The 113,503-nt window shown below is 50.7% G+C and carries 124 protein-coding genes and 3 tRNA genes (1 of these 127 cut by a window edge); 56 read left to right on the top strand and 71 right to left on the bottom strand.

From position 1 onward, the window contains the following. The 3 genes from ABI361_05680 to ABI361_05670 form a co-directional block, all read left to right on the top strand. A protein-coding gene (locus ABI361_05680) for a hypothetical protein (protein ID MEO9320144.1) crosses the window boundary here: on the top strand, window positions 1–1,097 show its 3' portion. It extends 163 nt beyond the left edge of the window; 1,097 of the gene's 1,260 nt are visible here — the last part of the coding sequence; the start codon falls outside the window, past its left edge; its stop codon occupies window positions 1,095–1,097. Window positions 1,098–1,635: 538 nt separating this feature from the next. Then, window positions 1,636–2,697, top strand: a complete 1,062-nt coding sequence (locus ABI361_05675; GenBank protein MEO9320143.1) for a HoxN/HupN/NixA family nickel/cobalt transporter — start codon at window positions 1,636–1,638, stop codon at window positions 2,695–2,697. A gap of 442 nt (window positions 2,698–3,139) precedes the next feature. Beyond that, on the top strand, window positions 3,140–3,433 hold the full coding sequence (locus tag ABI361_05670) for a hypothetical protein (GenBank protein MEO9320142.1): 294 nt from the start codon (window positions 3,140–3,142) through the stop codon (window positions 3,431–3,433). A gap of 160 nt (window positions 3,434–3,593) precedes the next feature. Here ABI361_05670 and ABI361_05665 read toward each other — a convergent pair whose 3' ends face one another. After that, entirely contained in the window at window positions 3,594–4,484 is an 891-nt protein-coding gene (locus tag ABI361_05665; GenBank protein ID MEO9320141.1) for a serine protein kinase RIO, read from the bottom strand. Between the two features lie 109 nt (window positions 4,485–4,593). On the opposite strand from ABI361_05665, the gene ABI361_05660 reads away from it, so the two are divergent. From ABI361_05660 to thsA, 3 genes are all read left to right on the top strand, one after another. Continuing rightward, window positions 4,594–4,767, top strand: coding sequence for a hypothetical protein (locus ABI361_05660; protein MEO9320140.1), 174 nt, complete (start codon window positions 4,594–4,596; stop codon window positions 4,765–4,767). A gap of 274 nt (window positions 4,768–5,041) precedes the next feature. Next, window positions 5,042–5,539 (top strand): Lrp/AsnC family transcriptional regulator, encoded by a 498-nt coding sequence (locus tag ABI361_05655; GenBank protein MEO9320139.1) that lies wholly within the window; start codon window positions 5,042–5,044, stop codon window positions 5,537–5,539. A 749-nt stretch (window positions 5,540–6,288) separates the two neighbouring features. Beyond that, the gene (thsA, locus tag ABI361_05650) at window positions 6,289–7,932 is read left to right on the top strand and encodes a thermosome subunit alpha (GenBank protein MEO9320138.1); all 1,644 of its coding nucleotides are present in this window, start codon (window positions 6,289–6,291) and stop codon (window positions 7,930–7,932) included. Between the two features lie 218 nt (window positions 7,933–8,150). Here the strand turns inward: thsA and ABI361_05645 are convergent, their stop codons facing one another. Continuing rightward, window positions 8,151–8,354, bottom strand: a complete 204-nt coding sequence (locus tag ABI361_05645) for a hypothetical protein (GenBank protein ID MEO9320137.1) — start codon at window positions 8,352–8,354, stop codon at window positions 8,151–8,153. Between the two features lie 289 nt (window positions 8,355–8,643). Between ABI361_05645 and ABI361_05640 the strand changes: the two genes are divergently transcribed. Then, window positions 8,644–8,853 (top strand): hypothetical protein, encoded by a 210-nt coding sequence (locus ABI361_05640; GenBank protein MEO9320136.1) that lies wholly within the window; start codon window positions 8,644–8,646, stop codon window positions 8,851–8,853. Window positions 8,854–9,276: 423 nt separating this feature from the next. Here ABI361_05640 and ABI361_05635 read toward each other — a convergent pair whose 3' ends face one another. The 8 genes from ABI361_05635 to ABI361_05600 all read right to left on the bottom strand — a co-directional run bounded on the left by ABI361_05635 (window position 9,277) and on the right by ABI361_05600 (window position 15,166). Next, the gene (locus ABI361_05635) at window positions 9,277–9,549 is read right to left on the bottom strand and encodes a hypothetical protein (GenBank protein MEO9320135.1); all 273 of its coding nucleotides are present in this window, start codon (window positions 9,547–9,549) and stop codon (window positions 9,277–9,279) included. Window positions 9,550–9,603: 54 nt separating this feature from the next. Beyond that, window positions 9,604–10,536 carry a class I SAM-dependent methyltransferase gene (locus ABI361_05630; protein MEO9320134.1) on the bottom strand — a complete coding sequence of 311 codons (933 nt, stop codon included), beginning with the start codon at window positions 10,534–10,536 and terminating at the stop codon, window positions 9,604–9,606. Between the two features lie 145 nt (window positions 10,537–10,681). Continuing rightward, window positions 10,682–10,825, bottom strand: a complete 144-nt coding sequence (locus ABI361_05625; GenBank protein MEO9320133.1) for a hypothetical protein — start codon at window positions 10,823–10,825, stop codon at window positions 10,682–10,684. A 174-nt stretch (window positions 10,826–10,999) separates the two neighbouring features. Further along, window positions 11,000–11,521 (bottom strand): hypothetical protein, encoded by a 522-nt coding sequence (locus ABI361_05620; protein ID MEO9320132.1) that lies wholly within the window; start codon window positions 11,519–11,521, stop codon window positions 11,000–11,002. A 196-nt stretch (window positions 11,522–11,717) separates the two neighbouring features. Further along, entirely contained in the window at window positions 11,718–12,179 is a 462-nt protein-coding gene (locus ABI361_05615) for a universal stress protein (protein ID MEO9320131.1), read from the bottom strand. 59 nt (window positions 12,180–12,238) lie between these two features. Continuing rightward, on the bottom strand, window positions 12,239–13,816 hold the full coding sequence (locus ABI361_05610; GenBank protein ID MEO9320130.1) for a sodium:solute symporter family protein: 1,578 nt from the start codon (window positions 13,814–13,816) through the stop codon (window positions 12,239–12,241). Between the two features lie 301 nt (window positions 13,817–14,117). Then, window positions 14,118–14,633: a tetratricopeptide repeat protein gene (locus ABI361_05605; GenBank protein MEO9320129.1), complete on the bottom strand. Its 516-nt coding sequence runs from the start codon at window positions 14,631–14,633 to the stop codon at window positions 14,118–14,120. Window positions 14,634–14,911: 278 nt separating this feature from the next. After that, complete coding sequence (locus tag ABI361_05600) at window positions 14,912–15,166, bottom strand: hypothetical protein (protein ID MEO9320128.1); 255 nt, start codon at window positions 15,164–15,166, stop codon at window positions 14,912–14,914. A 283-nt stretch (window positions 15,167–15,449) separates the two neighbouring features. Here ABI361_05600 and ABI361_05595 point away from each other — a divergent pair, with 283 nt between their 5' ends. The 3 genes from ABI361_05595 (at window position 15,450) to ABI361_05585 (ending at window position 17,840) form a co-directional block, all read left to right on the top strand. After that, window positions 15,450–16,202 carry a ParB/RepB/Spo0J family partition protein gene (locus ABI361_05595; GenBank protein ID MEO9320127.1) on the top strand — a complete coding sequence of 251 codons (753 nt, stop codon included), beginning with the start codon at window positions 15,450–15,452 and terminating at the stop codon, window positions 16,200–16,202. A gap of 90 nt (window positions 16,203–16,292) precedes the next feature. After that, on the top strand, window positions 16,293–17,432 hold the full coding sequence (locus ABI361_05590) for an agmatinase family protein (GenBank protein MEO9320126.1): 1,140 nt from the start codon (window positions 16,293–16,295) through the stop codon (window positions 17,430–17,432). Window positions 17,433–17,441: 9 nt separating this feature from the next. Beyond that, window positions 17,442–17,840 carry an urease subunit gamma gene (locus ABI361_05585; GenBank protein ID MEO9320125.1) on the top strand — a complete coding sequence of 133 codons (399 nt, stop codon included), beginning with the start codon at window positions 17,442–17,444 and terminating at the stop codon, window positions 17,838–17,840. 7 nt (window positions 17,841–17,847) lie between these two features. Here the strand turns inward: ABI361_05585 and ABI361_05580 are convergent, their stop codons facing one another. Then, on the bottom strand, window positions 17,848–19,578 hold the full coding sequence (locus ABI361_05580; GenBank protein MEO9320124.1) for a TCP-1/cpn60 chaperonin family protein: 1,731 nt from the start codon (window positions 19,576–19,578) through the stop codon (window positions 17,848–17,850). A gap of 306 nt (window positions 19,579–19,884) precedes the next feature. Between ABI361_05580 and ABI361_05575 the strand changes: the two genes are divergently transcribed. Together ABI361_05575 and ABI361_05570 are read left to right on the top strand one after the other, a co-directional pair. After that, window positions 19,885–20,139: a hypothetical protein gene (locus ABI361_05575; GenBank protein ID MEO9320123.1), complete on the top strand. Its 255-nt coding sequence runs from the start codon at window positions 19,885–19,887 to the stop codon at window positions 20,137–20,139. Window positions 20,140–20,173: 34 nt separating this feature from the next. Further along, window positions 20,174–20,581 (top strand): hypothetical protein, encoded by a 408-nt coding sequence (locus tag ABI361_05570; GenBank protein ID MEO9320122.1) that lies wholly within the window; start codon window positions 20,174–20,176, stop codon window positions 20,579–20,581. A 33-nt stretch (window positions 20,582–20,614) separates the two neighbouring features. Here the strand turns inward: ABI361_05570 and ABI361_05565 are convergent, their stop codons facing one another. The 4 genes from ABI361_05565 to ABI361_05550 are packed head-to-tail and all read right to left on the bottom strand — an operon-like array spanning window position 20,615 to window position 23,573. Next, on the bottom strand, window positions 20,615–21,541 hold the full coding sequence (locus ABI361_05565) for an urease accessory protein UreD (GenBank protein ID MEO9320121.1): 927 nt from the start codon (window positions 21,539–21,541) through the stop codon (window positions 20,615–20,617). Between the two features lie 11 nt (window positions 21,542–21,552). Continuing rightward, on the bottom strand, window positions 21,553–22,296 hold the full coding sequence (gene ureG, locus ABI361_05560; GenBank protein MEO9320120.1) for an urease accessory protein UreG: 744 nt from the start codon (window positions 22,294–22,296) through the stop codon (window positions 21,553–21,555). A 25-nt stretch (window positions 22,297–22,321) separates the two neighbouring features. Then, a complete protein-coding gene (locus tag ABI361_05555) occupies window positions 22,322–23,053 on the bottom strand; it encodes an urease accessory UreF family protein (GenBank protein MEO9320119.1) in 732 nt (243 codons plus the stop codon). After that, the gene (locus ABI361_05550; protein ID MEO9320118.1) at window positions 23,031–23,573 is read right to left on the bottom strand and encodes a hypothetical protein; all 543 of its coding nucleotides are present in this window, start codon (window positions 23,571–23,573) and stop codon (window positions 23,031–23,033) included. The genes ABI361_05555 and ABI361_05550 overlap by 23 nt, the downstream gene beginning before the upstream one ends. Before the next feature lie 102 nt (window positions 23,574–23,675). Here ABI361_05550 and ABI361_05545 point away from each other — a divergent pair, with 102 nt between their 5' ends. From ABI361_05545 to ABI361_05525, 5 genes are all read left to right on the top strand, one after another. Then, window positions 23,676–23,978, top strand: a complete 303-nt coding sequence (locus ABI361_05545; GenBank protein MEO9320117.1) for an urease subunit gamma — start codon at window positions 23,676–23,678, stop codon at window positions 23,976–23,978. 49 nt (window positions 23,979–24,027) lie between these two features. Further along, window positions 24,028–24,390: an urease subunit beta gene (locus ABI361_05540; GenBank protein MEO9320116.1), complete on the top strand. Its 363-nt coding sequence runs from the start codon at window positions 24,028–24,030 to the stop codon at window positions 24,388–24,390. Then, a complete protein-coding gene (gene ureC / locus ABI361_05535; GenBank protein ID MEO9320115.1) occupies window positions 24,383–26,107 on the top strand; it encodes an urease subunit alpha in 1,725 nt (574 codons plus the stop codon). Before ABI361_05540 ends, ureC begins: the two co-directional genes overlap by 8 nt. A 76-nt stretch (window positions 26,108–26,183) precedes the next feature. Next, the gene (locus ABI361_05530; protein MEO9320114.1) at window positions 26,184–26,672 is read left to right on the top strand and encodes a nickel-responsive transcriptional regulator NikR; all 489 of its coding nucleotides are present in this window, start codon (window positions 26,184–26,186) and stop codon (window positions 26,670–26,672) included. Between the two features lie 217 nt (window positions 26,673–26,889). Next, a complete protein-coding gene (locus ABI361_05525; protein ID MEO9320113.1) occupies window positions 26,890–27,951 on the top strand; it encodes a HoxN/HupN/NixA family nickel/cobalt transporter in 1,062 nt (353 codons plus the stop codon). 60 nt (window positions 27,952–28,011) lie between these two features. Here ABI361_05525 and ABI361_05520 read toward each other — a convergent pair. From ABI361_05520 to bluB, 3 genes are all read right to left on the bottom strand, one after another. Next, window positions 28,012–28,086 (bottom strand) — tRNA-Arg (locus ABI361_05520). Between the two features lie 46 nt (window positions 28,087–28,132). Continuing rightward, window positions 28,133–30,529: a hypothetical protein gene (locus ABI361_05515; protein ID MEO9320112.1), complete on the bottom strand. Its 2,397-nt coding sequence runs from the start codon at window positions 30,527–30,529 to the stop codon at window positions 28,133–28,135. A 49-nt stretch (window positions 30,530–30,578) separates the two neighbouring features. After that, entirely contained in the window at window positions 30,579–31,370 is a 792-nt protein-coding gene (gene bluB / locus ABI361_05510) for a 5,6-dimethylbenzimidazole synthase (GenBank protein ID MEO9320111.1), read from the bottom strand. Window positions 31,371–31,488: 118 nt separating this feature from the next. On the opposite strand from bluB, the gene ABI361_05505 reads away from it, so the two are divergent. After that, a tRNA-Val gene (locus tag ABI361_05505) sits at window positions 31,489–31,563 on the top strand. 151 nt (window positions 31,564–31,714) lie between these two features. On the opposite strand, the gene ABI361_05500 is transcribed toward ABI361_05505, so the two are convergent. After that, window positions 31,715–32,023: a hypothetical protein gene (locus ABI361_05500; GenBank protein ID MEO9320110.1), complete on the bottom strand. Its 309-nt coding sequence runs from the start codon at window positions 32,021–32,023 to the stop codon at window positions 31,715–31,717. Between the two features lie 1,154 nt (window positions 32,024–33,177). On the opposite strand from ABI361_05500, the gene ABI361_05495 reads away from it, so the two are divergent. Beyond that, entirely contained in the window at window positions 33,178–33,882 is a 705-nt protein-coding gene (locus ABI361_05495; protein ID MEO9320109.1) for an alpha/beta hydrolase, read from the top strand. A gap of 734 nt (window positions 33,883–34,616) precedes the next feature. Continuing rightward, the gene (locus ABI361_05490; protein ID MEO9320108.1) at window positions 34,617–34,856 is read left to right on the top strand and encodes an Lrp/AsnC ligand binding domain-containing protein; all 240 of its coding nucleotides are present in this window, start codon (window positions 34,617–34,619) and stop codon (window positions 34,854–34,856) included. A gap of 45 nt (window positions 34,857–34,901) precedes the next feature. Here ABI361_05490 and ABI361_05485 read toward each other — a convergent pair whose 3' ends face one another. Further along, the gene (locus ABI361_05485) at window positions 34,902–36,581 is read right to left on the bottom strand and encodes a thiamine pyrophosphate-binding protein (protein MEO9320107.1); all 1,680 of its coding nucleotides are present in this window, start codon (window positions 36,579–36,581) and stop codon (window positions 34,902–34,904) included. Window positions 36,582–36,789: 208 nt separating this feature from the next. Between ABI361_05485 and ABI361_05480 the strand changes: the two genes are divergently transcribed. From ABI361_05480 to ABI361_05460, 5 genes are read left to right on the top strand one after another with little or no spacing between them, the layout of a single operon-like run. Beyond that, window positions 36,790–37,188 carry a P-II family nitrogen regulator gene (locus tag ABI361_05480; GenBank protein ID MEO9320106.1) on the top strand — a complete coding sequence of 133 codons (399 nt, stop codon included), beginning with the start codon at window positions 36,790–36,792 and terminating at the stop codon, window positions 37,186–37,188. A 7-nt stretch (window positions 37,189–37,195) separates the two neighbouring features. Further along, window positions 37,196–39,664 carry an ATP-binding protein gene (locus tag ABI361_05475; GenBank protein MEO9320105.1) on the top strand — a complete coding sequence of 823 codons (2,469 nt, stop codon included), beginning with the start codon at window positions 37,196–37,198 and terminating at the stop codon, window positions 39,662–39,664. Next, window positions 39,645–40,025 carry a response regulator gene (locus ABI361_05470; protein MEO9320104.1) on the top strand — a complete coding sequence of 127 codons (381 nt, stop codon included), beginning with the start codon at window positions 39,645–39,647 and terminating at the stop codon, window positions 40,023–40,025. Before ABI361_05475 ends, ABI361_05470 begins: the two co-directional genes overlap by 20 nt. Before the next feature lie 25 nt (window positions 40,026–40,050). After that, entirely contained in the window at window positions 40,051–40,791 is a 741-nt protein-coding gene (locus tag ABI361_05465) for an adenylate/guanylate cyclase domain-containing protein (GenBank protein MEO9320103.1), read from the top strand. A gap of 42 nt (window positions 40,792–40,833) precedes the next feature. Continuing rightward, entirely contained in the window at window positions 40,834–41,499 is a 666-nt protein-coding gene (locus tag ABI361_05460; protein MEO9320102.1) for an NADPH-dependent F420 reductase, read from the top strand. 29 nt (window positions 41,500–41,528) lie between these two features. Here ABI361_05460 and ABI361_05455 read toward each other — a convergent pair whose 3' ends face one another. Next, window positions 41,529–41,780: a hypothetical protein gene (locus tag ABI361_05455; GenBank protein ID MEO9320101.1), complete on the bottom strand. Its 252-nt coding sequence runs from the start codon at window positions 41,778–41,780 to the stop codon at window positions 41,529–41,531. A 229-nt stretch (window positions 41,781–42,009) separates the two neighbouring features. Here ABI361_05455 and ABI361_05450 point away from each other — a divergent pair, with 229 nt between their 5' ends. The 5 genes from ABI361_05450 (at window position 42,010) to ABI361_05430 (ending at window position 45,578) form a co-directional block, all read left to right on the top strand. After that, a complete protein-coding gene (locus ABI361_05450) occupies window positions 42,010–42,168 on the top strand; it encodes a hypothetical protein (GenBank protein MEO9320100.1) in 159 nt (52 codons plus the stop codon). A 115-nt stretch (window positions 42,169–42,283) separates the two neighbouring features. Next, window positions 42,284–42,961, top strand: coding sequence for a dTMP kinase (gene tmk, locus ABI361_05445; GenBank protein MEO9320099.1), 678 nt, complete (start codon window positions 42,284–42,286; stop codon window positions 42,959–42,961). A gap of 78 nt (window positions 42,962–43,039) precedes the next feature. Continuing rightward, window positions 43,040–43,927, top strand: coding sequence for a hypothetical protein (locus ABI361_05440; GenBank protein ID MEO9320098.1), 888 nt, complete (start codon window positions 43,040–43,042; stop codon window positions 43,925–43,927). A 171-nt stretch (window positions 43,928–44,098) separates the two neighbouring features. Continuing rightward, window positions 44,099–45,061, top strand: coding sequence for a UbiA family prenyltransferase (locus ABI361_05435; protein ID MEO9320097.1), 963 nt, complete (start codon window positions 44,099–44,101; stop codon window positions 45,059–45,061). 121 nt (window positions 45,062–45,182) lie between these two features. After that, window positions 45,183–45,578, top strand: a complete 396-nt coding sequence (locus tag ABI361_05430; GenBank protein ID MEO9320096.1) for a hypothetical protein — start codon at window positions 45,183–45,185, stop codon at window positions 45,576–45,578. Between the two features lie 54 nt (window positions 45,579–45,632). On the opposite strand, the gene ABI361_05425 is transcribed toward ABI361_05430, so the two are convergent. From ABI361_05425 to ABI361_05400, 6 genes are all read right to left on the bottom strand, one after another. Further along, window positions 45,633–47,381, bottom strand: a complete 1,749-nt coding sequence (locus tag ABI361_05425; protein ID MEO9320095.1) for a hypothetical protein — start codon at window positions 47,379–47,381, stop codon at window positions 45,633–45,635. Continuing rightward, the gene (locus tag ABI361_05420) at window positions 47,378–47,833 is read right to left on the bottom strand and encodes a hypothetical protein (GenBank protein MEO9320094.1); all 456 of its coding nucleotides are present in this window, start codon (window positions 47,831–47,833) and stop codon (window positions 47,378–47,380) included. Before ABI361_05420 ends, ABI361_05425 begins: the two co-directional genes overlap by 4 nt. A gap of 224 nt (window positions 47,834–48,057) precedes the next feature. Further along, window positions 48,058–48,804, bottom strand: coding sequence for a hypothetical protein (locus tag ABI361_05415; protein MEO9320093.1), 747 nt, complete (start codon window positions 48,802–48,804; stop codon window positions 48,058–48,060). A gap of 23 nt (window positions 48,805–48,827) precedes the next feature. After that, window positions 48,828–49,667, bottom strand: coding sequence for a helix-turn-helix domain-containing protein (locus ABI361_05410; GenBank protein ID MEO9320092.1), 840 nt, complete (start codon window positions 49,665–49,667; stop codon window positions 48,828–48,830). Between the two features lie 306 nt (window positions 49,668–49,973). Further along, complete coding sequence (locus ABI361_05405) at window positions 49,974–51,701, bottom strand: vWA domain-containing protein (GenBank protein MEO9320091.1); 1,728 nt, start codon at window positions 51,699–51,701, stop codon at window positions 49,974–49,976. A gap of 7 nt (window positions 51,702–51,708) precedes the next feature. Beyond that, a complete protein-coding gene (locus tag ABI361_05400) occupies window positions 51,709–52,809 on the bottom strand; it encodes an AAA family ATPase (GenBank protein MEO9320090.1) in 1,101 nt (366 codons plus the stop codon). Between the two features lie 105 nt (window positions 52,810–52,914). Between ABI361_05400 and ABI361_05395 the strand changes: the two genes are divergently transcribed. Further along, entirely contained in the window at window positions 52,915–53,694 is a 780-nt protein-coding gene (locus tag ABI361_05395) for a hypothetical protein (GenBank protein MEO9320089.1), read from the top strand. A gap of 492 nt (window positions 53,695–54,186) precedes the next feature. Here ABI361_05395 and ABI361_05390 read toward each other — a convergent pair whose 3' ends face one another. Beyond that, entirely contained in the window at window positions 54,187–54,831 is a 645-nt protein-coding gene (locus ABI361_05390; protein ID MEO9320088.1) for a hypothetical protein, read from the bottom strand. Continuing rightward, window positions 54,831–55,349, bottom strand: a complete 519-nt coding sequence (locus ABI361_05385) for a hypothetical protein (GenBank protein MEO9320087.1) — start codon at window positions 55,347–55,349, stop codon at window positions 54,831–54,833. The genes ABI361_05390 and ABI361_05385 overlap by 1 nt, the downstream gene beginning before the upstream one ends. Window positions 55,350–55,481: 132 nt before the next feature. Here ABI361_05385 and ABI361_05380 point away from each other — a divergent pair, with 132 nt between their 5' ends. The 4 genes from ABI361_05380 to ABI361_05365 all read left to right on the top strand — a co-directional run bounded on the left by ABI361_05380 (window position 55,482) and on the right by ABI361_05365 (window position 59,860). Next, window positions 55,482–56,039 carry a hypothetical protein gene (locus tag ABI361_05380; protein MEO9320086.1) on the top strand — a complete coding sequence of 186 codons (558 nt, stop codon included), beginning with the start codon at window positions 55,482–55,484 and terminating at the stop codon, window positions 56,037–56,039. Window positions 56,040–56,077: 38 nt separating this feature from the next. Then, complete coding sequence (locus ABI361_05375) at window positions 56,078–57,760, top strand: type II/IV secretion system ATPase subunit (protein ID MEO9320085.1); 1,683 nt, start codon at window positions 56,078–56,080, stop codon at window positions 57,758–57,760. Window position 57,761: 1 nt separating this feature from the next. After that, window positions 57,762–59,369 (top strand): type II secretion system F family protein, encoded by a 1,608-nt coding sequence (locus ABI361_05370; GenBank protein ID MEO9320084.1) that lies wholly within the window; start codon window positions 57,762–57,764, stop codon window positions 59,367–59,369. 119 nt (window positions 59,370–59,488) lie between these two features. After that, on the top strand, window positions 59,489–59,860 hold the full coding sequence (locus tag ABI361_05365) for a hypothetical protein (GenBank protein MEO9320083.1): 372 nt from the start codon (window positions 59,489–59,491) through the stop codon (window positions 59,858–59,860). Window positions 59,861–59,943: 83 nt separating this feature from the next. On the opposite strand, the gene ABI361_05360 is transcribed toward ABI361_05365, so the two are convergent. Together ABI361_05360 and ABI361_05355 are read right to left on the bottom strand one after the other, a co-directional pair. Further along, window positions 59,944–60,354, bottom strand: coding sequence for a hypothetical protein (locus ABI361_05360; GenBank protein ID MEO9320082.1), 411 nt, complete (start codon window positions 60,352–60,354; stop codon window positions 59,944–59,946). Between the two features lie 96 nt (window positions 60,355–60,450). Next, the gene (locus ABI361_05355; protein MEO9320081.1) at window positions 60,451–61,188 is read right to left on the bottom strand and encodes an asparagine synthase-related protein; all 738 of its coding nucleotides are present in this window, start codon (window positions 61,186–61,188) and stop codon (window positions 60,451–60,453) included. A 128-nt stretch (window positions 61,189–61,316) separates the two neighbouring features. Here ABI361_05355 and ABI361_05350 point away from each other — a divergent pair, with 128 nt between their 5' ends. Both ABI361_05350 and ABI361_05345 read left to right on the top strand, forming a co-directional pair. Next, window positions 61,317–62,141 (top strand): 6-carboxytetrahydropterin synthase, encoded by an 825-nt coding sequence (locus ABI361_05350; GenBank protein MEO9320080.1) that lies wholly within the window; start codon window positions 61,317–61,319, stop codon window positions 62,139–62,141. Window positions 62,142–62,144: 3 nt separating this feature from the next. Continuing rightward, window positions 62,145–62,870 (top strand): 7-cyano-7-deazaguanine synthase, encoded by a 726-nt coding sequence (locus ABI361_05345; protein MEO9320079.1) that lies wholly within the window; start codon window positions 62,145–62,147, stop codon window positions 62,868–62,870. Here ABI361_05345 and ABI361_05340 read toward each other — a convergent pair. After that, entirely contained in the window at window positions 62,812–63,918 is a 1,107-nt protein-coding gene (locus ABI361_05340; GenBank protein MEO9320078.1) for a Clp1/GlmU family protein, read from the bottom strand. The genes ABI361_05345 and ABI361_05340 overlap by 59 nt on opposite strands. Further along, on the bottom strand, window positions 63,915–64,376 hold the full coding sequence (locus ABI361_05335; protein ID MEO9320077.1) for a hypothetical protein: 462 nt from the start codon (window positions 64,374–64,376) through the stop codon (window positions 63,915–63,917). Before ABI361_05335 ends, ABI361_05340 begins: the two co-directional genes overlap by 4 nt. 307 nt (window positions 64,377–64,683) lie before the next feature. On the opposite strand from ABI361_05335, the gene ABI361_05330 reads away from it, so the two are divergent. Together ABI361_05330 and egtD are read left to right on the top strand one after the other, a co-directional pair. Next, a complete protein-coding gene (locus ABI361_05330) occupies window positions 64,684–65,055 on the top strand; it encodes a hypothetical protein (GenBank protein ID MEO9320076.1) in 372 nt (123 codons plus the stop codon). A 178-nt stretch (window positions 65,056–65,233) separates the two neighbouring features. Beyond that, window positions 65,234–66,250 (top strand): L-histidine N(alpha)-methyltransferase, encoded by a 1,017-nt coding sequence (gene egtD / locus ABI361_05325; GenBank protein ID MEO9320075.1) that lies wholly within the window; start codon window positions 65,234–65,236, stop codon window positions 66,248–66,250. On the opposite strand, the gene egtB is transcribed toward egtD, so the two are convergent. The 4 genes from egtB to ABI361_05305 form a co-directional block, all read right to left on the bottom strand. Next, on the bottom strand, window positions 66,251–67,603 hold the full coding sequence (egtB, locus tag ABI361_05320) for an ergothioneine biosynthesis protein EgtB (GenBank protein MEO9320074.1): 1,353 nt from the start codon (window positions 67,601–67,603) through the stop codon (window positions 66,251–66,253). Window positions 67,604–67,656: 53 nt separating this feature from the next. Continuing rightward, window positions 67,657–68,190 carry a nitroreductase family protein gene (locus ABI361_05315; GenBank protein MEO9320073.1) on the bottom strand — a complete coding sequence of 178 codons (534 nt, stop codon included), beginning with the start codon at window positions 68,188–68,190 and terminating at the stop codon, window positions 67,657–67,659. A gap of 106 nt (window positions 68,191–68,296) precedes the next feature. Then, window positions 68,297–69,145, bottom strand: a complete 849-nt coding sequence (locus ABI361_05310; protein ID MEO9320072.1) for an SDR family oxidoreductase — start codon at window positions 69,143–69,145, stop codon at window positions 68,297–68,299. Between the two features lie 6 nt (window positions 69,146–69,151). Further along, a complete protein-coding gene (locus ABI361_05305; GenBank protein ID MEO9320071.1) occupies window positions 69,152–69,715 on the bottom strand; it encodes a phosphoribosyltransferase family protein in 564 nt (187 codons plus the stop codon). A 506-nt stretch (window positions 69,716–70,221) separates the two neighbouring features. Between ABI361_05305 and ABI361_05300 the strand changes: the two genes are divergently transcribed. From ABI361_05300 to ABI361_05280, 5 genes are all read left to right on the top strand, one after another. Continuing rightward, on the top strand, window positions 70,222–70,506 hold the full coding sequence (locus ABI361_05300; protein MEO9320070.1) for a hypothetical protein: 285 nt from the start codon (window positions 70,222–70,224) through the stop codon (window positions 70,504–70,506). Window positions 70,507–70,608: 102 nt separating this feature from the next. Next, complete coding sequence (locus ABI361_05295; protein MEO9320069.1) at window positions 70,609–70,746, top strand: hypothetical protein; 138 nt, start codon at window positions 70,609–70,611, stop codon at window positions 70,744–70,746. 113 nt (window positions 70,747–70,859) lie between these two features. Next, on the top strand, window positions 70,860–71,768 hold the full coding sequence (gene tfb / locus ABI361_05290) for a transcription initiation factor IIB (protein MEO9320068.1): 909 nt from the start codon (window positions 70,860–70,862) through the stop codon (window positions 71,766–71,768). A 63-nt stretch (window positions 71,769–71,831) separates the two neighbouring features. Next, complete coding sequence (locus ABI361_05285; GenBank protein ID MEO9320067.1) at window positions 71,832–72,764, top strand: hydroxyacid dehydrogenase; 933 nt, start codon at window positions 71,832–71,834, stop codon at window positions 72,762–72,764. 54 nt (window positions 72,765–72,818) lie between these two features. Continuing rightward, entirely contained in the window at window positions 72,819–73,277 is a 459-nt protein-coding gene (locus ABI361_05280; GenBank protein ID MEO9320066.1) for a 50S ribosomal protein L15e, read from the top strand. Between the two features lie 2 nt (window positions 73,278–73,279). Here ABI361_05280 and ABI361_05275 read toward each other — a convergent pair whose 3' ends face one another. From ABI361_05275 to lysM, 3 genes are all read right to left on the bottom strand, one after another. Continuing rightward, window positions 73,280–73,678 carry a DUF6659 family protein gene (locus ABI361_05275; protein ID MEO9320065.1) on the bottom strand — a complete coding sequence of 133 codons (399 nt, stop codon included), beginning with the start codon at window positions 73,676–73,678 and terminating at the stop codon, window positions 73,280–73,282. Window positions 73,679–73,746: 68 nt separating this feature from the next. Beyond that, window positions 73,747–74,364, bottom strand: a complete 618-nt coding sequence (locus ABI361_05270) for a hypothetical protein (GenBank protein MEO9320064.1) — start codon at window positions 74,362–74,364, stop codon at window positions 73,747–73,749. A gap of 100 nt (window positions 74,365–74,464) precedes the next feature. Beyond that, window positions 74,465–74,911, bottom strand: a complete 447-nt coding sequence (gene lysM / locus ABI361_05265; protein MEO9320063.1) for an HTH-type transcriptional regulator LysM — start codon at window positions 74,909–74,911, stop codon at window positions 74,465–74,467. Between the two features lie 283 nt (window positions 74,912–75,194). Between lysM and ABI361_05260 the strand changes: the two genes are divergently transcribed. Beyond that, window positions 75,195–75,410 carry a hypothetical protein gene (locus tag ABI361_05260; protein MEO9320062.1) on the top strand — a complete coding sequence of 72 codons (216 nt, stop codon included), beginning with the start codon at window positions 75,195–75,197 and terminating at the stop codon, window positions 75,408–75,410. Between the two features lie 20 nt (window positions 75,411–75,430). Here the strand turns inward: ABI361_05260 and ABI361_05255 are convergent, their stop codons facing one another. The 10 genes from ABI361_05255 to ABI361_05210 all read right to left on the bottom strand — a co-directional run bounded on the left by ABI361_05255 (window position 75,431) and on the right by ABI361_05210 (window position 86,325). Next, window positions 75,431–75,835: a hypothetical protein gene (locus ABI361_05255; protein ID MEO9320061.1), complete on the bottom strand. Its 405-nt coding sequence runs from the start codon at window positions 75,833–75,835 to the stop codon at window positions 75,431–75,433. A gap of 735 nt (window positions 75,836–76,570) precedes the next feature. Beyond that, a complete protein-coding gene (locus ABI361_05250; GenBank protein ID MEO9320060.1) occupies window positions 76,571–77,845 on the bottom strand; it encodes a PQQ-dependent sugar dehydrogenase in 1,275 nt (424 codons plus the stop codon). 488 nt (window positions 77,846–78,333) lie between these two features. After that, window positions 78,334–78,540 (bottom strand): hypothetical protein, encoded by a 207-nt coding sequence (locus tag ABI361_05245; GenBank protein MEO9320059.1) that lies wholly within the window; start codon window positions 78,538–78,540, stop codon window positions 78,334–78,336. Window positions 78,541–78,609: 69 nt separating this feature from the next. Then, a complete protein-coding gene (locus tag ABI361_05240; GenBank protein ID MEO9320058.1) occupies window positions 78,610–79,971 on the bottom strand; it encodes a fibronectin type III domain-containing protein in 1,362 nt (453 codons plus the stop codon). A gap of 900 nt (window positions 79,972–80,871) precedes the next feature. Continuing rightward, on the bottom strand, window positions 80,872–82,077 hold the full coding sequence (locus tag ABI361_05235; GenBank protein ID MEO9320057.1) for an acetylornithine/succinylornithine family transaminase: 1,206 nt from the start codon (window positions 82,075–82,077) through the stop codon (window positions 80,872–80,874). After that, entirely contained in the window at window positions 82,074–82,877 is an 804-nt protein-coding gene (locus ABI361_05230) for a [LysW]-aminoadipate/[LysW]-glutamate kinase (protein MEO9320056.1), read from the bottom strand. Before ABI361_05230 ends, ABI361_05235 begins: the two co-directional genes overlap by 4 nt. Continuing rightward, window positions 82,874–83,929: an N-acetyl-gamma-glutamyl-phosphate reductase gene (gene argC / locus ABI361_05225; GenBank protein MEO9320055.1), complete on the bottom strand. Its 1,056-nt coding sequence runs from the start codon at window positions 83,927–83,929 to the stop codon at window positions 82,874–82,876. The genes ABI361_05230 and argC overlap by 4 nt, the downstream gene beginning before the upstream one ends. Window positions 83,930–84,051: 122 nt before the next feature. Then, entirely contained in the window at window positions 84,052–84,912 is an 861-nt protein-coding gene (gene lysX / locus ABI361_05220) for a lysine biosynthesis protein LysX (protein ID MEO9320054.1), read from the bottom strand. Beyond that, window positions 84,912–85,091: an alpha-aminoadipate/glutamate carrier protein LysW gene (locus tag ABI361_05215; protein ID MEO9320053.1), complete on the bottom strand. Its 180-nt coding sequence runs from the start codon at window positions 85,089–85,091 to the stop codon at window positions 84,912–84,914. Before ABI361_05215 ends, lysX begins: the two co-directional genes overlap by 1 nt. A gap of 4 nt (window positions 85,092–85,095) precedes the next feature. After that, window positions 85,096–86,325, bottom strand: coding sequence for an argininosuccinate synthase (locus ABI361_05210; protein MEO9320052.1), 1,230 nt, complete (start codon window positions 86,323–86,325; stop codon window positions 85,096–85,098). Between the two features lie 76 nt (window positions 86,326–86,401). Between ABI361_05210 and ABI361_05205 the strand changes: the two genes are divergently transcribed. Both ABI361_05205 and ABI361_05200 read left to right on the top strand, forming a co-directional pair. Further along, window positions 86,402–87,094 (top strand): ACT domain-containing protein, encoded by a 693-nt coding sequence (locus tag ABI361_05205; protein ID MEO9320051.1) that lies wholly within the window; start codon window positions 86,402–86,404, stop codon window positions 87,092–87,094. A gap of 50 nt (window positions 87,095–87,144) precedes the next feature. Then, complete coding sequence (locus tag ABI361_05200) at window positions 87,145–88,050, top strand: B12-binding domain-containing protein (GenBank protein MEO9320050.1); 906 nt, start codon at window positions 87,145–87,147, stop codon at window positions 88,048–88,050. Between the two features lie 7 nt (window positions 88,051–88,057). On the opposite strand, the gene ABI361_05195 is transcribed toward ABI361_05200, so the two are convergent. Further along, the gene (locus tag ABI361_05195) at window positions 88,058–88,525 is read right to left on the bottom strand and encodes a hypothetical protein (protein MEO9320049.1); all 468 of its coding nucleotides are present in this window, start codon (window positions 88,523–88,525) and stop codon (window positions 88,058–88,060) included. A gap of 263 nt (window positions 88,526–88,788) precedes the next feature. Between ABI361_05195 and ABI361_05190 the strand changes: the two genes are divergently transcribed. Beyond that, window positions 88,789–89,499, top strand: a complete 711-nt coding sequence (locus ABI361_05190; protein ID MEO9320048.1) for an adenylate/guanylate cyclase domain-containing protein — start codon at window positions 88,789–88,791, stop codon at window positions 89,497–89,499. Window positions 89,500–89,811: 312 nt separating this feature from the next. Here the strand turns inward: ABI361_05190 and ABI361_05185 are convergent, their stop codons facing one another. After that, window positions 89,812–90,069: a winged helix-turn-helix domain-containing protein gene (locus ABI361_05185; GenBank protein MEO9320047.1), complete on the bottom strand. Its 258-nt coding sequence runs from the start codon at window positions 90,067–90,069 to the stop codon at window positions 89,812–89,814. Between the two features lie 180 nt (window positions 90,070–90,249). On the opposite strand from ABI361_05185, the gene ABI361_05180 reads away from it, so the two are divergent. After that, a complete protein-coding gene (locus ABI361_05180) occupies window positions 90,250–90,495 on the top strand; it encodes a hypothetical protein (GenBank protein MEO9320046.1) in 246 nt (81 codons plus the stop codon). Window positions 90,496–90,548: 53 nt separating this feature from the next. Here ABI361_05180 and ABI361_05175 read toward each other — a convergent pair whose 3' ends face one another. Next, window positions 90,549–90,857: a hypothetical protein gene (locus ABI361_05175; protein MEO9320045.1), complete on the bottom strand. Its 309-nt coding sequence runs from the start codon at window positions 90,855–90,857 to the stop codon at window positions 90,549–90,551. A gap of 498 nt (window positions 90,858–91,355) precedes the next feature. Continuing rightward, window positions 91,356–91,820 (bottom strand): PKD domain-containing protein, encoded by a 465-nt coding sequence (locus ABI361_05170; GenBank protein MEO9320044.1) that lies wholly within the window; start codon window positions 91,818–91,820, stop codon window positions 91,356–91,358. A gap of 135 nt (window positions 91,821–91,955) precedes the next feature. On the opposite strand from ABI361_05170, the gene ABI361_05165 reads away from it, so the two are divergent. Then, the gene (locus ABI361_05165; protein ID MEO9320043.1) at window positions 91,956–93,686 is read left to right on the top strand and encodes a hypothetical protein; all 1,731 of its coding nucleotides are present in this window, start codon (window positions 91,956–91,958) and stop codon (window positions 93,684–93,686) included. Between the two features lie 487 nt (window positions 93,687–94,173). Next, window positions 94,174–95,151, top strand: a complete 978-nt coding sequence (locus ABI361_05160) for an FxLYD domain-containing protein (protein ID MEO9320042.1) — start codon at window positions 94,174–94,176, stop codon at window positions 95,149–95,151. A 394-nt stretch (window positions 95,152–95,545) separates the two neighbouring features. On the opposite strand, the gene ABI361_05155 is transcribed toward ABI361_05160, so the two are convergent. Beyond that, window positions 95,546–95,929, bottom strand: coding sequence for a response regulator (locus tag ABI361_05155; protein ID MEO9320041.1), 384 nt, complete (start codon window positions 95,927–95,929; stop codon window positions 95,546–95,548). 315 nt (window positions 95,930–96,244) lie between these two features. After that, window positions 96,245–96,318 (bottom strand) — tRNA-Thr (locus ABI361_05150). An 83-nt stretch (window positions 96,319–96,401) separates the two neighbouring features. On the opposite strand from ABI361_05150, the gene ABI361_05145 reads away from it, so the two are divergent. Continuing rightward, window positions 96,402–97,718 (top strand): phosphomannomutase, encoded by a 1,317-nt coding sequence (locus ABI361_05145; protein MEO9320040.1) that lies wholly within the window; start codon window positions 96,402–96,404, stop codon window positions 97,716–97,718. Continuing rightward, window positions 97,702–98,658 (top strand): thiamine-phosphate kinase, encoded by a 957-nt coding sequence (gene thiL, locus ABI361_05140; protein MEO9320039.1) that lies wholly within the window; start codon window positions 97,702–97,704, stop codon window positions 98,656–98,658. The genes ABI361_05145 and thiL overlap by 17 nt, the downstream gene beginning before the upstream one ends. On the opposite strand, the gene ABI361_05135 is transcribed toward thiL, so the two are convergent. The 8 genes from ABI361_05135 to ABI361_05100 all read right to left on the bottom strand — a co-directional run bounded on the left by ABI361_05135 (window position 98,655) and on the right by ABI361_05100 (window position 105,583). Beyond that, complete coding sequence (locus tag ABI361_05135) at window positions 98,655–99,434, bottom strand: ABC transporter permease (GenBank protein MEO9320038.1); 780 nt, start codon at window positions 99,432–99,434, stop codon at window positions 98,655–98,657. The genes thiL and ABI361_05135 overlap by 4 nt on opposite strands. Further along, a complete protein-coding gene (locus ABI361_05130) occupies window positions 99,418–100,371 on the bottom strand; it encodes an ATP-binding cassette domain-containing protein (protein MEO9320037.1) in 954 nt (317 codons plus the stop codon). The genes ABI361_05135 and ABI361_05130 overlap by 17 nt, the downstream gene beginning before the upstream one ends. A 100-nt stretch (window positions 100,372–100,471) precedes the next feature. Further along, window positions 100,472–100,609 (bottom strand): DUF5679 domain-containing protein, encoded by a 138-nt coding sequence (locus ABI361_05125; protein MEO9320036.1) that lies wholly within the window; start codon window positions 100,607–100,609, stop codon window positions 100,472–100,474. A gap of 90 nt (window positions 100,610–100,699) precedes the next feature. Beyond that, the gene (locus ABI361_05120; GenBank protein ID MEO9320035.1) at window positions 100,700–101,125 is read right to left on the bottom strand and encodes an RNA-binding domain-containing protein; all 426 of its coding nucleotides are present in this window, start codon (window positions 101,123–101,125) and stop codon (window positions 100,700–100,702) included. Beyond that, the gene (locus tag ABI361_05115) at window positions 101,122–101,700 is read right to left on the bottom strand and encodes an AAA family ATPase (protein ID MEO9320034.1); all 579 of its coding nucleotides are present in this window, start codon (window positions 101,698–101,700) and stop codon (window positions 101,122–101,124) included. The genes ABI361_05120 and ABI361_05115 overlap by 4 nt, the downstream gene beginning before the upstream one ends. Before the next feature lie 43 nt (window positions 101,701–101,743). Continuing rightward, window positions 101,744–102,565, bottom strand: a complete 822-nt coding sequence (locus ABI361_05110) for a rhodanese-like domain-containing protein (protein MEO9320033.1) — start codon at window positions 102,563–102,565, stop codon at window positions 101,744–101,746. Window positions 102,566–102,603: 38 nt separating this feature from the next. Beyond that, entirely contained in the window at window positions 102,604–104,469 is a 1,866-nt protein-coding gene (locus ABI361_05105) for a nitrite/sulfite reductase (GenBank protein ID MEO9320032.1), read from the bottom strand. Between the two features lie 97 nt (window positions 104,470–104,566). Beyond that, window positions 104,567–105,583, bottom strand: coding sequence for a YegS/Rv2252/BmrU family lipid kinase (locus ABI361_05100; protein ID MEO9320031.1), 1,017 nt, complete (start codon window positions 105,581–105,583; stop codon window positions 104,567–104,569). Window positions 105,584–105,732: 149 nt separating this feature from the next. Between ABI361_05100 and ABI361_05095 the strand changes: the two genes are divergently transcribed. Continuing rightward, window positions 105,733–106,476, top strand: a complete 744-nt coding sequence (locus tag ABI361_05095) for a 50S ribosomal protein L2 (GenBank protein MEO9320030.1) — start codon at window positions 105,733–105,735, stop codon at window positions 106,474–106,476. Window positions 106,477–106,480: 4 nt separating this feature from the next. On the opposite strand, the gene ABI361_05090 is transcribed toward ABI361_05095, so the two are convergent. From ABI361_05090 to ABI361_05065, 6 genes are read right to left on the bottom strand one after another with little or no spacing between them, the layout of a single operon-like run. Beyond that, window positions 106,481–107,167, bottom strand: a complete 687-nt coding sequence (locus ABI361_05090) for a DNA-3-methyladenine glycosylase (protein MEO9320029.1) — start codon at window positions 107,165–107,167, stop codon at window positions 106,481–106,483. Beyond that, window positions 107,160–107,906 carry a PAC2 family protein gene (locus tag ABI361_05085; GenBank protein MEO9320028.1) on the bottom strand — a complete coding sequence of 249 codons (747 nt, stop codon included), beginning with the start codon at window positions 107,904–107,906 and terminating at the stop codon, window positions 107,160–107,162. The genes ABI361_05090 and ABI361_05085 overlap by 8 nt, the downstream gene beginning before the upstream one ends. A 32-nt stretch (window positions 107,907–107,938) precedes the next feature. Further along, window positions 107,939–108,799: a serine/threonine protein kinase gene (locus tag ABI361_05080; GenBank protein ID MEO9320027.1), complete on the bottom strand. Its 861-nt coding sequence runs from the start codon at window positions 108,797–108,799 to the stop codon at window positions 107,939–107,941. Next, window positions 108,741–110,126, bottom strand: coding sequence for a CCA tRNA nucleotidyltransferase (gene cca, locus ABI361_05075; GenBank protein ID MEO9320026.1), 1,386 nt, complete (start codon window positions 110,124–110,126; stop codon window positions 108,741–108,743). The genes ABI361_05080 and cca overlap by 59 nt, the downstream gene beginning before the upstream one ends. A gap of 8 nt (window positions 110,127–110,134) precedes the next feature. Beyond that, window positions 110,135–110,701, bottom strand: a complete 567-nt coding sequence (gene thpR / locus ABI361_05070; protein MEO9320025.1) for an RNA 2',3'-cyclic phosphodiesterase — start codon at window positions 110,699–110,701, stop codon at window positions 110,135–110,137. A 43-nt stretch (window positions 110,702–110,744) separates the two neighbouring features. Next, window positions 110,745–110,876 (bottom strand): hypothetical protein, encoded by a 132-nt coding sequence (locus ABI361_05065; GenBank protein ID MEO9320024.1) that lies wholly within the window; start codon window positions 110,874–110,876, stop codon window positions 110,745–110,747. Between the two features lie 131 nt (window positions 110,877–111,007). Between ABI361_05065 and ABI361_05060 the strand changes: the two genes are divergently transcribed. Beyond that, window positions 111,008–111,394 carry a hypothetical protein gene (locus ABI361_05060; GenBank protein ID MEO9320023.1) on the top strand — a complete coding sequence of 129 codons (387 nt, stop codon included), beginning with the start codon at window positions 111,008–111,010 and terminating at the stop codon, window positions 111,392–111,394. A 14-nt stretch (window positions 111,395–111,408) separates the two neighbouring features. Here the strand turns inward: ABI361_05060 and speY are convergent, their stop codons facing one another. Then, window positions 111,409–112,599 (bottom strand): deoxyhypusine synthase, encoded by a 1,191-nt coding sequence (gene speY / locus ABI361_05055; GenBank protein MEO9320022.1) that lies wholly within the window; start codon window positions 112,597–112,599, stop codon window positions 111,409–111,411. A 98-nt stretch (window positions 112,600–112,697) separates the two neighbouring features. On the opposite strand from speY, the gene ABI361_05050 reads away from it, so the two are divergent. Continuing rightward, a partial coding sequence (locus tag ABI361_05050) for a hypothetical protein (GenBank protein ID MEO9320021.1) occupies window positions 112,698–113,503 on the top strand: 806 nt, incomplete at its 3' end.

Below are 113,503 nucleotides of genomic sequence, written 5' to 3'. Positions count from 1 at the left end.
CGCCGCAGTTTCAGAAACTCTTTGGATTAAACCAAACAACGCCTCAGGATTCGATAACCACGCCTCAAAGTCAGGATAATGCGTCTGGCACTAACCAAACGATAACCCAGATCGCAGACCAGGTATCCACAGCCAGTGGAGTACAAACAGGTGAGATTAGGCAGACCATATTTCAGCTGGCCAACCAGGTCGCTGCTAATGGCGGAGACCAGGTCCAAGTGGTAAACCAGATTGCAAATCAGGTGGCACTAGACAACCAGGGCGCTGTGTCACAATCAATCGTTCAGCTGGCAAAGCAAACGGCGTTTTCGACCGGTGGAAGCTCGGACCAGGCAATTACGCAGCTTGCCAGTCAATTGGCTAATTCCAATCCGTCAAATTCAACAGATATATCGCAAAAAATAGTCCAGGTCGCGATTCAGTCTGCCTCGGTAAAGCAGAACGTGGATGTCAACCAGCAGATAGATCAGATTTCTCAGCAGGCTGCGGGCAACAATCCTGTTGCGGGAATGCAAGTCAAGCAATTGATCCAGCAGCTGGCGCTCCAGACTGCAAATAACGGGGGTAACATCGAGCAGTTTGTGGGCATGATTTCAAAGATAGTACAGATATCATCACAGAACTGCATCACTGTACTCCAGCAAATGTCTCCGCCAAGTACGCAGACTTCAAGCTCGGCCAACGTCGCCTCTCAGGTCGAACCACAGGTTAACCAAGTTACAAAGCAAATTGCGCAGAGCACCAACGTTAACGAGGTTTTCATAAAGCAGGTCATAATGCAGATCGCAATTCAGGTCGCAAACAACGGCGGAGACGCAAACCAGGCTGTATCGCAGATTGCCAAGCAGGTCGCGACAGAAAATGGGCACGGCAAAGCAAACGGGCATGTCAAGCAGTTTATCTCACAACTAGCCAGGCAAGAATCTGACGGCAATCCCACGCAGGCCAGCCAGACTATTAGCCAGATTGCCAAACAGACAGCCACCGGCAATGGCGACGTGACACAGACAATAACCCAGTATGCACAACAAGATGCCGGACAAAGCGACGTCCCCGTACCTGCACCGCATAACAATGACCACGGAAACGGCAAGTAGTACTGGCATGGGCAAGAGGGGAGTCTTGCCTCTCTCTATTTTTGTGATATCAAGAGGGCCCGGAACATCTGCGACACTTATGTTGCGAATCCGCTTTTGATTGGGAATTCGGATACGGCAGCTGATTTGAACTATTACAAGGATCGGGTCGGATAAATCAAGCTCAGAGTCCTCCGATATTGCATGCATCTTGACCATCAGGATTGTCCTAGGGCAACAATGGTAAGAGGGCCGAATGATCAGAATAAATGAGCCGGAAAAGCGACTGCCTGAGATCCGGTGAGTAGAGAGCCTAAAAGTGAACCTAGTCACAGAGGTAAAGACAATAGAGCAGGCAAAAACCAATTCACAATCTATGTACGCATTTGCACAATCGATCTAACGATTTACGTGCAAAATCAATTTCTTTTTATAGATAGCTCGCATGTCTGAATGGATGTCACTTTTGGTATTACTTGTCTGCAAGTGCGTGATACCGCTGACATGTCAGGCCGATGGCGATATGCATGCCTTGGCCAGTAGTGAGGCAGCGGACTGATTGGCTCGACGCGCAGGCTCTGAAGAAAGGGGCGCTTCATTGCTTGGCTTTACAGCTGGCGAAAAATCCAGAATAATTCTGCTGCTTGTTCCAATTGTTGCAGCAACTGTGCTTGGCTTTGGAGCGTCATACTTGATAGGCAACCTATCATTGCCACTTGCGGGGCTTGGCATAGCCGCCTTTGTTTTTGGACTACGTCACGGATTTGATGCGGACCATATAGCCGCTATCGATAATACGACAAGAAAGTTGATGCAAGAAGGCAAGAGGCCGCTGACAGTGGGAACGTGGTTCTCACTTGGTCACTCGACTATAGTCATCTTGTTGGTTATTGCCTTAATCGCATCGACAAGAGCAATTGCTGGGGAGATCCCAAGCCTACAAAACATTGGTAACACCATAGGAACTGGCATTTCAGGCGGGTTCCTCGCCGCCATCGGCATTATCAATATGGCAATTGCATTAGGGGCATATCGAGCATACAGACAGGTTCATGCAGGCAGCCTTGACGCCGTTTATCTCGAAGAACTGCTGAACAAGCGCGGGATTCTTGTCCGATATTTCGGCCCCTTGTTCAGACTCGTGAGTAAGCCCTGGCAGATCTACCCGGTAGGAATATTGTTCGGCCTTGGATTTGACACTGCAAGCGAAGTCGCACTTATTGCAATTAGTGTAGGAATTGGGGTCTCCTCAACTATCCCCATGTGGATGATCCTTGTTCTTCCATTCATGTTCACTTGCGGAATGGTGCTTGTTGATACTCTAGACTCGGTGACCATGCGACTGGCTTATGGATGGGCGTTTGTTAAGCCCATTCGCAAAGTCTACTACAACCTGACAATTACAGTAATCTCGGTGCTCGTTGCCCTTGTTATAGGCGGCATAGAGCTGTTGCAGGTTCTGTCTGGCCAGCTCGGGCTTGCCGGCGCGTTTTGGACCTGGCTTGGTAATCTCGACTTTGAGACCATAGGCTATGCATTAATTGGAATATTCGTCGTTTCTTGGCTGGTTTCAATTGCAATATACAAACTAAGAAGAATAGAAAATAAGGCCAGCGCCTAACCTGAAGTTTCAGTCGCCGCTATGGTCAAATCTGCGGCTGATGTACATTTACAGAGGCTGATCCATCAGAATTCAAGCCATTGTGGGGCTGGAACCATGATTTTTGGCAAGCTACTAGGCATAAATGCCGACCTTCTCAGGAGCTTCCAGGTAAAATCCACGGTAGCTGCGGGTGTGTGACTTGCTATTTTTGCACTGCAATAGTGCGGTTAAGAAAGTCTCTGCAGCAAATGTCGGAGCAGAAATTCAGCATTGTTCCAGTTGCGCGAGAATATTGTATTCCTTCATTGAACTCTTGGTACTCTTTGTTGCATGATTTGCAGTTTCTGTACATGATTATTGCTCGCCTTAATTTCGCCTTGCCCGCTTAAAGTTGTTTGGCGATGAGGCAGGTCTAGGCATCAATATATAGCGCTTTGACGTACGGAAGTGAGTCCTTACATTGGCAGTCATTCGAGTATACAAAAGGAACGCGACATACGTCGATTTGTCAAACCTTGTCGAAGAGCTTAGTACCGCAGGTCTATCTGATACACTGAAGAAATACTACAACAAGCCGTTTGAGCACGAGGCGAGAAGCATTGTGGCAGGACCCAGTTTTATTCAGTACCTAAACAAACTATTCAAGACGCAGATAGCAGCCGGCGATATCTTGCAGTTTGAAGCCAGTGGCAATGACAAGTACTTTATGTTCTCGATGTCCGGGACATGGGACGAAATTATCAAGCTGCAGTGAACAACTTTCTAACTTGTCTCGTCGCTTCAGCGAGCGACCGTCTGATTCCCACAGGCGTTATTTCTGGGGTTCCAGCGGCTGAACCACTGAATCCAGTACCGTTCGGCTTTGAGATCACGGGGTACTTCGGATCGCATCATTCCGAAGAAGAACAATTGACCTAGTTCTCAAGCTCGGATTGAAAGTGGAGATTGGCGCTGATCGTCGTGCAGTCCCCCTGGTCTGCACCGCAAATTTTCTTCATCGCCGAGTCGACATCCAGAACGCCAATTCCATTCTTCTCAAAGAACCTGTTGACATTGACAATGTCTCGAATAAGTAATTGCTTTGCATTTGGATGCTGAATGTCTACTGCCGAGCCAAAGTCAAACAGCACTATCTTTCCGGCCTTGGTTTTGAAGATGTTGTACTCAGACAGGTCGGCATGTACAAGGCCAGCTTTTTGGTAGAGGAGCTGCATCTGCTCGATAATCTCGTTATAATCGTCTATTGAAACGACCGGCGAGTGCGCGAGGATAACCGCGGCATTGCCTTCACTGTCACCGATGAATTTCATCAGTAGCAAGTTTCTCTTTACGAGCACAGGAGCCGGAACGCTGACCCCGCATCTATATGCAGATTGCAGGTTCTTGAACTCTTTATTTGCCCAGATTGACACCAGGCTTCGAACGTCTGATTTGGTCCTTGAAAATCGTCTGTCTCCCTGGATATACTGCCGGCGTTTCCTGAATTCCGCGCTAACTGTCAGGTAGATTTTTAGCGCAAGCAGAGACCCGTCGGGAGCTTCTGCAAGAAAGACTTGCGATTCTTTGCCTGAGCCAAACTGGCTCCTGACAGATTTTATTCTGCCATTGTTTATCAGCTTGGTAATCGCCATCAGAGTCGGCTTATCAAAAACATTGTTAAAGACTTGATAGTCCTCGGATTTCTTGTCCAGCAGTCTATTTTCTCGCTCAAGCTTTGCAAATTGCCTGTCGGCGTTGACCGCTTCGTTCGCCTCGCCCCGCTGGTCGTCCTCAGTAATTTCATATTCGTCGTCTTGTTCTATCATTGAATTATCTTACTACTATCGCCACGGGCAGACTCTATACACAGAGCCGCCTAATTAAGAAGTTGATAGTGTCCTGAATTGACATCTTTAAGGCAATCGCCACTCCTCAATGCAGTCCACATTCTCAACCCAGTCACTTACCGGGGGAATTATTACTGGACAGCAGAGGCCCAAGAGCGTGATCAAGTTGATAAAGTGGAGGCAGATGATAGAATCCTTAGAGAAGAGAACTTGGAGCATTGCAACTGCGGACATCAAAGAAGACAACACGGCTCAAATCTAGAATGCAAAAAGTGTGGCTGCCTGAAATTCAAAGCCGTCGGGGACACGAGAAAAGACAAGGAGCCAATAAGACAATAGTCTGGGTTGTATTCGACGCACCGGTTTAGTTCCTCTTTCGGTAAGAAAAGTATGAAATGTGCTAGTGTGGAATTACCGCTTGCACATCTGTTGGACCAATACCGCAAGATTCAGTTTAATCACCCAATCGTCAACCCTCGCAAGAACGGATCAGGTCAGTAGCGAATCGCTTTAATCAGCGAACCGGCCAAAGGTAATTGGGCGCAGTTAGGATGGAGATGCAACGGACAAAGAGACTATCGACAGTCGATAAGAAAATGCTAAAGCTCCTGCTTGATCCCTCTGCCCGGCTTTCGTCGCGTGCGCTTGCCGAGAAGCTCGGACTTCCAAGAACCACTATCCAGAGACGGAGGAATTTTCTTGAAAAGCAATACCTCGAATTCTCGTATGCGCTAAAGCTAGATGAGCTGGGATACAGACGCGTGGACCTTCTGATCTACACCGGAGGCGGCCAGACTGTCAAGGTCGCAGAAAAGCTGTTGCTTAGAGAGGAAGTGGTTTACGTTGGAAGAAGCATTGGAGAGCACACGATTGACCTTAGGGCTGAGGTCATTGTCAGAAATAACTCGCAATTGCTCGACCTGCTTGAAGAAATTAAGGCCATGCCAAGCGTCAGGGACGTGGTGTGGAGCGAAATCGTAAAGATAATAGGCAAAAAAAGATCCGTGCCTAGTTCAATTATCGACGCCATGTGAGGAGACGGGAATAATCCGCCGCTATATCGTTATCAGCAAAAAATAAGGGCAGGGGGCCTTGGTGTCCAATAGTTCTAGCCTAGAAACAACCATCCTGGAAGTCTTTCTCGTCTCAGAATACTTCTGCTATCAATTCGACTGTCGTTGCGGCCAGTAGGACAGCGAACACCTTGCGTGAACTCAATAACAGCCTGATTCTCTTATCCAAAATGTGGGACAGGAGCATCTGCAGAGCTGGGTAGCCATGAGAGCTCAGCGAATTTACCACTGATGTGGCTAGCGTCGAAAAATACAGCAACCTTCATCTCCACAACTTCAGGAGAGTTTCCGGGGCATATAATGTCAGCGACAGTCGGGATTACATCAAATCATCTGTTTTGAGCTAGATTGCACGTAAAGAGAGCACAAGTATGAATTTCCCGTAGTTTCATGCCGCAGGGAACGAAAATATACCGACAATTCTCCGGAGCACCTGCCACCTTTGGAGACAGAGCGTTTTAGGAGTTGCCCGAGCAAGCTGCACCCCAGATTCCATCGTCATACTTGATAATCCAACGGCCCAAGCGAGGTTGTTTGAGAGATAGAACTTGCTTGTGCTGCAAGCGCATTGAGACTTAGAGCAAAGAAGAACAAGGCATGACTAGGTCTTTCGGTCCATTCGGAAAGCATTTGTGAGCGTTACGACATGAATATCGCAATTGCAGAGCGCATGATAATTCTATAGCGATTGACTAGATATTTCAGACAACATGTCATCATCATTATCCATAGTGGGAACAACAAGAGATGGAACGCAAATACTTCTCTTGAAGGAAGGGGCTTCCCAAACGAGGGGAAGGGAAGCACTAAACAACAATATTTCAGCGGCCAAAATCGTCGCGTCTATGCTGCGGAGCGTTCTGGGCCCACGAGGGATGGACAAGATGCTTGTTGATTCTACGGGCGGCGTAACTATCACAAATGACGGCGCAACCATCCTGAAGGAGATGGACGTGCAGCATCCGGCAGCAAAAATGATGGTCGAAATCGCAAAGGCCGTGGATAATGAAGCAGGCGACGGAACTACTTCGTCCGTAATAATAGCGGGAGCGCTGCTGGAAAAGGCAGCGGATCTGGTCAAGCAGGGCATTCATCCCACGGTAGTGGTGGATGGATATAGGAAGGCTTTGGCACAGGCTTTGGATATTTTGAATAAAGTAGCAGAAGACGTAAAGCTGGATGGCGACCATTCAATCCTTGAAAACATTGCAAGGACCAGTATGGAATCCAAGATTGTATCAGTAGACAGCGATGTGCTGTCAAAGCTGGCAGTCGGAGCCGTGCTTGCAGTAGCTGAGGCCCCCTCTTCACAGTCGGAGGAAATCACCGATGATAGCAGCTACGCCAAAATCGATCTTGACAATGTAAAGATTCAAAAAAAGTCCGGAGGTTCGATGCGCGATTCGAGATTGGTAAAAGGCATCATTATTGACAAAGAGATTGCCCACCCTGCAATGCCTCGATTTGCCAAAGACGCCAAGATTCTACTCCTAAACACTCCTCTGGAAATAGAAAAGACAGAGTTCGACGCCAAAATCACGATAAGCCAGCCAGGCCAAATGAAGATGTTCATAGACGAGGAAATCAGAATGCTGAAATCGATGGCTGACAAGGTATCCCAAACAAAGGCAAACGTTTTGTTTTGTCAAAAAGGAATAGATGACACAGTTCTAGAGTATCTCGCAAAGGCAGGCATCCTGGCAATAAAAAGGGTAAAGGAATCAGATATGGGAGCCCTGGCAAAAGCGACAGGCGCAAGCGTCGTGTCAAATCCAGAGAATGCGTCATCAAAGGACCTTGGTTCTGCACAGTATGTCGAAGAGCGAAAGGTGGAGAACGACAAATGGGTGTTTGTTGAGAAATGCAAGAACCCAAAGGCCGTGTCGATTTTGATAAGAGGCGGCTCGGAGAAGGTTGTCGACGAGGTCGATCGCTCGATGCATGATGCCCTGATGGTTGTAAAAGACGTCATGCAAAAGCCGGGAATCGTCGCAGGTGGAGGCGCGCCGGAAGCATTCGTATCAAGAAAGCTGAGGGCATGGGCTTCTAGCGTTTCTGGCAGGCAGCACTATGCCATTCTGGCATATGCCGACGCACTGGAATCGATTCCAATTGCACTTGCAGAGAACGCAGGCATGGACATAATTGATAGTATTGCAGGGTTGCACTCAAGACAATCGGAAGAGAACAATCCATGGATAGGGATAGATGTAAGAGGCCTGAAGGTTGCGGATATGCGCAAAAAGAATGTCATTGAGCCATTGTCGGTCAAGGAGCAGATTCTAAAATCAGCTACCGAAACGACTGCAATGCTACTGAGGATCGACGATATACTTTCCGCAACATCGCGATAAGTATGCAGTACGAGGGGTAATCAGCCGTCCCCCTTTTGCGTTTATTTGACACACACCATGGCTGCGATAGCGTCACAACATTGAACGATGATGCCTTCTCACAAGAAAAGTCGGATTTCAGAACTGTAGATTGAAATCTATTTCGGGTTTCTTAGTTGAATTGCCTTGCGGATAACGACTCAGTAGACGACGATAAAGTTTTCCGCACGTTTCCGGAGCTAAGGCCCCTCGTCTACTACCTGCTGGTTCTGTTGGTTCTCTGCTCGCAGTTCAATAATTCTGTCATCAGGCTGGGTCACGCCGCTCTCGACAAGTTCTGCCAGTTCTTTCTTTCCGGATGCAAGTTTTGCGTGAGCTCTATCAATTGCATTGTCTTGTTGTTTACGCGGGAATTCTTGGCCGTCAGTATTTGATTCTGCCACTACAAAACTATGCGCTTGTCATACTTTAACCATCTGGTTAGATGGCACACATTTTGTAAATGAAGACAATTATCGATAGCAAGGCTTGTCATTTTACAGAATTGGCTATTGGCGGGTTAGCCAAGTACGGATTTGGCCTTGGAGGTCAATAAGTGAGATGACGCAATATCAACCGCTGGTCAATGCATTTATCAGCGGAAAAATGAGATGGACATATTCAAAATCTGCTAGCCAGTCTGAATTCCATGCTCATCAAGCCTTTATTGCAGTAACGTGTATAGCTTGTCATATGCCAAAACACCCGATTTCATGTACATGCGGAAACGTTATGGAATGCGTCGAGGAGGATGAGGCGACAAAACCAAAATACAGGAGCGTGTCTGGCAAAATCCGGCTTAGATGTAACGACTGCGGAAAGGACCACGAGGTATTTCTTAGACATAGAATTGCCAAGTTCATTGGAGGCTCACCTTCATTCAAAGAGGTTTCCCCACATTAAGTCATAGAGATCAGTTGGCGAACCCAATCCGGCATACAGATGGCATAGACAAGTCAGGGAAGGATTCCCGCGGAGTAATGAACGCGCGTTAACATCGAGCGTTCTATCCAGGGTTCCGCACCGTTATAGATGCGGGCCCGGGGGATACGTACTGATAAGGGTGGGGGTCAGTGGTCAGGTAACTGGACTATTGGGGCAGGACAACCCTAAACTGCCCCGTCTTTACGCTGTACTAACATCAGCGGGTTTGTTTACCGTGGCACTTTAACTTGTTTGGGCTAACTACTCTTGAAAGTTCACGGCAATTGATGCTTTCTCTGTCATTAGATTGTTTTCTACCTCGCATGTCCATTTTGCGCCTTTGTATTCAGATAGGTTTGGTGAATCCGCCCATGAAGTTCCTTCGCTTCTCTCCTTGGGGATTCATCTTGCACTTGGCCGCACACTAGTTCCTTGACCAATACCAAATACCATACCTTTACTTGTCATTTGAATAAACTTTACACTTAACTTTGAGGTACCGTCTCTGTTCATTTGCAATTCTACTGTATCCCAACGCTTTCCCGAGTACTTGCCAGCAACTGTCCCTTCGTTTGTTTGCTCTGCTTCGATGCCGTCTTGACTCATCTCTAGTATCTTCATTGCAGTAGTGCTCACTATGATTAGCAAGTCAGATTTTGGCTTTGATTTAGCCATATTCGCAATGTGAACTAGATCGGAAATAGATAATCTCTGCGGATTCACGTTTTGTCAAGTTTGCGGCGGATCGTTAGTATCGAAAAATGAGGCGTCCCGAGCAGCTTGATCTCGCCCTTTTCTTAATAGTAGACAGGCACATGCGCTACTATGAAACCCCACAGGAATTGCATTGCCTTTGTGATCAGATTCCTGTACGCTCATCGCAGTTTGTAGGCTGCATCTGCCCCATCTACCGTTCTGATATCTGTAGAATTCACCAGATTCAATCGTAAACGCTTCGACCAAAGTTGCGAGGCTCGCGCTGTCGTAAATTCGTGTCCGCATTGTTGGCATGTAGCTAACTCGCGCTTTAACCACAGCATCTTTCGTACCTTCAGACGGACTTGCCCCTCCAATTGGAACTGTAAGAACTAGTTTTCCACCTGACTTGAGCACTCGGAATATTTCCCGGATGACTTTTGTGTCTCCTTCCTTGTCGGTATTCGAGCACCCATCGTCCATTCCCACGTGCTCAAGCGTGCTGATGCAAAGAACTTGGTCGATACTTGCATCGCGAAAGCCCATCTGACGGGCATCCATCAAGATATCACAAGTTCTTTTCAAATCTATACCAAGTACATGCCATTTTCCATTTGCAAATGACTGCAGTTCCCTGACAAGACCAGAGTTAGCGGCACCGACATCCAAAATTCGGGCACGGCACTTTCTTGAGATGAGCGATCTTGAAACAAACTCATATTCGAGAGACCGTTCAGAGGTAACTCCCGTCATCAGAGGATGAAGGTCGGGTCTGCTCGGCTGAGGAGCAGCTTTCAGTGAGTATACTGGGATATCAATTCCAAATCGCTCGCTTTTGCGGTATGCGACTATGTAGACAGTCTTGTTTGATAGGAGTTCACCTAAGGCTTTAGAAACTTCATTAGCAGGTGTAGATTCTAGTCGTCTCTGAATCTGGTACTGGTCTGCAGGACTTTCTTCGAGCAACTCTACGAGCTGCTTTATGAGAGCATTGCGATGCAAATGTCAGCGTCCGGCTACTCCAGTTAAGGAGAAGTTGATTTAAAAACAGATCGGGCCGATTCACTTCTTAAAGAGTGAGCAGAAGAACAAAGATAAGGGAAAACGAGCTTTACCTTCTTCTGAGGGTCGCTTCCTTCGCCTTCTGCTTTTCCATTCCCAGATTAATCATGGGCTGAAACTTGTTCTTGGCATACCAAGTGCCTGCAGCGCAGGCAGCGATAATTGCACCCATCGCAAGAAGTTCTTCGAGCATATCAACAATATTATTGACCCTGTATGATATAAATCGTTGCATCGAGTTATTAACACAAATTGTGCGTTTTATGATACAACACACTTTTCAGCAAAGTGCTTTTCATTATGTGTTTATTATCGCAATTCGATAGGAACAGCCAATTTCTAAGTCGGCCCTCCGGTTCGAAATGTGCTAAAAGGTTAGGGCTTTTTTGGCGATTCCAAGCCTGTCAAAAATCTCCTTTAGGAAGAGATCGGCAAATTGTTCAAAGCTCGTTACACCGTATTTCATCTTGTACTCATTCTTTCTTTTTTCATATTCACTTACCAGCCAGCGAAAGTCTGCCTCCTTGAGCCTTACTATGTTGTTTTGTGCGATTGCCTTTGACTCAAAAATATTGAGCATGAAAATGCCCGCAAATTTTGTAAAGCTGTTTACTTTGTACCTTCTGTCATAGTCGGACTTAAGGGACTCATAGTTCTCTTCAAGCCATTTCCGTACATCGGACCTAATTGTAAGCGAAGTATATTGTCCAGAAAAATCAGCCTTTATTGGTTGCATTTCAACGGAGTAGTAACCCCGCTTTACTTCGTTCATCATAATTATGAGAGCGCTGGGAAGAAACATGCCGGGGTAAAACCTGTCAGTCTCTTCCTCGAGCCTGGTCAGGATTGCTGGTTTTAGACCTATAGTTGCGTACCCTTGACTCGGCACAAGCAGTTAGAAATAGCGATGATTAATTAGTTTATCATCGCAAATTGGACCGATCTAATGGCGCGTCGGACTAGGGACCTCAAATAAAGTAATTCGAGCAGTGACGCGTTGTAAACCGACTGATAACCGGTAAAAGGAGAGTGTCGGTACTGCATCTATATTGGAGTCATCACTTCGGTTCAGATAGAATTCTCTGTCACCGCACTGCAAGCACTGGGCAATGTGCGTTTGCTATCACATTGTTGGCGACACTGCCCATAAGGAACCTCTGCATTCCGGTAATACCTTTGGTTCCAATCAATATAAGGTCAATGTTGTGATCCCTGGCGTAGTCAATGAGAGTTCCGGCCACTGATGAAGCGACGACTACCTCGGAAGTGACCTTTATCCCAAGATGTTCGGCAGGCGCCTTGACCTCATCCAAGAGTTTCTCTCCCTGCTTCTTTAGCTCTTCCTGGTACACTTCGACCTTGCCACCTCGATAGTATCCGATTAGATCTCCTACTGCACCCATTGAAGCCCTGTCAATCACATGAATCGCATACAGCTCCGCGTTAAGCGATGACGCCAAATCAAAGGCAAGGCCGATTATTCTGTCCTTATATCCTGAATTATCGATAGCAACGAGTATTCGCTTTATCTTTCCTTGATTAGGCATATCCAATTGTTAGTCGGCCTCCACAATTGCGGTAAATCCGGTCGCCAAGGAGCATACCATCATGTTCGCTTGGCTCCGGCTATTTGCCGCACGTCTATCGGGTTGACCCATTGATCCACGTCCGCACCACTGACCACGTCGTCATCATTTGGAATAAGGTAGATCACGTCGTGTCTCGGAGGAGTTTTCTTTTGCGTTGCAAGACTCACTCCGACAAAGACAGCCAGCGAGACAATTGGCGGAATCATTGTGTCGAGGCCGCCGTATGCATAGTATGGACTGTCAGATGGTGCAGTGCTTATCAAGAAGTACAGGATCATTCGAAGAGTTGAACCAACTGCGATAGATGCAACGGCGCCTGATGCAGTGGACTTTTTCCAGAATGTTCCAAGAACTAGCGGTACAAGGCAGCCCGCAAGGACAATATCAAATGCCAAGATTAGATAAATCCCAGGCCTGGGAATCAGGTAACCAAGAGCAAAAGCTGTAAAGAACATTGGTATTACCAAGAGCCTCGTGGCGATCAGTAGTTGGCGATCGCTCAACTTTGGTCTGTGAAGGAAGCGAGTTATGATATTTCGCTGTAGCATGTTTCTTGACAGTACGCTAGCTATCGCTAGTGTGCCCCCGTTAGCAGTTGACATGCCACAGCTAACTGTACTTACCAGCATCAATATTCCAAGGATTGATGGCATATGGTTTATGGCCATTATCGGATAGAGTGTAAATGCATCTTGGATGTTTGGTTCAAGTGTATGTCCAATTATCCCGATCATTGTTGTAGGAATCAATATGAGCAACGTCAAGCCGGCGGCAAAATAGCTGCTTTTCTGCGCAGTTCTGCCACCATCTGCTGCGAAAATCCTTTCCATAAAGTCTAAGGCGACAATGTCTCCAAGTCCAAGCGATATTATAGATGCCCAGTTCACAAGTGCGCCGTTTCCAGCATCGTAGAGGCCAGACAGGTCCATAAAGTTGGCGGGAACATTTGAGACAATAGTTTCAAGCCCTCCTTGTATTGGCGACCACGGGCTTATCAGGAACAAGAAGCCTCCCCAGAATCCAACAACCGCTAGGTAGATGTGGAATATGTCGGTATATGCGCAAGAGAACAGACCGCCGAAATATGTGTAGAGAAGAACGACAGCAGTTGCAATTAGCATGGCAAAGATTAGCGGAATACTCATTACAACCGAAATGATGTAGCCGCTTGCAGCAAGGTTCCCCGCTACAAGAACAATGAAGCTTATCGACATCAGAGTTCCAGCCATAACCTCTGTGAGGTTGCCATACCGGCGGAAATAAAAGTCCGCTAAAGTGATCATGTTCATTCGATTAAATCGTTTGCCAAAGAAGGCTCCGGTAAGCACCAAGCAGATGGCTAGTCCTAATGGGACTACCGCGCCTGCCCAAAACCCACCTGAAAATGTAAGCGAGACGTTGCCAAGAGAGGCGTTACCGTCGACAGCCTCTGAAACTAACATAGTTCCGATGAAGAACAGTGGAAGGCTCTTGCCAGCAACTATGTATCGCTTGCTGCTTTTCTTGACAAATTTGACCGCAAGAACGCCAATGGCCGCGGTAGCGGCCACGAACGCCATGACGGTAATTGGGTAAATAATAGGCACGTCAGCCATGATTATTTTATCTATTTAGTAAGTATTTAAGCGTATCTAACATTACGAGCCACTAAAATTAATTATTAGATTTTGTGGTTCCTTGCCATGTGCATTTTAAATGTGGATTCGTTATTGAAATCCTCGTCACAAGTTATACACTGATACGTCGTTGCCTTGTTGTGCTGCTCCTCTGCGTGAAGTAGAAGCGCCTCACGGTCCTTAAACCGGGACCCGCAAGCACCGCAACCATACATTTTTCCAAACATTCAAGGATTAAAGAAGAGATTATTTATTTAAGATTTTTTTGCTGCAAGCGATGCTAGTGCATCTTTTTCAATTTTGCAAACAGCAACGGATCCATTTTTCGAGCAACATCAAAGCATCGCTGCGCATCGCTGACTTTGTTTAACATTGTAAGTGCCCTTCCCTTGTTGTACCATGCTTTTGCATACTTTCCATTGCACTCGATTGCCTTGTCAAAGGATTCAACCGCTTGAGCAAACTTGCCGGCTTTCAAAAGCGTCAAACCCTTGTTATTCCACGTAATAGCGCTGCTTGAATCGATCTCTGTTGACCTTGCAAACGCGATCAACGCCTCGTCAGTGCGGCCGAGTTTATCGAGCATGAGCGCCTTGTCGCCCCATGCATACGCGTTCTGCGGAAGAATTTCTATGGCCTTGTCAAAAGCCTGGATAGCTTCCTCAGGCCTATTTGAGTTAGCCAGATCCTCGCCATGTTTTACCCACTCGTCAGACGCAGTTTTCCTATCCACCTTCCGAACAACCGGTTCTTTCGACGGCTTGGCGCCTTTGCCGCGGAGCCATCCTAGAACCATGTCTAAATCAAACCTTCCCTGATGGTCGCGCCTTCGCATGTGGGTATGATCAAAAAGAGCTACTCCGCCTTGTGCATCTCGTCTTCTTTCTTGTCGCTCTTTAGACCCACTGTACCCATGAAGAGGAAGAATCCGCTTGCTGCGAGAATGACGGCAAACGTTGCCAAGACTCCCGAAATATCCACACTTCATTATAATATTAAATATATATAAAACTTTTGCCTCCTCTGGGTTAACGAAGGCGGGCTCTTCCGCCAAAAAAGTTCGACTGTCGAACTTTACCGGCAGATTCCGCCAGCCTGTAGGACTTTGAAACAGAGGCTTATGTCTTCCTTTTGAATCTCCGGGACGTCCTTTCCTACCTCGTGCTTCATGTCCTGAATGAACTCATAGATTTCGTCGACGGTGACAGGCGCATCCGCCAACTCTAGCTCTCTGCTAACTGAATTATACATGCTTATGTAGTAGCTGAGAAACGCTGTCTTGACCATTGATTGATTGACCAAATACTCTTCATTCAAGCCAGCCCTCATAATCGATCCTAAGTCTTATGAAAAGATTTAAGGTTTTAGGTTCGAAATGTAAACTACGTAACGGAGAATAAAAAAATCATGCGTAATTTACTTTCTAATTCGCGTAAATTGTGAAATATTTGCCGTTTGACTAATGTGAGTTGCTCTTGAATTTGCTTGCAGGGCAGACGTGAATTAAATTGGTGTATCGGTTCGGCTGTCGAACTAAGAGTATCTGCAATGCCGATTCATTGTTAATTAAAGCATAGATAATTATAAATACGTAGATTACTAATTGGTTGCTATGAAGATAAAGACGATTCCGATCAACCTGATAGACATTGCAAATGAGAATGTTCGTAAGGATCACTCCTTTGGAGAGGACGATAAAGATCACCTAATGAAAGAACATCTCGCAAAATTTGACTTGCTTCAGCCAGTCGTCGTCAGGTTTGACGATGAAAGCAAACGGTATAAGCTGCTCATTGGCAGACGTCGCTACTTTGCTCTCAGCGCGAAGGGCGAGCGCGAGATTCCTGCTGTAATAACAGAGCTCGAAGGAGCCGAAGCAGAGGCTGCGTCGTTATTTGAGAATCTTGTTCGCAAGGACTTGTCGCCGATCGAGAAAGGAAGGATGGTGAAGAGGCTAGTTGATTCCACTGACGGGGGCATAACTAAGGTTGCGCTAAAGTATGGCCTTCCCAAGAGCACCGTTAGCGAATGGCTAAGCATCCTTAATTTGCCCGAAGCGCTTCAAGAAAACATAGAAAAAGGCCAAATCACTGCTTTTGAGGCTATAAAGATAGCCCGCAAACCCAAGTCTGTTCAAGAAAGGCTTGTTTCTGCAGCACGCTCGGGAACTCTTCAAGAAGAAATGTCGAAAGCTGGCGTCAAGCGTGGAGCGCCAAAAGGATTGCTCACAATCAGGTTAGTGTTTGACCCCCGAAACAGAGTTGACAAAGATTTGTGGGATAGGCTGAACGAATATGCAAATGAAAATGGCCTAGAAGTGACGCAGTACGTCAGGACTTTGCTTGCCAAGCAGTTAAAGCGCTGAAAACCTGCTTTTCACGGGCTCGACGTAATTTACTTAGCAATATTTAAAAACGCTTACTAAGTAATTACTAATAGTAGAGCCACTATGGGAATGGAATTTTACGGAGACTCGTACAAAGGCAATGACGAACCAATTTTTGTGGGAATCCCCACCTTTCTGAAATTGCCTTGGGTAAGAAGCAGAGATGAACTAAAGAAGGTAAAGCCAGACATCGCAATTATCGGCGAACCGTTTGACTTTGGGACCACAATCAGGCCAGGCGCCAGATACGGTCCGCGCGCCATTAGAGCCGCATCGACAGTGCCCTCTCCGCCTTACGAACACTTCAACATTGAGACCGGAGTCGATCCCTTTGGAGTCTTCAAAACTGTAGATTATGGCGATGTCGTAGTATCTCCTGGAGACGTTGTAGAATCGCACAGAAGGATGACCGACAAAGTGAAGGAAGTCCTCGACATCGACGGCATCCCTGTTATGCTTGGAGGCGACCACTCGATTACATTTGCAAATGTTCGAGCATTTTCGAAAAAGTACAAAAACATTGGAATGATTCACATTGACACACACGCAGATTGCGCGCCCCAGGGACTCTGCGGCTTCAAGTACGACCACGGCGCGCACATAAGAAGGATCATGGAACTTGGATGCCTGAAGGGCAAGAACTACACACTCATCGGCCCGCGTGGCTATTGGCCCGGTCCGGATTTGTACAAATGGATGGCTGACCAGGACTTTCAATGGTTTACCATGCTAGATGTAGAGGAACTTGGAATTGACAGGATAGCAAAAGAAGCTGCTGACAGGGCAAATGACAATGTCGATGCAGTCTACATCAGCTGGGACATTGACACCTTCGATCCGGCATATGCACCGGGCACTGGCGAGCCGGAGCCAAACGGTCTGACCTCAAGAGAAGGCATGAGGCTTATGAGACTACTCTCAACCTCATTTGATCCTGACAGGTTTGCGTTTGACTTGGTAGAAGTGGCGCCTAATTATGACGTAAGTGATGGAAATTCATACAACGGGGGCATCACTTCTGGTCTTGCAAACAGGCTCATCGTTGAGCTGATGGCAGGACTATCTTTGACCAAGAAGGGCAAGAGTGAAGGCAAGCCTGTGCGTCCAAAGCTTTACCGTGGCCAAGGTCACACATATGACTTTGGCAACGGGCCGAAGGCGAAGGTCCCTAAGAGGGCTCCACTGGAATATGCCAAGAAGTCAAAGTGAGTTCTAGATATGATTCACGTCAGAGCGATCATAAAGGGAGAGCCTGACGTCCCTCCTCTTTTGAGGACAATGAGTTTTGAAAACGGATCTGATGAGGAGATCTTTTTTAGGAGCGCCATCGCGGTTAAGGAAAAACTCGATCGCGGGTTGAAGCTCAATGTCAATGAGTCGATATTGTTGTATTGTTCGTATGCTGTTAATGGACTGCGGGCGAGCATAGCGCCCGCTGAAATTGAAAGACAGGCAAGAGTGATCCTATCTCACGAATCTGTTCTGATAGGTGTTCCAGAGTCACTACAACAGCTGTTGATCGAGGCTGCTGTCGATGGCGAGGCTCCTGTGCGGTTGAAGATAGACTCGCCCATTCGGCTGTCGAACGCATCGTCGGACTTTCAACCCCTGGTTTAATCAACAACTAGTAATAATGGTGGCTTGGCCGCTGCATCTTTCCTAGTCGGTCAAAATAGTCATGTTGATGCGCCTTATCTCCGCCTCCATGAGAGTGTGTAGTCCCATTTGCATGTGTGTGCGTGTTCATTGCAGGCTTCGCCATTAGGACATCATCTACTCGGAGTAACAGGTTTGCGACCTCGGTGGCTGTCTTGAGCACCTGTTCCTTGACAAGAACGGGTTCTACCACTGCAGGATACATTTGTGAGACTTTTCTTCCGAATACGTCTACTCCATATGTTTTGCCCCTACCGGTGTGGCCCCTATTATCGTCGCGATGCTCGTGTCGTAGCGTAGCAAGCGTGTTAATGACGTCCATGCCGGCATTTCTAGCCAGGGTGAGAGGAATTTCCTCAAGCGCGTCTGCGAACATTGAAAGGACGATTTGCTCCCGGGAAGGAATCGAGTTTGCAGTATTCCTGAGCCTTTTCGCAATGGCAGCTTCGGCTGATCCCCCTCCTGAGATGATTGCAGGTTTGGTAAAATAGTCTCTCAGAACAGATATGCCGTCAATTGTTGAGCGCTGGAACTCATCGAGAGTGCGCTTTGAACCCGCTCGCAACAGAATCGTAACAGCCCTTGGGTTCCTGCAGCTTTCGACGAACACCATTCTATCGTCACCTATTACTCGCTCAGAAACCCGTTCAGCAAATCCAAGTTTAATATCGATATCCCCGTGATGATAGTGAGGATGGAAATCGTCGTGGCGCGTGGAGTATCTTTCCGAATGAGTGTGAGCATGTTTGTGCTCGTGACTGTGGTGATCATGGTCATGACCGTCTGAACCATAGTGAACCTCATGCTCATGGTCTAGCCTTGCTGCGATAGATGCCCCCGTCGCCCTGGCAAGCCAGAGAAGATCATTCTCTTTTACCCTTCTAACAGAAATGATTCCCTCTCTGGCAAGTAAGTGCTGCGCAAGTGTGTTTATTCCCTTCCTTGAGAAAACAACATTTGCCCCGGACTCTATGATATGTTTGACTTTGGATCGAATTTCTTCAGTTTCCTCTTTTTTGAAAGACATCATTAGCTTCGGCGAATTGATGTTAATTTGCGATCCAGTCCTTGTAGTTCTGCCTTCAAGATCGTCATCAATGAGCATTATCCTGGCTTTTTCAATGCTCTTTGGCATTGATGAACTGTCTATAGTTTTGTCAACGACCATTCCCTTAATGAGCTGTGTCATCGACATGTCTCCGAGTTTTTGCTCAATCTTGATGTTGTCGACATCAATGCTCTTGCGACTGGAATCAGCAACTGAAAGTGCAGCGTCAACGATCATGTCAGTAACGTTCTTTACCGCAGGCCCCAGCGATTTTGAGTCAAGACTAGTTTGCACCAGGCGGCCCATCGTGTCCTTATCGGGACCGGCATGTTTTTCTGCCAGATTCTCCAGTTCCACAAGAGCCAGCTCTAGGGCACTCTGGTAGCCGTCAATAATCATGGCAGGAGAGATACCTTTGTCGAGCATTTCTTCGGCCTTTTCCAGTAGAGCTCCAATGACCACAACGACAGCTTTTGTGCCGTCGCCAACTTCATTATCAACAGAGTTTGAAGCTTCTATGAGGACTTTTGCCGCAGGATGTTCAACATCAATTTTGCGAAGCAGCGTAGCGCCGTCTTTTGTCACGGTCACCTCGCCCATTATATCGACAAACATTTTTTCAAGTCCGCGCGGGCCTAGGGAGTTCTTCATGAGTTCCGCAATGAGTCGGGCTGCTAGAAGATTGGAGCGTCTAGCGTCTTGACCGCTTGAACGTTTGACGTCTTCTCCAAGTATTCGTTGGATTGCATTCTTTTGAATCAAAACCAATTGTCAACCTCCAGAAGCATCAAACAGGTGAAAGTAGTTCGGCGTGTATTTATGCAAATCCATTTTCTGAGTATTCTACGGATTGTTCTGATACCAGCATTGAATCTCAAGGGTAGATTACACACCTTCTAGCAATTCCAAAAATCATGCTCAAAAAGGTTTATTAACTTACTAACTATATAATTGGTTATGAACCCAGTCAAATCTAACGTGGAGATCGAAAAGGCCTCGCGGAGCGCCATCCAATCCCTTTACGGCTCAGACATCAGAGACTTTAAGATTAGAGTGCTGTTTCCGTTTCCGAGTGAACTGAACCGCGATTCCTGGGACGTCCAGACCACCTTCATGCTAGGAGGTATGCAGTACACAGTGGACCTCATAATACAGGAAAAGGACGGTCTGGTTACAAACGCGCGTCTTATAGACACAATGGCTCCACTCTAGCCATATTTTTGACCTCTACATCTTTTTTTGATGGTTGAGCCGATTGGAGCCTGGAGCGGCGGAAAACCGCAATGATGACATTTTGGATCTTCCATGGATGACTGAAAATGATGCCCTAGACACTCTTACAAAAAATTCATTTCAATTGCGTCAGGATGATCAATCAAGCGGCCAAACTCGAGCTTTAGCGTACTTTCAGATTCAGGTTCTGGACAAGTATCGAAAACACAAATACTGTATCGTGGATGATGCAAACCCATTCTCATGCAGTATTTCATTTTTGGATATTGATGGAGCGCTAGTCGTTTCGTCAGCGTCATTTGTTATTCACCACGGGTACCTTGTCGTCATGCCATTAGAGCAGCTTGCTAGAATCCCGCCTAAGGAGAATCAGCACTGGAACATGTACCGTGTAATGGACGATGCCCGCGAACTAAGGTAACATTGTGAGTGATTGAACTAGCTTGACTCTGGGTCAGGAAAGAAATTGTTTGCGGCATATGCGTGAAACTCTGCTAATGACGCTTTCGATTTGATCAATCGAATTCGAGAGCATCCTAATAACAAGGCCTGAGTTATTGGGTAATGAAGAAATTCCTGAAATAAATGCGCTCTTTGCCGAAGAACCACATTTAGCAATAAATTCACGCTCGGTTTGCAGGAGCTGGAAGAAATCTTCGTCTAACCCAGTGAGAGTTTGGTCGGATGAAGGGCTCACAATGTAGACGGTAGACAGAATGTCCCTTTTTCCAAATAGCTTGTCAAGCTGTGCAGCATGATTGAAACTTTGCCCAGCATTCCGCATGGATCTGAACTTCGAACTATCATGAAACAACAGCTTGCCTGAAGAATGCCGTGCCGTTATCTGTAGCTCAAGCGAATTGAAGTCAAATCTCTCGCCAAAAGCTATCCTGCCAGCAGACATTGTTTCAGAATAGACTAGCACCGAGCCAGTGTCAGCTTGTATAGATGTGGTTTGGTGAAATTTTGAGCCTTTATAGGGAATGTTCGAATGCGGCAGGAATTCAAGGTAAGCGTCTTTATTTATGCGTAGAGAGATTTGTTGGGTGGCATAGCCTCGATCCATTCTATAGATTTTGGTAGACGCTTGAGTCGTTACAGAGGCGTATGAGTGAGGTTCGGACTCTATTGAGATGTTCAGCCGATCACCCTGCAGGATTCCGCCTGCTGAAGACATCATGTAAATGTGTGCAAGAAACGGGTATGAAGGTTCAGGATATAACGCTCTTTGAATAAGCAACGGCGCTTTTGATTCAGCGCATTTAATTGTGGTCTTTGGTCGATTTGAATAAGGCAATTGCGAGCTTGGAGCCAGGCTCAGCTTCAGAAAGCCGGCTTCGGCTGTAAAATCGGTGTCCGATCTGGATGTGTTGTGATTCAAAGCAGGTCTGCCTAGCGAGGTTTTTTTGCATGCATGCCTTGTCTTTGTGACGCTTTTTTAGAGCCAGCAGTATGACTTAAAGCTCCGTCATTACTCTTTTTTGCTGGCGCGTCAAACAGAACATCACGAACGATGTGCCTGACGACTTTCTCTACTCCTGCTCCTGATTTGCAATCAATAAACTCAAACGGTTTCCCATTCCTCACAATCCTAGCGTCACGAATCATTGCCTCGATATCCGCGCCAACGAAAGGTGCAAGGTCCACCTTGTTTACGACGAGAAGGTCGCAACTTTCAATTCCAAGTCCCCTTTTACGCGGATACTTGTCGCCGCCCGCGACGTCTACAATGTAAATAAAATAGTCTGCGAGGGCAGGACTGAATGTAGTCATAGTGTTGTCACCACCGCTCTCAATTAAGATCAAGTCAAGCAAAGGGTCCTTTCGTTCTATTTCATCAATTACGGCCAAGTTTACTGACGGATCCTCGCGAATAGCGGTGTGCGGGCAGCCGCCGGTAGCGATTCCGATTATCAACTCTTCAGGCATGATGTGAGCCTCTGTGGCTAGAATTCGCCTCATTCGCACCGCATCCTCCTTTGACACCACGTCATTTGAAATAATGCAGCAGCGATACCCTTGACTGCTCAAAAGCGGTACAATTACCTCAATAAGCCGAGTTTTTCCGCATCCCACCGGTCCACCTACGCCAACGCGTGGAATACGCGCCTTTGGAGCAACTCCAGCCCTCTTCATTTGGCTTCGCAGACACTTTATTCGATCAAGTAATAAACATTCGTAGTTCGTCGCGTTCGTGCAGCATTTGAGCAATGTCTACAAGCGGGCTTAGCTGCCACAGAATCGATAATGGGTCGGCGTTCTTGCTAAATTTTGGATCTGATGCGCGGATGGCTTCTGAATTAATCAGTTGATGCATTTGCTTCAGGACAGTCTGGGCTTCAATGTGGTCCAAGAGTCCAAGGCGCACAGCTGCGGCGGTAATGGATGTGCAATAGGTATAGAGTACTATGCGCAAGGCGCTTGTCTTTGGGATGTCAAATGCAGTCGCGGCAATCGCCATACAGACTGGATAAGAGCCCTCTGCCTTACCAGTGTCTATCTTTTCATTAAACTGGGATGCAAACTTTATTCTTGAAACCTGCAGGACACTTTTAAGCAGCTGCCTGCCTGAGCGCACCGATGCCAACCGGACTTCTGACACAAGTTTCATTGCGAGGTATGCATGGTCAACTTTGACGGCTAATCGAAGATCACCTTTTCTTGCGGCATCTATTGCGATTGAAAACGCCATGCAGTCGCACGGCACAATTTGAAAGAGGATTTGCTGATGTAAGAACTCACTGACCGCTTTCTTATCCTTAATCCAATTCGCCTTAGCCATGGACTCAAGACCACCAGACATGCCAAACATCCCTGACGGAAAGAACGAATCTGACAACTGCATCATTGCCAGTTCGTGACTGTCAAGGTTAGGTGTGCGAATGGTTGCCACCCCCTAGGTCCTCCGCCGTCAACACAACTCTTGTAATTCGAACCCTTGTTTGTTTTTTAAATGGCGCAAGAACCTTTCTAAATGCGGTCGCGTCAGCCTCATTCATAACTGGAAAGTAGATTGTCCGGTGGCGGATAGCTATTGACCTGTGTCTATTTCCGACGGCATGGCCTACAAGGCCGGAAATCCGTATCAAGGTTTCAGGCATCGACACCGCTCTTTTGAGCATTACTCCCACTACGAGCTCGGGCTTCTGCTCGATCGAAATCAATCGATTGCGGCTTTCTTCTAGCACGTCGCCATTGCGGAGAGGTAGCCTAGACAGAAGATCGATAAGAATCTCAGTGCCTCTTGCTGTCCTTCTTCTGAGCCTGAGTTTTTGCATTTCCTCTCTGGTTAGCCTGAGGGCTTCATGGCGCCTTAGGCGTTTCATTCTTTGAAGTTTCAGCAGTAGCGACCTGTCCTCGAAGATATTGCCGACTATTGCATTTACTACTGCCGGATTCTGCTTGGGAGACATGCGACCTCCAGGCAATTTGGGGTCTGCTCGCAATTTTGGCACGCTAGATTTGCTGTTTGATCAATTATAAATACATGAATTAGTAATTCGAATTGTTATACTATGATGCTCGCTCCCAGAGAAATTGACAAGATGTACATTTTTGTAGCGGCCCAAGTGGCACTCCGGCGAAAAGAGAGAGGACTCAAGCTCAATTACACTGAGGCTGTTGCGCTGATATCGGATCATATCCTGGAAGGCGCTAGGGATGGCAGGTCCGTATCGGAACTCATGAGCTCAGGCAGAGCAGTTCTTTCACGAACCGATGTTCTTCAAGGAGTTCCCGAAATGATAAGGTCAGTGCAGGTAGAGGCAACTTTTGAGGACGGAACAAAGCTCGTAACCGTGCATGACCCGATAGTGTAAAGTTGTGTGAGTAATTGGAACATAGCGAAAAAAGGAAATGGATCGGAGCTTGATTCCAGGCGAATATATTATTTCGGACGAGCCGATAATTGCAAACCCTGGCCGGAAGACTACAAGACTTCAGGTAAGTAATACTGGCGACAGGCCCGTTCAGGTTGGCTCGCACACGCATTTCTTTGAGGTCAACAAGGCTTTGAATTTCCAGCGAGTCAAGGCATATGGCTTCAGGCTCAATATTCCGTCCGGCACTTCAATAAGGTTTGAGCCGGGTGAGACAAAGGAAGTCGAACTGACAGAGTTTTCCGGGAAGAGAAGGGTCTATGGCTTTGGCGGCCTTGTAAACGGGTCCTTGGCCACAAACAAGGCTTCGGCAATATCCCGCGCAAGGAGGAGAGGATACAAAGGTGCTTGAGATCACGCGCAAGCGGTACGTTGACCTTTTCGGGCCGACTGTTGGTGATTGCGTGCGGTTAGCGGACACCGACCTACTAATAGAAATTGAGAAGGATCTGGTTGGTTATGGCGACGAGCTCGTATTTGGCGGCGGAAAAAGCGTAAGGGATGGCATGGGCCAATCAAGTGGCAAGAAATCGAGCCAGGTGTTGGACCTTGTTATTACCAATGCCATTGTAATGGATCCTTTGCTTGGAATAATCAAGGCCGATATCGGCATCAAGAACGGTATCGTTGCCGGCGTGGGTAAGGCTGGAAACCCCGACATCTCTGACAACGTGGACATGATAGTAGGCTCAGGCACTGATGTGATTTCCGGCGAACATACTATCTGCACGCCCGGAGTTATCGATACGCACATTCACTTTATCTCGCCTCAGCAGGTAATCGAGGCGATCTGCGCCGGTACCACTACCATGATTGGCGGAGGTTTTGGTCCCACTGATGGATCAAACGCCACAACGTGCACATCGGGCATCTGGAATATTGCAAGGATGCTCGAATCCGTGGACGCGATGCCAATGAACTTTGGCTTCCTTGGCAAGGGCAATGACTCTCTTGAGGTGTCGCTTGTTGAACAAATAGCAGCAGGCGCGTGTGGTTTGAAGTTGCACGAGGATTGGGGAACTACTCCTGCTACCATTGATGCAGCGCTCAGAGTGGCCGACAAAACTGACACGCAGGTCGCAATTCACAGTGATACGCTCAATGAATGCGGGTTTGTAGACGACACCATAGAAGCGATTGCAGGTAGAACTATTCACACTTATCATACCGAAGGAGCTGGTGGTGGTCATGCACCAGACATAATGAAAATCGCAGGCGAGCAGAACATTCTGCCTTCTTCAACGAACCCTACGAGGCCATTTACTGTCAACACGCTTGATGAGCATCTTGACATGATGATGGTCTGTCACCACCTTAACCCATCAGTGCCTGAGGATGTCGCATTCGCGGAGTCAAGAATTAGAATGGAAACAATAGCCGCAGAAGACGTTCTGCATGACATAGGAGCACTGAGTATGTATTCGTCGGATAGCCAAGCGATGGGCAGGGTCGGCGAGGTAAGCGCCCGGGCATGGCAGACCGCAGACAAAATGAAAAAGTTAACGGGCAGGCTTGACAGGGAGAAGAAGGGAAGAGGTAAGGTTGACAACGACAATCTCAGGGTGAAGCGCTATCTTGCCAAACTGACAATAAACCCCGCCATTACGCATGGTATTTCAGACTACGTCGGTTCCATCCAGCCCGGTAAAATTGCAGACATTGTTGTATGGACACCACAATTTTTTGGACTCAAGCCCAAAATGGTAATTAAGGGAGGAATGATTGCATTTTCGCTAATGGGCGATCCGAATGCGTCCATTCCCACACCGGAGCCGGTGTACTATAGGCCAATGTTTGGCGCCTTTGGAAGGGCTAGTGCCACGACATCAGTGACATTTACTTCCAAGCTTGCCATCAAGAATGGGATTGCGAAAAAGCTTGGTCTGGCCAAGAAGTTGTTGCCTGTCAAAGGATGTCGCAGAATCGGCAAGAAGGACTTGCTGTATAATGACCTGACTCCAGAGATAGAGATTGACCCTGAGACATACGAGGTTAAAGTGGATGGCAAAATCGCAACGGTTGGAGTTGCAGACAGGGTCTCACTATCAAGGTTGTATAATCTGTTCTAAGCGAAGTTCGACAGCCGAAATTCATGGGATCGTAATCAAATGCATGGTTAATGGTTAAAGGTTAAATCCATTTACGTTGCAACCAAGCATAACCGTGGGCAAAAACGGCTCGCATGAGCATAAGAATAGTGGCAAAAGCAGAACGAACGACAGGAAAGGGGTAAGACGAATCAGCATGTCGCTTCCGCCTGCGCTGCTTTTAGAATTTGACAAAAGCATGAGCAGAGCCGGATTTAGCGACAGGTCCAAAGCAATCCAGACCGCACTCCATTCTTTTGTTGACCATTACGAGTGGAGCAATGCTGACGACACTCTAGACGGAGCAGGTGTAATTACACTGCTATATGACAATCACTCGTACAATCAGGACTCTGCGATGGCCGACATTCAACACCTCTTCAGCGAGGTAATCGGTGCCACTACACACCTTCATCTTGACCATGATAATTGCCTTGAGGCAATAATGGTAAGAGGCAGAGTCAAGAGAATAAAGGAGCTGGCAAGGCGGCTGTCTGAGAACAGGGGAATAAAGAGCCTAAAGGTGAATTTTGTCACAAAGGTATAGACAGTGCAACAGGCAAAAAACCAATTCACAAACTACGTATGCATTTGCAGAATCGATCTCGTAGTTTACGTGTAAAATCAATTTCTTTTTATAGATAGATTGCCTGTCTGAATGGTTGTCGTCTTGGGTATTACTTGTCCGCAAATACGTAATACCGCTGACATGTCAGGTCGACGTGAATCTGCACATCTTGACCAGTAGTGAGGCTGTGAACTGATTGGCGCCGCACGCTGGTTCTCGAGAACGGAGAACTTCGCTCGTTGGACTTACAGCTGGCGAAAAATCCAGAATAATTCTGCTCTTCGTTCCAATTGTTGCAGCAACTGTGCTTGGCTTTGCGGCCTCATACTTGATAGGCAACCTTTCATTGCCACTTGCTGGGCTTGGCATAGCCGCCTTTGTTTTTGGACTGCGACACGGAGTTGATGCCGACCATATAGCCGCTATCGATAATACGACAAGAAAATTGATGCAAGAAGGCAAGCGGCCGCTGACAGTGGGAACATGGTTCTCGCTTGGTCATTCGACTATAGTCATCTTGTTGGTTGTTGCCTTGATCGTGTCGACCAGAGCGATCGCTGGAGAGATCCCAAGCCTTCAGAGCATTGGGAGCACCATAGGCACTAGCATTTCGGGTGGGTTCCTCGCCGCCATCGGAATAGTTAATGTGGCGATAGCAGCAGGCGTGTATCGAGTCTACAAGCAGGTACATGCAGGCAACCTTGACGCCGTTCATCTTGAAGAACTACTGAATAAGCGTGGGATTCTTGTCCGATATTTTGGTCCTTTGTTCAAACTCGTGAGGAAGCCGTGGCAGATCTACCCAGTAGGAATACTGTTTGGTCTTGGATTTGACACTGCAAGTGAGGTCGCACTTATTGCGATCAGTGTGGGAATTGGGGTCTCATCAACTATCCCCATGTGGATGATCCTTATTCTTCCATTCATGTTCACTTGTGGGATGGTGCTCGTCGACACTTTAGACTCGGTAACTATGCGACTAGCGTATGGATGGGCATTTGTCAAGCCCATCCGCAAGGTCTACTACAACCTAACAATTACGATAATCTCGGTGCTCGTAGCCCTTGTTATAGGCGGCGTCGAACTGTTGCAGGTTCTATCAGGCCAGTTGAAGCTTGCTGGCACATTTTGGACCTGGCTTGCTAATCTCGACTTTGAGACCCTAGGCTATGCATTAATTGGGATATTTGCTGTTTCTTGGCTGGTCTCAATTGCAATATACAAACTAAGAAGAATAGAAAATACAGCCGGCGCCTAGCCCGAAGAAGACTAAGCCGCCAATGCTGTCAAATCAGCGGCTGAAGTAACGTTATAGAGGCGGGCCCGGGGGGATTCGAACCCCCGACCTAACGCTTAGGAGGCGTTCGCTCTGTCCATGCTGAGCTACGAGCCCGCATTGTACTTCCAAAAAAAATTCTCCACGAGCAATTTGAATCATTCTAAGTTTTTGAAGCCGGATGAAGCACAAAGACCCGCGGCGTCGCGTCCACCTCAAATTCTGCATCACTCCAGTTTTCTGGAAAATAGGGCTTGCCACCATCGTATGAAAGCTCAAAGCCGGCCCGACTGGCAAGCTCTTCCAGTGTTTTTGCCAGCGCGTCATCCGGCTGCATGTCCGTGAGAATCCTCACCGCCCCACCTGGAACGAGTTTTTCCCTTGCGTTTTTCAGTAAGGTTCGAAAAGAATCTCTCTGATTTTCCGAAAAAAGAGGAGCGGCGCTTTTGGGCATAACCATCAAAAAGTTGTCGATTGACTTCTTGTCTATTCCCGGAACGAGTTTTTGAATGTCGCCCCAGTAAGCCGAGGCGTTCTGAGGGTCCATTTCTGAAAAGCGGGATTTTGCCTTAAAGACTTCCCTCTGGTCGCGCCCTATTCCAATAAAGTACTCGAAAAAATGCTCCGAGGCAATAATTTCCAAAAGTTCTCCCCTGCGCAGGCCCAGCTCCACGTTTACCTTGTTGTACAGCTTCCTGGCCGACTCGATGTTCCTGTTTATCTGCGTTGAAGGATTTCCTTCGTGGAAGAAGTTGAAGATGGCCTCCCATCTCTGGCGGAACACAGGAGGAAAGTGGCGCATCTTTATCACCTGCTGGAACACTTCGTTGTTGGCAAAATCCCCAAAGAATGCGTCCGTGCCGGACATTGCGTCGAACTTTGAAAGGTTGAGCTCGTTGTACAGGTTTGTCACCCTGTCCCATGCCCTCACCGGATCCGAGCCCATGTACGTCACTGCCAGGTCTGCCAGCCAGAGGATTTCGGCCATCAGGTTGACTTTGCCCACGTCTGTCCCCCTGGCAGCAAGTTGGGCTATCAGGCTAGCGTATTTTTCCTGTGCAACCTTTTGCTTCAGAAACGGAAAGTCGGTCCTCCAGATCAAGACTTCAACAAGCGTCGTCTCGACCGGCTCGACTACTTCTGGGGGCACCATTTCCGGATTGGTCGCCGAGAATTCCGGGGAAGTACGCGAATTGAAATCCTGAAAGTACCTTGCAAAATCGTCGAGCTTTAGGATAAAATAAGCATCAAGTATCTTTGAGCGTTCAAGTTCGTTCATTGTTCTGGTGACGCTAGGGCCCTTTCTCGCTGCAGGATTTCCGCGCAGAAAAGTAGCCTGCTCGGGGTCGTAGTCGTGCAGCAGGCTGGCCACCAGCATTACCTCAAAATCGCGCGGCTCAAAGGTATAGAGCTGGTAGGACTTGGGAAGCATGTGCAGTGCCATGTACGAAACCTCCAGCGAATGATGGAAGCTGTGGTACTCGCTCGCACCCTCACCGAGCCCCTGCCGGGCATAGGCATTTTTCAGAAATCTCAGCATCATGTTGATTCTCTGTATCCTGTCCGGGCGGATGCCGCCCTTCTCCTGCGCAAGCAGAAGCAGTGCGGACTCTAGCTCGTCGTCTCTGATGTTTGCCAGGTTGTTGTTTGCGTCCGACAGCTTACGCCTTTTGGCTCCGGGAAAATTGCGGATCACCTGTCCGTAAACCAGGCGCAGAGGGAGGCTTTTGTTCAGGTATATGCCAAACGTCGCGGCTTTCCAGGGGTACCTTATCCTCTGCCGCTCCCATTCTGAAACCTCTTCTGACGCTGAAACTATGCTCTTGTTCAGGGTTGCGACCTGGCCGCTGAGCTCGGCTGGGGGAATGTCAGAATGAGAAAAGCGCTCGCGCTCGGTGTTCATTACAAGCCATTGCGGGACTTTGACAACGTACCTTGTGTGCTTGCCTCCTCCATACACTGCGGGAACCTGCTGCCTGACTGTCATCGCAGCAAAACCCCGTCCGCCACTGTAGTTTAGATCGCTGTCCTTCACGACCTGGATCCGTACATCCCTGTCGCCAAACTGAAGGCTCAGCACTAGGTGCCAGTATTTGCCCTTGTCCATCCACGGAGGCACGTGTGTCTCCTTGTCCCAAAAGTCGATTGCCCCCACCGGCACAAAGCCCGGCTCGTACTCCCGCGTGGAAGGATCGTATGACCGGTACTCGTAGTCGCCTATCATGGGGTCAAGCCTGCGTGCGGCAGTCCTTGCCTCGACGATTGTAAGTATTGACCTTGAAAACTCGCGGTAGGCCATGACGCCCCATATGGTTCCAAGCGCACTAAAGAGTGCAAAAATCCCAAAGAGCAGGTTAATGTGGTGGGTCGTCAGGTATTCTGGAATAAGTGGTATTCCAAACCAGCCGGTGGCTAAAAGGCCCGCGAAGGCAAGCGTGATAAAAAGCCACTTGGCAAGCTCGTGGTACTTGAGGTTAAGGTGCAGTACCACTTGGTCTGCAGAGGAAATATGATGCAACAGCCCGAAAATATGAGCCCCGATTTCAGGCCCACCCTTCAACCCTGCAGCCTGCAGCCAATATCTCTGGGTACTAACGTCCAGAAGCGCACTATATATTGTCTTCACGGCCCTGTTTTTCGGAATGTTCCCTGACCTTTTCTACCAAGGAGCATAAATCCCGCCAGTTGTCAGAATCGTGGGAATCCCATTTTTCGTAACACACGACATCTGCAAGCGTCATGCGCGGAAGCCATCCGGCCTTTTCCAGGTCCGGTTTTTCTTCAAACTTGGCCACGTAACCAAGGCAGAGATACGCGATGGGTCTTATGTGCGGAGGCAAGCCAAGGATCTGGCCTATTTCCTCATTGTCTATGATGCTCACCCAGCCGACGCCTATCCCCTCGGCCCTTGCGGAAAGCCACAGGTTTTGTACCGCGCAGCACACGCTATAGACGCCGGTTTCCACTATTGACGTCCTGCCCAGAACAAACGGGCCGAACCTTGTAGGATCATACGTTACGCATACGTTCACATCCGATTCTGTGATGCCTTCAAGTTTTAGCGACTTGTATTTCTCCTGCCGCGGATCGCCGTCGAGTTTCCTTACCGATTTTTCGCGCTCCCGCAAAAAGGACTCCTTCACCCGGGTCCGGGTAGAAATGTCTCGTATCAGGATAAAGTTCCAAGGCTGCGAAAAACCAACGGAAGGCGCATGGTGGGCCGCGTTTAAGATTCTCGCGAGGGCGTCTGCAGGGATTTTGGCACCGGGGATAAAATGCGACCTGACATCGCGCCGGGAATGAATCGCCCTGTAAAGGCCCTGCTTTTCGCAGCCCGTCAGACCGTAATCTGGAGGCGCATCCCCGGCTGCTTGAACATCTGATTGGTTTTCCCGCGCCATTGAATCAACTTCTGACCGGGTCCAATTAGTAGATTTGCTTACAACCGGTGTAGCTCTGGTTCCCATCGATGAATTATATTTGGGTATCCGAGCTCCAATGTTCACGAGCAAGTAGTCAGGGCAGGTGGTCTAGCTCGGTTATGATACCTCGTTGACATCGAGGTGGTCGGGTGTTCGAATCACCCCCTGCCCACTTTTGATACGAGGATATACAGAGACGGGATTTTGTCACCATTCTTTCGCATTTGCTATCGCGGGCACAAAGCCAACCAATGAAGGATCGGTTGTAATATCGCGTCAGAGGAAATAGAAAGTCCGTTAGAGTCGCTGGCCTTTCATAACTTTCACAGTCCGGCGAGAAATCCTTGGACTCCAGACACAATTTGCTCATGATCGTGCTCTTTGGCAACCTGTACTGCAAGGATGCCTTTGATTCCATAGTCGGCAAGAAAAAAGAAAAACAAATCCGCATTGCCAAAGTGCAGTGTGAAATATCTTGCAGGACCGAAAAAATCAGAATTGCCAATCATAATGCCTGCAATCAGGCTGGTCTGGAAAAACATCTTTTCCAAACGCTCGTTGTCTGGAATTGGAACACCCGGCTTTGTGTCCATTGCAACCAGTTTGTTGTCAACGATAATGCCGGCGCCCAATACACTGTCCGATAGATTGCAAATTGCCTTGCAAATTTCAAAAGTGTTCATATAATCATCCTGATGATTTTCGTATCCTTTTGCTCATAGCCGTGCCGCAAAAACTGCAGTTTAGAGTGTGGATAAAGTCATCAGAAACGTTCTGTGTTCCGCCGCACTTGGGACAATGCAAGGTCTTGGCCATAGGTGCTTACGACGATTCCGCACCCCGGGCTAATTAAATTTGGTGCGTCAAGGATGGCGTATTACCTCAATCTTCGGCGAACAATTGAATGATCCTAATTTCTTTTTGACGTGTTGACTTGTTTTTATAGCCGTGAAAGGATTGAACAATCATACTCGCTCCCAATATTGGTCACAATGGATAATGGCCGGCATGATCGGAATCTTCATTGGATTCTCTCCATATTAGGATCCTTGACCTTATTGCATGTCTATTGAGAGACTTGGCAGCCATAAATACTGCAATTGCCAAATAATTATCAGACTCCAGTGCTGCCACTGGGAGTCACGCACCTACCGTGTGGATGGGTAACGGCCTAGTGGCTGGGTAACCTGCCATTCAGATCTTCGGTTCTGTCACAAGGCCAAGTGCCCACCTTACCTTGCTTGTTGCCTGAACTGATGAACAAATATCGGCAACAGTGGGGGTTCGGGATGAGGACAGGTTCGGGACAATGTGAGTAAAACCGCATAATCTCATTGCAATGCAGTGCATTCCGAGCCGTTAACTACCTATTCGATTTCAGATAACCAGTGGCAAAGCAGATACCGGCTAAATCCAGAGCAAGCAGGCTATGGTATCTTCTTCCCATATTTCTTCAAATCATTGGCGGAGTCATCGCATTTATTGTTTTGAGGAATCGTGACTCAAAAAAATCGAGATATTGCCTGCTTGTTGGAACTGCTTTGACTGCAGTGACAATCGGAATATTCGGTTCCCTGTACACTAGCTTCCAATCTGATCTCGCGGTTGCACAGCATCGTATTTCCGAAGGAAGTCACGTGCTAAACACTGCTTACGGTCCAATGCAGTATGCAGACGTGGGTCACTGATATCCCGTATTGTTTGTACATGGGCCGGGTCATGATCATGCATTGATACTGTCACAAGTACTGCTTGATCAAAACAATGTCCGAATAATTGCCCCTCTATGTTTGGATTCCTCGGTATACCAGTGCCGCCAAGCGCAGGCAATGCTAGCCTGGCTTCAGAAGCTGATGCCTATTCTTCTTTACTTGACAGATTAAACGTTACATCAAAAGTGGCGGTTATAGGCTATTCTGTAGGGGGTCCATCTTCTATTGAATTTGCATTGAGACACGCAGATCGAACGTCCTCGCTCATACTCGTTTCTGCGATAGTACATCACATTCAACCCCCATCAGCTATGGATATCAATAATCAACTTCATGATGCGATGCTCAAGTCTGATTTTCTCATGTGGCTGACAACGAAATATCTGCAGCCGACCTTCGTAACATTTTTTGCAGTGACACCGGAGCTGAAGGCAGGGCTTTCTCCACAGGACAACGCCTGGGTGTCAAACGTTGTGATTCCTTCCCTGCTTCCAATCAGCGAGCGTGAACCGGGCATATCGCACCACACAACCGATTTTGCCCGAATCAATTATCCTCTAGAGCAAATCCGCGTGCCAACTCTAATAATAGATGCCAAAGATGACCTTGGCCCCCCTGCAAATGCAATGTTTTCCACCTCCCCATCGCACTCGGCTTACGCCGCTGAAAAGACTCCAAATGCTGTCCATATAGAATACGCTACGGGCGGACATTTGCTTTTTGGGCATGAGCGAGAAGCAAAAGCGGCTATAATGAAATTCATTGGTCAATATCAATGACGGGGCGGACTGCAATGCTAGATACGCCGGCCTAGCTTCAGGCCTTGGCGCCTGCGATAACATGGGTGACAAATTGCCTTCTCTTTATTCACCGCGTGGTGCATCGGTTCTTGCACCTTAAGAGGAATAGAAAATGAAGTCAGAACTTGGCCAAAGAAAGATGATTTGGCTGCCTATCTGGGCGGTGGCTGTACCACTAGAAGTTTTGGCCTGTTGCTTGTGCTGTGATGACAGATAGACCCGCACAGCGGGCAGTTCTTTCTGTCGGAGAAAATGCACTGGCAGGGGTGCGAGCGCATAAAACTCTCGGCGGCCTTTGTACTTTCCTTTGTCCCGTTGCAAAATGAGCACAATAGGGTCGCCGCACTGTCAAAGTAGCCTGTGCTTTTGCATACAGCACATGAATCTGCATTGTAGCCTGAACCATGTTTATCGCCCTGCGGGCTTGTTTTCGTCTTCCTGATCTTCCGCACTCTAGTTTCTACTAGAACACTGTACTATCGGTATTTACGGGTAGCGGGAAATTATTCTGAAGAGGCTATCTTGATCGTAGGAAGAGAAAGGCACTTCTGAAGGAGTTGCGATGTCTCGAGAGCACCAGAGTACGGCTGATGCTCATGGTGCAACCAGAAGCTGCGCGACCTGTGATGGCAGACTTTTGCGTAAGTTAAGCCTAAGGCTCAGATTTTTCTGTAACATAATAGTTTAATATTGTGTCCAACGGCTGTTGTGGCATGGCAGAAGCATACGTGCTCATTAACTGTGACCTGGGCTCCGAGGACTCTGTAATAAAGCAGCTCAAGAAATTGTCAGGGGTGGCGGAGGTCAAGGGCGTGTTTGGAGTTTACGACGTAATAGCCAGGGTTCGAGCCGACACGGAGAGCGACATCAAAAAGGTTGTGAGCAACGTCAGGACTACGGACGGGATAAAGTCGAGCCTGACCATGGTGGTAATAGAAGGACAGGGCGACTGAAAGAGCAGTCCTTTACGTGTTCCACTTTTTCCGAGCCTTCCGGTCTTACTTGAACGAAGCTTTCTGCGACATGTATTTTGACATTTGCTGAAGAGCTCTTGACCGGTCAGAGCGGCTGAGCCTCACATCGAGAAGGCAGAATGCGCCGGTGGATTTTTCCGCCTCGGCAAGCGCCGCATCGAGCTCTTCCTCCGTCTCTATTACAAAACCCCTGCCATTGCCGACAACATCAGTCATCCGGCTGTAATCCCAGGGCTGGAGATCGTTGAATTGCCCTGGGAGAATCGATTCCTCAGTAAGATAGATTCCGTTATTGAGAACTATGACGATTGGATTCAGCTTGTATTTTGCCGCGGTCGCAAGCTCAATTCCGGTCATCTGAAAGGCCCCGTCGCCTACAAGCACGAGTGGCCGTAGCGAAGGCTCGGCCATCTGCGCGCCGATGGAGCCGGGCACTGCAAACCCCAGCGATGCGTAGTAGGCCGGCGACAGAAACTTGGTCTTGCCTCTTATCACAATGTCCGCGCTCGCAAACAGCGAGTCGCCGACGTCTGCAAGTACCATCATCCCGTCCTTTAAAAAGAAGTTAATCCGCTCAACCAAATAGTCCACAGTGATTTTGCTCCCCGGAGTAGCGCGCGGGTTCTTGGGCGGGGGCGGGTGAGGGATGTCATTTCTCCTCGGAGCCTTTTGCGCGAGTTCGGTGGATTTGGCAAGATATTCCAAAAAACCCTGCATGGTAATGTCGTCGAACCTGTGGTGGCGGATTGCAATCTTTTCCGAGGCGGCATAGATAGTCTTTGACCTGTCGAGCTTTGCGGTGAACATGCCAAGTGTGACGTCGCTCAGGGACGCGCCAAGAATTATTATGCAGTCGCTTGATTCGACAAACTCCCTTGTCTCCTTGCGGCCGACCGCGCCTTCGTAAATTCCGGCATAAAGTGGGTGCAACTCGTCAATGACCGACTTGCCCAGGATTGTAGCTGCTGCCGGGATGCCGGTTCGCTGAATAAACAGGAGAAGGGTTTCTTGAAGCCCAAACCGGTGTATTTCCTCGCCTGCGATTATCACCGGCTTTTTGGCGGCAAGAATCATCGAGACTGCCTCGCCTCCTGCCTCGCGTATCGTAGGCGTGTCGTTTGGCTGACGCGCGGCCATTATCGGATTTTCCGGTCCGGCTGTCCGGATGTGCTGGCCTGCGACATCACGCGGAATTTCGATGTAGCCGGGCTGCTTGAAGCGCAAGACTGACCTTATCACCCGGTCGATCTTTTCGGCGGCAGTGCCGGCGTCGTCAATGACCGCCGCTTCGCAGGTCATTTCGTCAAACACCCGCTTTTGCATGCCAAAGTCGCTCACCTTGTGATGAAGCAGCGGGTCGTCAAGCCGCTCGTCCATGCCGGGCGATCCGCTAATCACAATGACCGGTGATTTTTCAGCAAAGGCTTGCGAGGTGGTGTTGGCCACCTTTAACCCCCCTACTCCATAAGTTATGCAGACCACTCCAAGACCCCTAATCCTCGCATAGGCGTCAGCTGCAAAGCCGGCGCCCTGCTCGTCGCAGGTCGTCACGATTTCAAGCCTCTTTGTCTTTTCCAGCCGGTCGTAAAATCCGAGAACATAATCTCCCGGGACCCCGAATACATGTCTCACTCCGCACCCATAGAGGCTCTTTATCAGGTAGTCGGCGACGCGTACGCCGCCTGTCTTTTGCAAGTCTGCCATACGAGCTTTTCAAAAGTGTACAGGCCCCGGCGACTATTTACGTTTGCAGACATTCCCTGTTTTCAGCGTATGTACAAAAATAGCCAAACCACTCCCGGCGATCAATTCCTTTGCTGACTTGAATCATCACGCTGTCAAATTAATATGATAATTATGTTCTAAGCGATAAATTTATATCATTTTGCCGGGCATTCCGTCTTGCCGATCGATGAAGAAGATAGAAGCCATCGTTAGAACTGAAAAACTTCCCGTTCTGAAGGAAAAACTGCGACAGATAGGTGTAGGGGGCATGACAATATCAAATGTATCCGGCTGGAGCAAGGAGCGCGAACTTCACCTCCAGTGGAGAGGGCAGCCTGTGGCCTATGACCTCTTGCCGCGCGTAAAGTTCGAGATTGTCATTCCCGACGTACAGCTCGACAATGTAATTCCGGCGATAGTAGAATCCGCAAGAACTGGGGAGCACGGCGACGGTGTGATTTTCATTACAAACATTGAGCAGGCGATAAACATCTCGACTCTCGACAAGGGCGAAAAGGCGGTCCTTCAGCCTGACGAGCGGGGCAAGTCTACGAATCCTTCGGCATCAGGTTCGAAAGGATCGTAGAAGCTGATTGGTTGAGAAACCCGTCTCGCTCACCATCAAGTCCAAGATCATTATCCTTAGCATGTTCCTTTCCCTTACCACCCTTTTTGCTGTGTCGATGCTAAGTTACATTACCTCAGACAGCCTTCTTCGGCAGCGTGTTTCCGACCAGCTGACAAGCGAGTCAACAGGGAGGGGAGCGGCCGTCAGCTCTCTCATGGACTCTCGTACGCTCCAGATAAGGGTCCTTGCCACTAACGACGCAATCCAGCAGGTCGTCTCCCACTTTGCTGCCGACCAGCCGTCTACCATTTCTGCGAGTGCGCTTGAGGACTACAAAAGGCAGTTTAGGTCGGAGATCGATTCTTTCAGGGACGTGGCGGGCAACTCTATCGGACTGCAAGACGTGGCCGTGTACGGCAGGGACGGCAAACTCCTTGCATCGACTGATAGTTTTATTTCCAATTCTACGGCCTCCAACGCGACCGCGGTGTCTGCCAGGGATCAAAACAGTTCGACCATCGTTCTAAACAGCGCCGGCTTTCCCCAAGATATCAGGGCAATCTTGCCTACCGCGGTTCCGGGAGCATCGCCCACCCCCGCGTCATTTCACTTTGGCCTTGTAAATGGCGCCAGGGATGCAATAGTCATTGTACCGATAATCTCCCGCAGCGTTGCGGGCGCGACAAACAGCACGTCAGCGCCTCCAAACACGCAGATTGGAGAGATGGTCGCAACCATGAACATGAATGGATTTGACGACATCCTCCTGAACAGAAAGGGCCTCGGTCAGACTGGCGAAGTGTACCTTGTAAACAACAACAAGATAATGATAACCGAGTCCCGATTCATCAAAAACGCGCCCTTCAGAGAGCTGGTTGACACAGAGGCTGTGCGAGCCTGTCTTGTCCAGGGCACCGAAGTGCACGACATCTACCCTGACTATAGGACCATCCCGGTGGTGGGCTTTTCGTATTGCGCCCGCGACAGGGGATTTGTGCTGCTGGCTGAATTTGACGAGGCGGAGATCTTCAGCCCCGTCAGTACTCTGAGGAACTACATCCTTGCGACTGCGGGCGCGATTACGGTCGTGGTGGTCGTAACGTCTCTGTATGTATCAAAGACGATTTCCAGGCCGATAATCCAGCTGCGCGATGCTGCAGACCGCATCTCAAAGGGGGACTATGAGTACGAGGTTCACTCGGAATCGCGCGACGAGGTCGGCCAGCTTGCCTCGCAGTTTGACAGCATGCGAAAGAGCATCCTTGAAACCAACAACAACCTCAACAAGATGGTGCGCGAGCGCACAAAGGAGCTGGGCGACATGACAAACGCCCTTGACGCGACCGCAATCGTGGCGGTGACTGACAAGGACGGAAAAATCACCAAGGTCAACCACAAGTTTGTAGAGATTTCCAAGTACCGCGAGGACGAGCTTATCGGCATGAATCACCGCATCCTAAAGTCTGGCTACCACTCTGAGGAATTCTTCAAGGAAATGTGGAAGACCATATCATCAGGCAGGATATTTGAAGGCGAAATAAAGAACATGGCAAAGGACGGCTCGTACTACTGGGTCAAGACCACGATTGTGCCTTTCCTTGACGAGTACGGCAAGCCCAAGCAGTACATCGCCATACACAGCGACGTGACCGACCTGAAGAATTACGAGGAAAAGCTTCAGCGGGCGCTGGAACGGGAGAGGGAGAACGCCCAGATTATCAAGCGCCAGGCAGAAGAGCTCCGACAGACAAACATCGAGCTTCGGAACAAGGACAAGCTCAAGGACGAGTTCTTGAGCATGGCGTCGCACGAACTAAAGACGCCGCTGACCCCGATTATCGGCTGGTGCGGAGTGCTCAAGTCCGAAAAAATCCTGGGACCGATTTCAAAGGATCAAAAGAATGCGTTGGAAACGATAGAAAAGAATGCGGTGAAGCTTGAGAAAATGATAAGCGACATGCTTGATGTGCAAAAGATAGAGCTGGGCGAGATCCGATTCAACATAGGCGAGGCAGACGTGGACAGGATTCTGAAAAACATAGAAAAGGATTTCCAGCTTGCAATGAAGGATAAGGCCGTCCAGTTTACGGTCCACTCACAGCCGGGCCTAAAGCTTCACTCCGACGAGGCCAAGATTACCCAGGTGCTTTCCGCGCTCCTGTACAACTCGATAGACTTTGTTCCCCCGACGACGGGCAGGATTGACGTCAGTGCTGAAGAGAGAAACGGCGACATTGTGTTCTGCGTCCGGGACAACGGCCCCGGCATAGCCAAGGAAAAGCAGCAGTATCTGTTTCAAAAGTTCTATCAGGTGGATACATCGCTGACGAGAAAGCACGGGGGAACAGGCCTTGGGCTGGCAATCAGCAAGGGTCTAGTGAGCGGCCTTGGGGGCACTATCTGGGTGGAGACCGAAGAAGGCAAGGGTTCGAGTTTTTATTTCAGCATCCCAAAGGACAGGCAAAAGGATAACAATGAAAGTACTCATAATTGACGACAGCCCAGACATAACAGACCTCCTTGTCAAGGTACTGACGGCAATAGGGCACCAGGTGTCCTTTACAAACAGCGGCCGCGAAGGACTTGAACTAATCAAGGCGGGCCGCTTTGATGCTGTATTTCTGGATATCGCCATGCCTGACTTTTCAGGACTTGACATAATCGACAGCCTCGTAAGCGAAGGCAAGCTGGCAGACAACCTGATTGTGCTCTTTACGGCCTCGTCGATAACCGACTCCGAAGTAGCCGAACTGGTAAAACTGGGCATCCACTCCTGCCTTCGAAAGCCGGTCCAGATCGACACTCTTTTTGAGAAAATGACCGAGATTGAAAAAGCGCGGAGCGTGGCAAAGTGAGAGCAACCGGAGCAGGCTTTTCTGATTGACTCGCTACAGCGACAGCAATTTGCATCTGTACGGCGATGACAGAGGGTCTGCGCATGGCGCGGTCACTTCGCTTCCTGGCGGCGACGCACTGTCGCAGTACAGACGCGAATCGGATTCAGAGCAGCACGAGTCCAAGGAACGGCAGCAAATAGAAATCCTGCTTCGCTTCTTTGACGATAGCAGGAAATATTGTGTATGCATGGTGGACATGGTAAGCTCTACTGCAATTAGCAGGTCTCTCGGAGACTCGGGGGTCGGAAGGTACTATTCCATTTTTCTTAACAGGATGGCCAACATCGCCACAAACTTTGGTGCAGTGGTCGTAAAGAACATCGGCGACAGCATCCTGTACTACTTTCCCGAGACAGAGCTTGGCACGCCGGCGTCGTTCAAGAACGTTCTGTTGTGCGGAATCGCAATGCTCGAAGAGCGGGAACCGCTAAACCGCAAAATGAGAAACGAGGGGCTGCCGGAGGTAAGCTACCGCGTGAGCTGCGAATACGGCTCGGTCGCAGTCGCCAAGGTCTCCACTTCATCTGTAAACGACATATTCGGGACCACGGTGAACCACTGCTCGAGGATCAATGATTTCGCTCCGCGAGACAGTATGGTCATAGGACAAGGAATGTACGAGAAGGTTCGATCTCTGGACAGCTTTGCATTCGCCGAGTCTTTGCTCCCAACCTCTTCGGCTGAGGAAGGCCTTTACCGCATGTATATAGTGCGTCGAACCTGACGGGCGGGAGAAAAGTCTTATTATCATCCACTCGAATCAGTCATGGAGCAACAGAGGACCATGACGAGTGTTGGGATAATAGGCTCAGGCGACGTTGGAATCAAGCTTGCAAACAGCTTTCATGAAATTGGCTATGATGTGATGCTTGGCTCAAGAGACCCGCATCAGGACAAGCTCGCATCGTGGGCAAAGTCGCGCGGCGCGCGGGCCCAGACGGGCACGTTTGAGCAAACGGCAAATTTTGGCGACATCGTCGTGATTGCGACGTCGTGGAGCGGCGCGGAAAACGCCATCCGGCTCGTCGGACCGCGCAACTTTTCAGGCAAGACCGTGATTGACGTGACAAACCCTCTGGACTTTTCGTCAGGCCCTCCCAAACTTGCAATCGGCATGACAGACTCTGCGGGCGAAACGGTTCAGAGACTCCTCCCCGGCGCAAACGTTGTCAAGGCCTTTAACATAGTTGGAAACCCGCACATGTTCAAGCCGCAGTTTGACTGCGGCCCTCCGACCATGTTTATCTGCGGCAACAGCAGCGAGGCCAAGACCACCGTGACATCCATTCTGGACAAATTTGGATGGGAAACTATTGACCTGGGAGGAATACAGGAGTCTCGGCTGCTCGAACCGCTTGCAATGGTCTGGATAAAGCACTACATAAACACAGGCTCGGGCAACCACGCGTTTAAACTCTTGACAAAAAAGTGATGACCAGGCAGTCTGCCTGATTCGAAACCCTACGCCTTGTGCGTTATCGAGTTGACCACTGACTTTATTTTGTTACTGCAATAGAGGTTGACCTTGATTCCCGCATAGTTCCACATGAATGCTATCGGCAAGCTGATAATCGCCCCTTTTACGAACTGGTCGGGCGTAAAGTTCATGATGTACAGATTCCATGGAAGGAAAACCGCCTGGCCCACGACGTGGCTGACAATTGTCACAATGACATAGTCCTTGACCCTGTCTGTCACTCTTGATTTGTCCATTGATTAGTTCTGCTATTGTTTTCTATGAGCTTTGCAAAGAAAAACGTTTTTGCGGGCGTTCTTGCTGCAATTAGAATAAGTTTTTGGTGAATGTATTTAAAATTGTTTGCAAAAGATTTCTGGCAAACAGGTCTTTCTAGTCACTATTTCAGAGGCTTTTTCTTGAATGTATCAAAATCTATTGTTCTATTCAAGAAAAGTTTAATAGTTTTAATGGTGTCAACATTGCATGGTTTCAGAGGATACCGAAAAAAGAGACACACCCGAACCTGCCCACGCATATTCGTGCGAGATCTGCCTCATTGATTTTGAAAGCGCAAAGGAAATGGTCCGCCACTATAAGGAACGTCACCCCGATTCGATGGAGAGCATAACCCTTCCAATCTAGCAGGCAGACGCAAAGTGCCAGGGTTGCGGAATCACCAGCAATAGTCTAACGAGTTCTGAACGAAAGCAAATCGATGTATGTTGATATAGCTGGGATCCGTTCCCTGTGAGCGGATTTGAGCGTCAAGACTGTAAAGGCCGAGTCAGGCAAGGAGCTTCACGTCCCCGGAAAATTGATTGTTGTAGAGGGAATAGACGGCTCGGGCAAGTCAACTCAGATCCGCCTGCTTGAAAAATGGCTGAAATACAAAGGCCACTCTGTCTTTTTCACTGAATGGAATTCCTCGGAGCAGGTAAAGGAGATCATTTCAAAGGGCAAAAAGAAGAACCTCCTGACTCCGACAACCTTTAGCCTTTTGCACGCAACAGACTTTGCTGCCAGGTACGAGCGGAACATCTTTCCGCTGCTCCGTGCAGGGTACATTGTTCTTGCAGACCGGTACATCTACACCGCGTTTGCTAGGGATGTCGTTCGCGGCTGCAGTCCGGACTGGGTCCGCAAAGTGTACGGATTTGCTACCAAGCCGGACATTACCTTCTATTTCAGAGTCTCGGTAGACGTTGCAATCGACAGAATACTGGCCGGCAGGCCCAAGCTCAAGTTCTACGAAGCGGGTATGGACCTCAACCTTAGCAGCGACCCGTACGAGAGCTATAGAATCTTTCAGGGGCGCATAACGGATCAGTATGATGCGATGGTGCAGAAGGAAGGCTTTACGGTGATAAATGCCGACGAACAGATCGAGGAGCAGCAGCAGAGAGTACGCGACACTGCTGCGGCAATTCTCCAGTGATTTCAGGCTAGAAGCGATTCCCAAAAGGGGAGATAATTATAATACTTAAATAATACCTTGGCTACTTGTCCCCTAATTATGCAGAGCCCCGCAACTATGGAGCAAATTTTTGCCATGCTGGCAGACAGGCGGACAAGAACAATCCTTGGCAGGGCATACACAGGTCTCGGCGGTTCCTCTTCGAGCTACGAAGGCAAGATGAGCAAGAAGCAGTTCTATATCCGGCTCCGCAAGCTCCGTGACGCGGGTCTAATTGAAAAAAAATCTTCCAGATATAATACCACAACCTTTGGTTCTCTTGTCTACAACAAGCACGTAAAATCCATGGAAGAAATCCTGGAAAACCATGGAAGCCTGCGCGCGATTGACATTATCCGGGCGGATAAGGACATACCCCTATCCCACAAGGAAAGCATTGTCAACGAATTCATAGAGGGCTCAAAGCTCAGAGAGCTCCTAAGTCCGTCACAGCTTTCAGGGTTTACCATTGTCAAGGACTTTGAACAGCTCGTGCATGAGGTGGGCAAGCTCTTGGAAGGAGCCCAAGAGCAGATTTACTTTGCTACAAGATATCATGATCCAAAGATATCCGCCAAACTCTTGCAGCTGCACAGAAAGGGGATCACGCTCAACCTGCTCGACGGCAATCCAACTCAGACGAGCCTGGAAAGCAGACTTAATGCGGTACTGCGCACGCCACACAACAAGGAATCCTACGAGCTTGTGCAGGAAATGATAAAGTCGCCCAGGTTCAACCTGAGGACTTGCCCTGTTCCGGTAAGCTTTGCAGTCATTGACGGCAGGCAGGCAGCATTTGAGGTAATATCTCCGGCCAACCCTCAGGACTTTACGATAGGGATTGCAAGCCATGACGACGCCTACTTGGCCCAGACTTTAGTCAAGTACTTTGATTCGCTGGCAAAGGCCGCTAGCGCACCTTTGTGGCTGGCGGAAATTCGGCGATAGCCGCTTCAGGCATTCTAACAAGCATCAGAAGCGGCATAACAAATGCACCTCTCGGACATCAAGGCTTCGCAATGTCCATTAGAGGGTATTTTCCGCTTGATGTAATCAGATCTACATACCTTGGGAAAAGAGTGCCAATGCAGATGTCGCATGTAGCAGCTGCTTCTATAGTTGTCCTTCCTGCACATCCGCAATCTCGGCAGAAGCTCGAGGCTGGGCCCGTCTGCATACTTGAAGTCTCTGGGCATTTTGTTTGCCTCCAGGAGAAAGCACGGCTTGGTGTTCATGATGTCAACCGTTACAGGCTTGTTTTGTACGTCTGGCGGTCTACCGGGGCTGGCTTTGCAGGGAGAGTCGCTTGTTCTAGTCGAGAGGATGATGGCCCTTCCTGCAATCACGCTTCTGCTAACTGTCGGCCTGTATGTACTAAATGACCTCACGGACGCCGACCTTGACCGCATGAACAAGAAAAGGCGGCCGATTCCTATGGGGATTGTCACGAAAAGGCAGGCTGTGTTTTTCATAATTTCTACCAACGCAGTTGCAGGTCTGATCGCCTTGTCAACGGGGAACCTGGCAACAATCTTACTAATCGTGCCAATGATCGCTATCGGCATCCTGTATTCTGCGCCGAAGGTCGCGCTGAAGGACAGGTTTGTGGTAAAGACGCTAACAATAGGCGTCTACATGTCGCTGTCGCTAATGCTGGGATCGACTGTCGGCTCGGATCTCAGCAACCTGGCAGTTTCATCGGTGCTTGCATACGGGTCGCTGATGGTCCTGATGATGGTATTTGTCACCTCGCCGTACAACGACTTGGGCGACATAGAGGGAGATGCGGCAGCCGGAAGGAAGACCATCCCGGTAGTAATTGGGAGGAAAGCCACGCTCGTAATGATTGGCGCGACAGCCTGCACAATGTCAGCCGCGTCCTGGGTTCTCTACTTTTCTTCGTCTCTCGGCATCACAGGCGCTATAGTAATGAGTATCGTCTCCTCGCTTATCCTTGTCAACATCATCAGGACAAGCAGGTTAGAGGCAAAGTCGGAAGCAATTCGAAGCCAACATGCGAGACTTATGCCGCTGCACTTTTTAATGCAGTCCGCGATCATAGCCGGTACAATTCTTGTTTAAGTACCGGACACTTTTGTAAAGGAAAAAGTGTTTGTCCAAAAACGGGCATTTTACAGAGCAATATGTCTTTGGAAGCGACAATGCGCATATATACACATATTGCAATGAACATATCTAGAAAATGGCAAAATCGCAGACCACTGCGTCCGTGCTACGAACCATTGCCGACGACAAATCCCTCGAGCTTTTTACCACAATTTCAAGCGGGATGATTGACAGTGAAAGCCTGAAGGAAAAGACAAAGCTAACACGCAAGCAGTATTACTCTCGATTATCAAGAATGTCAAAGGCAGGTCTTGTACGCAAGAAAAGCGGCAAGTACCTGCTTACTGCTTTTGGCAAAATCGTTTACGACTCGCAGCTGACGGTCAACGACGCCTTGGTGAACTATTGGAAGCTCAAGGCCATTGATTCACTGGAGACGTCCAATGAGCTTCCAAAGGAAGAGCGAACCAAGCTCATTGACGCGCTGCTTGACAACCAGGTTATCAAGGGAATAATAACCAACAGCAAATAGGCGGCCATCGCATCTAGACTTCCCTTTTTTCCAGCTAGCATGGAGATCCGTCCGTCAGGGCGTCACTTGCATGGGAACCTCTGAGAGGGGACCTATCGGAAAAGCAGTGCCGCCTTCGGAGTCTCCATCACCCAAGACATACATTATGTAGACCATCGACTGAGGCTGGGCTTGAATTGTAGCAGAGAACTGGATGGTTCGAGCGGCATTGGGCGAAACACCCGTCAAATCATGCTTGAGCGTACCAATAATTTGCCACGAGCCATCAGAATATTGTGTGGGTCCTGATAAAATGAAGTCATTGCTGTGCAATACCTGCACATTGGAAAAGCATTTGGGTATATCGATGACCAGCCTCGAGCCTGAATTGATTTTATATGAACCAGAAGTATCCAGATTTGCAATAGTAGCGTTGAACGTTTTTGTAGTTCCCGACTTCAAACCGGTATAATTTCCTACCATGTTTGATGTGACAGTAGAATTGACGGCAGAAGAAAGGTAGACGTTAGGCATAGAACCTGTATTTTGAATGCTGCTCGCATAGCCGGACTTTCCGAACTGTCCCATATTGGTAAATACCGTGACGTCAATATTGAAAGCAGGCAGATCCCCTGCTGCGGCTAATGAACCAGGAGCTACGGAGCTAAGAAATGCCATCGCTGACGGACCGTTGATTATATAGCCCGAGGTTTTTCTCCACTGTATCATGTTCACGCCGGGGCATGTCCAATAATTCGTCCCTGTTGGACTTACAGTCTGAGGATTGCATTTTCCGCCGGAAGTATCAAAGATCTTGTCATTTGACTGGCCTCTCGGCGAGGTTACGGTGATGATTATTTTTGTTACGTTCATCGGCTGCAATGTCGGGTTGGCGACTGCAACACCCCAGATTCCGTTCTGATTGGAGATTCCGAACGGGTTTGGAAACATCGCAAATATCTCTGGTCGCTGAACCAGAGTTGAGGATACTAGCTGGTCTGATTGGAATGATGTCTGCGACGCTTGCACAAGCCGGGCTGAGCCCTTTTCAATCACATAGTTGCCGTTCTTTGCGCCGACAAGTGAGGCATTGAATGTTAGCGTGGTCATGTCTGGAGCGTTCACGGTATATACCCACTTGAAAAGCGCTGTATTCCCCCTAGCTATGGTAGTCGCTGATGGAGTGACAACCGGCGTCAACTGGCAGCTGGGTCCTGGAGGACTGCAACTCATAGAGGTTGACATGGTCGGCGTTACAGTTAGCGAATTGCCGGTGCTTGTCACATTGTTTGTCACCGTATAGAGAAGCGTGATGTTATCGTTCGGCTGAACGGTAGGAGGTATGGCATACAGCGCCATGGGCAGCGCAAGCTGTGACAGCGGAGTGTACGATGCAGTCGCGGTATTTCCTGCCTGGGTCACGAGCCTGACAGAATATGCCGCATTATTGTAAACTGTAAATGGAATGTTCTGCCCAATGTTGGTTACAGAGTTCTTGCCGTCGACAACATAATTGACGCTGTATCTGTATTCGGTATTGCTTGTCTTGTTGACGACATAAATTGCCTGAATGTTGGCTGCCGTCCCGCCTGTGTTCTGCGTAGTGATATTGAGTTTGTTGTTTGTAATTCTAAGGTCGCTTACAGCAATCTTTTCGTTGAGCTGTGCAAGATTGGAATTTGCCTTTTGAATTATTGCTCCGGTAACCTGGTTCTGCTGTTGGATTGACCATATAGTCATGTTCACGGCTCCAGCAATCAGAAGGACCATGAAAATACCGCCTATAACCGCGGAAATGCCACGCCGTGTTCTGGTCGCTCTCATGACTGCCAGGCCTGCTGTGTTGATGTTCCGGACTTGGTCGTTACACCGACCTTTTGAAGGTCCCCGCTATGCCAGCCGAGCGGGAATGTGACTTGCGAGTAAGTTGCATTCTGGATGGGCAACCCCTTGTTCCATGCGATAGAGTTGTTGACTGTCACCCATGCGACGGTAAACCCGTTGTTGCCGGCATTGCGTATCGTCACCGTCGCAAAATTGCCTGTATTATTGTGGAAGAACCATGCATCCTCTATTACCACAGACTCCCGAACTTGGTTCAGGCGTGAATTGGTTTGATTTGATATGGCCACCTGCTGTGAGGCAAAATATGAATTTCCCCACGATAGAAGAAACGAGCCGAATAATGAAACTGCGACTACCAGCATCAGGCTAGTGATTACTACACTGATGCCTCTACGGCCTTTTCGTCTTGTGCGAGCCCCTAAGGGAGCCATTACAATGCTTCTTTGAGCCTTATGGGCCGATATTATCACCAGTACGTAAACAGAAAAACACTCTGCCGAATACTGAATAGAGCAGGCGCGCTGGCTGCCCACGACGTCTTATTTCTTGTAGGATTATCCTTAGAATTCCAATACCATAGTTGCAGATTTATCTTATTGGCTAGCAAGTGACGTGGAGACTTTTTGAAGACTGATTTATTCGAGCGAGTATTGAGTTATTCCTTGGGCATAATTCGAATGACTGGGCGACCGTCCTTGTCGTTGTCAAATGAGACGATTTCGATCTTGTCGCCGAAGGTGGAATTAATTCTCTCAACAAGAGAAAACGGAACCTTTGCTCCGCCTTCACCAGAGGATCTGATGATATAGCCTTCCGAGTCTTCGTCAATTTCGAGTCCAGGACCTGTTCCCAGGAAATAGCCTTCCAGCATCATTATTGCGCCGGGCTTGGAACCGGAATTCGATCTCTGCGCGGGCCTTGCGTGAGACTTGTTTTCGAATTTTGAGCGGTCCGGCCCTGGAGGGTTCTTTGCTGTAACCGGTGCAAGTGCTGCGGCAACCTTCGCTCTTGGGTCAGACCTTGGACCCGTGTCAGATTCCTCTGTCTCATTTCTTAAAATACCCGACATGACTCTGCTGATATTAGCGTCATTGTCAGGGTTTGAAACAATGAAAAGGTGGATGTCATTGGTCCCGAAAAGGAAAATGTTGTACTTGCCAAACCGCGTTACTGTGTAGGTGTGGGGCCCGGCAATGTCTTCGAGCTGGTGCAAAAGTGAAAACAAAAGTGAAATCTGGACATCCAAGGTCTCGTGCCTTTCGACTGGCAGGGCCATCTTGGAAGTCCCTTTTCTAAAGCCAAGGAGCTTTGCATTATTGTCCAATGCTCCTGCAAATACCAGCGAGCCCTCTAGCTCAGAGCTCACCCTGTCTAGCACAGTGTCAAATGAGAGGCCCGACAATACGCAGGCTTAGTCTCATTCAACTATATAAGGCTATCAAAGATGAACCTGAAGATGGAAATCATTGACATGTTGTTCGTATAAAAGCCGCAAAGTTCCGCTTTCTTGGAAGACTGGCTTTCGAGCAACAGTATGATGTCCTTGTTGTCCACCAGGACAAAGTTTACAGGAACAAGTTCCGCAGTGGTCTTGAGCGATATCGGCATCTCTGCATCTTTCTTGCCCTCCTCGTCCTCGCCGCTGAAGTAGTCCATGACCTTCTTGCACGGTGTCCTGAGTTTTACGCGGACGCCCTTTGCTGTTAGCCTGATTAGCTGGTCTGTAATTTCTGCATGGTAAAAGTTGACAAGGTTCTTGTCAGTTACAAGGACTGTGACATCTTCTTTTGCCTCGTCTAGCATTCTTTTGATCTTGGCGTTTATCGAGTTGTCGCCGATAACGATCTGATAGCTCTCTTTCTTGTCAGTTGTAAAACCGACTGTACTGCTAATAATCGTCTCAATCAGTCGGTTGTACTCCGCCTTTTTCTCGATAAGCGATGAGAGGGCGTTTTGCTTGGTCTGTACGAGAGTGTCGATTACCTGATCGATTGGCAACGCGTGATACTTTTGCGGCCTGTCAAAGGTTGAAAAGACGATGCCCTTTGAGAGTAGCGTAGAAATGTAGTTGTACGTCTCGGTCCTCTGAATTCCAGTGTGCCTTGATACCTCGGCAGCACTTGCGCTTCCTTTTGTAATGAGGAACAAGAGTATCCGGGCCTCGTTTAGTGTCAGGTCCAGTTTCTGAAGCTCAGTGATAAGTTTTGACTCCGTTCCCTCGTTCGGATTTGAAGGCTTGAATTCGTCTATGTATTCCGCTGGCATTTCAGATTCGGAACTTGACCAATGCTGGATCAGTATAAAAAGTAGCTTCCGTAATTTTGTCTACGTGCGAAAAACGAGCCAAGCAAGTCTCTTCGACAGCAGACGATGGCATGTTGAGATACAGAAGCCTTTCTCATAAACTAGAGTTTGTTCTGCAATGAGAATAAAGTCTCCTTTCTTAGCGAACATGATTGTCTATCGTCAATTGGCGATTGCATTGCGAAATTCGGCGGGCTCGGCAGCTGACGGTCACTTAGTTCAACTCTGTAACTGATTGCCTAGTGGGGTAAAAAAGTACATAGTAATTTATGCACTTGCAGACAAGTCAAAGTAAATGTCGACAAAAGCCTTGACAACTTCTGCGGGCTGGTCGATAGTTCGTGTCAATTTGACGTTTTTCGCAACGCTTTCTCCCCCGCTCCCAACTCCAATTGCAGCCAGCTTTATCCCTCTTCCCTTGACCTCAGATACCGACTTTGAGAACTCGTCTTCTATGTTAGAGTAGCCCGACGCGATCCCGTCCGTGACCATTATGGTGTAGTTTCTTTCCGTTTGGCTTGCACCGCCCGCCAGGTTCCTTGTCAGCCGTAGAGCGTCTGGAATGTGAGTGAGTCCAGACTGTTTGAGACCTCCAATTCTTGACTTGACAGTAAAGTCAAATGGCTCGCCATAGTACTTTATGCCGGAAATCCTGTCCGAGAAGGCAAACATTGCCCAGTTGCGCTGGCCGATTATTTGATTCGCAGTTTCCGCGAGGCATATAGCAATGGTTCTGACGGTTCGGCTTGAACCCTGAAGGCTTTTGCTAGCGTCAAGCAAAATTGTCCAGGCTTCACTCTTGTTTGTATCCTCCTCTCTGAAGAACATGTCGTCCCTTGCGGACTGACTTGCAATGGCTTGTATGGCCACCTGCAGGTCCACGTTGCCCGAGTCCAGGAAATGCTTCTCTTCCGACACATACTTTATGGTGCTTATCCTTTCAGAGATCATCCTGATCTCAAGTGCAATCTCCTTGCTTAGCTGCTTGTATGACCCATAGTCCATCCGTGCTATGTCATAATAATCAAAGTTCAAGCCCTGCGAGGTCTGGGCAATTGTTTCCCGCAGCGCCGCTATTTTTTTCTGGTCCCTTGCTAACTGGCGGACCATTTCGGCATAGGTATCGTCAACCGGCTTTATCTCAAGTCCAAAGTCAACACACGCCTTGGCGAAATCGCTCTCGGAAATAATACTCGGCGCACGCGCGTTTCGGGTGGTCTTGTTCTTGCCCGAATCAAGCAGGTTTGAATACGCTAGATATGTGCCATCGCTAAAAGCTGGCGGTATTTTCTTCAGAAGAGAGTATAGCGATTCCGCTAATGACGAAATGCTGCCGCTTGAATCACCGCTGCTTTTGTCTTTCTCACCTTGGCTTGCCTGATAACCTTCAATTAAACCCGAGTACTCTGAAGCAAAGGAAACTGCAGGACCCGGATACCGCTGCGTCCAATCCTGAGAAAGCAGCATGGACGACTCTGTGAGAACCCTTTTGAAGAGGCCGTTCAGATCTCCCGGATATTTTGGTATGCAACATAGGGAGAGCAAATCTGCTGAGCGAATTACGTCGGTGTAGAACTGTTCGCCCAAAGACTGCTGTATTCTTTGTCTTGCGAGCCGATCAAGGATAGAGTTGACGACATAGGAGGCCCTGACAACATCATCCTTCGAATGAATCCACTTGTTGATTGCGGCTGGCTTTCGCGTCGCCAGTTCGATGCCCTTTGCAGCCAACAGCGTAGTAGAGGCAAGGGCGAGTCTGCCAAGTGAAGTATAGCCAAAGCCATCCGGTGAGAATGCCAGTTTGCAGTACGCAACAGCGCCTTTTGAAGAATAGTAGATTGGAATTGAGACCGCGCAGGTCTTGGCGTCAATCCATAGGGACGGAGACGCTTGCTCCCCGGGATAGGTCAGGTGCGAGGACTGAAAATAGTCGTCAATTTGAAGCGATGTGAATGCTTCGTATAACTGCGAGTAAAATGAACCTTGAAGGATCATTCAGGGATCAGAAGGGTGCTTCAGCACTGCCAAACTCAAACTCCGGTTCCCGGGCTTGCACGGCAGGTTTTGAAAATGTCTGGTTGTCTCCGGAAATTGCAGCAATTATCATTCGTCTAACAGTTTCCTGTGTTGTCGAATCGTCGCTTGTGGTCGAGATTATGGTTTGCTCTGCGGCGTGAATCACGTCGAGCCCATCTGAGATGAGCAGTGCCCAGTTCACAAGGTCGCCCACCGAGGGCGCGTAAGGGATCTCGCCTTTCTTGTAACTCTGCCTGAGATGACCCGCTGCCCTGACCATTTTCAGCGCAAGTTCTCTGCTGAGACCAGCCTTCTCTACCAGCAGCTGCGCCTCTTCTTCATTTATCTTTGTGCCCACGCTAAGGTAGTCAAAATTGATCCATACGCTCATTCTTCTCCTGAATGCCGCGTTGAGAGGCTTGGTTCCGGCGAATTCTACCGAAAATGGGTTCATGGAGATTATCACGTAGCTGAGGGGATGCCGTGTGATTATTTCGTTATCCTTTTCGTTGAGTACTATGTGGCCTCTTGTATCAAGCAGCGGGTTAAGCCGGGTTGCAACGTCCTGCCGCATCATGTTTGCCTCGTCCAGGTAGAGCAAGCCGCCATTTCTGCACCAAGAGATGATCTGTCCATCCACCCAGTTTTCCTTTCCCAGCCCGATGTACCTGCCAAACAGGTCGAACGATGAGGTTTGTAGACCGCAGTTAATTTCCCACAGGGGCAGTCCCGCAAGTTCAGCTGCTACGTATACAATGTGCGTTTTTCCGGTTCCGCTGGGGCCAATAAGCGCGCACTGCTTGAAGTGATAAAGTGCCCGCATTATCTTCTCGACATAGTTGTCTCCCTGGTCTACGTATGGAGGAGTGTTTGACGGGATTAGCCCGCTGACGCCCTCCGGAAAGACGTAGTTGGGCGCAAGGTTGTACTTTTCGACTTTGTACTTTTTTCGTAAAGGGGATTCATAGAATTTAAGACGTGATAACTGGAGCGAGACCTTGCCTTGAGGATAATATGCGCGCAGCCGGGTGGTGATTTTATTTGCACCTTTTGCTCCCTTACCGGAAGTTGAGTAATGATAATCCATAATCCAAATTGAAAGGGTGCTTGAGAGCAACAAAGTCCTTTTTGTGTAAAAAGTGGGACATGCACACAATCATTTGTAGCGCACAGCGTGGTGAAGTATTACCGTATGTCGACATCCCCTTCAGCCTCGCAAACAAGCCTAAACATAGAACTCGCATTGAACAGCGTTTTTGCGTCAAAGAAAAAGAGCCTTGGCAAAGAGCAGGGCGTCCAGGACCACGCGCAGACACTTACGCCAGGCAACTTTCAGGTCTCTGCCACACTCGACGAGGAGTCTAGGCGTGACAGCCAGCTAAACCTTTCATTCACACTTACGCTCAATGATTCTAGGGGACTTGTAACCTATGAGTTTCGCGGCACATGCACAGTGAATGGAAGTACCGCTGAATTCACATCGCTCCTCGAGGCAGAAAAGAACAAGGTTCCAAAGATCCTAGATGTCATTTATCAGAGGCTTTACCCCGTGGTGTTTATGCTCGCCGGTGCGACCTTTGCCTCATACCCACAGTCAGTCGCGCTTGGCGCGCAAATGCTAAGCACAGCGGGCCAGATGTCGAACCTGGAGGAAAAGAGTGCGGAGGAAAGAGTAATTAGCGCCATGAAGGCTGCTGGCGAGAAGAAACCCAGCACCATAGTTCCCAAGAAGGCTGATGAAAAAGCAGGAGAGCCGATTCCGGCCGCAGCGCCGACTATCAAAAGGGTCGCTACACCTGACTCTTCAGGCCCAACGATACAGACTTTAGGCAATACTGCTAAAAACGGGCCATATGTCAGGCCCGCGTCAAGCCCGGCGGGTAATGTCAAGGCGGATGTTCCAACTGCAGTGCAAACACCGCAGAATGCAAACAAGGACAAGTCGGTTAGCTCTGGTGCAGTCACTGCCTAGTTTTCATTTCTCGTCATCGTAAGACTAGAAGACTGCCCTCCAACTTTTGATTCTGCCATTGCATGCAATATTGCAGCCCAAGGGATACTGAAAACTTGCATTTTATCAGCTTTGGCCGGATGCCTGATTCGAATTGGCAAGCAAAAGACAGGCTATTTTCATGGTGATGAGCTCTTCAAACTGAGCGCAGATAGAGCATGCATTTTGGACTCTGGTATCCCTTTCAATCTCCTTCTATTCTCCATTCAATATCCGCTGGATATCCACTTCAATATCCCTCCGTTATCCCAATTATACCAAAGCAGTATTCGCGGAGTCACTATACTTATCCGATTCCACTGATTGCGCGAAGGTGTGACAATGGTCCGGGACGGCACCCGATAGCCTCCCACAAAAGCGATGACAGGAAGCTCAAACGTAGCTAGTATGCTACTCACGAGATGATTTCCAGGGTATGCATATTTTTTGCCAAAGTCGAAAGAGGATTGGCCTTTACCGGACCATCGTGGGCTTTGCCATAGCAAAGTTAGGCGCAACCGCAGGAACTTCCGCTCGAATTGCCAAGGAGAACTTTTTCAACTCCTGACCCGCGGTCCTCACCACAATCTTGCTTGGAATCCCGTTCAGAATCGAGACTGTCAGCGCAGTATTGCCAGTAGCCGTGGCCTTTGCCTTGAGTCTGCCAACAAGCGCTATCGCTGAATCGATCTTTACCCGGTCTGACTTGAGCTGGCTGATTACCTCAAAGTAAAGCTCGGCTATGCCGCGGTTCTGCCGGCCCACAAACACCGAAACAGGGTCAAGATCTATCCACTCCTCGAGACCGTCACCGTGCTTCTGCTTCTTGTCATTTCCCTTGGGCTTTGACTTCGGCTTTGCATCCTTGGAGTCAAGCGCTTGCTTGATCTCCTGAGCCCACTGCTCTTGGGAGCTTGCCTTGTCAGAACCCGCGGCGGTACCAGATTCCCGCAGTATGTCTCCGAGTACTTCCTCGTATCTGTGGATGGAATCCTCGCACTTTTGCTTTGTCGAGGTGAGAAACGACTCTAGCGCTACAAAGTTGTCAAATGAGAGAATGTAAGTCGAGGCGGAGACCGTGACTGAGGACTTGGTAGATAACAAGGACGCAGACCCCATTACTGGTCGTCCTCCTGCGAATTAGGCGGTCTTGAAGTTGGTGTAGTGTTGTTTATTCCCTTTACCCGCTGGAGCTGCTTTGCCATTTTCTTGAGCATGCCCATCTTTTCCATTACGTCGGCCTTTGTCTCCTCAGCATTCTGCCTCAGCTTTGGCACAATCTCTGTCATGATGTCCATCACCTGCTTGCTGTCGAGATCGGAAAATTCCTTGGTAATTATGTTGCCGTTTGATTGCATGATTATAATCTCCGCCTTGTTGTTGAGTATCGTGCTCTTGACGCCGGGAAATTCGTTTTGAAATATTTTTTGAGAAAGCGGAAGTGAAACCTTGAGAGTGTTAAGCAGGATTGAAATCGACGACCCAATGGATGCTATTATCTCGCCTTCCCTTGAGTTAAGCTCATAGATCTGTATGGCCTGGTCAACAAGGGAATCAATGCCCTGAAGCAGAGATTGGGACTGCTCAGGGGTTAGTGGACCCGGTCCCGCTTCAATAGCCCGTATGTCCTGCGACAATAGCGATAAGAAAAGCAGCCGGATGAGATAATAATGAAAGTATGTAGTATCTTTGACAGAAAGGGCTGTCAGAACTGTAAGAATGGGATACACCCACTTACTATTATCCAAACATGCTTGATTAGGCTGCAAATGAACTTACGAAGGGTTCAGAAAAGAAAGGGTATTGGCAACGTAATTACGACCCTGATTATCCTCATCGCCTCAGTCGTTCTGGGCGCGGGAGTAATTTTCTTCGGGGGTAGTATGTTCCAGACCAACACACAAAGCGAATCCATCAAGGTGTCAAACGTGCATACCTGGGTTAACTCTAACGGCACGACGGTAACAGCGTTTGCAGTCCAGAACACTGGCAGCAAGGCAGTGGCAATCAACTCCATATCTTTGAGAGGTCTTCCGATTCCACAGACAAGCTGGTACTCGTGTACAAACCCGACCTTATGCGCGACTTCAACCAACATCAACACAGACCTTCCAACACAGTATAACCCAACCAGCGGTGTCCCACTCGGTGGTACTAACTATGCAATGCAGACCGGTCCAGTGTCATTGACACAGGGTCAGGCACAAGTAGTATACATGACCGGCGCCGGCAACATCGGTACAATCGACGCAGGCAACACATACTCACTCCAAGTCCAGTCAGGCCAGGCAATCGCAGTACAGCAAGTCCAAGTAATCAGCAAGTAAACGCTGACTACTCTCTTTTTTCCTTTTTTTGAAGCGACATGACCGCAATTCTTAACCTCGGTTCAAAGTTCAAGATAAAAAATACTGCCAAACCGGTGACGGAAAAGGACAAGCTCGAATTAGACAACAACGAAGCGGCCATCAACGCGATAAAGGATATTGATTTTGGCGAAACGGCATTTGACAGCCGCCTTGAAAAGGTGGCAAATTACCTCGACCAGGTCTCAAGGAAGGAATGGTCTGGGAGCAAGATTCCCGACGGATACAAGAGCATCCAGCGTTACTCCCTTGTTCCGCCTTTTTGCTACGTCAACGTTTTGCAGAATGAAGAGTATTCCGATGTAATCTACAGCGTCGACGAACTCCCCATGAATAACGAGGAGGTAAAAATCTACCACAGCATCAAGGAGCTTTTGGAAAAAGAGATAGATTCTCCTAGGATGCTTGAAAACGTCGAGCTCAGCTTCAGCTCGGAAGTTTCGCGGTTGTTAAAATCCCATTTTCCTGCGACAAAGGAAGAAGCAGTGCTTCTTGAGAAGGTAAAGTACTACCTTCGCCGCGACATTGTGGGCTTTGGTCTAATCGACCCTCTCTTTCACGACCCGTTTATCGAAGACATTACATGCGGTGGTGCAGGCAAGCCAATCTTTGTTTACCACAGGCGGTACGAGGGCCTGCGCACAAACGTCACTTTTGCTGACGCCGAGTTTCTGGATAGTTTCGTAATGAAGATGGTACACCGCGCGGGCAAGCACGTCAGCGCAGCACATCCAATAGTGGACGCATCGCTCCCTGGAAACCATCGTCTCGCCGCGCTGTACAAGAAAGAGGTAACTACCATGGGAAGCAGTTTTACAATCAGAAAATTCAGGGAGGATCCCATTACCATTGTAGATCTCATAAACTCTGACGCGCTTGACATCGATATGGCGGCCTACCTCTGGCTTTTGCTTGACAACAAAAAGTCGCTCATAATCATAGGGTCAACAGGAGGAGGCAAGACGACTATCCTAAACGCCGTGACGGCGCTAATCAACCCGTCATACAAGATCTTCTCCGTAGAGGACGTTGCTGAAATCAATATCGCCCATGAGAACTGGTTCAGCCTTGTTTCCCGTGCGAGCTTTGGTCTTGAAAGCCAAGGCGAGATTGGACTTTTCGATCTATTGAAATCCGGAATGAGGCACAGGCCTGACTACCTTCTTGTCGGTGAGATCAGAGGCGAGGAGGCCTATGTGCTGTTTCAGGCTCTTGCAACCGGTCACGGTGGCATGGCTACAATGCACGCGGATGACTCGGAGGCCGCGGTCAGGAGGCTTTTGCAAAAGCCTATGGACATTCCGCCCGCATACGTTCCGCTAATGAACTGCATCATTACAGTCAAGAGAGTCAAGGTCAACACAGGCAAGTCCTATGTGATGACAAGACGCGTCACTGAAGTCACCGAAGTGCTGTCCTCAGACAGCCTGAACCCGGTTTTCTCGTGGGACCCGCAGTACGACGGATACCTTGACAACCTGGCGCGGAGCAAGCACCTGCCTCGCGTGGTAGAGGACGTAGGCATCTCGATGGAAGATGTCATCAGCAGCCTTGCCGAAAGAAAACAGATTCTAACATGGCTGATAAACAGGGGAATTCGCGACTTTAGAAGCATCAGCAAGATAATCGGGATGTTCAACCAGGATCCCCAGAGGCTTCTGGAAAAGGTGGAGAGCTCATAGCATGTGGCGGCCACAACCAGGTCCAGGAAAAAAGGCAGCCGATGGCAAGAATAGCTCGGGTCTTGGCGCGCTCAATTTTTTCGCAAAAAAGACCGGCCAGAAGAAGAAGCCATCCAACAAAAAGGCAGCCGATGGCAAGCTTGACCGGGAATTGCCGTATGTAATTACGCTCATTACGATAATGGCCGCAAGCGGCATTAGCCCCTTTGGCAGCTTTACAAAACTCGCAAGCTACAAGCTGCTCCCAAACATCATGGTAGAGGCGCGCAAGGTTATCGCCCAGGTGCACATTCTGGGAGAAGACCCACTTACGGCGATGGAAAAGCGCGCAAACAACTCGAACTCACGGCAGTACAGGGACTTGCTTCTTGGCTACGTTTCTACGGTTCGAAACGGAGGAGACATTGCCAGCTTTTTGCAGAGCAAAATGAAATCAATATTCGAGTACGAAGTGTCCATCGCCAAGCAGTCGGTGGCGAAGATTGGAGGCCTCGTGGATGCATACATGATAATGCAGGTAATCGGCCTCAGCATGTACGTTGTGGTCGTGGCCCTCGGTTCCATTGGCTCGGTCAGCATCATGCCGGCATCGTTTTCATCGCCAATTTTCACCTATCTTCTGATCTTTGTACTCTTGCCGGGCATCTCCTTTGCAATACTTTACGTCATGGACAAGACGGTCTCAAGTTCGCTCGTCGGGGCCCGCAAGGTTCTGCTCAGGGGGATAATCTACTCGGTTGGCGCCATCGTGGGCTTTGCGGCAATTACGATGTCCGGGCTTCTGGAAAAAGTAATTGACCCGGTCTATGGCTTTTCAATTTTCGCAATCGCCGCATCCGCATGGCCGGCTTACCAGGGAATGAAGCTTGAAAAGAACATGCGCGGTATGGAGTCGGACCTTCCAAGCTACCTCCGCGATGTCGCCGAGTCGAGAAAGGCAGGCCTTTCGCCGGAAAAGTGCATAGTGTATGCATCTGAGAGAATCAGAAACCCTGCATTCCATTTCGTTGTAAAGGCTTTTGCAAACCAGCTGGAGTGGGGTGTGCCGCTTCGCAAAATATACTCTAACCTATCGGCAAACATCAAGTCGTTTTCAGCCCTGATTCACTTCCGCATCCTGATGGAAGCAATCGAAAGCGGTGGCGGCTATACGACTTCGCTTGAAATACTGGCACAGTCAAGCGAGTCATCGTTTAACGTAGAGAGGGAAAAGGACGCCATGCTCAAGCCATACTTTGTAATTGGATTTCTCGTTACCGCGCTGAGTGCCTTTACAACGCTGATGGTCGCACAGACATTTACAGAAATTAGCAAGGGCATCCTCAACGCCCCCGGCTCGCCGGCTACTGTGGAGGCCCCGCACGTGCCAGGAACTCTAACTTCAACGCAGCTGCTTGCTATCGGCATCACTTCGCAGTCATGGATGACCGGCTTTCTTGTAGGCAAGATATCAAGCGGCTCTTTTGCAACCGGCTTCAAGTACGCCATTATTCTTATGGGAATCGCGACATTGGCCATTGTCATGACACTCGAGTTACACCTTAGCCCGGCGTCGTTCTTGAACACTAATGCCGCGCAGTCGCCTGCCGGCGGCTCAATCTTTGGGTGAGGAGAAACGCCGCCGTAAAGCGCGGCCTCTAACAAACATCCATAAGAATTCAATGTGTAATCCAGCCGGACTTGCAAACGCTATTTGGCTTTCATCGGAGATCCCTACCAGATAGAGAAATGAGTAGCAAGAGCGTAATTGATTCTCTTACAAAGTCCGTCGAACGGGCGTTTGATGCTCATGAGGATATTTCGTACATTGCTGCTGTTAACAGCAAGCTCAAGGTACTGTCGCAGAAGGGCTTTATCGACCTTCATCCATCCAAGATCCACGTCCTGCATGTGCAGGCGGCTCTCCTGGTAGGCATGTCCTCAGTCTGGTCCGAGAGCCTAGGGAGGCTTGATTATACCAGCGCGTCTTTCAATTCAAAGTCTGAGATACTTGTCTTTCCGGTAACAGACGATGTGCACGTCCTTGCGCTCTTGTCGCCTGCAACCAAAAAGAACATGGACACGGTCAAGCAGGACATCGTCCACGAGTTCAAGGCTTAATTTCGCAATTATTTCTGACCGCCGCATAATGCCAGTGTGCTTTTTGAACGCACTTTGGCTTTAAGGAAAAGAGATAGAAGAGGCTAGTGGAACTCTAGCCTAAAGTCTTTGGAGAGGATCTTTTTCAAATCCTGGTCCTTTATGAGCAGTTCAAGCAGCTTCCTCTGCTCCTCGTTTGGCGTTCCGTCGGCGATGTCAATCGAGTCTATGGCCTTTATCTTCCAGTAGTTTGCAAGACCAGTCGAAATTGTCTCCTCGCAGTCATGCACTACCCTTCCAAGCGCGGTCAGCACGTACTGGTTTTCCTTGCGCTTGACCAAGCCGGACTGGGTAAGCTTGAAAAGCCTAGAGTAGTATTGCTTTCTTGTCAGTTTTATCTTGCTTCTGAGCGATTCAGAGTCCCCTGCTTCCCGGGCAATCAGCCTAAAGAGCTCAAGCGACCCCTCATCGGAAATGGATTCAAGAATCGTGGCGACTGATACATTATTCGACATGTGCGCTATCTTGAATGTAAAGCGCGACTCTGTAATCGAAAAGACTTAGCATGTTGGAAACGATACAGACATTGAGATGCAAAACCGGTACTGTCTCTAACGCCATGCTTTTTTTAGTTCCGTTTTGTATCGCTTGTCAATAAGCGAACCGTACTGCAGGGCCTTTTTTCTCTTCAGTGCAGATTCGGCCGCTACGCCCAGTTCCAGGGCGGCCCTGCGTATGGCATGCTTTCGCATCATGTCGTCCTCTCCGGTAATCTTGTCGGCAAGGGGGATTTTCTTTGAGTACTGTATAAAACTGTCAGACAGAAATGGCTGGCGCACAGACACCTCGTACTCCTTGGTGGTCCGCGTAATCTCGCGCACAAGTTCTAGCTCGTTTGCTATCTTTTCCTGCATGAGCTCCATAATCGCCCCCTCGCCTCTGCCATACACGAGTCTGTATCCATTGTACCCGCAAAACAGTTCATCGAGGCCGTTGGCGCTCAGCACTATATCCAGCTTGTTCTGGCGCGCCAGCCGGACAATTGAGCGAAAGGCGATGCAGTTCTCAACATGCGACGTGTTTCTGCAGCTAATTAGCGCCTTTACGGCAGCAATGTCTTGCTGAAATTCCTGATCGCTCAGCGTCGCGGTCTTGTGGCTGATTTTCAGTGTGCGGGAGATTTGCGTTGAGAACCCGAGGTCGTGCGAGCCCTCAAAGCCCACGGTAAGAAGGGTTACGTCCTTTCCTGCTCGGCCGCAAAGTACCGCAAGAAGCGAGCTGTCAACGCCGCCCGAGAACGCGACTCCCACGGTCTTTTCAGGCATGGTTTCTGCGAGCGCGCATGACAGAGCGTCAATTAGTCCTTGTAAAGCAGATCACTTTTGTTCCCAGCAGCCTACTTGCCATTACAGATGAAATTAATTCGACCTAAATACCATTTATATAGGATTCAGGAAAACTAGCCCGATAGGGCAAGATGCCACAAGAAAGGGTCGTCCTTGACTCTGACCGCAGGTATATCGATTCTCAAGGCAATCTGCTGAGGAGCCGGACAGAGCACAGCGTTGCAAAGATGCTCTCATTTCTCGGGCTTAGCTACAAGTACAATCAGGAGGTCCTGCTCAAGGACGGCAGTCGCCTAAGGCTTGACTTTCGAGTTGGTGACAGGTTTATCGAGGTGGTAGAGGGCGACGAGGATGTCCGCAAGGTGGAACGCGTAAAGGCAGACAGTCCAGAACTTGCGGTTGTCGGAATCGGGCACCCAAAATTCGCAGCAACCGTGAAGGAAATAAATTCATTCTTTGTCCTGGGAGATCCAGACCGCGAGCACACCGGCTCCATATTTATCGAAGACCCGTCTCTTGCCTTTGATTACGCTCACATACTCCCGCTGGTTGAAAAGTGCTCGGTACTCCATGGCCACACCTCGACTGTGATGGTCGAGCTGATAGGCGTCATGAAAGACAACCTAGTCATAGATTTCGGAGAGGCCAAGCGCGTGATTAAAGAGACTCTTAATGAAATCGACCACAAGTTCTTTATCAACCGCAAGTACCTGCACAAAGAGGACACTCTCCACTATTACGTTTCCTTTGAGGGGCCGCGCGGATACTTTAGCCTGCAGCTGCCCAAGACCACGACATACATGCTTGGCGGAGAGGCGACGGTCGAGAACCTGTCGCTTGAGATAATCAGGCTGCTAGCCCCCAAGATGCCAAAGAACATCGAGGCAATCGGCGTTTACATTTACGAGGGCGTGAACAAGGGCGCTCATATCATAGCAGGGGTCCAGAAAGGCTAGATAATGCAATTAGGCCGCGATGGCGAGATCCCGCTCGTGGGCAATGGCAGCGCGCAAGCCGCCCTCGTGCTGCTTTCTGGCGGCCTGGACTCTGCTACGTGCCTCTACTGGGCAAGGCAGCACTATGGCGAAGTGCATGCCATTACGTTTGATTATGCGGGGAGGCTGGAGAAAGAAAAGCAGGCAACGGGGCTCTTGGCAAAGGCCGCCCGGGTCTCCAAATTCACTAAAATCGACCTGCCATTTCTCAAGGAAATGTCCGAATTTGAAGTCGCAGAAAGACAGGATCCGCTGCGTGATTCGCGCTGGTCCTCCTATATCCCTGCAAGAAACATGATTTTTTACTCGATCGCAGCCTTTCATGCGGAGGCGCTGGGGATAAATGCGATCGTCGGGGGGCACAACGCTCACGACTCGGCATTCTTCAAGGATTCTTCGCCGGACTTTTTTGAGCACCTTAACAACCTGCTTGAGCGTGGATGCCTTTCTTGCAACGGCAAGACATACAAGATAATCCTGCCCCTCGCAGAATTGACAAGGCAGCAGATAATCAGGCTTGCAATGCAGCTGGGCGTACCCATAGACCTTACGTGGAGCTGCCACGAAGACGACGAAGTTCCCTGCGGCAGGTGCTACGCTTGCAAGCAGAGGGCAGAAGCGTTTGACGCGCTCAAGGTCTCCGATCCCGCGCTGATTGTCCGTCAGAGTCATAATCCAAAGAAAGGGTAATGTCGCTTAGCAGTACTTTATCAAATGCCCCGGGATATCCGGTCTGTATTCCTATCAGCCCCGTCCCTGCAATAGAAGCTGCGCCAAAGCCGGCCAGAATTCCGCCAAGGGCAAGCCCTACGAAAAGAAGCCCCGGAGCGGCGAGCAGTGATTCGACTTCGTCCTTTGTAGGCACACCATCCCGGTAAACGAGCCGGATTTTGCTGGTCGGAAATATCAGGATTCTATCCTGTCCGAGAAAATTTGCGAATTGCTCGTTTCTCCGGGCAGTCCTCTCCTGCGGCGACTTGACTGCAAAGCGGCTAGATCTTGCCCTCATGATTTTGGAGCGTCCCCGGTACGCGCGGCACAAGGCCTGTCCTGCTGCTCCAAGGCAGACTAGGACGTCAGGCAACAGCTCCCTTGCCATCCGCAGCTTGTACTGTGCGCCCTGCTTCGCAATATAGCCATCGGTATTTACAATGAAGATGTCATACGCCCGCTGCTCCGATTCTAAAATGTCTCTTGTCGCACCAATGATCTGATGCTCAAACCCCGGAGGCGATATGCTGCCTATAAATCGAAACTTCCTGCACCGAAGCACTGCGTCTCTAAGGTCTGTGGCAGGGCCGGCAGGTGCCGCGAAGGTCACCACTCCCGGCGGCCCCAGATCGGACTGCCCTATGTCAGAGTCAACTATGCACGGCTTCATACCAGCCGAGATGCAGCGGTTTGCCAGGTAAAGGCAGAAGGTCGACTTGCCGGCGTTGGAGTCGCCTAGCACAAGCACCTTGAGACCCTCCTTTGCGCCTGCATGCTCAACTATATTCTTGACGACGGCGCGCCACATCCTTGTCCCCGCGGAAAATGGGCTGGCGGACCAGGCCTTTGCTCCCGCGCCTAGTGTTACGTCAAGCCGAGTGCGCCCTTCCAATTCAAAGGGAAGGATTTTTCCCTGCCGTATGCGGACCTCACTGTCAGACAGGTCGCAGCCAAGGACCGAACAGCGGCCGGACACGCGGACCACTGCAGGGCCCTTGACAAGTCTGACTCGGCCGCCTGAATTCATTTGCGTCGCGGCCGCCTGTCAAAGACAAGCTCGCCCAGTTCGAAGAGAACGTACGGCATTTTAGACGCGCTTTTCAGCGGCTCGGGAGCAACAGGCTTTTGCATTAGCGATATGACTGTCCTCCCGTCTCTGTCCATCACCGCTAGGTATGCAGCCGTGCCGGTTCTTTTCGACAAGCAGATGCACGGCTTGAGGGATTCCTCGATTTTTCGCGAATCTCTCTCGCTCTGGGTGTAGCGCGAAATGCCCTTGTGCATTTCATTGCTTGCCTCAAATATTGCAGTGGATATATGCGTGGCAAGCTCGCGGACAAAGGCTCTAAGATTCGCCTCCTCCGACCGAGGAATGCCTGCTGAATCGCTGCTCCACTGAAGTACATAGTTTTCGATTGATATGTCAGGCTTGCAATTCTGAGGATGAAGCATCAGCTCCTCAGCCAGTGCCTCCGAGACCAGCATCCTGACATGCATCGGTAGTCAGGAGTAGAAAGGCATTATTGTGCTGTCTTGCTTCTCAACTAGGCCAACGCTTGGCAGGGTATATGGGCCCGGCATGACAATCTTGTAATTCCTAGCGTTTTTTGATTGGTTCGCTTCAATATTCATACGCATTAGAGGAGCCCCGTTATTACTGATATTGCATACTTTTGAGTATGAGTGCGTGATTTGGATCAAACATTGCAGCATTATACCATGAATGTTGGAATACTTCTAATGCTGCCCGCTTTTTATTAAAAACTATAGCCTGCTTTCAGATCATGATGTTATGGCACTATATGAGCCCGAAATCGAAAAAACCGCAAAAAGAGAGGAAAAAGACGCAAGCTCGGCGATTCCAAGAAGGCTTGGATTCGAAACGGGCATACCCGTCGAAAGGCTTCTTGAAGCCAAGGTTCGCCAGGTGTGCGCCGACGAGCAGATAGACTACCTAGGACTGGAGCCTATCCAGAGGCTGTTTCTTACGCACTACAGATGTCCCATCTGCAAGCTGCTGCCTCTGTACTACCTGGACCTTACGTATCCAAAGCGCGTGCGCTGCCACAAGTGTGGCCAGCTAATCTGCTTCCGGGGAAACGGAAAATGGGGCAGGATCCGCAAGAAGGTCGCCTTCGAGCTGATGCCCACAATAAGGCGCTAGGGCGCTGCAGGATGGCTGATTGCAAATTTGCAATTACTGTCATTCCGTCCTCCTTCCCCCTGGTTTTGACCTTAGAATTTTCGTTTTTGATAATCCCTTGAAAACGATTGGCAATGAAGTTTGACTGATATCTGCCACATGAAGCCTTATCAAGGATAAGCATCATCTTTTCCTAGGCGTGAATCCGCGTTCATATCAAGTACAGCCGCTTAGCACTCCGACCGGCGAATTCCTGCGGCACGTGATTGAAGGGCTTGCGGCGAGCCCGCAAAAGTACCTGCTTCCGCGGTACTTTTACGACGAACGCGGCTCGCAACTGTTCGAGCGCATCTGCGTGCAGCCGGAATACTACCTGACGAGGACAGAGGCCCAGATCCTCAAGGCCTGCTGTCACGATATCGTTGACGCAACCTGCAGCGGAGCAAAGCACGTCAACGTGGTGGAGCTTGGAAGTGGGTCCTCGATAAAGACAAGGATCCTGTTTCGGGCCCTTATTGCGTCGGAGCACAGGTTCAAGATCGAGTACATCCCAATTGACATTTCCCGCTCGGCGCTTGTGGAAAGCGCCAACCTGATTTCCGGCGATTTCCCCGAGCTTTCGGTGCGGCAGATAGTTGGAGACTATGCCAGGGGACTTGAAACGGCTGCAAAATTGATTCAAAAGAGATCCCGCGGTACTTCAGAGCGCAAGATCGTGCTGTTTCTGGGCTCAAGCATCGGCAACATGGACGAGGATGAAGCGTGCGACTTCCTCCGAATGCTTTACAACTCTCTCGGCGACGACGACTGGCTTTTGGTGGGCTTTGACCTTGAGAAGGACAGGCGCACCATAGAGCGCGCATACGACGACGCTGCCGGCGTCACGGCTCTTTTCAACCTCAACGTGCTTGAGCGGATTAACAGGGAGCTTGGCGGCAAGTTTGACACCTCCGCCTTTTCGCACAGTGCGCTATACAACGAAGAACTTCACAGGGCGGAGATGCACCTGGTGTCAGCCAAAGACCAGTCGGTGCTGATTGGGGCGGCCGGAAAATCCTTTACGTTTGCGCGCGGCGAATCAATTCATACCGAGAGCTCGTACAAGTATTCTGTCGAGCGGATCGAGGCGCTTGCCGGGCGCTGCGGACTTGAGGCGGCGAGCCATTACACCGACGGCAAAAAGTGGTTTGACCTCTGCCTGCTGCGTCGGGCCTGATTAGCGGTCGGCATCCTGCGCGCACCTAAAGCCGGCAAAAAGTATTCTCTCATGAGGCTTGAAGTAGTTTCTGTAGCTAGTTCGGATCTGCTTCCGGGGAGTCGCAAAACATCCGCCCCGGAGCACCTTCTGTCCGACCGCCCACTTGTCGGTGTACTCGGGAAATCTCGACATGAAGCCGGGGTAGAGCACGTATTCCGAGGACGTCCATTCCCAGACATCGCCTATCATCTGGTGGCAGCCGTAATGGCTCCTTCCGAGAGGATACGACCCCACGGGCGAGGGCTGCCACTCGTAGGACTCTAGGAGGTTGGCGTGCCCCGCCGTCGGCAGCTCGTCTCCCCAGGGGTAGAGAGTCTTTCGACCAAGCTCCTCGCTCCAGCTTGCAGCCTTTTCCCATTCCGCCTCGGTCGGAAGCCGTTTTCCCTTCCAGCGTGCAAAGGCGTCTGCCTCAAAATAACTTACATTGACAACCGGCTCGTCCGGTACAAGGTCGCGGCTTCCTGCAAAATCTTTCTTTACCCATTTGCCCTCGTCCTTGCGCCAGTACAAGGGCGCCTGCCACCCGTTTTCCCTGACAAGTTCCCATCCGTCTGCTAGCCAGTACTTGTAGTCATGGTAGCCTCCCGCGTCTATGAATTCGGCAAACTCGCCGTTTGTTACCGGCGCGACATCAATCCTGAATGGATACAGGAACACTTTGTGCTCGGGAAGTTCGTTGTCGTAGCTAAAGCCCCGGCCGGAAAAACCCAGTTCGTAAAGGCCTCCCGGAATGAAGACCATGCCAGCAGGACGCTCGGCAGCCATTTGCTCCCCGCGAGGCACTGATCGCCTGTGCGGAATGTAATTGTCCGCGGGATCGGAAAACCTTTCAAAATAATGCTGCAGGTCGTAAATCATCAGCTCCTGGTGCTGCATCTCATGCTGGATGCCAAGCGTAATGTCGTAGGCAGCCTCGGCCGACATCGCATCGGACTGGAGAAATTCGCTCACCTTGCCGTCGATAAACTCCCGGTACTGCAGGGTCTGCTGGACGGTCGGTCGCGGAAACCTGCCGCGCTCTGCCTTGGGGAGTATGCCTCCGTACTTTTGATAGTACGAGTTCAGGTAGTCGAGATTGAGGCTGGCCCCTGAAAGGTCCACCGAGTATTTTTCAAGAACCTTGTGGAAAAACCAGGTGACGTGGGCGATGTGCCAGTTTGGTGGGCTGCCAAACGAGTCGGACTGGATAACTGCGTCCTCAACGTTTAGCGGGCCGAACAGCTCGAGTGTTAGATTGCGTGCCTCGGTGAAATCGGCCAAAAGGCCGCCGGAATGCTCGCCCGAGTTTCTGGGCCTTTGCGCAGTCTCCATTTTACTATGACACTGAAACGTCTGCCAGACTAATAAGCAGAGCTCGGGAATGCTCAGGCTGCAAATGCATTCCCATATCTGCCGGAAAAGACCAGGTCGGAGAGCGGCAGCCTGTTCTTTTTGGTTTTACCTGTCTGCGGCGGAAAAGCCTGATTCTTTGGGTAGCCGAATCCCACGATAACCGTCGGCGAAAGTTCTGCTGGAATGTTGAAATCTTTGCGCAGCCTAGTCTCGTCGACGCCGGTGTAAATCCCCGACGCCACGCCAAAGTTCCATGCTGCCAGCTGCATGTCCTGCACTACCCTGCCGGCGTCAAGGGCGTGGAACCTGTGCTTTGGGTTTGTCAGTACAATCACCGCAAAGTTCGCCCCCGAAACCCACATGCCGCTAGTGCTGTCCGCAGCGAGCCGGGAAAGGTCCCCGCCGTCTACCAGGACAAAGCGCCAGTGCTGGGTATTGAGACCGGTGCCAGTCATCCTGGCGGCCTCTAGAACCTTCAGCCTGATGTCCTGCGGCACGGGCCTGTCGGCAAACTCTCGCACGTCAAATTTCGTGGCTATGCACTCAAACGTGTCCAATTCTATCAAATGGTACTGGTCAGATGATGATTTAGCGTTTACGCTCGAGCGGCAAGCAATTGCTGGCGGCGACTTCCCACATGATAAATGAGTACGGCACAGCTGTCTGCACCTTTCATGCAGACGTCATTTTCTCGCTCAAGCTCCAGAGCCTGCTGGCCGATTCGTCGCTTTGAGCAGCAGACGAGGGTACCACTTGTCGCCTCTTGACAAAATACTTTCCGCTCACCCCCTCTATGTCGGGCGAGGAGGCCAGAAATATTCCGGTGTCTGCTCCTTTTTGCGCGCTTATCAGGAAGGGAGCCGCTACCGCCCAGACCAGCTTGTAGGCGAGCGGGTTATTGCGCATAAAGTTCGTCCGTACGCCGCCGGGGTGGAAGCAGTTCGCCGTTACATTAGCTCCGGCGCTTGACAGGCGCCGGGCAAGCTCCCTTGTGAAAAGGATGTTTGCCAGCTTGGACTGCCCGTATGCCCTTATTCCGCTGTACTTTTTTGTTTCAAAGTTGATGTCGTCAAAATCGATGTGTGCCCCCCTGTGCGCGATGGAGCTTGTGGTTACGATTCTGGCTGAAGGGGTCTTTTTCAACAAGCCCAGCAGGAGATTTGTCAGCAGAAACGGGGCGAGGTGGTTTACCGCAAATGTCAGCTCGATTCCTTCCGGCGAAACCTCGCGGCTGGCCATAAAAATTCCGGCATTGTTTACTAGCACGTCAAGATGGTCAAGGGCCGAGGTTACTTCCGATGCAAGGTTTCTGATGGCTTGCTGCGAGGACAGGTCTGCGACAAAGTAGCGAGGGACTTGATTGGACGAAAAGCCTGCGACCTCACGTGCAGCGCTCCTGCATTTCTCCTGGCTGCGACCTACAAGAATGACTGACGCGCCAAGCCTGCCGAGGCCGATCGCAATTTCTTTCCCTATGCCGGAAGTGCTGCCCGTCACAAGGCATGTCTTTCCCTCAAGCAACTTGGCCTATCGAATCTCTTTTTCCCACGGGAAGACAATCCAGAGGTTGTGATTGAGAATTCTTCCTGCAAAGCCCGGATGGCCCGGAAACCTGCTCATGCAGAAGGCAAAGTCGCAGTCAAAACCTTTCACAGCCTTTTGGACCTGCGTGAAGGTTTTACCGCTGTCATAGATGTCGTCAACTGCGAGGTAGCGCCTGCTCTTTTTTAGCCTCGGCATTTCCGACGCTACAAGCATCTTTTCTCGGAACGGAATAATCGCAATGTCGTCCATCTGCAGCTCCTCTGCAAGAAGCTTTGCAGGGACAAGCCCACCAGTGGACAGCGCGAGGATGCGGTCATATTTCCTGCCTGATTTTTCAATCTGCTCGGCAAGCATGCGAACAAGGTGATGAATTTCAAACCAGCTGCACGGCTCTTTTGTCGCGGCGGCGCTGTTTTGGAGACCTGTCAGCTCACCCTTGCTGCTCCGCGCGGCAGCGCTCAGCTTGCTGCCTGGCGGGCAGGCCGCACATGTGGCATCGGCCTCAATAGTCACGCCGAACCTGCGTAAACCTGGTTCCTTTGGCATGTGGCAGGCTAGGGCGGGCTCTAAATATATCATTTTGCAGGGCTCAAGGGCTCCGACGATCTGCCCCGGATCCTTGCGTAACTATTAGGCGCGCTGCAATGCCCGGAGCGGAGTACTAGGATTCCATCTCGCCACGCGGCGAAATCATCAAGATTTGTCGCCCGACAGCTTGGTGCCGCAATTTAAGCAGTACAGCTCGTGCTTAAAGCCGTCTGGAACCTGCTCTTTTCTGCCGCGGTTTGGGCAACTTAGCATCATTGCTGCTAACAGGGGGTGCTCACGAAAGATGCCTAATAAACTCACTCCCCCTTTACGGATTGCGCAATCAGTGATAATGCAATGATGCCCTGGCGCCGGTTATCTCGCTGCAGGCATGAAGAGCTGTCAAAAGCCAGAGCGGGACACTGCTATGCGCCATTTGCAACGCCCGGTTAAATCTGCGGCGAGACTGTAACGAATTCCACCTGACTGAACTTATTATTCGGCTGTGGCAGAGTCAAATTTGCATGCAATTAAGGCTTGGTAACCTGTATTCAGAGCTGGCAAAATTGGGCGTCAACATTGACGTCGTAATGTCATTGAAGCCTACACAAGCCGACCTTGAGGATTTGTATCTTGGATTGCGCAGGCTGGCAATCGAAGAGTCGCTGCGCGTCCGCTGCAAGGAGGTTACGTATCCACCGCCGGTGAAGGTATGCCGTTGGTGCGGGAAGGAAAACCTGGCGTCTTTTACGAGCTGCTCGAATTGTAACCACAAGCTCCAAGGATTCTGTCATTTCGCGGCATTCTAGCCTGGTCTTGTCCGGACGGAGCCGACCGATAGGCCTGTTTGAACCGGTATCGCATCGATAACCCTGCTGTCTGCAAACCGCGCAGGCTTTATTTCGACGGAAATGAAGGATAACGTCATGATGCTGGTCCGGTGCTATACCTGCAATCTCGTCTTTGACATAGACAAGCGCAATGAAAAAGAAGAGGCGATAAAGCACAGTAGGGCGTGCCACGAGATGACGCTCGGCTTTCGGGCATAGCGGTTACTAATTGTTTACCGCCAGTAATATCCGGCTTACCACGTACGGTAGGACAAACCTGCTAAGTAACTTAGTGCTACTAGTCTTAAATACGGCATTCACGATAATTACATATGAAAAAAGCAATCACCTCCACTCCTGCGTCGAGGTCGGACCTTATTACGGACCCTGACACTGGAGAAATAATCCGGCGGGACACCGGCGAAGTTGTCTCGAATATTGTTTCAACTGAACGTGAATGGCGCAGCTTTGACGCCTCCGAGGGCGCGGACCGCGCAAGGACAGGCGTCCCAACTACTCTTGCGTTTCACGACATGGGGCTTTCGACCGTAATTGGAAGAAATGACGTCGACGCGTCGGGCAATGCACTCGCCGCGGCTACTCGTGCGAACATGAGCAGGCTCCGGATGTGGAACACCCGTAGCCAGAGGCGCTCTCCAACTGAGCGAAACCTGCAGCAGGCGTTCTCCATGCTGTCAAAACTCAAGGACCAGCTTAACCTGCCGGACTACATCATAGAAAAGGCTGCCTACGTCTACAGAAAAGCCCAGGAGAGGGGGTTGATCCGCGGTAGCACGATAGGCTCGGTGCTTTCAGCCTCGATATACATTGCCGCACGTCAGTCAGGCGTGCTCCGAACGCTTGACGACATATCAAAGACGGCGAACGTGAGGCCGAAACAGGCTGCCAGGTCGTACAGAAGAGTCGTTGCGGAGCTTGACCTGAGAGTGCCTCTGATTGACGAAGGCAAGTACATCGCCAGGGTTGCAAACAGCCTCGGGTTTGACGAGAAGACCAAGAGAAAGGCGCTGGAGCTTATGGCCGAGGCGAGAAAGAGAAACGCCCTTGTCGGGAAGGACCCAGTGGGAATGGCAGCCGCAATATTATATCTGGTTAACCTGCAGGAAAGCAGCGGCAACCCAAGGAGCCAGGCAGAGATTGCAAAGGCATCCGGCGTGACGGAAGTGACCGTCAGGAACAGGGCAAAGGATCTGCGCCGCCTAATGCCGGCAATGGCCTGATTTTTTTATCTTTTTTCACGCCGGCACTAGCATTATATTACTAGCGTAAAGTTCTCATGCTCTATGCAAGTCGCCGGCAAGGTTCTAATCTGCGACTCCATAGACCAGGCTGGCATTGAAAGCCTGAAGCGTTCCGGTCTTGTTGTCGATTACAAGCCCGATATCAAGGCAAGCGAGATGGTAGGCGCTGTTAAGGATTTTGACGTAATAGTTGTACGGAGCAGGACCAAGGTGACAAAGGAAGTCATAGAAGCAGCCGGCCGGGCGAAAATCATTGCCCGCGTTGGCGTCGGGCTTGACAACGTCGACGTCAAGGCTGCCGAGTCGAGAAAGATCCGGGTGATAAACGCGCCGGAGGCAGCATCGACCGCGGTGGCAGAACTCGCAATCGGCCTGATGCTCTCCCTTGCAAGGAGCATTCCAAGAGCTGACTCGGAGCTCAAGAAGGGCAACTGGATTAAAAAAGACCTGATGGGTACCGAGCTTAAGGGCAAGTACCTGGGAATCGTCGGAGTCGGCAACATCGGAAGAAACCTTGGCAGAATAGCCAAGGCGCTGCGGATGAACCTCGTAGGCTACGACCCTTATCCTATAAACGCGGAATTTGTAAGAGAGACGGGCATGGTAGTCACTGACCTAAACACGCTTCTTGAGAGCTCTGACTTTGTAAGCTGTCACGTCCCTGCAACGCAGGAAACGATAAAGATGTTCAACGCAGAGAGGCTGGCCAAAATGAAGCCGACGGCCTTTCTTGTCAATACTTCAAGGGGCGAGATTATCGACGAAAAGGCGCTGCATGACGCGCTCAAGGCCGGCAGGCTGGCCGGCGCCGCCCTTGACGTCTTTGAGGTCGAGCCGCCGACAAACAGGATGCTGATAGAGCTTCCAAACGTAATATGCACGCCGCATATCGGCGCCCAGACAAAGGAAGGCCAGGAACTCGCCTCGACTGTCATTGCCGAAAAGATCATCCAGATTCTCCGCGGCGTCATTTAGCAATTTTTCTTCCGGCAAATAGGATATAAGGGGGACTGGGAGAGAGTCTGACCTATGCGCAGCTACATGGCCGACACTTGGACAAGGATGTGGAAGAACAATTCTGACGAGCTCAAGTCCAAGGCAATCTTGTGGCGAACTGAACCTACGGTACACAGGATTGAGAGGCCAAGCCGGCTTGACAGGGCCAGGCGGTTGGGTTACAAGGCAAAACAGGGCATTGTAGTGATTCGCACGCGCGTTGGCAGGGGCGGCATGCGCAAGCAGAGGCCGGTCGCTGGCAGAAGGCCGAAGCACCTGGGTGTCGTCCGCATCAAGCAGGGAATAAGCATGCGCAAGGTGGCCGAGCGCAGGGTTGCGGAAAAGTTCCCGAACCTAGAAGTCCTGGGCTCATACTATTTGCACAAGGACGGAATGAACATCTGGTACGAGATCATTCTGGCGGACCCGAATCACCCGGCGATTTCAAGAGACAGGGAAATGCGCGGCAAGCTCAAGGCCTTTGCAGAGTAGCCTTACTTTGCGACCAGTTTTCTTACAGACTCTATTGTCCTAAAGACTTCGGTCTGCGGAGCCTCCTTGTCTATCGTGATGTAGTAAAAGTACTCGTCAGTCGAAAGAGTGAGGATCTTTACCTTCTCGTTCTCGGTGAACGTGTACTCTGTTCTGCCGATTGACCTCTCAAAGTTCTTGCGGAGCTGGTTTCGTGTTGCCTCGATAAAATACTCGTTTCTTGCTTCGTCCGGCTTTAGGAGAGGCGTAACTCCCTTGCGGAGGCCGCCAGCTATGGTCCGCCCAAATTTGTTCATTATTCCGGCGTAGCGGATGTTCGGCGAAACGGCAAGGATGCTGTTGCACTTTTCCCTGTACTTTGCAACTTCCGGGTCAGCCTGCGGCCTTTTTTGCGAAGACATGTAAGCATCCTAATGTTCTAGCCCTCGGTTTAATAGATTTGCGGCAGGTCGACAGGAGATTGCAGCAGCTACTTGACGAGATACCATATCACGCTGTAAGGCGCATGTACGGTGACCTTGTCAGTCGAGCTGTCATAGATTCCGTATACTGACTTGAGCTCGAGATCGTCATAGGACTTGCTTATCATTCCCTGAGCACCCCCGTTGACCGTCGCGTGCGGGGCTGACAGGTAGAGGTCAAGCCTGGTGCTTGTGCTGTCCAGCTTTGTCGGCTTGATGTCGACGGTCACGTTCGCTGCCTCGATGTGCTGGCCAAGGATGTTGTACGTGAGCCTGGGGAGATGGTACTCCGTCTCGTTCTGCAGGTTTACGACGCGCTGCTTTACCGCGGGGTTTGGAAAGATCTCGCTTGCGTTTAGCACCTTTTGATATTCAAACAGCGACTCGACGGGGCTTTTGATGGTGCTAGCAAGCTCGCTGGCTCCGCTTGAAAGCTTGTCAGTAAAAGGGTGATCGGTCGACACGGTATATTCAAACGCCTGGTCTGCCTGTTGCGCGGTGTTCTCTCCGCTCAGTTTTGTTATGGGCTTTTGCACGGGCGCAGGCTTGTGATTTGGGTCATACAGCTGGGCCGGCGGAGTGAGTGCAAGTGCGGCAAAACAGGCAATCATAGCCGCAACGGCCAACGAGATTCTGAGCGTCCATCGCCTAGACAACCATGCGCACTGCCGAGACTTTGACAAGGCTCCGGCCCTTAAACGCCGCGTATGAAGCGGCAGTTACGTACTACTGGCGGATGGTCTTTAGAATAATCACGGTGTTGGTGTCCGAGACGCCCTCAATCTTGCGTATCTCGTCAATGCAGCCGTTTATCTCAGATATCGCCGGCGCGCTGATGATTGCCGCAATGTCAAACTGGCCGGTGATCTCATAGACGGTCTCCACGTTGCCGAGCTTCATGAGCCTTGCAGACACTGCCGAAGTGTCCGCGGTAGAGCTTACGGAAATCAGGCTGATGGCGCTCGTCCTGTCGCTGGCGCCAAGATCGAGAGTGAAGCGCCGGATCGTTCCATTGTCCGTCAGGTTCTTGACGCGCCGGCGCACGGCTGATTCTGAAAGCCCCACCTCGGCCGCAATGTCCACAAACGCCTTGCGAGCGTCGTTTTGAAGGATTTTAAGTATCTTGGCGTCCAGCTCGTCAGTGTTTCTAGATGGCGGTGTCGCGGTTGACATTTCTCCCTTGCTCCTTGCCTGTTAACACCTAGTCGACTGTCTTAGGTAGAAGGTCAATGTATCAACGCCTGCTATACTATTCTGAATGGCCAGTTCAGACGCATTTCGCACTATGCTTGAGGGTATCAATAACGAATTCACAAGACCGAATTATGAATCCCACTTTATTAACTTTAAAAATTGGCGGTATTCGTAAGGAGCTCCCAAGGAGACCGACATCTGTAATGACCTGCTTACCGTTGATGTTCGAGCCAAAGAGGAGCACACTGTATCCTACTTCAAAATGATGGGAAAGAAGGGCCTGGCGACAAAGACCATAGACATGACACTGTCTGCAATACGAAAGTTTTACACCGAAAACAGGGCGGAAAGCATGCTGAACTGGAAGTGGCTCAAGTCCAGGATTCCACAGAACCAGGGCCGCGTGCGGGACAAGGGTTACACCCAGGAGCGCAGCGAAACATTCCTACGAGGTTTATCTGGCCGCCAGATTGATTAGACGGCCAGGCGAGGGAGAATTTACTTCCACTCCCACCCCTGTACCGACATCGTGCCGTTCATGTAATCGACTTCGACGTCAAAGTTGACCACCATGTTATTTGCAAAGGCGAGTTTTCCCGTGCAATTGTCGCCATAGATAGCGGTTCCTATGTACCTGATTTTCCCCCCGCCAGTGTACCTGCCTACTCCGACAGGCCTCGCCTGAGCAACGTCACCTTCTGCCGTCATCACCACTGCTTGGTCTTCTCCGGAAAGAAAGCCACCAGGACGCATGACAGACCAGAAAGTTCCCATCTCTGTTACTTCAATGCCCTTGAACTTGCCCTGAACAGTGTACGAGCTTTCGATCTTGTATGTGGCCGCATCGAGCACCCTCGTCCCAGTAACTTTGCCCTGAGCTTCGTAAATTTTTTCCCCTAGCATGATCTTAGGCTTTCGACGCAATTTATAAAGTTGGCTTGGGGAATCGCCTGCACTTCGGGCGCGCTTATCCAAAGGTCCAACCGATCAATACCGGTGTTCCTTTGGCCTGAACGTCCCCTGCGATCTGCCGGAATGATCAGGCACCGTGACTTTGCAAGGCGTATGTCCTGCATATTCCTCGTAACTTGCAAAGACGCGGTCGCAGGTCATACACGGAAAAGGCGCTTTTTGAGCGCAGGGTTTACGTTCTGTCAATCGAATTAGGTTCTCTCTTCATATCTTGTTCTACTATATCAATACAAGCTAGAATTAGATTTGCAGCTGGTTGCAAAATAGTTAGATCAGAAAACCAAATGACGGTTTGAAACTGCCTTGCTCTGGCAGGCCTCTATGAGGCAAGTTCCAGTCATGATTGCAGGAACATGCCATTTGGTTAGACTCATCTTTGGCATTGTTCTGTGATTTAGTTGGCCTGGACAGGCAATTCCGTCTATAGAGTCCTCTGCCACTAGTCGGAAATCTTAAAAGAGCAAAAGGAAAAACTCCAAAGCAGTCTCGTGATTTTATTGGCTACGATATCTGGATTCGTTCAGTATTACCAAGGTCATTTGCCGTCCTTTTTTAGTTGCTTACTTAGGACTCCTATCAGGCTATCCACAGCAGTAGAACAAGATACTCAGGTCAAACAAGAATGTCTTTACTGATTTCAGTAATGCATTCTATTCTACATCTACTCTAGCCAATTCTTTTGCGTCCTGTGTTTAATCTGGTTCTCAAAACTCCAGTGGCAGCCAGAGCTCCTCCTGCCCCCAATAAGGCAACGATAATGTAAATCGGATCTAAGGGCGGGTCAGCATGTATCGTATTCTGCAGTGCTATACCCGCAGGTACTATTCTGTAAATGTTGCCTTCATTAAACGAGACGAGGTACAAATAGCCATCAGGTCCCATTTTGACATCGCTAATATTGCCAAATCCTTTGCCGAATATTATCTCATCCATTGATTCTCCGGTATTGGCGATAGAGTCGTTGAGCTGAGGAGAATGGAAGTCAAAGCCGTCGCGCCGTGAATTTAGCTCAAATCTGTACAGATTGCCGTTGTTAAAGTCTCCAACAAACAAACTGTTATTGTATTTTGCAAAGGGAGCTGAGACTGGAAACGCCAGTCCTGTCGGGGCAACGCATGTTTCCCAGGTAAACTGCGGATCATGGTACTTGTAGTCCAGGTAGGTAGGCAGCTGCGTCAACGGTTGATGGTTTCTGTTGTGCGTGCTGTTTGCCGGCCCCATTATAGTTTCCCACCCGCTATTGAACTTGGGAGTAACAATATTGACCTCGTCGCAGCACGTTTCACCGTTCTCAGTATCCCAGAGACTGCCAGTTACAGGGTCGGTGGTTAAACCAAAACTGTTCCTGATCCCCATGGCATAGTAAGGTCCGGGAGGCACCAGCTGCTGAACGACAGCGGTGTCATCGGGCTCTCCATTTGCAAAGTTTTCGAGCTTATCGGCGCGCCCTGCATCTCCCACTATTATGTATAGAGTGCCGTTCTTATCAAATGTCATTTCTCCCCCGTTGTGATACGTCTGGGTTTGAGGCATGTCCTTTATCAGAGTCTTGTTTACAAGCTTGCCTTCAGCTTCGTCCCAGTCGTAACTGTATACACGTTTTCCGAGTGCATGACCCCGATATGCGTCGGCTTCGGTAAAGTAGAGGTAGACCTTGTTTTGCTTTGTAGCAATTGTAAGCATCCCTTGCTCTCCAACATTTGTTATGGTCTCACTTGTTACAGGCTCCGGCCGGAATACGCCATTTCGAGCATAGTGCACGTCGCCGGTATCCCGTTGCAAGATTATCATGTCAGTGCCATTATTTACCCATCCAATCGTGACTGGGCTGCAACAAATCCCGGTCATGTATTTTTGGACCACAAAATCCTTGTCCTCAATCACCGGGTCTTCGGGTGCAGAAGCCAGTGCGGGGATAGGAATGAAAGAAAATGCAACCAAAATCAGAAATTGGAACCGTAACGGAATTGACAATGCACCAACGATATACTCAGCGATTATAACTTTTGCTTTACATAGTTACCAATTGAAGAATGAAATAGGAGGACATGAGCGTTCGTTACTCAGGTTCATCAATAGTTTCGACGGCAGAACATAATTTTTCCCTAATTGGAGGTCAGCATCTGCCAGCTGTCCAAGCGTGATTTTGCCCATTTCGTTTAATGACCGCACAAGTCATGCTAGAGCATAACAACTAACTAGCCTAACTGAACAAAGATTGAATTTTGCTCGATGCGGATTGGATATTCACGTGTGAAAAGTCCTTGGATAATCTTTGAAGGACATCACTTAACTGACGGCCAACGTTGGATGTTGTCGTCCATAGTAACCGCGGCTGAACTTACCAAACCAATCAACTTTACAATCATGACATAGCAGACATAGCTTAAATGCTAATTCTGACCTACCGAAGGAGAGCAGTCTTGCTTTTAAGACTCTATCCCCTGGTCTCTTGCATCAGGGGGTTTCTGTTTATCTTCTCTGGCCCTTTCACGCCCCTTCTCCACTGCTTCCTTCGTACCATCATAGGCCCTTACGCTTACCTCCGCGCCCTTCTCTATGCCTTTTTTGCCAAGCTCGGCTCCCTTGTCTACCGCCTTCTCTGTGGTTTCACGAAGTTTCTTTAGAAATCCCATGAGTAAGAATCACTAGGTACTCGCTACTATATCATCTTGACTGTCGACTATTCGGAACTGCAATGCAAGCTACTTTTGAGGCAAGCCCTGTAGGCGCCCGGAAAAACGCATTATCAGCACCACAGCAATGACTGACGATGCGAGTACGCTTGCTGCGACCATGCCAAATTCCGGAACGACGGATTCACCAGAATTGACCTGCGCGACGCGGGTGTCTTCGTACGAGCCCATTGTTGAGCCAATAACTGGACCAATAGCTGGTACTCCCTTCAAGGAATACACGTTGTCGGAACTGTCAATTGCGATGAATGCGCCATAATTGGTACGCGTGGGCGACGATGAAACAAAAGTTCCGTCTGACTTGTATTCTTTGATGTAGCCCTTGTCAAGAACGTAAATGTTTCCACCGCTGTCAACCACCAACTTTGCAGGGCTAATCAGAGAAGTTCCATTGTCCAGACCACGACCGTTTGATGCTATAACCCGTGAAACAAAGTTTCCATTAGAATCAAGCTTCACTACTGAAGAATTGCTCGGGATATTTTCAGTAATATACAGGTTATTGGATTTGTCAACGGCAACCCCAACTGGATTTGCAATCTGGTTGCGGGATGCAAGAGTCCTCAGGTAGTTTCCATTCGAATCGAACTCTTGGACTCGGTTATTTGAATTTGGACCTATCGCATTTGGAGAACCCTCAAGGACGTAAAAGTTGCTAGCATTATCTAAAATTACCTGAAATGGGGAGCCGAATTGACCGTCGCCCGTGCCCCTCGAACCAAATGAATTCAATAGTTTTCCACTGGGATCAAACTTGTAGATTTTTGCATTGAACGCGTCGGCAACATACAAGTTCCCTGACTTGTCAAACGCAACACCGGTTGCACGGGCAAAGTTGCCCTTGCCATTAGAGAGTGGCTGAACTGTGTTTTTTAATAGACCGTTCTTGTCAAACACAAGAACTTTAGCGTTTGAGGCAAGTGCAAAGTTGCCAGAGCTATCTATTGCAAGATCGAAAGCGTTAATGCCACAGCTGGCTGTGGCATCTGTAATTGTGCCATACAGCGATACAAAATGCGCCATTGCTACATTTGATGGCATGCCAGTTCCTGCAGAATTTATTGCCGATACTCTATAGTACTCGTAGCAGGTCGGGACAACCCGTTTGTCAACAAAGAAAGTATCAGGGGATTGCGTATTTGATATCAGGACAGGACCCCATTGAAATGAGCTCGTGTTTGCGTCTTTAGTTGGCAAAACTGCTGTTGCTAGAGTGTCTATTTTGTATCCTGTGATTGGAGACCCTCCATCTGATGCGGGAGTATTCCAATGGAGAGTAATGCTGGTAGCATTTGCGCTGAGCGTAAGATTGGTTGGAGCATCCGGGATTGAAGCAGCTGAGACTTTTTGCAAGAAACTGCTTGTCGACATGATGCAGATCGAAAAAGCCAATGCTGCGAGAAAAGCAGAAGTAACTATTGTAGGGCGCACTTTCCATGGTGTCAGATGGGCAGTTATTAAATTTTTATTTCGAAGTTGATTCCGAAGCTAGGTCGATTAACAATTAATTAGTGAACTTTGAGTTATGGTTCCATTCTTTAGCAATTTTAAGGATACAATTCCGTTCGACCACATTCGCATCTAGTTCTCCGATAGCAATCAATATGCGGCCAACAGCTCACTTGCCTTTTTTGGTCCGAGGTGCGGAGTTTCTGCCGTTTTGGCGGCATAAAATAGCCATGAAAAATATCCTATTTAGCTTCTCAGTAATTGCATCCCAATAATTCTCCATGCGCGTTCTTGATGTAGTTGTATTCCAATTTGGGCAACCTGTCATGTTTTGTGAGCAGTTTACTTCAACACCTTCAGAACATCCCTGTTAGTTATTCCGCTTGGCAAAATGGATAGGCATCAGTGTTGGAAGGCACGGGCAGCCAAGCTATGCGAGATTCTTGCAAATATTGAGGATATCCCTACAGCTTAGGAGAGTCCTGAAGAAAGCAAGAGAAAGGTAGAGAGAAAGTTGGCTTAGTTCGATGCCATACGCGATGGATTGAAGGAAAACTGAGCAATGATTCCAGAGCTCGATGAAGCTTTGGCGTCTTTTGAATTATTCGCCTGCCAACTCCCGTCTTTCGCCAGTTGAACTGTAGATTACATGTCTGTAGGTCAGTTCAACCGCCTGTAGCTGTACTGTCTGATCGCTATCCAATCGAGTTTATTGGGCAGGTGTAATTGGTTGGCTTGCCTTTACTGTTATTCTTGTGACCAATTGGGACCGCGTTTAGAACATGGGCATAAATGTCAATGAAGAATAGAGCACATGATGACTTACTCCTTGTCCATCCTGCTTGACGGTTCCAGTCCCTTCTGTATTGACATTTTTCTCAAGATCGAGTCGATTATGTCGACTGCGCGAGAAACCAACGCTTCATCCATCACAAGAGGCGGAAGGAGTCTGATTATGTTCCTTCCCGAGTACAGCATGAGCAGTCCCTGACGGATTCCGTCAAAGAGCACGTCTTTGACCTCAAAGCGCAGCTCGACGCCAATCATCATGCCTTTGCCGCGAACCTCGCGGATTATCCTGTGCTTTTCCTTGAGTCGCTCCAGCCCTTCCCTGAACAGTACGCCCATCCTGGCGGCGTTGTCGACAAGGCCGTCCTCGGTCAGCGCTTGGAGCGTGGCGTGCCCTGCAGCGCAGGCAATGGGGCTTCCGCCAAAGGTAGACGAGTGTTCGCCTAGTTTGGTCGCCTCCATTATCTCCGGCCGGGATGCAATAAGGCCCATGGGGATGCCGCCTGCGATGCCCTTTGCAAGGCACATGATGTCCGGCGTGGTGTTCCAGTGCTGGCCTGCCCACATCTTGCCGGTCCTTCCAAGGCCCGCCTGTATTTCGTCAAATATCAGCACGAGCTTGCGCCTGTCGCAGATTTCGCGTATTTTCGGAAGAAGGTCGTCCGGAGGCACTATGATTCCGGTCTCGCCCTGTATCGGCTCCAGGATGACGGTTCCGGTGTTCTCGTCGATTGACTCTTCAAGCTTTGCCGGGTCGCTGTACGGGACGAACTTGACTCCTTCAAGCAGGGGCATGAACGACTTGCGATATTTTTCATTGTAGGTGACCGAGAGCGCACCGAACGTCTTGCCATGGTAGGCGCCGTTCATGGCAATGATTCCGGGCTTTCCCGTGTACTTGCGGGCAAATTTCAGCGCGCCTTCTATCGACTCCGCGCCGCTGTTTGTAAAGAAAATCTTGGACAGCCCGGGCGGCGAAATCTCGGCAAATTTTTTCATGAACGCCAGACGGGTTTCGTTGTAGACTGACATGTGGGCCGTAATCAGCGTGTCTGCCTGACTCTTGATTGCAGAGACGACCCTGTCGTTGCAGTGGCCCACAAGCGCGACGCCGTAGCCTCCCATGCAGTCGATGTACTCCTTGCCGGACGTGTCCCACACCCGCGCGCCCTTTCCGCGCGCAAGATTTACCGGGAAGCGCTGGTAGAGGTTTGCAAGGTACTGGTCTTCGGCACTCATTTCGGCGTTATCACCGTGCAGTTCTGGTGGGCAATAGCCGAGGAGACAGGCCTTTCCACCTGGCCGGAAGCGATAATGGCCTCCTTCACGCCCATCTCGATGGCCTCGGTGCAGGCAAGGACTTTCTTTTCCATTCCAAAGCCAATCTTTGGGAGCGTATCCTTGGCCTGCTCGAGCGTCATGGCGGTGACCAGCTTTTCATTTAGCATAAGCCCGGGGACGTTTGTAATGAAGATGACCTTGTCGGCCTTGACCCCGCCGGCAACATAGGCGGCCGCCCTGTCGCCGTCAACGTTTAGAAAGTCATAGTCCTCGCTGAGCGCTATCGGCGAGATTACCGGCACGTAGCCCGTGTTTACAAGGTTGTCGACGAGCGCCGGGTCGACTGAACTTATCTTGCCGGTGTAGCCACCGTCTATCATCATTTTCCTGCCGTTCTCATTGATAATCATGAGTTTCTTTTTGCGCTCTGCCTTGAGAATCCCGCCGTCAACCCCGGCGATGCCTACCGCCCGGATTCCCTGCCGCAAAAGCATGCCAACGATGGCCTTGTTTATTTTGCCCGACATTACCATCGTGTAGATTTCTGCAGTCTCCTTGTCGGTGTACCTGCTGCGAACGCCGCCGGGCGATACGATGAACCTCTGCTCCTTCCCAAGCTTGGTCGCAATGCTCGTGACCTCCTTACCTCCGCCGTGCACAAACACGACCTTGTCCTTTTCCGCGACTGCCTTTATGTCGGAAAGCGCTGACAGGTGCAGGCCGTCAACGACACTTCCGCCAATCTTTATGACAATCATACCGGAGTAAGCGGGGTGAACTTGAGCCCTTCGGTTTCCTCGTAGCCGGCCATGACGTTCATGTTCTGGATGGCCGAGCCGGCGGCGCCCTTCATGAGGTTGTCAGACGCAGAAAGCGCGACGACGCGGTGGTTGTCCTGGTCTATGTCAAAGCCGACGTCGCAAAAGTTCGAGCCCACCACAAACTTGGGATCTGGGAACTTGTACAGCCCCTTCTTGTCGCGTATGAGCCGGACAAAGGGCTCGCCCTTGAAGGAGGCGCGGTACATCTTCCAGAGGTCTAGCTCCTCAACGTCGCGCTTGAGGAAGGTGTGGTTTGTAGTAAGGATTCCGCGGACAATGTTTACCGCGTGCGGGCTCATGCTTACGTGAATATGCTTCTTGGCTATCGAGGAGAGCTCCTGTTCAATCTCCCCGGTGTGCCTGTGCTTTGCAGGCTTGTACGGCCTGACGACTCCGTAGCGCATTGCGTGGTGCGTGCCGGCGTTTGCCTTCTGGCCCGCGCCCGAGGAGCCTATCTTGCTGTCGACCACCAAGTGCTCGGTATCAATAAGATTATTCTCTATAAGCGGCTTTAGCGCAAGAAGCGAAGTCACGGCCATGCAGCCGGGGCACGAAACAAGCTGGGCCTTTTTTATCTCGTCCCGGTGGAACTCCGGCACGCCGTAAACAGACTTGCTGAGCATCTCGGGGAAGGGGTGTTCCCAGCCGTACCACTTGACGTAGTCCTTGGGGTTCTTGAGCCTAAAGTCGGCGGAGAGATCGATTACCTTCATGCCCCTGTCGTAAAGGTCCTTCACAATCTTGTTTGCCTTGCCGTGGGGGACTGAGGTAAAGACAAGGTCGCAGGCGCTTGAGAGCTTGTCCATGTCCATCGGCGAAAACGTGAGATCGATAAAGCCCTTGAGGCTAGGATGGACGCGCTGGACGTACTCGCCGGCCTTCTGCCTTGAGGTAACCATGGAAATCTCGACCTTTGGATGGGTGACCAGCAGCCTCAGCAGTTCGCCGCCGACGTAGCCCGATGCTCCTACGACTCCTACCTTTGTCATGTGCTAAATGTACAACTCCGCAATGCTGCGCATTTCTTTAACTGGATGCCTCAAAAATCCTCATTTATATTTTTTGGTCGAATATGACCAAAGCGGGTCAGGTTTGACCAATTTTGGTCATGTTATTTTTTGGCTATCCTCACCGCGTAGTCCAGCATGGTGCCGGGAATGTCCGACTTTGAAACGCTAGCAGCGCCGCGAAACTCCACGGTGTTGTTTACTTCATGCACGACCAGTCCGCGGGTCTTGTCCTCCATGAGGTCGACGCCGACTATTCCGCCTCCCACCGCCTTGGCCGCCTTGAGCGCCATTTCTTCGAGTTCAGCGGTGATCGGAGCCTGCTCCGCGGTCCCGCCCCTTGCCACGTTGGTGCGCCATTCCTTTTCTGCAGAGTACCGGTAGATGGCAGCGGCTATTTCGTCGCCGACTACGATGCAGCGGATGTCACGCGGCGGCCTTTCAATCATTTCCTGAATGTAATATATTCTTGCAAGCGGGTTGTCGTCTTCTTCGCGCATCTCCACAATGACGTTTGCCATCTCGTCGTCGCGCAGCGGGAAGACGCCGCGGCCCCACGAGCCGACGATTGGCTTTAGAACCAGCGGAAAGCCGGTCTTCTGGATGCTCGAGATAGCCGACTCGGAGCTGAACGCAAACTGGGTGCGCGGCGTGGGGATCCTGCTCTTTGCCAGCACCAGCGAGGTCAGCAGTTTGTTTCCGCAGGTCTCGCCCACCTTGAACTTGTTGATTACTCTAAATCCGAGGAACTCGAGGCACGCGGTGAGGTAAAGGCCGCGGTAGTGGCTCACGGAGCGCTGCAGTATCACATCGCCAAGCTGAAAGTCCTTCTTTTTGCTCTCCGTGCTGACAACGACCGACTTTGCATCTACGATCTGTGCCTTTATCCCTTTTTGTTGGGCCTTTTCATAAAGAGCCTTTTCCTCGAATCGCACCTTGTCGTAAATGATGCAGACCTCGACCATTATTGACCCCAGTCTTCGCCTACTGTTTCTGCCGGCTTTAGCTCGACCTTGTCATTTCCTTTCGCGGAAATTTCAAAGTCGCCCCCGCAGTCGGGGCACGTGACAATTTCGCCCACGACCGCGTCTTCGGGAACGCCAATGTCGGCTCCACATTCTTGGCACTCGACCTTTGCTTTCAATTCTTTATGCCCCCCTCCCTTTAGGAGATTTTTCGTTCAGCCTTGTCTGCCCCTGGCTTGCAACCGAATTTGCCGTTATAGACTGCAGTCCCCAGAGCTCTACGAACCCCTTGGCCAGACTCTGGTCAAAGGTGGACCCGGCGGCATAGGTTGCCAGATCGTTTTTGTAAAGTGAGTAGCGTGATTCGCGGCCAACGACGCGGAGAGATCCACTCTGCATCTTTAGTTTTACTTTTCCGCTAACGCGGATCTGAGTCGCATCTATAAACCTATCCAGATCCGTGCGCAGAGGATCCTGCCAGAGGCCGGAGTAGCACAGCCAGCTCCATTGCTCATCGACGCTTCTCTTAAACGCCAGTTCGTGCTTTGTCAGCACCATCTTTTCAAGATCCTTATGCGCCTCAATTATCGTGACTGCCGCCGGGGCTTCGTAGACCTCACGCGACTTTATCCCGACGACCCTGTCCTCGATGTGGTCGACTATTCCGACGCCGTGCGAACCTGCCCTGTCGTTCACATAGGAGATAAGGTCGGTAAGTGGCATTTCCTTTCCATCCGCTGCAACAGGCACTCCGGCATCAAACGTGATCTCGATATAGCCTGCCTTGGTATTCTGCAGATCGACAAACTCGAACGCGTCCTGCTGGGGCTCAAAGTACGGATCCTCTATGTTGCCGCCCTCGACCGCGCGGCCCCACAGATTCAGGTCGATGCTGTACTTTTTTGCCTCGGAGCTTATCGGTATGGACTGTTCTTTTGCAAATTCTATCTCTACGTCCCTTGTCAGATTCATGTCCCTGATGGGCGCGATAATCTTCAGGCGGGGGCTCAGCGCGCGCATTGTGACGTCGAACCTTATCTGGTCGTTTCCCTTGCCCGTACAGCCATGCGCGATTGCCTCGGCGCACTCCTTTTCAGCCACTTCGACTGCCTTTGCGGCAATTAGCGGCCTGGCAAGCGCAGTCGCAAGGGGATACTTTGACTGGTACAGCCCGTTTGCCTTGATGCTTGGCGTGACATAGTCCGCGGCAAACTCTTGCTTGGCATCGATATAGACGTGCTTTATGGCGCCAATAGTCTTGGCCCTCTGCTCTATCTCGCCAAAGTCGTCGTCCTGGCCGACGTCGACTGTTACCGTGATAACGTCGAGCTTGTGCAATGTCTGGATGTACCTTATGCAGACGGAAGTGTCGAGGCCTCCAGAATATGCCAGGACAGCAGTGCCGCGTGCCATAAACAGCCGTTCGCGTCAAGAGCACTACATTTATATTTTTTGGTCAGTATTGACCCAAACGGGGGGCATTTGACCGATGTTGGTCAGCGATAGATCTATTACAAATGCAGTAAAGGAAGTGGTGAGCGGCGACCTTTCGTTCCAGGATTCTCTGCAGAGGGACTACTGCAACATAAGCGCTCTGGCCAGGATAATAAAGCCGCAGGTGGACAAGATGCTTGACAGGAACACGAGCATAGAGAGCATCGTCACGGCGCTCAAGCGGTCCCGGCTTGACTACGAGGTCCCGGAGAGGCCCATTGCGTCCATACTTGCCGCAAGCACAATAAGCGTCAAGACGGATGTCGCCAAGCTCTCGGCCAAAAAGAGCAAGAAAAATATCGAGAAAGTGGCAAAATCGCTCACCCAGAGCGTCGACAGCTTCACCAGCGTTTCTGAGAGCATAATGTCGATAACGCTGGTATTTGATGACACGCTGCTAAAGGACGTAAGGGAGATGTTCTCAGACGACGACATCCTGGAAGTCGAGGACGACCTGGCGGCGATTATCATTCACAGTCCCGAGGAAATCATCAAGACCCCGGGCTGCGCGATAGCGTTCTACAACCAGCTTGCGCGCAGGCACATCAACATCGAAGACACGGTGAGCTGCTATACCGACACAATAGTCCTTGTAAGGATGGACCAGGTTGGCAAGGCATTTAACGCGCTGACTGACCTTATCTCAAGTTCCCGCAAGCTGCCAAAGAAAAAGCAGGCGCACAAGTAGGCCCGGAGGAATTGCTTGCATAACATTCATCGCAGAACGGGGTCTCGGAAATGGTGAGCCGGCGTTATACGCTTGACGAGGTAAAGCGCAGGATAATCGAAGAGCTAAAGAATTCCGGCGCGGGGCTTTCAGGAGTGGAACTTGCAGACAAGACGGGCATTAACCGGATGACGGTCACAAAATATCTTGATGTCCTGCACGCCGTGGGACTTGTCGGCAAGAAAAAAATCGGGAGCGTCAACGTCTGGTTCATTGAACCGGGCGCAGCGGATCTGGAATTTCCGGTAAGCTACGTGCAGGCGCAGCAAAAGCTAATCGCCGCTGTTTTTGCCGGAAATGAAAAGCAGGCCCAGCGGCTGATGACCGGCATCCTGACCTCCAACGTCGAGCCTGTCAAGGCCCTCACCGACGTGATAATGCCTGCCGTCAACACCATTGGAGAGCTTTACAGCGTCGGAAGGCTTAGCAGGAGTGAGCGCTCTTATTTTCTGAATTTGCTTGGCGAGCTGACCGACCTTGTCAAGCTGACCGCACAGCCGCGTCAGTCCAGCCTGCGAAACGCGCATGCGATAATAGTTGCAGGGTCGGCCGACAGGGGGCTTGCCGCCAAGTGTGCCGCAGGCGCGCTCGCACTCGAGGGCTGGGACACGAAATACCTTGGAAGCGTGGAGCACGAGATTGACCCGTTCTTTGACATTGATTTCCAGCGCTTTGTGTCAAAGGAATGGGCTGACAAGAGCGGCAGCCTCGTAATCGGGATCTTTACGAGTGGCGAGGGCTCGCTGAGGTTTCTTTGCTCGGCGTCAAGGGCTCTCAAGGGCCGGCTCAAGGGCGAGCTGCGAATAGGGATCCACACTACCCCGGAGCTGCTGGCCATAGGCGAGGAAAACGGGGACTTTGCAGGAAAAGACCTAGAGTCTTTCCTGAACTGGTGCGCCAGGCAGCAGGCCCGATGACTGCAGCCTAGGCCTGCTGCAGCGGGTAGGGAAACGGCGTCAGCGGCTGGGCCTGAGGCACAAAGTGCTGGATGGCGATTGTGACAATTATGCCTATCACTATGAAGACGATGGACGCAAGGACGGCAATGCCAAAGGCCCTCAGCCAGCCGGTATCAAAGCCCTTCTTGAAGACTCCGATCCACGCGATAAAGGCTAAGATAAACGATATTCCGATCACAAGCGGCCTCTGGCCTATGGTCAGCTCCAGCGCCAACTGCGCTATGATAAAGACGATTGCGATGACTATCGGGCCGATTGCCGTCACGAGCATTGCTCTTGTAAAGCGGGCCTTGCCGCCGGTGAGAATCTTTGCCGCGATATATACAGGTACCGAGACTATGATCCAGGCTATGACCAGCCCCAAAATGAACGCGAGGACCGAAACAATAAGCACTCCTGCAGCTTGGAGGATAAACGGGTCGAAGCTAATCAAGCGTCCGACAACGAGAAAAAACCGACGACAATTTAAGCACTCTGCAGGCAGAAATGCCCCCGTCCGGTTCAGCCAGCCAGATCAAAGAGGTCTTGATTGGCCGTTATCCCAAGCCTTTTCCTGTCAATCTCTTGCCTTTATCGATCCGACAAGTTGCGGCGATCTACGTGCAAATTGGACCTGCCATTTCTTTGGATGCAGCTTGCGACGATAATGGCATTAATATGTAAGAGAGTTCATCCTCTACCCGAAAGGCTCGGCACTTGCTTTCTCCAACTCGGGAACCGGTGGCAGTCCAAGAAAGGGTCAGGCAGACACTTGAAAGAGGCGTTCAAATCGACCTTTCAACTGAACCCTGCAAGCGGTTTCTGCGCAGGCACGTAAATTCCAAGGTCGCGGTGGGTATCCTGTATGTGGACATTGACGGATCCACGAAAATGAGCATGTCGCTCCCTGCCCCCAAGTTCGCCCTCATGCTTCAGATTTTTTCGCAGGAGATGAGCCTGCTTATTTCTGAATTTGGAGGCTATCCGCTCAAGTATGTTGGCGACGCTGTCATTGCCCTTTTTCCGGGACAGCATAACGGCGTCCAGACTTCAAAGAGCGCGCTGGACTGCGCGGCAGAGATGCAGCAAATAGTCAGGACATCAATCAACCCGGAGTTCAAGTCTCACTCGCTTCCTGAAATCAAGATCAAGGTCTCGCTTGAATACGGAGAGCTGCTGGTGGTGCTTTACGGAAAGAGCATCGAGCGATCGCACATTGACATTGTCGGCCCAAGCATCAGCATGGCCGCAAAGATGCTGTCGCTTGCACACTCTGACAACATCATGATGGGCAACTCGATTTACAGCAAGCTTGCATCCGACAAGTCGGGCAAGTATAGATTTTCAGAGGTCAGAACGACCCCCGCGGAGTGGTCGTACCAAGACGAGAAGCATGGCGGCAGGTACAAGCTCTATCAGCTCGAATAACCCTGCAAAAGGGCAAGCGCTCAAAATAAAATTGGGAAATGCCGCCAGTTTGGATTTTGCCGGAGGTTACAGTATTCCAAACAGGAGCCTGAGCAGGATTATCAGGACGATAATGCCCAGAACGACCCATACTATTGTCCAGATCATACAGCTAGCACTGGAGGACACAGGAAATAAGCGCGATAGGGGAGTATTCCCTAGCACGGGCTCGTATAATTCAAAGGGGTTCAGCTGTCAAAATTGCTTTAAGTCTTGGGGTGCATTTTTCAAAAAGAAGGGTAACTCGGCAGTACCGAACGGTGACCGACGAGTTTATTCTTGTGCAGCGGTTGCAGTGAGTTGACCCATTTCGTTGTACATCTTCAAGAACTGGAGTCCCTTTGATGTGGTCTTGTATCTGCTTACTCCTGGCTCGTATTCAAGCAGGCCGTTTTCTATCATGACCGATAGATAGTCGCGCAGCTGTGCGTACGAGAGGTAGGCGCTGTACATTATCTTTGTCTTGGTGGTGCCTCCGTTTGCCGCCTCAAGTATCTGTGAAACGATATCTGTCCGACTTCTATATTTCATAGTCCGCTAACAATTCTTAGGGTGAGTATTTAATATCAGCGAATTGTCTGTACAGAACACTCTTCCGGCGAGGCAATACCCTTTTTGGTTTGTATAATTTTTTATGTCGCAGGTGCGAATCTGATGGCATGGGAAAAGCTGTTTGTACTAAAGCTATTCATTTCTTGAGGAGCTTATCAATTGACCGACAATAACTCTAATCCCGGCACCGCGACGAGGCTGCGCGAAAAGAACAGTCCCGTCAGGCGTCCTCATGAATACTTGGCGCCGCTAAAGGAGGCATACGGGTACTGCAAAAAATGCGCAAGGAGGTCGACTCCATGCCTGAGGTGCGGTTACTGCTACCTCTGCCACCCGTTCAAAGAATACGAGGAAGAAGCGGAAATCTCGTACCACAACAGAATTACCTCCTACCCTGGATCTTAGAACTGCGGGTTTCATTAGTAATTGAATGCCTGTATCCGGGCAGCCCGCCATGTTCACCTGCATGGCATAAAATCGAGCTCCACGCCGTGCCTTTCGCTGTAGCTGAACTCAAAGACCTCGTTATCGGCTATAGGAAGCGTTGAGAGGGGCTGGCTGGCTTTGCAGGCAGGGCAGGAAGACAGGTCTATTCTCGGTAAAAAGTCGCTGCTCAACGCTTTGGTCTGCAATAGAGAAGCGCTCCAGTAGCAGTTCTCACACATGACAAAGACCCGCGATGGGAGGCTGCTTTCAAAAATGCTGCCTGACGCTTCACTCTCTGCAGAGGTATGCTGGGAGATTTGATTCTGATCTGAGATCGGCATATGAATGACGGCTATTTCCGTGGCGGACGGCTTATCAATCGTAAAGCTAGCGAACTGTTCAGCTTGAATCAGCTTTAGCTAACCCGGGTAACCCTCTGGAGACAGGGATTTCCAAATGCTCTAATGGACAAATTCGTGCTGCGACAGCAGGCTGAAAATATCCTCAAGGTCACAGCACTGGCACTTGCCTGCTATGCATGACTCCCTTGACTGATGCCCGCAGAGTCCGCACTTGCATGCCATGAGTTCAAAAGCGCGCATTGTGGGCAGGTCCGGGTTGATAGTTGGGCCCCTGCCGTTCTTATTATGAGTGATTTGCATGTGCTTCTGATAGAGGATACCGTCAATGCGATAATAGCCTAGACGTTGTTTATTCTCAACGACATGCCCTAAATGAAGAGACTGCCGATGCTTCTCGCACTTTCTGCTACTGCTGAAAATTTATAATAATATGCTGTACCCGGCCACGGTAATTAGTAGTCTATGCCGGACTAGATGTCAATTTACCTGCACGAACGCGGGCACTGGTGCGGACGACTCGCCTTTCGAGTCGGTCGAGGTCACCGTTACCTGCTGCCGGCCTGAGCTGTTAAAGACATGAGTCACGTTCTCGCCTGCTGCCGTTGTTCCGTCCGGTAACTGCCAGTGGTATGTGTAGGGGGCTATTCCGCCGGTCCCCTCGGCTGAAAAGGTAGTCGGGCTTCCTTTTAGCGCCGTGTTTGGATAAGTCACGGCAACAAAGACCTTTGGCTGAGGCGCCTGGTTAATGAACGGAAGGCTGAACACGGGCCCGCTATTTCCCTGAGATTCGTCAACCGCCCCTTGCACGAGCTGGTCTGTCTGGCTCTTGTTCATGAGATTGAATATAATGAGCGCGACGCCAATTCCGACAGCGATGCCTATGCCAACGTAAAAGAGGGACTTTTTGCTGCCAGAAGCGGACTTTTTCTCAGGCTCTGCCATGACCGTTGCCTTTGAAATCTTATGTTGTTCAGATATACAAAGCTAACCAAAGCAGGTTTGAATCTGGGAATTTGCAGACAAGGACTGGCCCTTATCGCTTTAAATATTGAGACGAGATATGGATAGAGAGCAATCGTGAGCGTTACGGGCGTACAGACCACAGACGAAAACCTGGCCCATAAACGCAATATTGCTATACTATTTGTGGCTGTACTAGCCGCCGGCACTGCCGTCGCGCTAATCATGTATAGTCATGACAGGTATTCGCTTCTCTTTTACGGCGACGCAGTCTCCCATCTTGTCGGGGCAAGAAAGCTATTTGACTGGTCAGAAAACCCCGGATGGTCCCAGCTGGGCACCGTGTGGCTTCCTCTTCCACACTTCCTGCTTGTGTTTCCTTCGTTGATAGACTCGTTATTCTTTACAGGGTTTGCAGGTCTGGCCATTAGCCTGCCATGCCTCGCATTGACTGCCGTCTTTATCTACAAAATAATTGAAAGGATTCTTTCCGCTCACTTGCAGGCAAATCGCTGGATAATTTCGTATGCTGCGTTTGCCGGTGCACTTCTGTACGCACTTAATCCAAACTTTTTGTACCTTGGCATTACCGCAATGACTGAGGCGCCCTTCATGCTGTTTTTCGCGGGGTCGGCATATTATCTATTGAAATGGTTTGAACTTTATTCGACTGCTGATCTGCGCAAGAGGAGCAAGTATGTGCTAATTTCATCCATATTTGCCTCCGCGGCAACGCTCTGCAGGTACGAAGGCTGGGTGCTACCAGTGTTTATCATTACTGCTGTCGTGCTTGCGGAAATTTTGCAACTCAGGAGAAGGAAAATTGGCGAGAATCGATCTTTTGCAAAGGAAACTTCACGAAGTGCCTCTATCTCAGGGATGGTACATGCCACAAAGAAGACGTCGGTTGCTCTCATGATAATGGCTTCTCTGGTGTCAGCGTCGGGTATTGCATTCTGGCTCGTCTACAATAAAGTGACTTATGGCAACGCGCTCGAATTTGAAAGTCAGAAGTATTATTCGGCGGCAGCTCAGGCGCTAAGCAGGCCAATCCGTGAAACCCTGTTCCTCCAGCCACTAAATGACTTCAATGTTTATGGCACTACAATGTTTATTGTCTACGGTCCAGTTGTTTTGGCTAGCGCTGGCTTTGGTTATTACCTGTATCTTCGTCTGAGAAAGTCGCTCTCCAGAGGCGATCGTCCACGAACTGAAAAGACCTCATTCTTTCTACTTTATCTATTGCTCCCGGCCGGATTTACAATTGCATCGTTGCTAATTGGCATAGGTGAGATGACCCTCTGGTTCAATTCTAGATTCGTTATCCTCATTGCACCCTTGGTCCTTGTACTGGTCTCGGTATACATCTCTCGCCAGCCCAAGATGATAATTCGCAATAAATTATTTCTGTTCGCTGTTATCGGATCTTTGTTTGCTTTTCAATTCTGCCTTCCCGCGTATGGTGCAGTTGTAACGCTAGCAGATGCAAGCGCTGGTTTTGATACGGGCTCGTCGTCCTATTCCGTTGCTGCTGGCGAAATGATGAGGCACTTGTATGACGGCGAGGGCAAAATCATGGTAATTACGGGGTCCTCACAGGAGCATAGAATAATGATTGCCAGCGGAATTCAGCTTCATAACTTTGATGACATCACTGAGTCCAGTTCATGGAAAAAATCTTTCTACGCACCGTGGAACACAGATGATCGGTTCATAATCTTGGGCAGACAACCAGACTCTGATGCGGTCAGTGTTATAAAATACTGGCAGGATCACCGACCAGCTCTTGACGAGCATTACCATTCGGTGTATGAGGACAAGTACTACGAAATTCTAGCTCGGAGCTAGCGAGCCCGCGGACCCTGGCGAGAGTTTCTTTGCAGGAGTTAGTTAGGCTAGTGTCTCCCACACGCTCTTCTCCCTCGACCTTCTTGTACTAGATCCGTCAAACGCTCTTTGCGACAGCACCGTGAATATGTCTTCCAGGTCGCAGCAGTAGCATCGCCCTTGTATACATGCGAACCGAGAATCGTGATTGCATGCGCCACATTTGCAATGATAAATGCCGGTATTAGGTAGGTTGCTGACTTTATGCATTAGATGCAGCAATCCTACAATGATTATCGCTTATTAAGCGAGTCAGCTAAATTTCTGTCGGCCCGTAGGGGAATTATCTGCTAGAAAGTAAGTCGCGAGCCTTGGTAAGGTGCTTTGAGAGTCTATTGCAATCCTGGATTCCGTCTGTTATCAGATCCTTAACAGCTTCCTGATTTCTATTGAGGATTGATCTATAGTCCGCCTGATGACATAATGGCATAGAACCTGTACGCGCTAGATGTTAAAGGAACGAGTGCCAAGCTGCCCGATGCTTGCCCGCTGTACAAGGCCGATTGGCGCGGTAATACTCTTCGCTGCGCTGGGCGTGTGGCTTCACGGCGCTTCTGCGCAGCCTGCTCAGGCGCCAGCGGATAGCCTTCAGGTCCTAAACATGAACAGCTACACTGATTCTAGCGGCAGGTTCACCGTGCTGGGGCTTGTGCACAATAATCAGAATTCCTCCGTGGACAACATCCAGGTCTACGTCAAATTGTACAACAAGACAGGGGCTGTTATGGCCTCAAACAGGGATTATCTGCACGACTATATGCTAAGCCCCGGCCAGTACTCGGCGTTTTCAAGCTCGTTTGACCCGGCAGTTTCAAACGGCTGGGCCTATTTTCAGGTGACAGCCACTTTTGACCCAAAACCGGATCCGGACGTTCCCGCTCTTGAGCTGAAACAATACAGTGTGTCTATTGACCCTAATGGCAACTTCCACCTGTCAGGCAAGCTGTCAAACCGCGGAAATGCGACAGTACAGTTTGCCCAGGTTAACGGAGGCTTTTTTGACGCGCAAAAACGCCTGGTGGCGGTTGACTTTGAAAACGCGGGAATGAGCAGCATAGCCCCCAACCAGTCGGTGCCATTTCAATTTACAATTTATGGAGATCATGCAAAAGATATCCGGTTTTCTCTGCTCAATGCACTGAGTTACGACGCCAACCGTTACACCACCATAGGCAACAATGCCAGTCCCTCGGCTCCCAGCTTGGTGCCCGTAAATCTTGTGATACGTGCAAACAATGATTCAGTTAGCGTGGGAAACCAGAGGATTGGCGCCCTTGATGTTCAAAACAAGACCAAGGGCAGCTATGGCGAAAATGCAGTCCCAGAGTTTCCGCTGCCCGCGGTTGCGCTGTTGGGAGGAATTGCAGGAGCCATTCTGATTGCAAGGCGGCTGATGGGGGGCTCGATGAATACTTACCGCGGATGAATCCAGTTCAGTAGAGCACGGAGCGAAAGGCCCGGGCTGGAACCGGACGACCGATGCATGCATCTTAGATTACTGCTTCAGTTTTTGTAAAAAGCGTTAATGCACATTCATACAATGTTGTAATATTTGTATTTTATGAAATCGACATTTTGCATCACTTGGCTGATGCAACAATATTGTGCCCGCAGTACTCTTAATAATGTCGCTTTACGCTGTGCCAGCATTGACTGTACTTGACGGTAAACCGAACTTTGAATGCCTTGCATGCAAAGCCAAATTCACTACTGCTTACGGTTTGGCGATGCATAGCAGCCTGACTAGGCATGACGACTTTGAAGTGCTATGCAATTAAAGCCCACCGGCCTAACCTGCGGACTTGGTGCTGGTTTGAAAACTAGTTTGCACCTGTAAGTTGCCTTACCCTATTGCAGATTTCAACAAGCTTGAACGGTTTGCGAATTATATCTTCGTAGGTTACAACCGGCAACTTTGCCTGAAGGTCTTTTGCATGTACTTCGTACGCTGACATCAAAATGACCTTGACGTTTGGGTTAATGTCTAGTAAGTGGTGTGCCAAGTCAACGCCGTTCATGCCAGGCATTCGAATGTCAGTTAGTACCAGAGCGTATTTTGCTGGGCTGGCTTTAAAGTCGTCAAGCGCCTTTAGTGGGTTGACAAAGCCCGTTGGTTCAAAGCCATTCTTGCGCAAGTGCTTTTGTACTAGGTAAAGTATGTCCGGCTCGTCTTCAACCACGAGCAGCCGTAAGGCACTTGACAATTGCAGAACATATTCGCTGCATGTTAATTAAAGCAATGGCAAGAATGTGCTGCAAAATAGCTAGTCGAGACGTAATTAGCATGCTAGTCGCGGTCAACATTGCGACCATAAGAGGGTTCTAGTTTTAAAAAGCAAAGACCGCCGGCTTGAACCAGCGGGTTTGAAATGACGTAAAGGCACATGGTCGCACAAACTTGTTGATGGCACGCAAGTGCTAATTGCACATGCACGGCGTTTCAAATAAAGGCTTTAGTACAATGACTTGCCCGCCGAAGTTTGACGTGCAGGTCGGTCGCCCGGATAATACGGCCTAAGAGCCCTAGGTGGGATTCGGACCCACGACCTAAGGTTTACGAAACCTTCGCTCTGCCAGGCTGAGCTACTAGGGCAAAACGCAAACTAAAGTCGGTGCCTGTCTAATAAATCGTTGCTGCTGGAATAAATATCGCAGTTCACACCGTACAGCCGCGGCATGAAAGTATCAATTTCCGGAGTTAGGGGGATTTACAGCGACTCTGACCTGAACCTGCACGAGGTCACCAAGTTTTCAGATTCATTTTCTTCTCTGATAAAGTCCGGCAAGTGTACCCTCGCACGAGATACCCGCCCGTCAGGCAGGGTGTTGTCAGAAGTGGTCGGGTCGGCGCTGATGGGGAGCGGAATAGACGTTTACAATCTCGGCATCGCTCCCACCCCGGCTGCGTTTAGGGAAGCCCGCAAGACAGGTGCCGCAATCATAGTCACCGCATCCCACAATCCGCTAGAGTGGAACGGCCTCAAGTTCGTAGTCGGTGGGAGGGGCCTGTTCGAGTCGGAACTCGAGGCAATGCAAAAAGCCGCCAGGCGCGAAGCCGTGCCGCCCGTCTTTGGCAAGGAATATCCTGCAGAATCGACCTATGTTGACGACATTGTATCGCTGACGCTCTCATCGCGCTCGTCATCGCCTGTATCGGTTGCGGTTGACTCTGGCGGTGGAGCGGGCTGCGGCTACTCTGAGGCCCTCTTCAAAAAGATATCAAAACGCGTCATCAGCGTAAACGGCATTCAGGGGATATCATCGCGCGGGCCGGACCCCACCGTCGACGAGCTGTCAGACCTCAGGGCAATTGTGACCTCAAACAAGCTCGACGTGGGCTTTGCCCTGGATCTTGATGCTGACCGGCTCGTGGTTGTCAGCGAATCCGGCGAGAAGCTCAACTCTGATGCCACGCTTCTCTTGAGCATAGCACGGACGATAGAGATGGGGATGAAAAAGTTTGTCACCAGCATTGATACCAGCGTCGCCATCGCCAGGTACGTAAAGGAGCACGGCGGGACCATCACCCAGTCAAAGGTCGGCGAGGCAAACGTCGTAAACGAAATGCTCAAGCAGGGCGCCGATGCAGGCGGCGAGGGCAGCAGCGCCGGCTTTATCATGCCCAGCTTTAACATGTGCCGCGACGGGCTGCTCGCGGCAGCCACGATTTCCACTCTTGAGCGGGACAGGGCCAAACAGGTACTCAAGTTTGCATCGCAGTTCTCACAGGTAAGGTCGAAAATTCCTGCAGACTCCGCCCTGCACGGCAGGGTTATAGAAAAGCTGCCGGAGATCCTCGGCAGGGATGCTTCGGAAGTGATAACGATTGACGGAGTCAAGGCCATCATGGACGAGAGTTCATGGGTTCTGGTCAGGCCGTCTAACACCGAGCACGCCATCCGCGTCTCGGCAGAGTCAAGTGCGGAGCGCGCGGACTCTCTCTACAAGTGGGCAAGCCAGAAGGTGCTTCAGGTGTATGAGCAGATTAAATGAAGCCGAGATAATCGGCATTTTCTCTTCGAAGCTCAAGATATCGGATCTCGATGACGTTGCCATTGCAAATCTTGGACGGCTCCAGTCAGGAGGCAGGATTGCACTAAAGTGCGACATGCTTGTCGCCAGCACCGACGTTCCGCCGACCATGACCCCCGAGCAGACTGCGCGAAAAAGCATCGTCGCCTGCGTCAGCGATTTTGCGTCAAAGGGCATAAGGCCGCTTGCGGCGATGGTCGCGCTTGCGCTTCCTTCAGACGTCACGCCAAGTTACGTCGCGGGGCTGGCAAAGGGTTTTGCAGGTGCCTCCCGGGAATTTGGCGTCAGCATAATCGGAGGAGATACAAACAGCATCTCCAATGAAACGGTGATTGACTGCAGCATGATAGGAATCGCACCCGCGTCTATTCCAAAACGCAATGGCGCAATGCCGGGCGATGCCGTCGCGGTGTCAGGAACCTTCGGCCTGCAGTCCGCCGGCCTGAAGATACTTTTGCACGGTGCACGGGCTGCCAAGCAATTCGAAAAAAAGGCGGTGCGCTCTGTCCTTAGGCCGGAGCCGGCAATAAAGTTCGGGCTTGGACTGTCCAGGTATTTTTCCGCGTCAATGGATTCAAGCGACGGGCTTGCTATTTCGCTCTACACTATTGCTTCGCAGAGCAGGGCCGACATCGTGATCGAGTCCATGCCAGCTGAGCGCGGCCTTGGCGAGTTTGCAAGAGAAAATGGCTATGACCCCGAAGGCCTTGCGCTGTTTGGTGGAGAGGAATACGAAATAGTCTGCACCATTCCAAAGAACCGGATTTCCGCGGCAATTCGGGCGGCAAAGGCCAGCAAGGTCAGGCTGATTCAAATCGGAAAAGTGGTCGAGGGCTCAGGCAAAGTTCTCTACAGAGGCAAGGCAATCGAGCGGAAAGGTTACGACCACTTTGCACGCTAGACCGCCTTCATGCGGCTGAAGGAATACGTACCAAAGAGCCCAAGGGCGGCAGTGTATGCCGCCAGAATGGCCGTGTTGACGGCCAGATCCTGCACTCCGCTGTTGAGGATGGCCTCCCTCATTGCGCTGACTCCGTAAGTGGCCGGATCGATGGCCGTCAGGACCCGCAGCCAGGCCGGCAGATGGTCGAGTGGAAACAGCGCGCCGCTGAGAAAGAACAGGGGAAACACGACAAAGCTGACTATCATTTGAAAGCCCTCCAGGCTGTACATGTAGCTTCCAAGCGCAAGGCCAAGCGAGGTCAGACCGAATGAGAGGAGAAGCACTATGGCAAAGGTCTGGACGATTGAAAGCGGGGTAAAGCCTATCCCTATTGCGGCGCCTATCGCAAGCAGTATGGCAGACTGGATCAGCGAGTTTGTCATGCCGCCAAGAGTCTTTCCCACAAACACCGCTCCCCTGCTTACAGGCGCGACCATCACGCTCTTTAGAAAGTCAAACTTGCGGTCCCAGATTATGTACGAGCCGTAAAAGACGGAGCTGAAGATTATCGACATGCAAATGATGCCGGGAAAAATGAACTCCTGGTAGCTCACGCCGGGTATCGTCGTGGGATTTGCAGAGCCAAAGCCGGAGCCAATGACAAAGAGCCAGAGTATCGGCGTAAAAGTCGAGGCTACCAGCCTGCTTTTTTCGCGCAGGAAAACCTTGAATTCCCGCAGCCATATCGCATAGACCTTTGAGAGCTCGCCTTCGAGACTAATCGTACTTTGCAAATCTCTCTGTAAAGCCTCCTTCCGCCTCTTCCTTTATGTGTCTGCCGGTAAGCCTTATGAAAACGTCGTTGAGGCTGGGGCTTGAGAACTCGGCCGACTCGGCCTCGACGTGCTGCAGGAGAATCGGCAGATCCTTCTTGGCATTTTCCACCGCCAGCACTACGTATCCGTCGGCGCGCTCGGCCTTGCGGACAAAACTGAACTGCTGTGCGATTTTCTCCGGGCCCCATCCGTCGCCTGTCTTGATCTTGATAATGTCTCCTCCAAGTCCAGCTTTGAGCCCGGCAGGCGTATCCAGCGCGACTATTTTGCCCTTGTCGATAATTGCGATCCTGTTGCAGAGCATGTCAGCCTCTTCCATGTAGTGAGTTGTGAGAATTATCGTCACCTTTTCATCAATCACAAGCCGCTTTACGTACTTCCACATCGTCTCGCGGCTTGCCGGGTCAAGCCCGAGAGTCGGCTCGTCAAGAAACATGACCTTCGGCCGGTGCAATAGCCCGCGGGCGATCTCAAGCCGCCTCCTCATTCCGCCAGAGTAGGTCTTGACCTGGTCGTCCCGCCTGTCAGTGAGGCCGACTAGTTCGAGCACCGACGAGATCCTGTCTTTTCTCTGGTTACGGGGAACGCCGTATAGCAGCGCGTGAAGATGAAGGTTCTCCTCTCCTGTGAGCATGTCGTCACTGCTTGGCGCCTGAAAGACAATCCCGATGCTTGAGCGAACCTTCGAAGGCTCGGCTATGATATCAAATCCGTTTACCGTTGCGGTTCCCGAGGTCGGCTTTAGGAGTGTTGCAAGCATGTGAATCGTCGTGGTCTTGCCCGCGCCGTTGGAACCGAGCAGTCCAAAAACCTCGCTGTCGTCAATTTCAAGCGACAGGTTGTCGACGGCGGTAATCCGCCCAAATTGCTTGGTGAGGTTTTTTATCTTTATCACGGAGAGGTTGCAGCAAAACATTATCCGTTGCGGGTATTATGCCTTGACCCGCACGGACGGTGAAACGAAAATGAGTGAGAAGGAAACGGGCTGCCTCGGCTTAGCCGCCAATCTTGAACATCTTGGTTCCGCAGACAGTGCAGATTCCTTGTGTGGCAGGCTTGCCGTTTTTCATTGTTACTTTCTTTTCGTCTTTCATGTTCCTCTTTGCTTTGCACTTGACGCAATATGCTTCCATTGCAGGTCGTACAGAAAAAAGGGGTTTAAAAGCTTTGTAGCTGCTTTTCGGGGCGGATTTCCGGAGGCATTATCTCAAGTGGGCCGTCTGCTAGTGCCATTCGCGGTCTTCGTCAGAAGGAACCAGCCAGTCAACGACACTGTCAAGCTCCTCGCAGTCTATCGTAACGCGGATAGGGCCCAGAGGTGATTCCTGGTCGTCTTCAATTATCACGGCAATGCCGGCCGTTGCGGCCTGCTTGTTGAGCAGAAACCAGGTGCTCTGACCCGCCCTGTTGTCGACGAGCATCCTGCGGAGCACTCCCATCGCTGACCTCGACCTGACCTGCTCGTAAATGTTTGCAAGTGACTCGAGGCCCGTTGCCCTTCCAACGACCCTGCTACCATAGCGAAATTCCGGCGAGCACCTACCAACCACGTTTGTTATCGCGCCAATTACTTTTTGCGAGTCTTCGGAAGGGTTGACAGTCGCCTCGACCTTTACTTCGACTGGCGACACTATTGCAGGCTTTTTCATGACTTTTCCGCCTCTGAAAGCCACTCGTCCACTATCTCGCACGCACGCTTCTTTAGCTGCTCAAGCGTCAGCTCGTTATTTGACAGCGATTCGTCCGCAAGTGCGATTGCCTCGCTGATGCCGACCGAAAGCTCGCGCTGATCCCTTCCCGCAAACTCGGAGGCAGTCGCAGGGGCATCCGAGCGGCCTCTCACACGAAGGTGCTGGAAGCGGATGTCCTGCGATGCGTGGATAGCAAGCAGCCTGACAAGGCCGGCTCTTCTCAGCACCTCCACTTCGGCGACGCTCCTCACGCCGTCAATGACGATGTTGCGGCCAGACCTGCCGGGCGCCGCTTCTTCAAGCCTTTTTAGAATCAGGTTCGCCACGGCACCCTGACCATACTTTTCTCGCAGCTGCAGCATCAGTCTTCCGAGGTTGGCATCGGTAGGTTCAAGGCCCTGCGACCTTGCCTCGTCACGGACCGCGTCGCCCATTGTAAGACTTTCAAAGCCCTTTTCCTTAAGGAACGTCGCGACCGTTGACTTGCCTGCTCCGGGCATCCCCGTAAGGCAGACAATCAGCCTCCTGCCCAAGGTTATGCAATCAGGGCTCCGGTAGAGTGCCGAAATGACAAGCCTATTCCGCAGACAAATCCCAGTAGTTGGCGTCTTTGAACTCTTCCCTTGGCTTGCCAAGGGACTTCCATTCCTTGAATGATTTTGGATACAGCTTGACGTTGTTGTAGCCTGCAAGCTTCAGGGCATAATATGCGAGCCCCGAGAGCGTGCCCACGCTTCCGCAGTAGGTGATAATCTCCGACTGCCCAGAAATTCCGCGGTTTTCCATGAACCGCTTCAGTTCGTCCGGATTGCGCAGAATGCTGCCGTCGGATCCGAGCATTGTATAGGGTATGTTCCTTGCGCCGGGGATGTGCTCCGTCAAAAAGTTCAGCCTTTCCCTGGAATCCACGACTACCTTGTCGTTCTGAGATTTGGCCGACTCGACGTACGGCGCGTCCGCATAAATCGACTTGTTGAGCTTTAGCCCGTGGATGGTCCGCGCAAATGTGCGTGGCTGCTTTTCAGTCTCCAGGCCAAGCTCTTTCCACTTGCTAAAAGTCATTTCAAGAAGCGCGGTATTCTCGTGTCCGACGTACTGGAAGGTCCAGGCTACTCGGGCCGCAAGCGCGCCAAAGGTATCGTCATAAACCACGACGGGCATTGATTCCGTGACTCCAATTTCGCGCAGGATTTCCACTGTTTTTTCTGGAGTGTCGTTCTCCAAGACCCGGGCAAGCGGCAGCGACACTGCGGTCGAGATGTGTCCCTTTGCGTAATCCTCCGCCTTTCGCACGTCAACTACGCGGACGGCTTTTTTTCTAATGAGCGATCTCAGGGTGTCTGCGTCGCAGATAATCGGAAGCCTGGCGACCTGCTCCTTGCGATCTTTTTTTGCCAGCGGTTCTGTTCTTGCCCTGCTCTTTGCCCTAGCAGTGCTCAAGCAGCGCATTCTCCTCTGGCAGTCTTGGCGCTGAACCTCGAGTCGCTACCATAGTCGCGGTACGCATCCGGGTCCTGCTCCGGCGTTGGGAGCTGCGTAACCTGGGCTAGCGCGGCCTTCATTTCTTCCAGGTTCCTGACCGTCGCGTTTGAGCCGGAGGCCGTGCCCTTTGCAAGGCTGCTTACCCATTCGCGAAGCGTCTGGCTCTCAGAGGATCGCTCCTTTCGGTAGATTTCAATTATCTTGAGAATTGTGTCTATGACACGCTTGGCAGGAACCCTCATGACTGCCTTGCCCAGCTCGCCTCCGCTGCCTCCAAAGAGCATCGTGTACGTGGGCGTCATGGAATTGTTTGTCCTGGTTGCGCCGCCGAAAAACCCGATTGTTGCAATTTCGTGCTGGCCACACGAGTTCGGACATCCGCTTACCTTGATGGTAGAGTCGCGAAGGGAGTCGTCCGTGTCGAGCCCAAGCTCCAGGAACCTGCGCTGCACTTCCTTTGCAAGCCTATGGGAGTTTGTTATCGCGAGGTTGCAAGACGTGGTGCCGGAGCAGCCTACGGCAGATGCGATGGTGAGTGCACCGGGGTTAGCAAGCCCGGCCGACGAGAGCTTCTCGTACATGTCGCGAAGCTCAGTACCCCTGACGTACCTGAGCGCAAAGTTCTGCTGTGGGGTGTTGCGGGCGGACCCTTCCACTGAATATTCGCGTATTACCGAGGCAAGGACCCTGAGCTGGCTTGCGGTAATGTCCCCGGCGCCCAGGGTTATGAACACAGTAAAGTAGTCCTGCTGTTTTTGAGGAACCACGTTTGAGTGCAGCCACCTCTCGTAGGCTGGACTTTCCTTGTTCACCTGCTCGTTTAGCATTGGAAGTCTTGCCATCAGGGGCGCCTTTGGGAGCTGCCTTGTGTCCTCCTCTGCCTTTACGTCAAACATCCGTGCAGTCGACGTAGCGGTGGTCATTTCCACGACCGCCCTTTCCTTGAGCGCCATTTTCTGAAATACTTCCCAGCCCATCTCATGCACCAGGTAGCGCATGCGGTTTCGGGCCATGTTCTCCCGGTTTCCGTGCCTGTCAAAGAGCCTCACGGTTGCCATGCAGGTTGCGAGAAGCTTGTCTTCGGGGGTAAAGTCCTCAAGCAGGTGTCCGATAAATGACGCAGCGCCCAGGCCGCCCCCTAGATATGTCTTGAAGCCCCTTTCTACTACGGTGTTGCCATCCTCGTCCTTCTTCTCCCTTGTAGCCGGGACAAGTCCGATGTCTGCGATCCGCTCAAGGCCGTGCTTGTCGCAGCACGAAAAGTTGATCTTGAACTTGCGGGGCAGGTTCTGGCTCATCGGGTTTCTCAAAAAGAACCGGGCAATCGCCTTGGAGTAGGGCGTAGAGTCGAATGCCTCGTCCTGGCACACGCCCGCAAAGTGGCTGCACATGACGTTTCTGACAGTGTTGCCACATGCCTCACGGGTTGTGAGCCCGACTTCGACTAGGCCCCTCATGACCTCGCTTACGTCTTCTAACTGGACCCAGTGCAGCTGGATGTTCTGCCGCGTCGAGACGTGGGCAGAGCCTATCGAAAAGGCCTCAGAGAGGGAGGCTATCTTTTCCACCTGCTCAGGCGTCATTTCGCCGCCTGGGACCTTGATTCTTATCATGCTGTAATCCATGTGAAGGCGCGAGCCGTAAGCGCCATGCTGAAGCCTGAAACGTCTGAAATCGTCGCTTGAGAGCTTACCCTGTCTGAAAAGCTTGACACGTTTTGCAAAAACCTCGGTTTCCTCCTCCCTTCCCCATCTAGGGTTAGCCTTTGGAGCGGAGACGCCCTTTTGGGTTGCGCGGCCACGACTGGCGGACTTTCTCATTATATGAAGGAAAAGGGTCAATTCAAATCATATATTTTTTGTGGAATTATCCATTTCTACCGCAAAATATGATGTCGGCGGCAAGAAAAGGATGGGCCTAGAGGACCACAGAGAGCGAGCCCTCATGCACGCTAAATTCAGCAGGGAGGATGCCCGCCGGCTCGCCGTCGATAGTGACAGTCACGTCCCGCTCTTTCGAGCGTACCAACGCGTCCTTGCCCTGCAGGTAAATGATGTCGCCTTCGTTACGGTAATCGCCCGACTTCATTTTTACGAGCTCGTCGAGTATCTTGAAGCTTCCCGAATCCTTGAGAACCACAAGGTCAAAGAGGCCGTCGTAAACATCCGCCAGCGGCGCGGCCTTGAATCCCCCGCCCAGGTACTTGCCGTTTGCAACTATTCCCAGAGTCATTTTGGCCAGCAATCTTTCCCTTCCATTGTCCAGGTCTATATCGCACAGGTTGCTCTCGTAGCTTGGGACGGTCGCCACAGCTGCCGTAATGGTGGAAATTAGCCTGCTGTTTAATGTACCCCGGACTTTTTTTGACCTGTCCACAAGTTCCCCGGCGATCCCCATTTCCGCTGCGTTAAGGAATATTCTGGCGGGATTCAATTCTCCCGACGAGGGATTTGTCGCAGACACGGCAACAACATCTATCTTTGTTGGCTTGCCGTGCACAAAGCAGCCAAAGCATTCCAGAAGGTCGGAATTTAGGCCAAGGGACCTGGCCAGAACATTTCTTGTGCCGCTTGGAACCACTCCCATCGCGGCGTCGGGGTTTATCGGCTTGAGCTTGTCCGAACTGTTTCTAATGCCAACCTGCTCTTCGAAAAAGCCGTTTGCAACCTCGTTGATGGTGCCATCGCCTCCGATTGGGATTATGCGCTTTACGCCCTGTCGGATGAGGTTTCTCGTAATCGTCGTGCCGTCCCCGGGCTTGGCGGTGAACGCAAAGTCGACTTCTGAGCCGAGAATCTTTCTGATTTCGGAAAATAGCGTGTCCCAGTTCTTGCCGGTCTTGCCACTCGCTGAATTCGGATTTACAACAAGAACAACCTCGGCAGGCTCCTTTCGATTTTCTGACTTACCTTTAGGAAAGGAAAATTGCTGCACTATAGCTTGACTGGCATAATTTCGCTCATAAGGGCAGCCGAATACCACACCTGATAATATTCCTAGTATATAGGATGGGCATGCGGAATTTCAGGGCAGGCAACACAAGCTTAAAATCACCTTCTGGAAGGTCAATTTCTGAAAACTAAATGGGTAAGAGGACGCTGGTTCGCCGACGCGGCCATGCAGGTAAACAGTTTCGCGCTATTATAGTTGGCAAGATAGCACCGGCCAAGTATCCGAATTTCAAACTTGAAGAGCATCACTCCGGTACCGTGCTTGACATTGTTCATGAACGAGGCCGCGACGCGCCGCTGGCCAAGGTTCGCTTTGATGACGGCAAGTACTCTTACGTGCCGGCACCAGAGGGCACTGTCGTTGGAAAGACCATAGAGGTCGGGGCCGGCGCCAAAGCCACGGCGGGCAACATACTTTTGCTCGAATCAATTCCCGACGGCACGATGGTCTGCAACATCGAAAAGAACGCCGGCGATGGCGGCAAGCTTACAAAGGCTGCAGGCTCCGGAGCGACCGTGTTTGCTCACGGGACCGAGGGCGTTACGATAAAGTTCCCGTCGGGCAAGTTTTTGGTTCTCAACCAGAAATGCAGGGCGATGGTCGGGATCGTAGCAGGAGGCGGCAGGAAGGAAAAGCCGTTTCTCAAGGCCGGAAACAGAGCAAAATACATGCAGGCCCACGGCAGGCTTTACCCGACGGTAAGGGGTATAGCCCAGGCAGCTGTCTATCACCCCCACGGAGGTGGCAGGCACCAGCACATTGGTCGCCAGTCGTCGGTCGGCAGGACAACTCCTCCGGGCCGCAAGGTAGGCAACATCTCTCCGAGAAAGACTGGCCGCGGAAGAGTCAAAGACCTCAGGCAGAAGAAGGCGTAGGGTTTCAGCCGATCCCCTTGAATTTTTCAAGGGACTTCCAGAGGTACCACGTCGCGATGCTGGAGTACGGCTTCCAGGGTTCCGCTATTTTTCTTGCCACTTCTGGCGTCGGCAGCTCCTCAAGCCCATAATGGATTTTTATCGCTCGCCGGAACCCGAGGTCACCAACAGGCAGCACGTCGGGCCTGCCAAGACAGAATATCAAAAACATTTCAGCCGTCCACCTGCCAATCCCCTTTACGCATGTGAGCTTCTCAATTATTTCCTCGTCTGGAAGCGACGATAGCGAAGCGAGGTCGAGCCGGCCGTCCGAGACATGCGCTGCAAGATCGCATATGTACTCTATTTTTCTTGCAGAAAGACCCGTTGACCTCAGGGCCGAGACATCGGTCGCAAGGATTTGCGCCGGCCGGGGAAATGTGTCTTTGCCGTACAAATTCAAAAAGCGACCAAAAATCGCATCTGCGGCGCTTCCTGCCAGCTGCTGGTAAACTATTGCCCTCACCAGCGACATGAAGGCATCGGGCTCGGACCTTATAGTGCATGCTCCAACCTGGCCGATAATCCGGGCCAGTGCAGGGTCGCAGGCGCAGAGATGGCGCGACGCGGCGATGCCTTCTCTTTCTCGCAGCGAATGGCGAGAGGCACGCGTCTGAGAGCCTGTGCGTGCGGTGCGCGTACCGTTAGCCATACATCTCTTGCTGCCGCATCGCACTGTTCGACTGCTGCTCGCTTCTGAGCTGCCGGAGTGTCTTTTCAGTCACGCCGGCCTCCTGCAAAAGGGCTCCGATGTCGCAGGATGTGCCTGGGACGAGTTTCGTAATCGCCTCCGCAATTGCGGCGCCTGCTCGAAAGTCAGGCGCGTCCTTGAGCACCCTTACGAGAAGCACGATGACGTCGATTTTTCGCCATATGCCTTCGTTTAGAAGGATAGCAGGGATACCGACAACAGACCCGCTGCCCAGCGTCTTGATGCCGGCCTGCTCGAATCTTTTTGCAGCGCGAGGAGTGCTGGCGGTGGCGTATACTTCAGGCGTAGATTCGGCGGACTCTTCTGCAGTCTCGTAAGGTATGCCTGCAGCGCTTATCAAAAGCTCGCAGCCTGCGGCCTGTGCCCAGTGAATCATTGTAGAGGCAACAGGGCGGTATAGCGAAGGGTCGAGGCTAAGCTCCGATACGAAAAAGGCAAGGTTTGACGAATCGTTGGCGTAAATTCTGGCGGGGAAGTTCGGCCGCGAAGCCCGGATGACGGACAGCGGAGGAAACGCAGGGGAGTCAAGCACTCCCACAAGCTCTGTGTTCATGGAATGTATCAGGCACTCAGACGCAATGGCATTTGCCAGGCCTACGCTTGGAAAGCCATCAAGCAGAATCCCGCCGCGGAGCTTTATGTCCCGCAGTTTTCGGATCTCTATCAAAGGGTCCGTCATCGTTTGAAATACCACGTATTCTAGATTAAAAGCTAGCTGGGAGCGCATGCGTCCTGCGTCCCACCAAGCAGGACGTCAAGCACCCTTTCAAAGTTCTCGTCAGTCAGGTCCTTCTTGTAGGCTCTGATGGCGGCAATCGCCTCTTGAGTCCTTGCGTCATCAAGCCTTTTGCTTGCATGGGGCGACATTTTCTTCCTGATAAATTGCCTGCCGCCGACGAAGAGCGCCTGGGCCGCAGCGCTGACGTTCGCGGGCCTTCGGACAGTACTGGAGCTCTCAAAGTCGATTATTACGGGCTCTACATGGTCGGTGCCGGCACTTTGCGTGGGGATTATCACGTGCCGGTCGAGCCGGGATAGCTCGCCATGGTCGATGCCCGCCTTGTCCAGCTTGCGGCACTGCACCAAAATTGACTTTGCTATCCGGCGTGCACTATCGGGCTTGACCGTGCCCTGTGACCATTCCATTATCGTGGAACCCTTCACAAAATCCATGAGCAAAAAATTATCAGTGCAGCCGCGGAGCTGCGGGCCCACACATGCAGCGTTTGCGATGCCGTGCAGGCGCGCCTCGTCATGCATGTTAATCCTGTCGGCGTCGGTGCGACGCACCTTGAGCGCGCAGACGGCGCTTTCAGGTCCAGACTGCACTACCGCCATGACAACGAGGCCGACGCATCCCTTGCCACAGACCCTGAATCTCCCTATCGAAGTCCTGCCGCCGGAAACCAGCGACCTGACGCCCAGGGATTTCAGCTCTGAGATTCTGCCTGAAATGTCAGAGGCATCATGTCCTGGGTACGCCAGTATAGGCTTGCACAGGGGAGACGAAATGTCAATCTCCGAAAAGGAGTCTCTCGATAGTTGTGAGCCTTCCGATTGCATTTTGGACAACTGGCGATAGGCGTGATCGCTCGCTACCACTATAAATTCGGAACTTGCGCTCAGAGTCAAACAGTTCCCGCGGGACTCCTGCACTCTCGGGAGTCGCAAGCAGAGAATTTACGAATTTCCGGGCGTCAGTCGCCTTTCTGTCAGAGAGGACGGCAAGCCGCATGTCCCTGTCTGCCCATAAAAGGTACGGACGCTTTTTCTTGCTCGTCCGAAGTGCGCTGTCGATAAAGCGCTCTGAATCAGACTTTCGAAATACCTCCGGCCCCTTCCTTTTGACCTTCTGCGGGAGCTCGAGCGATTCAAGAAGGAACACAAAAGCGGCGGAGCTATTCTCGTCGGTTGTGCAGTCGTATCTGACGACTGAAAAGCCTGCAATTTCTAGCTGCTTTGCAACCGCGTTTGCACCTCTTTTCAATTGTCCCCAGACAATGTCTGGTGGGCGCTTCTTGTGAGAAAACTCGACCACGAGTACAGAGCTGTACAGTCCGGCCGGATCCCTGCTCGCCCCTGGCGGGTCTTTTCCAGAAAAAAAATGTGCCGATGGCTTGGCAAGAAACGACCTGGCCGCAAGGACAAACTTGGCGACACTCTCTGGGGAAATGGCGGTTCCGAGGTTTCTCCGCGGGTCAACAGGGTCGATTACGATAAGCGGTCCGGGGAATCCCTTTACGATGTCGGTGTCAAAATCCTCTATCGCGACGACGTGCAGGTCCTGCATTTCCGCGGCCATTTCAAGCACTTCCTTAAAGGCGTGGTACCGCAAGACGAGCACCTCGCATACATAACCGCTAAAGCCGGACGTAGAGATTTCTGCACCGTAAATGCCGACGGTCTTGAGGAAGCGCTTCAGGAGCCTCACCTCTGAGCGCATTTTGTCGTCAAAACGCTCGTTAACGTATCTTGTGTGAAAGACGGACCGGTCAGCCGCGCTCTGCCAGCCTCCCTTTCCCACGTTATAGCAGGGCACGACGTTTACCCTGACACCGCTGATTGCCGCCTCTACGTAGGGGTGGTCGGAGTAGCGGAGTACAGGCTCATGGTCCCGCAGGGCGGAAAGGCCTATTTCCTTGCCGGTCTTCTCAAACTTTTCAACAGGTACCGACCGATTGAATTTCACAAAGATATCGACATCAGCACCCCCGTGAAGCCAGGTTCCCTTTGCATATGAGCCTCCGGGCTCCACATCCTCGACTTCAGCCAGGCCGCTGACTGTCTGTTTCACAAGCGTCAGTGCCCTGTCGGCGACGCGGGCAATTTTGGCCGACTCTGCCGGCGTCGGTTCGCACAGCCTTGCGGCGGACTGGATTACGCGGTCGATATCAGCCAAGTTCTCGGTCACATCGCAGCTGACGAACCTACGGTATAAACGTTAGAATAGACCGGGCCGGCAGGCCTCAATTCGCTCCTTTTCAAATGCAGGCTGTGGACAATCTGGTTTGGACCCTCCAGAGACAGAGAGTGGAATTTCGCCAGGACATCCCTGGCTTTCAGCGGGCGGTCCCTTGCCCTAAAAAGGGTGAGATGGGCAGAAAAGGGCTTGTCCTGCTGGAATCCAAGTCCGCGCATCTTTGCCGCCACCTCGGCGGCCAGCGCATCCAGGCGTCTCTCTGCCTGCGGATCGACACCAACCCAGATTACCCTTGCTGTTTCGGGCCTCGGAAACGCTCCGACTCCAGTGTATGAAACAGGAAAGGATTCAAAGCGGATTTCCGAGAGTGCCTTTGAGATGTTTGCCACATCGGCTTCGGTTATTTCGCCAAGAAAAATCAGGGTAAAATGAAAGTTCGCCGGCTCCACTGCCTTGACATCTGCTGCCGTCCAGCCGGATTCCGTCAGCAGCTGGCGCTGAAGTGAGGCAAGCTCGGTGGCCGCCACCGCGTCCACGGCGATAAAGGCGCGCACAACAGCGACAGCTTGCCTGTTATTTATCTACTTTTTACCGAGGCTACATGTCATGCGCGATTTTTTGGTGCTCGCCCAGTTTATCCAGGCTATCGAACATTTCGCTGCAAATGTCGCAGGTGAGCGGGTTGAGGTTCGGGTCGTTATAGTCAAGTCCGGGTTCTCCTTGGTCCATGCAACAGGACGGTCGAAAAAGCATAAATCAATTTGAGAGAAAGTTTTCATGAGTTTGTCCCGCGCAATTAGCCCCCTGCGTACTTGCGCATAAAATAGTAATAGTCGGGCCGCCAATGTAGTTACGGGCTTATGGCCAAGGCGGACAATTTCGCCATAGAGCATGGCAAGGCGGAGGAGGTCGTGCAGTGGATAAACGAGTATGCGAAGCGCAACAACCAAAAGTTCGAAGCGGAACTTGCCGATTACCACATCCAGACGATCAGGTTTGGCAAGTTCCAGGTAATGGCGTGGAAGGGCGACTGGTCTGTTGCCAGGACGATTATGAAAAAGGCGAGTTTCAAGACAAAATCCAAGGTGATCGAAGCAGGATTTCACGAGCAGCGTGACTTGATTTCTGCATTCTTTGGCGGAGGGGTGGAATATGCCAAGGTCTACTCAGCTGGCAAGGTCGTGGGCCAGCTGGAGCTTGAGTCGAGGTCCGGGAAATGGCACGCAAAGGCCGAGGCCCAGGTCTGAGCGCGCTTGGGACATCATCTCGCTTTCTTTTTGTTCTTCAGATAGATTTCGCGCATCTCGCTCATCCACTCCGACTTCCTTTTGTAAAGCTCTTTTTGCCTTCTAGGCCTGCACTCGCTCAGGGCATATGAACACAGGAGTGGAAAGTACACCGACGAGTCGCCGTAGACTATGACGTTATCCTTGTGTGAGGTCTTGATCTTGCCCCAGCTTTTGCCTTCCTGAAGGGTGGCCCCCGACAGCCCGCCGGTGTCCGGCCGTGCGTCAGTCAGCTGTATGATATAGTCCTGCCCGCCTTCCTTGAGTTTTAGGATTTGGTAAAGCGCGGGACCGGTCTGCTGGAAAAAGTTCTTGGGAACCCCGCCCCCAAGTTCCAGTCCGCCCGAGCGCTCGCTCTTCCAGAGAATTGCGGCAGACTCGGCTACGTCGAGTATCACATTTGGGAGCACCCCTGTTCCTTCAAAAAGCAGTGGAAGCATGTTGAGGCCTATCGACGAGTCGCTAATCGCTGGGCTGTAGATTGGAACATTGCACTCGTACGCCTTGACCACGAAGGACTTGTCAGGGTACCTGGAGTTTTCCTTTGCAGCCTTGCCGAGGTAGTAGGCGATGTCCGCCGTGGATATGTTTGCAGGAAGCTGGCTTTCGTACCTCTTGATCTCCTGCTGCACTATCAGGTCCTGCGCCTGAAGGGTGCCTAGCTCCTTGATGTAGACGTCGTAAATCCTGACAATCTGCTTGGCATAAAGCGTGTCGTCGTCAACGTCAAAGTGCCCCTGCCTTACGGGCAGGTCATATGCAAAGTGGAGATCGTGGTAAATGTTAGCGCCCGTCGACACTATCCAGTCGACAAAGCCGGCCTCTATCATTGCAGATATTGTCTTGCCAAGGCCGATTGGAGTCATTGCTCCGGCAAGGGTAAGACACACAGTGGAATTTGTGTCGATCATTTCTTTTAGAGTGTAGGCAGCTTCTGCCAGACGCCTCGCGTTATATCCGGTGGAACCATAGAACCCGATTAGCTGCGACACCGTCATGTCAGGGATAATGGAGGGCGGGTCGATCTTTTTCCCCGTAAACGAGTGCTTGCTGTCCACCGCCGTTTTAAAAACGCGCCTCCCTTTAAAGGCTGCAGGTTCAGACGGGTTCTTTTCATCCGGCGTAGCATCAAGAAGACGCGCTACCTCCTCTTTCTTATCGTCCAAATCTCGGAAAATGAAGAGGCAACCAGTAAATACGCCATGAACATTCAGGGTACGTGACCGGGTTCAGTACCAAAAGCCTGAGGCGACGGGCCCCATTGTTGGCAGTTGCCGTTGCCTCCCTTGCCATGTCTTCATACGTTCTTGCCAGCTCCATATCTATTGCCAAAACGGCTTCCGGCATGGGCGCAAATCCCGGCTCATGCGAAAATATTTACCTCACACGGTTCACCTCTATGACCATCAATAACGGGACAATGACCTTTGACCCGATTGCAAACCCCGGGCTGTCCTTCAGGGCAGAGAACAACGCGGGCTATACCATAAGTTACACGCTGCATGCTGCAAACCAGAGCCTGTCAGGCAACACTCAGAATGGCAGCGCGTTTTTGACGACGACAGCCCTTGGCAGGTTTAACCACGACGAGTGCGTTCCCGGCTTTGGCCCTAACGCAGACAAGAACGCGAGCCTTGCGATTCCAAGCGCAGGATTTAGCGGACTCGATTCCTCAGACAGCGCCCAAGCAGTGCTATGGAGCACTTGGAGGAATCCGGCCGCACCTATCACTTACAACGTGGTCTGGTACTCAGGCGCGTCTAACCAGTCAGCCTCGGGGTCTAATCCTGGCCTGTCAAACGTCACGGCCACCGGATTAGCCAGCCAGGGCGTCACCGGCAGCAATCAGGCCCTAAATGCAACGCATGTCGCGGTCGCAACGTCGTCCAGCCCTCTGGTCCAGCAGGGCACCATAGCCAGTAACTCTACCGGCTTTGCAACCGTCCTTGCACCAACCGACTCTGTCTATACCGGCACCATCAGCTATGCTGCAGGAAGCTCTGCCGAGCTGTACGTACTTCATGCATACGGCATCAGCAGCAGCCAGAACGTAAGCAGCCAGTTCAGCGC

Origin of the sequence: Nitrososphaera sp. (assembly GCA_039938515.1) — an archaeon.
Classification (GTDB): domain Archaea; phylum Thermoproteota; class Nitrososphaeria; order Nitrososphaerales; family Nitrososphaeraceae; genus Nitrososphaera.
This window is presented reverse-complemented; position numbering and strand designations above follow the sequence as displayed.

Coding starts and splice junctions, on each gene's coding strand:
- ABI361_05615 (MEO9320131.1), bottom strand. CDS start 12,179: ATGCCTAATCAAGGAAAGATAAAGCGAATACTCGTTGCTATCGATAAT.
- ABI361_05330 (MEO9320076.1), top strand. CDS start 64,684: ATGGCACTATATGAGCCCGAAATCGAAAAAACCGCAAAAAGAGAGGAA.
- ABI361_05420 (MEO9320094.1), bottom strand. CDS start 47,833: ATGGCTCCCTTAGGGGCTCGCACAAGACGAAAAGGCCGTAGAGGCATC.
- ABI361_05300 (MEO9320070.1), top strand. CDS start 70,222: ATGCAATTAAGGCTTGGTAACCTGTATTCAGAGCTGGCAAAATTGGGC.
- lysX (MEO9320054.1), bottom strand. CDS start 84,912: ATGGTCGAGGTCTGCATCATTTACGACAAGGTGCGATTCGAGGAAAAG.
- ABI361_05665 (MEO9320141.1), bottom strand. CDS start 4,484: ATGATAGAACAAGACGACGAATATGAAATTACTGAGGACGACCAGCGG.
- ABI361_05280 (MEO9320066.1), top strand. CDS start 72,819: ATGCGCAGCTACATGGCCGACACTTGGACAAGGATGTGGAAGAACAAT.
- thsA (MEO9320138.1), top strand. CDS start 6,289: ATGTCATCATCATTATCCATAGTGGGAACAACAAGAGATGGAACGCAA.
- ABI361_05440 (MEO9320098.1), top strand. CDS start 43,040: ATGCAGAGCCCCGCAACTATGGAGCAAATTTTTGCCATGCTGGCAGAC.
- ABI361_05260 (MEO9320062.1), top strand. CDS start 75,195: ATGATGGGAAAGAAGGGCCTGGCGACAAAGACCATAGACATGACACTG.
- ABI361_05480 (MEO9320106.1), top strand. CDS start 36,790: ATGAAGAAGATAGAAGCCATCGTTAGAACTGAAAAACTTCCCGTTCTG.
- ABI361_05425 (MEO9320095.1), bottom strand. CDS start 47,381: ATGAGAGCGACCAGAACACGGCGTGGCATTTCCGCGGTTATAGGCGGT.
- ABI361_05200 (MEO9320050.1), top strand. CDS start 87,145: ATGGTGAGCCGGCGTTATACGCTTGACGAGGTAAAGCGCAGGATAATC.
- ABI361_05410 (MEO9320092.1), bottom strand. CDS start 49,667: ATGCCAGCGGAATACATAGACGAATTCAAGCCTTCAAATCCGAACGAG.
- ABI361_05495 (MEO9320109.1), top strand. CDS start 33,178: ATGTTTGGATTCCTCGGTATACCAGTGCCGCCAAGCGCAGGCAATGCT.
- ABI361_05205 (MEO9320051.1), top strand. CDS start 86,402: ATGTTGGTCAGCGATAGATCTATTACAAATGCAGTAAAGGAAGTGGTG.
- ABI361_05085 (MEO9320028.1), bottom strand. CDS start 107,906: ATGACGGACCCTTTGATAGAGATCCGAAAACTGCGGGACATAAAGCTC.
- ABI361_05160 (MEO9320042.1), top strand. CDS start 94,174: ATGTTAAAGGAACGAGTGCCAAGCTGCCCGATGCTTGCCCGCTGTACA.
- ABI361_05405 (MEO9320091.1), bottom strand. CDS start 51,701: ATGATCCTTCAAGGTTCATTTTACTCGCAGTTATACGAAGCATTCACA.
- ABI361_05185 (MEO9320047.1), bottom strand. CDS start 90,069: ATGAAATATAGAAGTCGGACAGATATCGTTTCACAGATACTTGAGGCG.
- ABI361_05450 (MEO9320100.1), top strand. CDS start 42,010: ATGGTTTCAGAGGATACCGAAAAAAGAGACACACCCGAACCTGCCCAC.
- ABI361_05120 (MEO9320035.1), bottom strand. CDS start 101,125: ATGAAAAAGCCTGCAATAGTGTCGCCAGTCGAAGTAAAGGTCGAGGCG.
- ABI361_05065 (MEO9320024.1), bottom strand. CDS start 110,876: ATGGACCAAGGAGAACCCGGACTTGACTATAACGACCCGAACCTCAAC.
- ABI361_05580 (MEO9320124.1), bottom strand. CDS start 19,578: ATGAAGAACTCCCTAGGCCCGCGCGGACTTGAAAAAATGTTTGTCGAT.
- ABI361_05545 (MEO9320117.1), top strand. CDS start 23,676: ATGATGCTCGCTCCCAGAGAAATTGACAAGATGTACATTTTTGTAGCG.
- ABI361_05455 (MEO9320101.1), bottom strand. CDS start 41,780: ATGGACAAATCAAGAGTGACAGACAGGGTCAAGGACTATGTCATTGTG.
- ABI361_05550 (MEO9320118.1), bottom strand. CDS start 23,573: ATGTCTCCCAAGCAGAATCCGGCAGTAGTAAATGCAATAGTCGGCAAT.
- ABI361_05090 (MEO9320029.1), bottom strand. CDS start 107,167: ATGGCTAACGGTACGCGCACCGCACGCACAGGCTCTCAGACGCGTGCC.
- bluB (MEO9320111.1), bottom strand. CDS start 31,370: ATGGCGCGGGAAAACCAATCAGATGTTCAAGCAGCCGGGGATGCGCCT.
- ABI361_05595 (MEO9320127.1), top strand. CDS start 15,450: ATGAAGATAAAGACGATTCCGATCAACCTGATAGACATTGCAAATGAG.
- tfb (MEO9320068.1), top strand. CDS start 70,860: ATGAAAAAAGCAATCACCTCCACTCCTGCGTCGAGGTCGGACCTTATT.
- ABI361_05350 (MEO9320080.1), top strand. CDS start 61,317: ATGCCACAAGAAAGGGTCGTCCTTGACTCTGACCGCAGGTATATCGAT.
- ABI361_05625 (MEO9320133.1), bottom strand. CDS start 10,825: ATGCTCGAAGAACTTCTTGCGATGGGTGCAATTATCGCTGCCTGCGCT.
- ABI361_05360 (MEO9320082.1), bottom strand. CDS start 60,354: ATGTCGAATAATGTATCAGTCGCCACGATTCTTGAATCCATTTCCGAT.
- ureG (MEO9320120.1), bottom strand. CDS start 22,296: ATGAAGAGGGCTGGAGTTGCTCCAAAGGCGCGTATTCCACGCGTTGGC.
- ABI361_05335 (MEO9320077.1), bottom strand. CDS start 64,376: ATGCTGGTCTCGGAGGCACTGGCTGAGGAGCTGATGCTTCATCCTCAG.
- ABI361_05170 (MEO9320044.1), bottom strand. CDS start 91,820: ATGGCAGAGCCTGAGAAAAAGTCCGCTTCTGGCAGCAAAAAGTCCCTC.
- ABI361_05210 (MEO9320052.1), bottom strand. CDS start 86,325: ATGGCACGCGGCACTGCTGTCCTGGCATATTCTGGAGGCCTCGACACT.
- ABI361_05400 (MEO9320090.1), bottom strand. CDS start 52,809: ATGGATTATCATTACTCAACTTCCGGTAAGGGAGCAAAAGGTGCAAAT.
- argC (MEO9320055.1), bottom strand. CDS start 83,929: ATGACAAAGGTAGGAGTCGTAGGAGCATCGGGCTACGTCGGCGGCGAA.
- ABI361_05610 (MEO9320130.1), bottom strand. CDS start 13,816: ATGGCTGACGTGCCTATTATTTACCCAATTACCGTCATGGCGTTCGTG.
- ABI361_05365 (MEO9320083.1), top strand. CDS start 59,489: ATGAGTAGCAAGAGCGTAATTGATTCTCTTACAAAGTCCGTCGAACGG.
- ABI361_05380 (MEO9320086.1), top strand. CDS start 55,482: ATGAACTTACGAAGGGTTCAGAAAAGAAAGGGTATTGGCAACGTAATT.
- ABI361_05590 (MEO9320126.1), top strand. CDS start 16,293: ATGGAATTTTACGGAGACTCGTACAAAGGCAATGACGAACCAATTTTT.
- ABI361_05375 (MEO9320085.1), top strand. CDS start 56,078: ATGACCGCAATTCTTAACCTCGGTTCAAAGTTCAAGATAAAAAATACT.
- ABI361_05370 (MEO9320084.1), top strand. CDS start 57,762: ATGTGGCGGCCACAACCAGGTCCAGGAAAAAAGGCAGCCGATGGCAAG.
- ABI361_05255 (MEO9320061.1), bottom strand. CDS start 75,835: ATGCTAGGGGAAAAAATTTACGAAGCTCAGGGCAAAGTTACTGGGACG.
- ABI361_05240 (MEO9320058.1), bottom strand. CDS start 79,971: ATGTCGACAAGCAGTTTCTTGCAAAAAGTCTCAGCTGCTTCAATCCCG.
- ABI361_05285 (MEO9320067.1), top strand. CDS start 71,832: ATGCAAGTCGCCGGCAAGGTTCTAATCTGCGACTCCATAGACCAGGCT.
- ABI361_05175 (MEO9320045.1), bottom strand. CDS start 90,857: ATGCCGATCTCAGATCAGAATCAAATCTCCCAGCATACCTCTGCAGAG.
- ABI361_05125 (MEO9320036.1), bottom strand. CDS start 100,609: ATGGAAGCATATTGCGTCAAGTGCAAAGCAAAGAGGAACATGAAAGAC.
- ABI361_05635 (MEO9320135.1), bottom strand. CDS start 9,549: ATGGCTAAATCAAAGCCAAAATCTGACTTGCTAATCATAGTGAGCACT.
- ABI361_05585 (MEO9320125.1), top strand. CDS start 17,442: ATGATTCACGTCAGAGCGATCATAAAGGGAGAGCCTGACGTCCCTCCT.
- ABI361_05485 (MEO9320107.1), bottom strand. CDS start 36,581: ATGGCAGACTTGCAAAAGACAGGCGGCGTACGCGTCGCCGACTACCTG.
- ABI361_05490 (MEO9320108.1), top strand. CDS start 34,617: ATGGCAGAAGCATACGTGCTCATTAACTGTGACCTGGGCTCCGAGGAC.
- ABI361_05470 (MEO9320104.1), top strand. CDS start 39,645: ATGAAAGTACTCATAATTGACGACAGCCCAGACATAACAGACCTCCTT.
- thiL (MEO9320039.1), top strand. CDS start 97,702: ATGAGCAGATTAAATGAAGCCGAGATAATCGGCATTTTCTCTTCGAAG.
- ABI361_05460 (MEO9320102.1), top strand. CDS start 40,834: ATGGAGCAACAGAGGACCATGACGAGTGTTGGGATAATAGGCTCAGGC.
- ABI361_05305 (MEO9320071.1), bottom strand. CDS start 69,715: ATGCCAAAGGAACCAGGTTTACGCAGGTTCGGCGTGACTATTGAGGCC.
- egtB (MEO9320074.1), bottom strand. CDS start 67,603: ATGGAGACTGCGCAAAGGCCCAGAAACTCGGGCGAGCATTCCGGCGGC.
- ABI361_05600 (MEO9320128.1), bottom strand. CDS start 15,166: ATGAGGGCTGGCTTGAATGAAGAGTATTTGGTCAATCAATCAATGGTC.
- ABI361_05095 (MEO9320030.1), top strand. CDS start 105,733: ATGGGTAAGAGGACGCTGGTTCGCCGACGCGGCCATGCAGGTAAACAG.
- ABI361_05105 (MEO9320032.1), bottom strand. CDS start 104,469: ATGAGAAAGTCCGCCAGTCGTGGCCGCGCAACCCAAAAGGGCGTCTCC.
- ABI361_05575 (MEO9320123.1), top strand. CDS start 19,885: ATGAACCCAGTCAAATCTAACGTGGAGATCGAAAAGGCCTCGCGGAGC.
- ABI361_05605 (MEO9320129.1), bottom strand. CDS start 14,633: ATGGTTCTAGGATGGCTCCGCGGCAAAGGCGCCAAGCCGTCGAAAGAA.
- ABI361_05060 (MEO9320023.1), top strand. CDS start 111,008: ATGGCCAAGGCGGACAATTTCGCCATAGAGCATGGCAAGGCGGAGGAG.
- ABI361_05245 (MEO9320059.1), bottom strand. CDS start 78,540: ATGGGATTTCTAAAGAAACTTCGTGAAACCACAGAGAAGGCGGTAGAC.
- ABI361_05295 (MEO9320069.1), top strand. CDS start 70,609: ATGAAGGATAACGTCATGATGCTGGTCCGGTGCTATACCTGCAATCTC.
- ABI361_05145 (MEO9320040.1), top strand. CDS start 96,402: ATGAAAGTATCAATTTCCGGAGTTAGGGGGATTTACAGCGACTCTGAC.
- ABI361_05230 (MEO9320056.1), bottom strand. CDS start 82,877: ATGATTGTCATAAAGATTGGCGGAAGTGTCGTTGACGGCCTGCACCTG.
- ABI361_05340 (MEO9320078.1), bottom strand. CDS start 63,918: ATGAATTCAGGCGGCCGAGTCAGACTTGTCAAGGGCCCTGCAGTGGTC.
- ABI361_05275 (MEO9320065.1), bottom strand. CDS start 73,678: ATGTCTTCGCAAAAAAGGCCGCAGGCTGACCCGGAAGTTGCAAAGTAC.
- ABI361_05390 (MEO9320088.1), bottom strand. CDS start 54,831: ATGGGGTCTGCGTCCTTGTTATCTACCAAGTCCTCAGTCACGGTCTCC.
- ABI361_05395 (MEO9320089.1), top strand. CDS start 52,915: ATGTCGACATCCCCTTCAGCCTCGCAAACAAGCCTAAACATAGAACTC.
- ABI361_05345 (MEO9320079.1), top strand. CDS start 62,145: ATGCAATTAGGCCGCGATGGCGAGATCCCGCTCGTGGGCAATGGCAGC.
- ABI361_05235 (MEO9320057.1), bottom strand. CDS start 82,077: ATGAGTGCCGAAGACCAGTACCTTGCAAACCTCTACCAGCGCTTCCCG.
- ABI361_05660 (MEO9320140.1), top strand. CDS start 4,594: ATGCAGTCCACATTCTCAACCCAGTCACTTACCGGGGGAATTATTACT.
- ABI361_05640 (MEO9320136.1), top strand. CDS start 8,644: ATGCCAAAACACCCGATTTCATGTACATGCGGAAACGTTATGGAATGC.
- ABI361_05430 (MEO9320096.1), top strand. CDS start 45,183: ATGGCAAAATCGCAGACCACTGCGTCCGTGCTACGAACCATTGCCGAC.
- lysM (MEO9320063.1), bottom strand. CDS start 74,911: ATGTCAACCGCGACACCGCCATCTAGAAACACTGACGAGCTGGACGCC.